Below are 109,197 nucleotides of genomic sequence, written 5' to 3'. Positions count from 1 at the left end.
CCCCAAACCGCCCAGCAAACGCGAAATGCGTTCGGCGGCGCGGCTTTATTCGGTGCAAGCCCTGTTCCAGATGGAAGCAGCCGGCATGTCCGTGGACCGCGTGCGGCGGGAATTTTACGATCACCGCTTTGGCATGGTGACCGATGAGGGCGACGAATACATCGATGGCGATGCGGATCTGTTTCACCAGATCACCGAATCTGCCGTCGAACGTCAGGCCAAAATCGACCAGATGACCGACCGTGCGTTGGTGGCCAAATGGCCGATCGCGCGCATCGACCCGACCCTGCGGGCGCTGTTTCGTGCCGCCGGGGCGGAACTGGTGGCAGGCGTTGCGCCGCCCAAAGTGGTCATCACCGAGTTCGTCGATGTGGCCAAGGCCTTTTTCCCCGAGGGGCGCGAATCCAAATTTGTGAATGCGGTGCTGGATCACATGGCCCGCGAAGCAAAACCGGAGGCCTTTTAAGGCCGCAGGATGTGCCCTCCCCAAACACAAAACGCCGCCACCCGAACAGGGATGGCGGCGTTTTGGTGAAAAGTGGCGGGGGACCGCAGCAGCCGTACAGGCGCCATGCTCCCGAGGACCTGATATATCAGGTGGGCGCCAGATAAATGGACCAGGGTCCAGACAGAGCCAGCTCCCTCGGAGTTGCTTAAGGCCACTGGAGACTTGCACCCTTCGCGCACGCACCGAGCAGATCCCGCCGACCCCACATCTAGGCCTGCAGGGGCGCCGCTTCAAGCCCCCATGGGGCAGGCATTTTGCTTGCGGTTTGTTCCCTTTGTGTTCACAATTCCTGCATGGCCGACTCCCGAGACTTTTCCGACGACAGCTTCTTTGCCACCACGCAGCCGGGCCAGCGGCTTGCGCGCGGGGTGTGCCGTGCGCTTCGGGGCTATGATTTCGCCTGTGTCGAGGAACTGGTGCCCGCGCGCGGGCTGCGGGTGGATGTGATGGCGCTTGGGCCCAAGGGGGAAATCTGGATCATCGAGTGTAAATCCAGCCGCGCCGATTTTATGAGCGATTCCAAATGGCAGAATTATTTGCCGTGGTGCGATCGGTTTTTCTGGGCGGTGGACGCCGATTTCCCGACCGAGCTCTTGCCCGAGGACACGGGGTTGATTATCGCCGATGCGTTTCACGCAGAAATTTTGCGGATGGGGCCATCGGCAAAGCTGGCCGGAGCGCGGCGCAGCGCGACGACGCGGCTGTTTGCGCGCACAGCCGCGCGCAGGCTTTCGGCCTTTCGTGACCCCCGCGTCAGCGATGTCTTGACGGGGCGCGCGGGGGCAAGCGATTAGCGCGCGCTGCCGTGACGGGCGCGCCTTATTTTGACAGGTGGCGCGCTTGCGCTGCGGCGGCGCGGATTTCTTCCGCAATTTCTTCGGCTTCCTCGGGTTCGAAATCCATCGGGATTTCGACGCCATCGGCCTCGATGTAGATGCGAACCATCCCAAGCGAGGTCGGGCCGATCTGCATATTCGCGGACAGGTCGCTTTCCTTGTTGATGCTCATTGTCGGGTCTCCAATAGGGTTTCCTTGACCTAGCGGATCGCAGATGCCCTCGCAAGAGTGCGGCGCGCGGCGCAACGGGGGCCAACAGGGCACAGAGCGGGGCAGGGTGGGAGAGGCCGGGGTGGCATTTTCACAAATTTCCATCCCCAGCCCCTTGCCATCGCCCCGTGCTCTGTGTAAATCCCCGCGCAGTGCCGCCATAGCTCAGTTGGTTAGAGCGCCTGATTGTGGATCAGGAGGTCCCCCGTTCGAGCCGGGGTGGTGGTACCATAAAATCAATCACTTAGTTTATATCTTGTTCTCGGTTGGATCGTGAGTGGATTATCTTCTCAATCCACCGTTCGTCAGACGTTCCGATTCCTTCCAGCCTGACGCAGCTCTACAACCTTATTCACCTGTTCGTCTTTGTTTCGCAGGTAGCGTTCTGTGGTAGTGAAGTTGGCGTGCTGACCGGCTGCTTGAAGAAGGCGTGGATCTGCACCATAGCTCTCGGCCTCTGTCAGACCACCGGCGCGCGCGTCCTTGAGTTTGATTTGTGAAGGGACGTTCGCAAGGGCGGCGTAGCGCCTCCAGCACGCGGCATATGCGCTGCGCTCGAAAGGAAGGCCATGTGCTTCGGTAACAATAAGCGGCCCCATCACACGATCCCCGCGAAGGGCAATCAAGCGTGTACGCAAATCGGGAAGATGTTCGAGGCTGAACCGGATCGGCTCAGGCATCGACTTTTCCGTTTTTGAAATCACCTTCACAAAGCTGGTCATGTCCGCGTCGAAGTGTTCGATGCGCAACCCGTCTTGCCAGCGTGTGAAAATGACTGTGCGGTCGCCTTTCTTTAGGCCGCTATGAACGGTCCTGACAGAGCGCCGCACGATCCCGCCGTTGCCAAAGGCTGCTTCATCAATGGGAAACCACTGACCGCGCACGTCCACGGCGCGTAAGGACAACTCAAATTGCAGCATGAGGCCAGCCGAGAATGCCGCGTTCCCGTCGCGATCTGATACGGCGATAACGGCCTCGATCTGGGCGCGGGTCGGGCGTGTTGTCGAGCCGGACGGGGATTGAAAGCGCATTTCGCTCAAAGTCTCTTTGAGGTCTGCGGCCCCTGCCAGTTTCAGGATTTTGCCATAGGACGCGAGGATGCGCATATTGGTGATCATGCGATGGATGAACGCGACCGATCGGCCCTTGTCCTGCATGGCCTTCTGGATGCGCTTGAGCTCGCGGTAATCCAGTGCTGTGATCTTCACGTTGCCGATGGCGCCGTTCCAATAGTCGCAGCAATAGGCGTAACCTTTCTGGGTGTTGGCCTTCACCTCGGCATAGGGGCTTTCTGGATCGGTCAAATAGCGGTGGATCAGGTAGCCAAAGCTGCCGGTGTCCCATTCTGCTTTGTCCAGTTTGTCCCACCATTCCAGCATGGCGCGCGTGTGGGCGCGGCACAATTCGGCGCGGGCAAGCTGATGCTCGTCGTCCCTCGTGCCGGAAAGGTTGAGGTTGACGCGGGCAGGCTCAAACCCTGCCTCCGAATATTTCTTGGGGGCTTTCCACGTCGCATTGCGTTTGCTCCAGGAAAGACCCGGCGCGTAGGACGGATCGGACCCGTCCCAAAGCGCAGGCTTATAGGCTGTCATAGTTGATTGCTCCTGAGATATTCGGCACGGTTTCGATTGTGCCGGAAATAGTCTGCCTTGGCGGGGCCTCAGGATCACGCACTTTTCTACGCCGCGCGATCCAAGCGCGCACATCTGCGGCGACGTAGCGCTTGGTGATGTGGTCCACCTCGGGGAAGCCTTCTTCCTGCAACTGTTTCTTTTTCTTACGGAAATGAGAGCAATTCATCCCGAGGGCGAGCGCCGCACGATCCTGCGACCACATCTCGGCTTTTTCATTAAAAGAGCGGTCGAGGCTCATGTTCAGTGGTCCTTTCCGGTTTGGTTCGCCCAGCGGATCAAAACGTCCGCGTGGCATGGTTGGTCTAAGGGGCACCAGCAGGCGAGGTCTTTGCCGCGCAATTCCTCTATACCGTCAATCAAGCCATGCATTCCCTCGAAGCATTCGACCGCCGTGGCGCGGTCTGGAACGCCATCATCTCCCACCTTGAAGGGGTTCGAGAATTTGGACGGGCGAGCGACGATCACGGCGTGGGGGTGGTCTTTGCGCCATCCGCCTTTTTTGCGGTGCATCTGTATGCGCTTCGGCATGGTGCCTCCGGGGGTTAGTTGGACGCAGGGCGCGGGCGTTGCCTCGGCACTTCCTGCATGGTCAGGATGTAATCGACGCCATCTATGTCGATCACGACTGCTGCGCTCTCATCGTTTAGCTTGATGATCTCATGCGGCAGCTTTTGCTCTGAGGTCGGCCAGAGGCGGTCACATAGCTTCTCAGCAGGTTTCAGCATCTTCCAAGTCAATTGGGCCTCCGGGGTTAGCTGGATCGGTCGAGGCGGGCGACCGCCGCGGTAAGCAGAGCCAAGTTGGCGCCGCTCGGGTGATGGTGCGCGATGATGCCTACCCGCCGCGCGGGCTTCGGCTTCGGAGTCCGCGCGGCTTCCTCCGCACGGCGTTTTGCTTGCATCTCTTTCCGGCGGTTCTTCTTTCTCGGCATTTGGGACTCCGGGGATTTTTGGATTCAGTTGAGTTCGGCCACTTCGGCCTCATGTTCGACCCATTGCAGGAATCCCCGCAGGATCGGCTGCACGTTCGTTTCGTCGGCCCAACCTGCAAAGCCCACAAAGCCATCGGCGTTGAACGTGACCGCTTCCCTGTCTTCGAAGTAATAGGACACGCACCGCAACTCGGCACAGTTTTTGCCGTGGATGCGGATCATCGAAGGGTGGGCCATGTGGTAGGTGCCCTGCATCAGTCCTGCGACGAGCATCTCCGAATTGATCGCATCGCGAAGCGCCGACATGCGTTCATAGGTCAGTGGGAAATAGTCGAGGCCGGATTCCGCATAGGCTTTGCGCGCGGCCTCTCTGGTGAGTTTTTCAGTCATTGGGGTCTCCTTTCCCTTTCAGTTCAAAAAAATCGACCGGCCAAGAGCCACGCCAAAGTCACGACCACAACAGCCGCCAGAGCCAAGATCGCCCAGCCAAGCTCGCGCGGCGGTCGCGAGGTCATCTCGCTGTGCGTTTCGCGCAATGGCTGGAATGTTGCGTTGCCCGTGGTGCCGATGCTGTACTGGACGCCTCTGTCGTTGCGGATGCGTCCGTCCTGTGCTGCGTATAGCGTGCCGATTTTGAAGCCGGTCGCAGTATCACCACGCATGCAAAGCAGAGCGCCGGTGTGGTTGTGGGGGAGGCTCACGCTGTGTCCTTTCCCGCCTCACGGGCGGCGTGTTCGAGCTTGGCGATGGCCAGAAGCGTGGGTTTAAGGTCGGCGGGGGCGTCATCATAGCCGCGGCCAAAGCGGCCGTTCAGGCGCGGCAAGAGGCCGCGGGGGACTGCTTCCCAGTTTTTAGGGTCGCAATTCGTTTTGTCGCCATCGAGCGCCTTGAGGCAGTAGCCCTCGGGCACCGGCCCATTGGTCTCTTCCCATAAGTAGCGGTGCTTGTGCATGTAGCGGGTTGCGTGGCCTGTGTGCGGATTGCGGCGTGGCACTTTCATTTCGATGTAGCCATCCGTGCCAATGCGCTCGGACCAGAGGGGCAGGAGATTGGGCGCCGGGTGGCCAGGCTTGAATTGCGTCGCTGCGCTGTTGGCGTTGAAGGGCATGCGCTTGCCCTTGTTTGGCGGGACCTGGCCTTTGTTGAAGCAACCGGTTCGTCCCGTCTTCCATCCTTTGCGGGTGCAGAGCCTTTTGAGGTTGTCGAAGCTGACATCGCTTCGCGAGAACTCTTCAACAAAGGCGGCATGCAGAGCGCGGCGCGGCTGATCTGCTCGCGCCTCGATCCACGCGAGTTCTCGGGTGCTGTAGTGGATTTTTGGGCCCTTCATCCTGCGGCGTCCTCTGCTTTGCCCTCGATGGTGCGCGCATTGCCGATTTGCGGGAGCATCGGCAACACCGCCTTGCCATGCTGGGCAAACAGCGTAGCGGCGGTCAGTTGCAGCCGTGCGGTCGCGCTTACCTGGTCGGCGATAGCCACGATGGATTGTGCGCGTTTGGCTTCCTGCTCGATCTGTTCGGGGGTCAGGCCGTCGCACGCCAAGCGGTCGAGCTGTGCAAAGAGGTGGGTGTTCAGGTCTGCAAGGGAATTGGTCATGGGGGTGATCCTTGATGGGTGGGCGCTCAGACGATGAGCGTGGTCAGATCCTCGGGCAGGCCGCTCAGCAGCCTTTCGCTGACATCGGCCTTGCGCTTTGTCGGAGCGTCGTGAAAAGCATGCCCGTGAGCTTCGCTTTTCGAGGGTCGGATGCGCGCGCGCCATCCTTTGAGGTGCAGGATGCGGGCAACGGCCTGCGGTGATCTGCGGGTGTGGGTGCAAAGCTCCTCCAGATCGACATCCCAGCCGCGCGGAGTTGCGAACTGCCAGATCTGGAAGGCGAGGGTCATGCGCAGGACTTGACGTCTGCGATCGCGGGCGGGGGTGCTGCTTTTGCGCGGGACAAGGGCGTTCATGCCGCTTCCTCCGCATCATCAAATCCCACGAGCTCGCAGTGGTATATCTCGACGTTCGCCGCATCGCGCCACGCGCGCAGCATAGCGCGCTCGCCAACTGCGAATTCGCCCCGGATGCCGAGCATGGTGACGCTTGCGCCGTGCGGGTTGCTGTCGAGCGTGGCGATGTTCGCACGGGTGAGCTGGTGCAAGAGCGTCTGCGCCTCGCGCGGGCCATCGGCGTCAAAGCTGATCAGGCAGGCCATGGCGCGGATATGGCAATAGGTTTTGCGGTCCATTGGGGGTCTCCGAAAAGGTGATGTGCCATCGCTGGTCCCTCTGGGAAGAGGGGCCAGAAAGAGTGCATCAGGCCTCGGGGCTGCCCATGAATAGAGGGAGATTGGTCTCCTCGGTGGCGCGGGAAACAGCTTCCTTGAACGCAGCCTCGAAGGCTTTTTCGGGATTGTAGATCGACAGAATGAACTTCACCGAGCCGCCCTGCTTGCGGTAGCGAAAGCGCACGGGCATCCGATAAGGTGCGCCACCCAAAAACACGGGAATGGCGATGATGATGAGGTTCGGGATATTGAGCGGTTTGCCGTCGGCAGTCCTGTGTTCGTTGAGGAACTGGATTTCGGCCTCGCCGGTGTCGCGGTTGGTTGACACTTTGAGGTCGCTGGTCTCGAACACCTGAAACTGCTTTGACATGGCGAGCAACTGGTTGAGTTGACCATACCTGCCCTCGATCTGGCGCGCCGTGTGGATCAGGCGGTTTTCCCATGGCTCGTTCTTGTCGCTGACGCTGCCCGACAGCACAGCCGGCGTCGGGTCCATGATGTCCTTGGCCTGCGCTTCAATGAATTCGCCCAGATCGTCCTTTTCGAGCGGCGCGCCCGAGACCTTCATCCAGGCTTTCCATTCATCCGACAGCGGAAAGCCATAGACGGCACGGTGATGGCAATGGCGGGCCGTGGGGTCGCCGCCGAGATTGACCGGATCGACGGCACCCGCAGCATGATAGTCGGCAATGCAGGTCAAGGTCGGGGCGCTCATGTCAGGTTTTGCAAACAGGGCCGATGTGTCGCCTTTGAAGCGGTTCGCCCAGATGATCAGGCTGTCGAGATCCTCAAGGCGCGCAGTGCCCTTGCGGCGCGCGGGTTTGAGGTATTCCAGCGCTGCACGATGGTCACTGGTCAGGTCTTTGACTGTGCGCTTTTCGGGAAGGGTAATCAGATGTGCCTTGGTCAGATCGTGGCCCTCGGGCGTCTCGATCTTTTCGTGGTGGCCAAGGGCCTCCATCACATCGCGCATCGTCTGCGCCTCGTTTTCAAGTGTGACGTGGTCCGTCATGGTGTTTTCCTCATTGTTGAAAGGTCGAATAGTCAGTCGATGTCGCGGATTTCGCCGGTCTCGGGGTCGAAATCTTCCACATCGCGGATGGGTTGGTGCATGCGCGCCATGAACGGGCTGTAGAGCGTCAACTCGCCGTTATCGTTGATGAAAGCTGCCGCACTCGAGGGGGGCTTCTTTGGTGCTTTGAAGCTGACGGTGGCGCCCATGGCGACATCGCCGGATTTGCCGAGCGCGTAGCTCACCTGCAGCGTCATGCTGCCCTGGCACCCCTTGGTGCCGTGCTCGGCCTTGTGCTCAAGCAGATCGAGCTGCAGCTGTTTGTGGCCTTCCAGCACCTGCGCCAGAAAGTCGCCGCTGTCGAAAAGTGCGAGGATCTGCTCGATGGTCCGCATCTTGTAGGGATCGTGCGGTTCGACCTTGGCGACCTGCGTCGGGGTTTTGCGTTGGGTCATCACGGGAATGGTCCTTATTTGGTGATGTGGCGCACGGCGCGCATGACGGCGTCCTCGGCGTGGGTGTTGGCCAGCGACAGGTCGCGCGAGGCGAAGCGGTCGGTTTCCAGACCTGTGCCGCCAATCGCATGCAGCTCGGCAATGAAGGCCGCGCCGATGTCTTTGACGCGCTGCATCTGGGCTTTCTCGGTGTCCGAAAGGACGCGGTAGGTGTGGCGCACGGCGTTGTTTGCGGTGCGCGCGTCGCTTGTACTGTCGACAGTGTCGGTCATGGTTCAGCCTTTCGCTCGGCCCGCGCTGGATTGCGCGGGCGGGTGGTGCCGTGAGTGGCAGGGGGGGAGAAAGGGCCGGAGCGCGCAGCGCGAACGGGGAGGAGCGGGCGCTCCGGCAAGTGCCGACCCGGAGCAGTGACGGGTCGGGAGGTCATCGGCGTTGGGTCAGAGGCGCGCGGCAAAGGCGAGCGCGAGGCCGATACAGGCGGCCAGACCTGTGCCGATGATGTAGATTTGCAGGCTCACGCGGCGCGGTCCTGTGTTTCGAGGGTTTCAAGGTGGCGCTGTGCTGTGCGCGCCCAGGAGCGCTGCGCCTCGGCCTCGCTGCGGCCGTATCCGAAAATGCCATGCAAATGGATTTCGACCATGTAGCTGGCAGGTGCTGCTTGCTCGCGCGGAATGGCGTAAAATCCACCTGTCTCGATGGCCTCGGCCATGAAAGCGTCGTGCTTTTCCTCGGCTGTTTGTGCGCATTCGAGGCGGGCGATGAATTCGGCGATCGGGCTGCGGGGCATCATGCGGCACCGCCCGTATGCTGCGCGCGGTCTACCGCATCGGCCAGACGTTCGGCGCGGATGTGAGTGGCGGTTTGATCGGCGATGCGGTGCACGGCCATGCGATTGCCGCGCTGCGACATTTCGATTTTCCACGCAAGCGCGCGCTGGCTCGGGCTGTCTGTGATGTCAGGGTAGGCGACAATCCGGCGGGCGTGTTTGACCGCTTCGCAGCTTGTGAAGTCAATGATCATTGATGCCTCCATCAGGGTGGTGATGGGGGCATCTTATTGTGACCATAGCGGTCACTGTCAAGACATTTTGTGACCAAAATGGACATTGATATTTTGCGCTTGCCAAGTCGCAAGGCGTTAGTTCAATTAGTGTTCATCTAATGTTCTTAAGGTGTGTGAGGAATCCGATGGACTACTGGAGCGGGAGCAGTCGATTGTACGCAATGGCTCTGGTTGCAAAAACTTCGGGTGAAAGCCTGGATCAACTCTTCTTCGCCAGATCAATTGCTCGCATGCGCTCGGCAAGTTCGTATGGCAATCTGTCCCACCTTCCGAGGATGAGAAAATCGAGCGTGACATCAAATCGTTCAACCAGCATGGCTGCAACCGGTTCTGTAATCGCTCTTTTTCCTCCCTCAAACCGCGACCAATAGGTCCTAGGAATGTCGAGAAGGTCAGCCATTTCAGAGGATTTTAGGTTTTGAGCCTCGCGAAGCAGCATCAGGCGCCGCCCGATGTTTTCGGGCGTCATTTCATTGCGGAGCGCTTCTGAGAGCTTGGGTTCGATCTTTGCTGGCATGTGCAAACAATGCGGAATGACCGCTTTGGTCGCAATTTCCAGTTTGGATGATTGACAAGTTACCATAATGGTCATTAATTCGGGCGTATGCATCAACGTCCAGTTATCTCAATTCTGTCGAAATGGCCCGACCGCCGGTCGGTGCTCGAAGATGTTCGCCTTGAAGATCCTCAAATTGAAATGGTTGCTGTTCATCGTTGGTTTCAACGGGGCAGTGTGCCAGCCCGCTATTGGGCCGCTTTGATCTTTGGCGCTCGGGCGAGGGGGTTTAATCTCGAAGCCTTGGAAATCTTGCTAGCGCATTCTGGCTCCGATGTGGTCCGCGAGAGTTGGGTAGACGGCGGTCAGCCCAGATCAGGTGGCGAAGCCGCATGACTTTTCTCAAACTTCCCCATCCCGAATGGTCGACCGCGCTGTGCTCCTCCTCCCGCGGTGTGGTTGGCATTGGGCGCGCCGGAGAGGGCATTGCTCCGGCGCGCTTTCAGTTTCCCCATTTGCGCGGGCGGTGTCTCGCGAAATCCAGCGGAGAGTTTCCCCATGCGTAACTTGCGCCCTGCTTCGATCCAATCGGCCGTTCAGACCGCAATCCGCGCAGGCGGCGGGCTTGAGGCGGTTGCCAATGACCTCGGCGTCGGGGTGTCGACGCTGTCACACGGCACAGAGCTGTCCGAGCAGCGCCCCGGCGGGCTGGGGGTGAACTACCTCGACCGGATGGGGCGGATCGTGCCCGAAACGGCGGTGCCGGTGGCGCAGCATTTTGCAGCGCTCGCTCACGGGTTTTTCCAGCCGATTGCCTCAAGCGGGCCGCAGGGAGTGAGTGTTCACCAGATCGCCAAAGAGTTCGCCGACCTGCTTGGCGCGCATGCCGCGGCGCATGGCGAGGGGTCGGACGGCGGCGGGATCGTGACCAAATCCGAGGCGCGCGATCTGCTGCGCGAGGTCGACGAGCTGATGGCTGCCGTTGCGGGCTTTCGCGCGCAGTTGGTCGGGATTTCGGAAGGGGAGCGGTGATGTTGGATGCTGCGGATCAGGTGCCGAGTCATGCCCTGCACGATGAGGCGGTGGCCGAAATGACGCGGGCGGGTGCGTTGTGCCCGGAGATTGCGGACGCGCTGGGAATCACCGTTCGGCGTGTTCAGAGCATCCGCCAGAGGTTGCGCGCGGCGGGTGTCGATTTGCCCTATGTGCGCGGGCACAGCGGGGGGCGCCCTGCCAAAACCGCACGGAATTCAAGCGTTGAGCGCGCCTATCTGCGGGGTGATCTGATCCGGAAAATTGCCCGGGATCACGGGATTTCAATTGCTGTTGTCGGGAAGATCATCAAGCGCGCAGTTGATGCCGGTCGCTTGACGCGCCGCAACGCGCCAGCGGATCAGGTAGCAGAGGCGTTGTCGCAGTATGATCCGGCGTTCCGGGCTTGGTTGGCGGAGCAGGCGAGCGGTGGCATTGCGGTCCTCGATGTTCTTCTGGCCTGCGCTGTAGATGCCTGGTTTGAGGAGGTTGGATAATGGTGGCCTACAATTTCCTGCCCGAGTTCAGTGCGGCCATTCAGGCAGGCGAAAAGTGGTCTACGATCCGGCCCAATGGCAAGCGGGCGCATGCGCGGGCAGGGCAGGAATTGCAGCTCTACACCGGCATGCGTAGCCCGCGCTGCGCGTTGTTGTTGCGTGTGCCCTGTGCCGCGGCGATGCCGATCGAGATCCACCGCGATGCGGCCTATGTGAACGGCGAGCGGCGGGACAATCCGGCTTACTTCGAGACGCTGGCCGCGATGGAAGGATTTGCCAACTTCGGCAACATGCAGGCGTGGTTCGACCGCCGCTACGGTCTGCCTGTGCTGGATTTCACGCAAATCAAGTGGGCTTGGGCCACACGGATTGAGGGAGATGCAGCATGAGCGGTCCCAACCGTTCCACCGCTGTGATGCAGCGCCGCGTCGAGGCGCATGACAGCCTCGATGATTTCCCTACACCGCCGTGGGCTACCCGCGCGCTGTGTGCTTTTCTGATCGCCGAGGGGTTCGATCTGTCGGGTCTTTGTCGCGAACCTGCGGCCAATCGGGGCCATATGGTGCGCCCGCTCGGTGAGTATTTCGCCCATGTCGAGGCGAGCGATATCCACGACTATGGCGCGGGGTTCGCGCAGGGCGACTACCTGTTCGGGGCCGAGCCTGATCCGGTCGATTGGACGATCACAAACCCGCCGTTTCGCCTTGCCGAACAGTTCATTGCGCGCGCCTGTGCGACCAGCCGTGAGGGCTGCGCATTCCTGGTGCGCGCGGCCTTTCTGGAGGGCGTGGGGCGCTATCAGCGGCTGTTCTCGGTCAATCCGCCTGCGGTGGTTTTGCAGTTCAGTGAGCGGGTGGTGATGCACAAGGGGCGGCTCGCGCCTGAGGGATCAACGGCCACGGCATATGCCTGGCTGATCTGGCTGTCTGGCTTCGAGGGCGCGCCGCGCATGGCGTGGGTGCCGCCATGCCGCAAGGAATTGGAGCGGGACGGGGATTATCCATCTGAGATTGTGCCTGCTGTTAAAGGGGATGCCGGATGGTTGCTTTAGTGAGGCCTGTCGATATCGAAACGCTGCCGTCCTATCCGTTCTCGATCGAGGACCGGATCGACAGCCATTATTTCATGCCGTGGGAACGGCGGCGCTGGCTCAACTCGGATATGCGGCTCAAGGGGCTGCCGGAGTGTCGCGCGCTTTATTTCGATCTTACCAACATTGCGTTCGATCATTCGCCGGTCGGCACCCTGCCGGTGGATATGAAGACCCTGGCCAAGCTCGTTTTCACCGATTTTGAGCATTTCGAGGCTTTGTGCGCTCTGCCGTTCGGTCCGCTGCACAATTGGGAGCCGTGCAACTGCCGTGGCGAGGTCAGGCTCATGCACCCGTTTGTGGTGAAAACCCTGTCGGAAGCGATTGCGCGCAAGGAGGACAACCGCGCGAAAAACGAGGCGGCGAATACGGCCAAGCGGTTGCAGCGGCTGCGGATCACGATTGCTGGCTATCACAAAGACCTCGGGGCCAATGATGCGGCGGTGCGCTGGATCGATGAGTGGCTGAATGAACAAGGATGCGGCTATCGCGGCGGCACCTGGATAGAGCGGGCGATTGGTGCATGGTCGGATCATTCCCTGCGGCTGAATTTGGCGCGGCGGGGTGCATCCTGAACTTTGGAAACACTGTCCTGAACTGTCCGAAAGACAGTCTGAGACAGTCTGAGACAGTTTCGGACAGTCTCAGACTGTCCGCTACGACAGGGACATAGACAAGAAATTGAAAAGACAGTCGGACAGTGTCTGACGTTTGCGGGTCGAAACTGTGGATAAGTCGCGCTTGTGGTGGGCGAGGCAGGGCTGAGAAAGGGCAAAAGATGGAAAACGAGAGCGCAGAGAAAACAGGCAAGGCGGCAGTGCGAGAGCATCTGATCGACAGGCTTGACGAGGCGGGGTTCGTGCGGCGCAAAGGCGTGTCGGCGGAGATGCACGAGAAGTTCAAGGCGCGGTTGGCTGAGGTGCTGGGCTACCTCGATGTCGAGAACATCAAGACGCTCGCCGAAGTGATGATCGAGCAATGTGGCGATGCGATCTGGCCGGCGGAGGTCACGTTTCGCACGAATGCGCGGGCCTTGCAGGAGATGCCGGCGGAGGAGGCGCGGATCGTTTCGAGTTGGCTTGCCTCGATCGAGGGGCCGCAGGCAGAGGTCGGTGGCTATCTGGTCGAGCTGTATCGCTGGCTTGTGCAGCATCGTCGCCCGCCGCTTGCGATGGATATGCGCCAGCTCAAGCTGGCCGCCGAACAGAACAATCGTCACCGGACGATCATCAACGAGCGGATCGCGCGCGACGGGGCGGGGCCGGAGGATCGGGACTGGCTGAGCCGCTATCTGGCCGATCAGGATCGCGCGCGCCGTGTGGTGGCGATTGGTCGCCAAAAACGGGCGGATGGGTCAACCGAAGGGGCGGCGGCATGATGGTCAAGCGGGTCGAGGTGCCAGAAGTCAGTGGGCACCGGGTCATCGTCGTGGGCAAGAGCGGTGTCGCCATGGTGCAATCTCTGGAGGTTGCGCGCATTGCTGCGATCAGGGCGCGTGGTGCGGTGCCGGAAGTCTGCGGGCCCGACATTCCCGAAGCGCCTGCACGCGGGCCGGTGCAGGCATTTATGCCGATGGAACAGGTCAAAGGCTCGACCGAGCGCGCCAAGCCAGCGGGCTACAAGGGGCGGCATGCAATGCGCAGGCTCGATGCGTTCGGATTGATGGAGGCGGATGCCGCGCGCGCCTTCACGCGGGCGAAAGCCAATGATGACGCGGCGGTCTATGTGGCGCCCTTCACGCCCGGACAGGTGTCTGCAGGTCGGGATTATGCGGCCTTGGCTGAACGGGTTGCCGCGAACGGCGTCAAGTGTTCGTCGCTTGAGGGGCGCATGGCGTCGGGGGAAGGTGGTCGCGATGTCATGGATGCGCAGCTGGCGGACAGTCTGCGCCTCGATCGTTTGCGCGCGCGCGTGGGCACTGGATATGCGTTGTCGGTGCGTCGGGTTCGCCCCTCGGAGCGAGGCGGGGAAGGTAAGCGGCGGTTGATCCGCACGATCGATGTTGTCAACGCGGTGTGCATCGGTGGGCAGTCGCTAGATCAGGTGCTGAGGGTTGCTGGGTGGGTAGCGGATACCAGGACCCGCAAGGCGTTACGAGAGGCGCTGTGCGGGGCGCTGGACCGCATGCAGGGCTATGACCTGAAGAAAGGGGCTTGACGCTTAACTCTGCCCACTCTACGTCTATTGTCATCATCTACAGTTGCGCCCACGGGAAACCGGCGGGCGCTTTTGCGTTTATCCCCCAACAGAATGGTGTCCTGATGGCGCGCTTGAAGCTCCTGCGAGATGGTGTGCACCGCATGCCGTCCATCGTCCGCTATCTGCCGCAAGGTGATCGCGAGCATGATCGGGTGCGGATGAAGGCTAACCCGCTTCGTAGGCTCTATGGCACGGCCAAGTGGCAGAAGCTGCGCTGGGGTGTGTTGCAGCGTGACATGTTCACCTGCCGCACGTGTGGGCGCTTGGAGGCGGACACTTCGCTGTTGGTTGCTGACCACATTACGCCGCATCGGGGCAGTGAGGAACTGTTCTGGGATGAGCAGAACCTGCAGTGCCTGTGCAAGCGGTGCCACGACACGGTGAAGCAACGCGAGGAAAAGCGCGGCGGGCGATGACCGGAGGGGCTGGCTCGGCGTCTTGCGCCTTGGTGGTGCGGGAGGGGGGGAGGTCTAAAGTCTGGGGTGCCCGCCGGGCTAGACCGGTCAACTCCCTCATCTGGAGGTTTTTTTTAATGGGCGAAGAAGTTTCTGACCTGTTCGGCAACCCTGTTCGGCCCGGCAAGGGCGCGCGCGGACGCCCGACTTTTGAGGTCACAGAAAGAAATCGTAACAAAGTCAAACTGTTGCTTGCATTGGGCTGGAGTAACGATCGTGTGGCGAATGCCATTGATTGCTCTTTGGCCACTTTGAAGCGGTATTTTAGAGCCGAGCTGTCTCAACGTCAGATGATGCGCGACAGGCTCGACGCTGAACGGATTATGGTTATGGCCGAAGCTGCGATGGATGGTGTGATTGGTGCGGCACGCGTTTTCCAACAGCAACTCGACCGTAACGATCAGATGCAAGCTGAACGCTTCCTGGCAAAGAAGCCCGAGAAAGCACAGGCCGCAGATGGGCTTGGCAAAAAGGCGATGGTTCGCGCTCAGGCGCAGGATGCTGAGGCCGAGCTGATGTTGGAGCTTGAGCGCGAGGCATCCGGACATGTCAAACAGTGAGGCGCTTCCGCGCTTCGCATGTCCTGACTGGTGGGAACGTCTGCAAGCGGGTTTGCCCCCGATGGCAGAGGTTCCCGTCAACGAAGAGCGAGCGCAACGGGTGGTTACCTTTTTCAACCGGCTCCGTTTGCCAGATGTTGCGGGCGCACCTTACCTTGCGGACGCATGCGGGGATTGGTTTCGGGATATCCTTGTCGCGTTTCTAGCGAGCGAAGACCCTGAAACCTTCCAGCCAATTGTGTGGGAATTGCTCTGCGAGGTTCCCAAGAAGAACTCGAAGACGACCTATGCTGCCGGTTTGGGGCTAACGGCCCTTTACATGGAAGAGACGCCTAACCGGAAGATGATGCTGGTGGGCCCGTCACAGGCGATCTCAGGGCGCTGTTTTGATCAGGCGCGCGGCATGATCGACATTGACGATACACTGAAGAAGATTTTTCACGTCAGTGACTCTGACAGTGAAATTACGAGGCGCAAGACAAACACCAGCCTCGCAGTGAAAACTTTCGGGACCAATATCGTGACCGGGGAAATTCCGGTTCTGACCATCATCGATGAGGTCCACGAGCTCGGAAAACTTCCCCGTGCTGCGGCAGTGATGCAGCAAATCAGGGGCGGTGGGATTACGAAGCAGCGCGGCAAGCTGCTGATGATCACGACCCAATCCGACGAAAGTCCGGCCGGTGTGTGGCGGACCGAGTTGGACAAGGCGCGAAAAATCAGAGACGGGCGGGCGGGTCCATCGCCGATCATGTTGCCCGTGCTCTATGAGTTCCCCTTGGAACTTCAGCGCAAGCAGGAGTTCTGGCGCGATCCAGCCAATTGGGGCTTGGTTCTACCAAACCTGGGGCTGTCTATCGATCCGCAGGCGCTCAGGGATGACTATTCGAACAATGGTCGGGTGTCGAAACATGCTGAACAAATTTGGGCAAGCCAGCACCTGAATATCGAGATTGGCGTTGGCCTGTCTGCAGGTTGGCTTGGTGCACAGTATTGGGAAGACTGCATTGAGGTCGGGCTGACGCTTGATGAGCTGATCGAGCGTAGCGAGGTCGCGGTCCAAGGGATCGACGGTGGCGGGTTGGACGATCTGTTTGCTGAGGCCGTTATTGGTCGCTGCCGTGAGACCGGACGCTGGTTGCATTGGGCGCGCGCGTTCGCGCATCCAGAAGTCTTTGAGCTGCGCGAGGAAATCGTGCCTCGCCTCAAGAAGTTCGCCGAGGACGGCGATCTTGTTGAGCTGGCCGACGATGACACCTCTGGCGACGTGAGCCGAGTAGCTGAAACGGCGGCTCGCTTGTTGGCCGCAGGTTTGCTTCCTGAGCAGGGCGCCATCGGGGTCGACACGACAAACAGTGCCGCGATCCAGTTCCAGATGTTCGGCAAGGGGATCACCTATGAGCAGCTGGTGATCGTCGGGCAAGACTGGCGGCTTTCTCCGGCTATCTGGGGCCTCGAGCGTATGCTCAAGCAGAAAACTTTTCTGCATGGTGGGCAGGATCTGATGGCCTGGACGGTCGGCAATGCAAAACCGGAAATCAAAGGATCTGCAGTGCGGATCACCAAGGAAGTCGCGGGCAAGTCAAAGATCGACCCGCTCATGGCAACACTCAACGCGTTCATGTTGATGCTGCGCGATCCAGTGGGCGCGGGCATTGAAGAGTCTGTTTATGCGGCTCGCGGCATTTTGACCATATGAGGAACTGAATGGACCTATTTGGAATGTTTCGGCGTCAGTCGGCTCCGGCAGAACAGCCAAATGCGTCCTATCAGGATGCTGATGGTGGTGTTCTGATTGAGACATCACAAGATATTGAAGATGCGATCCGCATTGGCATGACCGGAAGTACCTCTGGGGTAGCAGTGACGCCGCATTCTGCCATGCAGGTTTCTGCGGTCTATGCCTGCGTCCGTGTGATATCTGGGGCGGTTGCCAACCTTCCGCTGCATATCAAGCGCCGCGTTAGCGACAATACGCGCGAAGACGCGGCTGATGCCTCACTCTGGCGGGTCCTTCGACGCAAGCCAAACGGATGGCAAACACCATCGCAGTTCCGCCGTCAGATGCAGGCGCAGATCCTATTGCGTGGGAATGCCTATGCGTTGATCGCATGGTCGCGTGACCGTGTTGTCTCGTTGGTGCCGCTTGACCCTGATCGAATGGTCGTCGCGCAGGCCGATGATGGAGAGGTCAAGTACGAATACACACGAAAGAGCGGTAGCCGGATCAATCTTCCGTCTCGGGAAGTTTTCCACCTTGTCGGCATGACGCTAGACGGGGTGCACGGTGTTTCGCCGATTACATTTGCGCGGGAGACCATAGGCCTCAGCATGGCGCAGGAGCGCCACGGCTCCACCACTTTTAAGAATAGCGCGCGGCCAAGCATGGTTTTGCAACATCCCGGAAAGCTTGGAAAGGAGGGGTTAGAGTTCCTGCGTTCCAGCTTAGACGCTTACCGCTCCGGCGGAGAGAGCGAGGGCAAGGCACTAATCCTTGAAGAGGGCATGAACACCGCGCCGCTTTCAATGACGGCAGAGGATGCGCAGTGGATCGAAAGCCGCAAGTTCTCACGTTCTGATATTGCGATGTTCTTTGGTGTTCCTCCGCACATGATTGGCGACACTGAGAAAAGCACATCATGGGGGACCGGGATTGAACAGCAGTCCATCGGGTTTGTCACCTACACGCTAGAAGACCACCTGACGACTTGGGAGGAAACGATCAACCGTGACCTGATCCCAGAATCTGAGGCCGATATGTATGCCCGATTTAATCGGGCTGCATTGGTTCGTGGTGACATCAAGACACGCTGGGAAGCCTACGTGAAGGGCCTGCAATGGGGCGTCATTAGCCCCGACGAAGTTCGTGCACTCGAAGACCTGAACCCTCGCTCGGATGGCGAAGGGATGCAATTTTATGACCCGCCAAACACGGCAGGCGGTGACCAAGGAGGGCAAAATGAGCCTTAAACAACTCCCAAAGGCTAAGGCTTTTGACCGACCCGCCGCCTATGTTTGGGATGCGCCTTCTGACGCTCTTGACCAGTGGGCGGAAACGCCACTGGCTGCCGAGTCAGACAACCCCAACACGATTTCTATTTACGATCAGATCGGTCAAGACATGTGGGGCGATGGGTTCACTGCAGGCCGCATGGGCGCTGCGCTGCGTTCCATTGGGCCAAATGCGGTAACGGTAAACATCAACAGCCCCGGTGGCGACATGTTCGAGGGGTTGGCGATCTACAACCTCCTGCAAGAACACCCGGCACAGGTTACGGTCAAGGTTATGGGTGTCGCAGCTTCTGCGGCCTCATTCATTGCGATGGCCGGCGACAATATCCTGATGGGCAAAGGGTCCATTATGATGATTCACAACGCCTGGGGCGCAGTGATGGGTAACCGGCATGACTTTGCCGACGCGGCCAATGTGTTCAAAACTTTCGATACCTCTATGGCAGCGATCTATTCCGCAAGAACTGGCATCGATGAAGCAGGCATCATGGCGATGCTGGATGGCCCCACACGGTCGTCAGATGGCACGTTTATGACGGCGCAGGACGCCATCGAAAAGGGTTTTGCCGACGGTGAATTTGACGCTCCCGTGAGCGCCAAAGCGACCATTAAAACAGATATTTCTGCGTTGAGGCGGCTTGACGCTGCTTTGGCGAAGACAGGCTTGCCGAGGACAGAACGCCGCGCGCTTCTTTCCGACGCAACAGGGGGCAAGCCGAGCGCTGCCTCAACCGTCACGCCGGGCGCTGACGACTGGACGGGTTCAGCAATGAGCCTAATCGCTGCAATTAGGTCAAAAGGAGATAACCAATGACCCTGCATTTCCCCGCACCGCGTGCGCGCGGAATCGTCTCAGTCCGTGCGGACATGAGCGACCCGAAGGCTATTCTGGCTGAGCTTCAAAAGACTTTTGAAGCCTTCAAGGCTGAGAATGATGCCGAAATCAAAGCCCTCAAAAAGGGCCAGCAAGATGTGGTCCAAACCGAGAAGGTCGATCGCATCAACGCTGAAATCACATCGCTGAACAAGGCGATGGACGAAGCGAACGCGATGTTGGCCGCACTCAAGGCTGGTGGCATCGGTAGCGACGTTGCCGACCCGGCCGCGCGTGAACATGCGGAGGTTTTTTCCAAATGGTTCCGCAAGGGCGACCGTGCGATTGCCGACGCGGATCTGGGCGAACTTGAGGTTAAGGCTTCGCTGACGACTGAATCCAACCCTGACGGCGGCTATCTGGTGCCGGAAGAAATGGCGACGACCATCGACCGCGTCGCTGGTACTGTTTCGGTCATGCGCGAACTGGCCTCTGTTATGTCGATCTCGTCCGGCACATACAAGAAGCTGGTCAACATGGGCGGCGCTGGCGCTGGCTGGGTTGGCGAGAAGCAGGCGCGGACTGAGACCGATACCCCAACGCTGCGCGAGTTGATTTTCAACGTCATGGAACTCTACGCCAACCCAGCGGCGACCCAGATGATGCTGGACGATGCCCGCGTCGATATTGCAGAGTGGCTCGGTAGCGAAGTGGCGATCACTTTCGCAGAGCAAGAGGGCGCTGCTTTCGTCGCCGGTGACGGCGTGCTCAAGCCCCGTGGTCTGCTGTCTTATACCAACGTGGCAAACGCCTCGTATGCATGGGGAAAACTAGGCTACACCCCGACCGGCGTAGCCTCTGCCCTGACAGATGCAACGCACAATGGTGCTGACGCCATGATCGAACTCTATTACAGCCTGAAAGAGCAGTATCGCAACGGTGCGACCTGGCTGACTTCGGATGTGGTTGCAGGTACCATGCGCAAGTTCAAGGACGGCGACGGCACCTACCTGTGGGGCAACCCGACCGCAGCTGGTGAAACACCGACCTTCCTCGGTAAGCCGGTTCGCACTGACGACAACATGCAGGCTGTCGGGGCAGGCAAATTCCCGACTGCATTCGGCAACTTCAAACGTGGCTATCTTATCGTGGACCGCTTCGGAATCCGCGTTCTGCGCGACCCCTACACCAATAAGCCCTACGTGCACTTCTACACCACGAAGCGCGTCGGCGGCGGTGTGCAGAACTTTGAGGCCATCAAGCTGCTGAAAGTCGCAGCGTCCTAAGACATTGCGCGGGCGATCACTGCCCGCGCTAACTTAACCCAAAATGTGAAAGGGTGATCCAATGAAGGACATCTATTCTAACATCGGTATGGTGCAATCGACGGTTCCGGCTGTTCTCGCTGCCACTACCACTGACACCGGTATTGACCTGCAAGGTTTCAACTCGGCTCTCGTGATCGTCACGACCGGCGCAATCGTCGGCGATGGCGATTACACCACCAAGCTGCAAGAAAGCGATGCGCTGGCTGCGGATTATACGGATGTGGATGCGGCCTACTTGCTGGGCAGCTTCCCCGCCACTCTGGAAGCCGCCAGCATCGTCAAGGTCGGCTATGTCGGCAACAAGCGTTACATTCGCACCGTTACGACGAAGAACGGCGGCACATCCATTGCGGCCGCAATCGTGGTCGTAAAGGGCCACCCGAACGACGCTCCGGTCGCCTAAGACTATGCATCGCCCTGTCTTGATCACCTCCCCGACAGAAACACCCGTGACTTTGGCAGAAGCCAAGGGACACTTGCGGGTTGATTTCGACGATGATGATAGCTTGATCTCAGGCTACATCTCAGCCGCTACGGTTCATCTTGACGGGTATGCGGGGCTTCTGGGGCGGTGCATGGTTTCCCAAACTTGGGAACAGAAATATGACAGATGGCGCAGGGTGCTGCGCCTGCCATTTCCCGATGTTTCGTCTGTCGAGGTGGGATATACCGACGAAGACGACGAAGAGATCACGGTTTCAACCGATCTCTACACAGTTTTGCAGGACCAACGCGGCCACTATATCCGCTTTTCTGATAGGTTCTCATCTCCAAATGTCGGGCCAGATCGGGCTGGTATCAGGATCTCATTCAATGCTGGTTTCGGTGCCGCTGCTGATGTCCCGTGGTCGCTCAAGGCGGCTATCTTGTTGTTCGTGGGAAGCCTCTATGTAAACAGGGAAACCTCGGCCAGCGATTTCAAACCCACGATGGCATTTGAGGCGCTGATCGCGCCGCACCGCCGCGTAGGAGTGTAGCCGATGACCGCCGGAAGAATGCGCGATCGCGTGGCGTTTGAGCGCCAGAGCAAAGGTGAGGACGAATACGGCAATCCAGCACAGGACTGGGCGCCGATGTTCACCGTCTGGGCTGACGTGCTTGAAACGCGCGGACGAGAAAAGGTTGCAGCCGGTGTGATCGAGGCCAGCAACACGGCAACCGTGCGCATCCGAACCTCTACGCAGGCACGGACTATTGCAGCAGCAGATCGCGCGATTTTCCGGGGTGCAGCGTGGAACATCATCAGCCCGCCCATTGAGCTAGGCCGCGACCGGTCTTTGCTGGAGTTGCTCTGTGAAAGAGGCGTTGCAAATTAATGGGGATGTGCTGGAAATTACCCGCGAATCGGTTACGGGGCAGGAGTAGGGAGGCTGTCTATCATTGGCCAGAGTGTTTTGTGCTTCTTATCGAGCGCGCCCGCTCTGCGGTCTTGTGACGGCGTCCCATGTTCTATCGCCTGAATGGCAAGGTTGTTTGCTTGTAGAATTCTCGAGTTGGCCTCCTTTTTCAAGTTTTCGATGCGTTTTATGGTCAATGTCTTGGCTGATCTGGCGCGTTCTATTTTAGCTACAAGTTCCTGAAATTTTACCTCCTGCTGATCAAGTCTTTGATCAAGTTGATCTCGAATTTTTTTTGACTTTTCTGCTTGAAGGGTTGGTTTGGTGAGGGGCTGTCCCGCCTCGAATGCGTCGGCTTCGTCTCTAGCGTCGAGTTCTGAGAAATAGTGATCGGAATAGAAGGGGTCGTCCTCATCAAATCCGCTCTCCTCAATAATAGAGTAACAAAACTTCCAGTATTCCTTGCCGCTCTGATCGCTCTTGAAAACTGTAATACGGTAGGTGCTCGCCAACTTCATAAAGTTGCCATTTGCGTTCCGTGTCCATGACGGTACATCGGGTGTCTTTGAGCCAAAAAGCCACTTAAAAATATTCACTTCTTTTCTCCGAATTATTCGCGGACCTATCCGGCCACACCAAAAAACTGAAACATTCGGTCCCAACATCAAGCGGGGCCTTTACCTTTTGGAGGCGAGCATGACTGTAATCGGTGGTGACCGTGTGGCTAAGAAGCTCAAAGATTTGCCGGATCGGGTCAAGAAATACGTCGATCAGGCCAATAAAAAATCGGGCGACGAGCTGATCAGTATTGCGAAAGTTCTGATTCCCAACAAGAGCGGCGAAAACCGCGCGCAGATCAAAGGGACTGCGCTCGAAAGTGGCGCTTACCTCGCCGACTTTGGGCCGAAGTCCAAAGTTATCGAGGGAAAGAACGGCCCGCGTCCGTTTGTAAACCCCGCGTTGAAGGTGTCGCGCAAGCGGCATAGGGGCCGCGCTAAACGGGCGGCGTCCAAAGCAGTCAAGGAATTGTTCAATGGCTGACGATTCTGCGCTTGCGCTTCAGAAGGCGCTTGTCTCACGGCTCAAATCTGACGCCGCGCTCTCTGCGCTTGTTTCAGGGCGTGTCTACGATGAGCCGCCTCAGTCAGTGACATTCCCCTATGTCCGCATTGGCAACATCGATCTTCGAGCGCTGCGTTTCAGCTGCGGCGTCGATGATGACATCACGTTTTCCATTGAATGCTATTCACGCCCCACATCTGGCCGCGTCGAGGCCACGCGGATCGCCGCGGCTGTCCGCGCGTCCCTCGATGACGCAGACTTGGAGCTCACCGGATTTTCGCTGGATTGGTGTGACTACCTTACACAAGCCGTCATCCGCGCTGCGGATGGGCAAAGCTACATCGCCACGGTTGCTTTCGAGGCATCTGTCGCTTTGGCCGATTAACCGCCCTTCGGCAAGGCAGTTCGGGCGCGTGCCCATTTTCAAACATGGAGGCCGATATGGCAAAGCAAAAGGGGCGCACGCTCCTCATCAAGATTGGCGATGGCGCTGAGACGGAAGCGTTCACGACGCTTTGCGCGTTGACCACCAAAACGATCACAATCAACAACGAAGAGATCGACGTTACCACGCCGGATTGTGACGACCCGGGCGGCCCGATGTGGACTGAGGTGCTCGACGGCACAAAACGGGTCAGCTTCAGTGGGAACGGGATTTCAAAGGGCCGTGCAGAAGAGATCACCACGCTGAACGCCGTGCTCTCGGACACCCCAATCGCAAATTTGGAAGTGATTGTGCCTAATTTCGGCACCTTCTCGGGCGCGTTCTTTTTCTCGTCCTTTGAGCTGGGTGGCGAGGCTTCCGGTGGTGTGACGCTCAACCTTTCTGCCGCATCAAGCGGGGCTGTAACCTTCACTGCAGAGGTCTGACCTTGGCGATTGCATCGACCGGCGTCTATGAAGAGAAGGTCGGCGGGGAAACTCGCCGCCTCGTCCTGCGCAATGGCGAGATCGAGCGTTTCGAGCTGCAATATGATTTCGGCGTCTTTCAACTTTTCGACCAGCTTTTCGGTCGCGGGGACGCGCCAAAGGTGAGCCATGTGCGTGACATCGTGGCGCTTGCTTTGGTTGGCGGCGGAATGACGGATCGCGAGGCCGATGCGCTAATTTCTTCGCTGCCTCCCTCTGAAAACATGGCTCTGCGCCAGACAGCACAGCGGGTTCTTGGCGTGACCTTCATCCCTGCGGCTTTGACGGCTGGCGATAAAAAAAAAGCGGCTGGATCGCCCGTGAAAAAGTCGAGCGCCAAGAGCGATACGGCACCGCAGAGCGTGTCCGAAATATCTGCGGTGTGATGGGGCGCCTGCCTGGCGAGGTGCGGGCGCTGACACCCAAAGAGACCAGCGAACTTGTCGACGCTTGGAACGCGGCCCAATCGGCAGCGTCGGGCGAACTGCCACCCCCCACAATTAAAGACCTAGAGGAGCTTGAGGCGCGGTATGGCTGACGACAACCTTGAAGCAATCACGATCCTCCTGCGAGCAAAGGATAAAGATTTCCAGCGCGCGATGGATCGCAATAACAAGCTGATCGCGCGCATGACAAAAGATGCGGGCAAGAACACAACTGGTATGGCAAAGACGGTTGATGCCAATTTTGCGCGGATGGGAAAGAGTGCGACTGCGCTCGGGAAAACCTTTGTGGCTGGCTTGGCTGCGGGAGCGATTACCACGGCGCTGGATATGGTGGTCAACAACATAGGTCAGACTGTCAAAGGCATCGCCACTATTGGCAATGAAGCGAAGCGCTCAGGCCTGTCAGCGCAGGCATTCCAAGAATGGTCCTATGTTGCGGATCAGAACCGTATTGGTGTCGACGCTCTGGTTGACGGTTTCAAGGAACTCGCTTTGCGCGTGGATGAATTCACGGTGACGGGCGTGGGGCCCGCTGCGGATGCTTTGAAACGCCTCGGCTACAGCAGCGATGAGTTGAAGCGGAAAATCAAAGACCCCTCGGAACTCATGCTGGAAATGCTCGGGCGTATGGAGGGCATGGACAAGGCTGCACAGATCCGCATTTCCGATGAGCTATTCGGCGGCGCTGCGGGCGAGCGCTTTGTTGAAATTCTGGGACAAGGCGAAAATGCCCTACGCGCTACAATTGATCGTGCGCATGATATGGGGGCGGTACTTGACGAGGAGCTGATCGCAAAGGCCGATGTTATCGATCGCAAATGGGCCGATCTATCCACGCGGATGGGTAGCTACGGAAAGCAATTTGCTCTGGCTCTGGCTGACATGATCCCGGGGTTGGCGACAACCAATCTTGAAGATATTTTTGGCACGGATGCGCTCGCCAAGGCTCTTTTGAGTGACGAGGCCTATGCAAAGTTTGCCGACCTGGCTGATATTTCTGATGCAAACGCCGACAGCCTGAGTGAACTGGCCGCCGCCTCTAGCGCCCTTACCGCAGACACCGATGAACTGGCAAATAGTCTTGCTGCCATGGCTCAAATTGCAGAGGTGAGCGGAAACGATGTGATTGCGGACCAAATGGCCCGCGCGGCGGATAACATCGCAGGCCTAAATGCCCAGCTGCAAATGGGCATGATCGATATCGATGAATACAATGCGCTTTTGTCAGACACATTAACCGAAGCGCTCGCCGCCGCTGGTGGATTGGAACAGGTCAGCGGCATAGATATGTCGGCGTTGATCGCCGCCATTGGTGCCGTCACTGGTCAACTGAGCGCTGCCACGTCACAATCGGACCAGCTCAATGCCTCCATTGCAAGACGCCCACAGTCACCTGCCGAAGCGAAGTCAGGCCTACTTGCCGATCTCAATGCCTTGGGCGCTCAAGCGGACGCTGCATCTGATTATGTCAGCGAGCAAGAGCGGCTACAGGGCCTCACAAGAGATCAGCTTGCTCTCGAGCGCGAGGTTGCGAGCGTCCGCGCCGATGCCACAGAAAAGGGTCTGTCGCTTTCGGACGCGCAGATCACTGAAATCGCCTCGGGCAATATTGCGGCAAATGCATCACGCAACACAGGCGGCGGAAAATCGGGCGCCAGCGGTAGCACTCCGGTCGATGACAATTTGCGCGAGGCCGAGCGTTGGATTGACCGAACCCGCACGGCGCTCGAAAAATACGAGGCCGAGCTTGTCCAACTGGAGGCTCTCAACGAGGCCGGTTATTTCGCAGAAGCACCCGAAACCTATGCTCGCGCCGTTGCCCAGGTCACCGATAGCATTGATGAGGAAAAATGGGGCAATATGCGCGATGGCATCGAGGACGTTGCAACCTCATTGCTGACTGCTGCGCGCAATGGCGACAACCTCGGGCAGGTTCTTTTGGATATGCTCACCGATGCCGCGATCCGGTCTGCTGCAGAGGGCCTTGCCAACACACTTGCCGGCATTGGCTCGGGTAGATCGTCCGGCGGCGGTTTCAGTGGCTTTCTCGGGGCGGCTATTTCGAGCATCTTCGGCGGCGCGCGCGCCAATGGTGGTGGCGTGCAAGCGGGCCAGGCCTATCTCGTCAACGAAAACACCCCCAACAGCGAGCTGTTTGTGCCTAGCCAATCTGGCGCAATCCTCAATGTGGGTCAGGCGCAACGGGCTTTGGCCTCACAATCTTCAGGGCCGCAGCAAATCCATTTGGTCGTATCCGGATCGGCTGGCAGTACCTTCCGCAGCGATGTTGCATCAATCTCGGGGCCGCAGTCGATGATCATCACGCGGCAAGCCGTAAAATCTCAATCAAATAGCTCATTGGCGCGCCAGCAATCTATGGCTCAGCGGGGGACGTCGTATTGATCCGATCAACTGTAACGATCCCGCGCTCTTTAATGCGCGTCGCATCCATCGAATGGGACATCGACTGGCGAGGGCAGAGCGCTGGATCTGCAAATGATGGCAGTTCGCAGCTTGTCTATAACAGGTTTCCGAGGTGGGTTGGCGCTGCGACCTTGACGTTGCACGGGGATGCTGCGCGCCAATGGCGTGCAATTAAAGCGTCCGCACAGGGGCGCGTCAATATCTATCGCGTCCCCATGTTCGACCCGCTCAATGGCGGGCCTGCAACCCCCACTGAGTTTCGTCCATCGGGTGTTCCATTTTCGACAGAAGAGAATTTTTCAAACGGCTTGGGCTTTGAGTATGCGCCGTTCGTGCGCGTGGTCACGGGCTGCGCTGCGGGGGCGGCAGAAATCCACGTGGAAGAAGTCTCCGGCCCGGTGCGGGTTGGCTCGCATCTCTCGATCAATGACTGGCCGTTTATCGTGACGTGGCGGGATGAAAATGGGGATGGCACCGTCATCCTCGGTGTGACCCTCTTGCGCGTCACTCTTGCAGTAGGTGATCAGATAGAGATGCGTGCTCACGGTCTTTTTGCGGCTGACTCTGATGATATGGGGCGAATGCCTTACGGGGGTTCCCGTGCCTATGCCCCGGCTCTCAACTTCACGGAATATCTGAACCGATGAGCTACTTCCCGCCTGAGTTCAATCCCCGCGATGATGTCGTGGGGGTGCTGGCGCTTGCCGCCATCGAGGCCGAAGACGGCACGCATCGCTTCATGGTGGGCACCGACGGGCGCTTTATCGACAGTGCGGGTCATGCCTGGTTCGGCTCGCAGCTGCTGTCGGTGGGCGATCTAGAGCTTTCGATCAACGGCACAGCCCCCTCGGGCGCGCTGACGCTCTCGTTCATCCAGGACCCCGACGCGCCGGATCTGATTGCGCAGATGCGCGAACAGGGCGTGGCCGCCATCGAGGGCCGCCCTTTGACGTTTTACCAGCAACCGCTGCGCGCCATGGCCGAGTTCTATGCGCCGACCTTGGCGCCGATCCCCTGGCTCACCCGCACCATGCGCCGCCTGACGTTTGATGCCACGGGCGCGCAGGAACGGTCCATCTCGGTCGAGTTCGAGGCGGCGTCCGAGTACCGACGCACCGCGCGCAGGCGGGTCTACAACACCACCGATCACAGCCAGATGGTTGGCGCGACAAACCCGAGCTTGTCGTTCGTCCCGCGCGACAACTGGCGCTCGGAAAAGATGTTCAGATGACACCGCTTTATTTTGAACTGCACCGGCTGATGTGCGCGCCGTTTGAGTGGGGCCGCTCGGATTGCATGACGGCGCTTGCCGATTGGATTTTGCGCGTGCGCGGCGTGGACCCGCTGGCCACCGTGCGCCTGACCTATCAGTCCGCCAGTGAAGCGGAGCGGCTTTATGGCTGGCTGTCGCGGCCCGTGCAGTCCGTTGATCATTACTTCGTCCCCTGCGGCCTTGGGATGACCGCCGCCCCGGTGCGTGGCGATGTGGGCATCGTCCAGGTGCGCGGCGGCGGCCATGCCGTGGGCGGGATTTGCCTGGGAGAGAATTGGGCCTTTCGCTCCGAGGATCGGGGCGTGGTCACGGTAAAGCCGAAGTTTGTCAGCGTTCTGGGTGCATGGGAGGTTGGCTATGTCGATCCGTAAATCGCTGTTGATTGCGAGCTTTCTGGCGAGCACAGCGCTGACGCCGCGCCCAGCAGAGGCGGGGCCTATCGCAGCCTTCGTTGTGGGCGGCTTTAGCTACTTTGCCAGTGCAGGCGTCGCGGCGGGGCTTGCGGCCGGCACGGCATATGCCGGTGCCTTTGCCGCCGGTGCCTCGGCGGCAGCCTTCTTGGGCGGCTCGGTTTTGGGGCGGGTTCTGGTTGGTATTGGGATCTCGGCCGTCAGCGCAGCGCTCACAAATCGCACGCCCCAGGTGGCCGTGAGCTCTCCCTCCGAGCGGCTGGTCAATTACGCGCAGCCCGTGTCCTACATGCGCCGCGGCTATGGCCGGATCCGGACAGGCGGCATTGTGGGCTTTACCGGCTTTGCCAACAACTTCCGCCATGTGGTGATCCTTGTGGCAGCCCATACGACCAAGGGCCCCGTGACATACTACCTCGATAAAACGGAGGTTGCGCTCGACGGGGGGGACATCCTGACCGAGCCCTTTGCGGGGCACGGCAGCATTCGGCCCCACATCGGGTTTGCGGGTCAAATCGTTGACAACGTTCTGGCTGAAAACTTCCCCGAGATCACGGCGGCGCATGATTTTGCGGGGCTGTCGTATTTTGCCTTTGCGGGCGAGCGTGTCGCGGACAGCAAGTTTGCCGATGTCTACCCCGGGGGAGACATCTGGAACGTCTCGGCCGTGTGGGACATGTGCGACACGATCTATGATCCGCGCGACGGGCTGACAAAGTGGACCGATAACGCAGCGCTCGTGATCGCGCATGAGCTCGTCCATACGCTTGGCGCCGAGGTCGATTGGGATGAGGTCGCGATTGAGGCGGATGTCTGCGATGCGCTGGTCACCAACCGCGACGGCGCGCAGCAGCGGCGCTGGACGATCAATGCCGAGTTTACCGATGACATGGAATGGGATGACGTGCGCGACCGGCTGATCACGGCCTGCGACGGGTATATGTTCGAGCGACCCGACGGCAAAATGGGGTTCCGCGTCGGGCGCTGGATTGAACCGACTGTGACACTGACGGGCGCAGACTTTGTGTCGTTCTCGGTCACAGATGGCAAAGACCTCGGTACTGCCTCGCAGTTCGTCGTGCGCTATGCAGAGCCCGCGAATGATTACGAGGAAAGCCAGACCGGCGTCTATGTCTACGACGACACCGCGCGGCGGATCACGTCAGAGACCACCGCCTATGAAATCGACAGCCACAATCAGGCGTGGCGCGTCGCCCAGCGTCTGGCGCGGCTTGCCAATGCGGGCCGAAGTATCCGCGCGACCGTGGAGCTGATCGGCTTCGAGCTGATCGGCGAGCGTTTTGTGCACATCGATCACGCAGAACTCGGGATCGTGGGGGACTTCGAGATCTCCAAATTGGTGCGCAACGAGGACGGGCTGACATTCTCGCTCGAGGCAGTAGCGACCCGTGCGACCGACTTTGTCTCGGATGCCTCAACCGAAGAGCCGGCGCGGCCGGTTTATGACCAGGTGGAAAGCGACGACACGGTGCCCGATGTCACGGGCCTTGCCGGTGCGGCGCTCGATGGCTCGTCCATCCTGTGGCAGTGGGACGCGCAGGGCGCGAGCCTGACCCAGCAGCTCCAGCTGCGCTCGATCGAGGCCGGCATCGAGGATTGGGTGACCTATGGCGCACTGGAAGGGCAGGCGCAGCTGCTGCTGTCGGGTTTGCTGGATGGGGCAAGCTATGAGGCTCAGGTGCGCAACCGCACGAGCGCGGGGCGCTTGGGAAGCTGGAGCGCGTCCGTGACCGTCGCGGCCGTGGCCAACAGCACGCCGCCTGTGGCGCTGACCGCCTTTGCCGCCAGCGCCGATGGCGTCGACGGGCTGGTCACGTTTACGGCCCCGAACGATCCCAACTACTACGCCACGCGGATCTGGCGCGCCGATTATGCCAGCGGCTACGCAGGCACGGTGTCCTTTGCAGACGCCGCCCTCATCCAGACCGAATACGGCATCCCCTCCACCGGTGACAGCTACCGCGATCCGGCGCTGGCCTCCGGCGTCTACGCCTATTGGGGCGTGCCCATCAATGCCAGCGGGCGGCCTGAAATCTCCGAGACCTTGCCCGCAACGGCATCGGGTCCCGCCACCCTTGAAATCATCTGAACATAGCGAGGTCCTGAAAATGGTCACAAAAACCCCGACAGAAGTCTGGCGCGGCAATCCGCCCAGCGACCTGCACCGGCCCAGCCTGGTCGATGCTGCCCGCCTTGCCGATGAAACACTGGCATTGGTCGGTGAAGTGAGTGCGGGGGTGTCGGGGTTAGGTGTGCGTGCGGATGGCATCGAAGCCGATGTGACGAACCTCGGCGCAGACATCGCGACCCTCGACAGTCGCGTCGCAGAGCAAGAGGCGCGCGAGTTTGTCGAAAGCCCTATCTACGCCACCACAGCGGCAGGGCTTGCTGCAACCGCCGTCAGTGAAATTTTCAAGGTTCGCACAGATGATCCGGCGACAGTCGCTTACTATGAGTATCTGCACGACACGGGTGACGTTGCGATACTCACCACAACGGTGCCAGCGACGGCTGTGCTGGTGTCGAAGGCGGATCAGTCCGAACTTGATGCGCTCTATCTGCGCGCGGGCACGCAGGACCTATTTGGCGAGACTGTACAGACATCATCAACATACAGCGCGCGCCTCAGCTATGGTGGGTGGCTCTTGGGTCAGGACAGCGATGCGGCAATCGACGCGGTCCTTAATCGCCTCGATATCGAAGCGCGCGTTGCCGTCACGGCGACGAATTTGCGTGTGCGGCTTTGGTCAAGAATCTTCGGGGTTGCCGAAACCGCACCTGGCGCGGATGCCAGCGATGTGATGGTCGCAGACCTGACCTACACGCTGGCCGAATTGGGCATGGCATCAGGTGCTACCTACGATCTATCTCTCGACATCGGTCAAATTGAAAAGCCCGCCGGCACGATCATCGGCTTTGAGTTTTGGGGCGACGATGGTGCTGGCACCAAGACCGTGACTGGCATCGGCACTGCGTCCGGCGAGGCTGTGACGGGCGGCATCTATTCTCTTTTCTACCGCACTGACCAGACTACGTGGGGATTGGCGGCATCGTTGCGCCCGCTTTATGCAGTTTACGCAGTCGAGAGTGCCGTCAAAAAAGATTTTGCGGTCCAACGTTTAAGCGCAAAAATTGAAAACTCAGATTCCCGTATCGCAGCGCTGGAAAACTCTCCGTCTGCGGTTGCGTCTGACATTGCAACGCCTCGCAACTACGGGGTGGACGGCTACGCAGGTCGGGCAGATTACACCGTTGCCAACACTGGCGGCGGCACGTGGGAAACTGTCGTGTCCGCCCCCGCCGACTGCTACGCCGTGCGCGCCATTTTTTATCATGGTGACAGCACAAGGTCTGTCGGGATCGCTGCCGCATCTATTAAGGCGATTGGTAGTGTTGCAGCGATGGGCGGGACAGGGTTCACGCCGCTGACATTTGGCGGCGATAGCGGGGTAACGTTGCCTCCCACAGGCGGCACTAGGGGCGTGTCCATGTGCCGGTCTGATCTGGTCTATCTGCCGTCTATTCCTCGCACAGACGGCGGAACGGTGCCCCTCTTTGCCATTCGGGCCTATGTGCCTACCGAGGGTTTCAAGGCGATGGGCAAGGCGGACGGGACCACTGATCGCCTTAATTGGGCCACGCATCCTGATCGTCCATGGGTCAGCCGGTACAATGCGGGCGATTGCGTGAGCAGTGAGGCGTCGTTTGTATCCACGACAAATATCTCGCACAGCCCTGTGGTTGGGCTGGAGTTTCATTGTCATTCGCAAGTCCTGACGTTGATGGCGGTTGGTGACAGCCAGACAAACGGCGAGGGCGGCGGGATAACCTATTCGGGGGCATCGTGGGGCTTTGAAGCGGCTGTTGCTAAAACCGCCGCCGGTGGGGCACCTGTGGGTTATCTCAACCTTGGCTCGTCGGGATCAAACTCTGCGAGCTTCCAGTTGCGACTAGATGCGGCGCTTTCCGCAGGCATCTTGCCCGACATGTGCATCATGCAGGGGTTCAGCGGGAACGACATAGGGGGCGATGATCAGGTCACTGATGCTATCATCGCCACGGCGTCTGAGCGTCTGGTGCGAAACCTCGCGCAGATCACGGATCGAGGTATATGCCCGATCTTGTGGACCGCTGTCCCCTACAATCCGGCCTCCCGCGATCTCGGCGCGTCGGATGCTTTGCGCCGCGCCTATAATGACAGACTGCGGTCTGTCGCGTCTCGCGGTGCAATTGTCATGGACTTCGATGCGGCTGTCCGGTCTGGCGTGATCGACGGTGACGGCCAAATGGGCCTCGATACAGATTACACCTCTGACAACACACACCTGGACGACGCCGGGATCGCGAGGGTCTCGCCTCTGGTTGTGGCCGCCCTTGCTGCTACGGATGTTGAGCGTGCGGGAGGGCTGATGGTTGTTTAAATTACCTCAAATGGCGGGGCGACTGTTTCCAGTCCTTCGCACGGGTTCGCGGGGGTCTGACTGTGACGTTCTCTGACTTCGCCCCCCGCGTCCGCACCGTTGCGGGCCTAATCCGTGACGCAAGCTATCTGATCGTCGTCGTGACCCCGGCGCTCGGTCTAATGCTCTATGGCCTCTACGTTTGGAACCGCGACACGATTGTTTCGACAGTGCGCTCCGAACTCGGCATTGAGGGGCTGGCAACGCGGGAAAACGTCGAACAACTTTCGATGCGCGTGGGCGACCTGACTGCGGCTGTCCGCACGGCATCCGGCGATGATCGGGTAATCCGGCAACCGATCGGCATGTCCTATGTTTCCGAGCCTGTCTCGGTGGGCCAAAGCGTGACGCTCAACCTCGTTTTGGAGCGCACCGCGTTGGGAGAGCGGTGTGTTTTCGTCGGCGGCCAAAGCCTTTTTGCAGATGCGACAAATATCGTGGTCAGCGGATCGCCGGTCCTTCCCCAGAGACAAATCGCCCTGACAGCAACGCGGTTGCGCGTGGTTCTTGATCCGCCCCAGACGCTGCTGCCCGGACGCATCGAACTGTATCTGGCGCTCGAATACGACTGCGCCGGCAAGCGTGTTTTCGATCGCACCGATGTGGTCGCCTATCAACTGCTCGCGAAAGGATAGAGCATGAAACTGATCCCTGAATGGCGCGCGGTCCTGACCGGCGCATGGTCCTCCCTCATTGCAATGATCGGGGCTGTTGTCTTGGCGGCCGGCTCGGCGTGGGAATACTTCGCGCCCGAGGACCTTGGCCTTGCCTCGTGGCAATACCTCCTGATCTCGTCGGCCCTGTCCGCTCTCGTGACAGGCGCGCGCGTGACGCAGCAAGAGGCACTGGCCGCAAAGATCGCGGGCTATCTCAAAGACACCTCGGGCGCGGTGCGCAAGCGCGTGATCGGGGGGGCCGTGGCGGCTGTCATGGCGCTGTCCGTGCCGATGGTCGCAAAGTGGGAAGGGATGCGAACGGAGGCCTATCGCGATGTTGTCGGCGTCTGGACTGTCTGCGCGGGCGAGACCGACGGTGTGCGGGCAGAAGACAGCTACACGGCGGAGGAATGCAGCGCGATGCTCGGCGCGCGCGTGGCTGAGTTTCACGGGACCATGCTCAAGTGCGTTCCCGAAATGGCCGGGGCCCCGATCGAGGTGCAGGCGGCGGTTACAAGCTGGTCGTACAATGTCGGGACTGGTGCGGCCTGTGGGTCCACGTTGGCGCGATACCTGCGGGCTGGCGACTGGCGGGCGGCCTGTGATCAGCTACCGCGCTGGAACCGTGCTGGCGGGCGTATTTGGGCGGGTCTGGTCAATCGTCGCGCGGATGAACGAGGCCTGTGCCTGTCGGGGCTGACATGAACCGTCTCGCGCTCTCGCTGCTGGCCGTGTTGCTGGGGACCTTCGCGGCCGGAGGCTGGCTGTGGCACCGCAACGGCGTTCTGCGAGCTGATTTGGCGGTGGAGCGCGCGGCCAAAGATCAGGCACTTGCCGACCTCGATGCGCAGAAGTCCGTCACCGCCATTTTGAACCGCGCGATGATCGCTGCTCGTGCGCGCGCCACTGACTTTGCCGCAATGCGAGAGGAACTTGCCGATGTGGACGATCCCGAAACTTGCCGTAGCCCTGTTGTCGATCGGGCTTTTGACGTCCTGCGATCACGCGAAGCCAATCGTTGAGGTGCCGAGCGAGTTGCTGCGCCGTGAGCCGCTCACAGAAATCCCGCCTGCCGGTGCGTCAAACCGTGTGCAGGCGGGCTATGTATTGGATAGTCGGGAGTGGATGGAAGGGGCGGACGCGCAGATCGACGGGTTGATTGGGGTGGTTTGTATTGTCGCGGTGTGTTGAGGCTTTGTTTAATCTCGCATTCGTTGAAGAATCCCACGATACTAAAATACGGTTGCGTAGATCAGGGATATGCGGATGGCGTCTAGTTCGAGGGAAGAGGCGGTTTTAATCGGGATCGAAGCTGTGAAGGGCGCTTTCCTGCTGAATGGTGCGGCCGCAGTTGCTCTATTGGGTTTTCTCGCATCGACATCTGCGACAGCGAGCCACAGCCTGATGGTGGCCGCTTCTTGCGCATTGGTTAAGTTCTCAATCGGAGCTGCATGCGCGCCATTGAGCTACGTGTGCAGCTACATCGCAGTGCACGCTCAGAATGGTGGCTTAGGTTCATGCATAGGGTGGAAATGGTTTCAAGGCTCGGCCCTTTTATTCGGCTTCACCCCTGTAATCTTTTTTGTTTGGGCCGTCCTCGCGTTCGCTCCTGCCCTCGCGCTGCCCTAAATGGTTTCTAAAGCCATGCGCAAACTTCTCACCCTCTTCCTCTTCGCCTCGATGCCTGCCCACGCTGACACCGTCCCCGACTGCGGCCTCTACACCTACCGCGTCGAGGTCCAGCGCGTGATCGACGGTGACACCATCGTGGCGAACATCGATCTCGGCTTTGATACATGGCTGCACAACGAGCACCTGCGGCTCTACGGCATCAATACGCCCGAGCGTGGTCAGCCCGGATACCAAGAGGCCATCGACGTGCTGACATCGCGCATCCAAGGCCAGCCCGTCTACATCTGCACGCACAAGATGAAGCGAAGTGATGCTGAGGCTACGGGCTCGTTTGGCCGCTATCTGGCCACGGTTTATGTGAATGGCGAGGACATCAACCAGTGGTTGGTCGGGCAGGGGCTGGCCGTGGTGTTCAGGGAGTGAGCGAAGCTGGGCTTCGCGGCATGGCGGGCTTGCGGGGGTGGTTCAGTAGGACAGTGGTTTTTATAGACAAATAATCAAGCGCTGAACGTTTATAAATCCACTTACTTTCGAGCAACAAAAAAGGCCCAGCCAATTCTATGGGTGGGCCTTCACGAGGATGCATCTTGGAGCTTTAAGCTGCCAATTTCTGCGTAATTGGAGATGGCTGCTTCATCCCAAAAAAATCTGATTTCTTGATGGTCTCAAGTGTCATCGACTGAAGCGCTTTACGCACGGCGGCTTCTACCGCATTTGCCATTGCTACTTGCTCTGTCATGTCTGGTCCCGAACTTTTTTGATGTGTTTCTAGGTTGCTTCTTACTGTGTTTTGATCATTTTCTGATTCTTACATCATCTTCTTAGACAAGATTTAGGTTTTTGAAAGGTAAATCCAAGCGCCCTTCATCTTAACTTCTTTGAAATTGCCGTCCTTTTCGGCTTCCTCTGTGAAGCGATGAGCGAACTGAATCTCCGCAAAACTACGTAGGTGAAACTTGATGTGGCGAGCTTTCATCTCGTTGAAAGATAAGCTGATTGTTCCAACGAACACACTGACGAGCGCATCTTCATATGAGCGAAGTACGTGGCTGTCTCCGAAGTCAAAATCAGGAGAAAAAGTGATGTGCCGAATGCGCAAAACTTTGCCGTCATAACCAGGAAGATGGGAGCAGTTTGCATGACACGCTGCAATGTACTTACCATTTCCATCCGTTGCAGCGTAGACACCAGCTGCACGATTGGTGGGCTCAGAGGAAGCTAGTTCTTCTAGGATTGGCATGGAAGCAGCCGCATAGTCCTCGAAATTTTCACCATAATTTTGGCACTCTTCCTCCCATTGTTTGGTGAGAGCTTGCCAGTGGCCGTTAAAGTTCGAAACGAGTTGCATCTATCCAAATACCCTTGAAATTTAAAATTTTACAGTCAGAGCTCTTTATTGTGCCCTTACTGAAAAAGTTCCAGATCTTTTTAGGAAGCTATGCCTTGATTAGCCGCTCCCAACCCAAGCGCGGCTTCCAGCTCCACCACGCGGGCGGACAGGGCGCGCAGATTGTCCGAATATACGTGTCGTGCCCAGCCAAGGTTTTGCGCGTGGTCGTCGAAAATCTCGCAGGCATCATCTATCCACGCTGCGTCTGTTTCGTTTTCAGCAATCACGGCCTCCTCTCGTTGGGGTGGGGGTATCCATCATGCTCGACGCCATCGAGCGTGCGGCCTGCGAGTTTCTTGCCCGTGCGGCGCACTGTTCGTCCGTCTGGAAATTTGAAATGATCGCCCGGTCCCTCTGCCTCCGACACTGAGACCCATTCGCCCCACTGCTTGAAGTGAAAGGCGACACCAGCGGCCTTACACTGATCGCGCAGGGACCGTGCCCACTGTGGGTTCATCGGGCGCGCATTCGGGCCGCTCTCTCCGCCAGCGATGATCCAGTCGAGTGCTGGCTGATCTACAAATGGGCCTTCATCCTCATCGCCCCAATCGGCGCTGGCTTGATTTGCCGAGTATGACCTGAGTGCGTCTATCGCGCTCCACCCGTCCTCGCAAAGACTCGTCAGATCGACAGGCCCTAGCAGCGGCTCCATGCTCAGGAATCGCACCGCAGCGGGCACGGCCAGCAGCTTCGGAATGTCGCGCTCTGCCTCAGCCTGATTGACGATGGTGCATCCCAACCAGACATTTTCCCAACCTACACCCCAATCGGCGGGCAGCATCTTTGCGATGTTTCCAGGGCGCTTTGTCAGCAAGAGCCAATCCAGATTCGGTGTCGCGCGGATCAGGTCAAACAGGTCGGCCCGCCATTTCGGATCAACGGCATTGTCAAACACGTCTGCTAGGCTGGCGCAGAAAACGCGCGGGCGAGTGCAGAACTTTTCCGCCTCTTTGTTCCACCGGATCGGTTTCGCCCAATTGGACGCGCTTGTGCGGCGGCGGGGTGCGCTCGGGCCCCAATTAGTGCCGCCTGTAAAGCGGACGTTGCGCGCCTCCGCATAGCAGTTGTCGCACCCGGGGCCGACCTTCTGACAGCCTTCCCACGGATTGAACGTGTGGGTGGTCCATTCGATGTTGCTGTTCTCAGCCATTGTAGACACCGAACAAAACGGCGCGCTGCTCGCTGGTAAAGTCCTTCATGGCCTCTCGACCCTCGGCAGAATTGGCCCACTCGTCGCTTTCCTCTTCGGTCGCGTCAAATTCACCATTTGCGACACGGGCTGCAAATTTTGTGAGCCCTGCGGCCATGAGAGCCTCATGCAGCGCGGTCGGACCGCACAGGTGCACTGTGCCGTAGTCATCAAATTCCCCCGTAAGGGCGCGCACGGCCAGTTTCTCGTAAGTCGTGGCATTCTGTTGGTTGGCTTTTGCGGCGGCCTTGCGCAGCTCTCCGGCCAGTCTCTCGCTCGTCTTCATTTCTCAGTTCCTCTCGTTGGAATTTCGGCGGATCGGGATTGATCCAACCGTCGCATGAACGGCAAATATCGCCGCTCTTGTGATCCAACCGAGAGAGTTAAGAGATTGATTTTACTTGGTGTTGCCTGATTTCAAATAGGATTGTGGATCAGGAGGTCCCCCGTTCGAGCCGGGGTGGTGGTACCATTTCCCCCCGATGTTACGCGATACGCTGATGGAATGGCTTCATGCAAAGCCCTCGGGCAGCTGTTTGTGCGGCGCGCCGGCACGGGGCTGCGCGCTTTGGCGATCAGGGCGCGGCGGGTGCGACGGAGGGAGTGATTGGAACGCTCTGGCGCAGATCGCCGTCCCGCGTGTAGATCTCGATGCGCTCGGCATCGCCGTCAAGCACCACCACCGCGTACCACCCCATGCCCTGCGTCACCGCCACGGCTGTACCCGACCCCGCCAAGGTGATTGCCTCGGGCAGGGTGATGGCCTGCTGAGGCGCACGGAAGCGGATGACAATCAGCCCGATCAGGACTACAAGCCCCAAAATCATGGTCACCATCAGCGTGACGACCAAACGCCGCAACATCCGCAGCTGCGGTGTTTCTTCAAATTCCGCCGGAGCCTCTTGCCGCATGCCGTTCATCACTGTCTCTTTCACCATCGCGGAAGATCCGCCCAACCGTCTTGATAAAGCGATTGCGCGCGATGTGCCAGCCGAGGCGAACCTGTCGCGCTCGCGTCTGGCCAAGCTGTTGGTCGAAGAGGCGGTGACCGTGAACGGCACATTGGCGACGGATCAAAAGGCCAAAGTTGCGCAGGGCGATGTGGTCGAGATCACCGTCGAGGAGGCGGTGGATACCGCGCTTGTGCCCGAAGACATTCCGCTTGAGGTGGTCTTTGAAGATGCGCATCTCATCGTTGTGAACAAACCCGTCGGCATGGTGGTCCACCCCGCCCCCGGCACCCCGCGCGGTACGCTGGTGAATGCGCTGATGCATCACTGCGGCGACAGCCTGTCGGGCATCGGCGGGGAAAAACGCCCCGGTATCGTGCATCGCATCGACAAGGATACCTCGGGTCTTTTGGTGGTGGCGAAATCCGACGAGGCCCATCACGGGTTGGCCAAACAATTCGAAAAACATACCGTCGAGCGCAAATATACCGCGCTGGTCTATGGGGTGCCCGATGCTGCAGATCCCCGTCTGCGCGGCACAAGGGGGGTGTCGTTCGAGGGCTCGAATATCATGAAAATCACCACCGAACTGGCGCGCCACAAACATGACCGCCAACGTCAGGCGGTGTGTTTTTCGGGGGGGCGGCACGCGATCACCCGCGCGCGGGTCGTCGAGGCCTTCGGGGCGCCGCCCTCTGTGGCGCTGATGGAATGTTGGCTGGAAACCGGTCGCACGCATCAGATTCGCGTGCATATGACCCATGCGGGCCACAGCCTTGTGGGGGATCAAACCTACGGGAATAAGCGCAAAATCGGGCGCGAGGCCCTGCCGCAGGCCGCGCGCGATGCTTTGGCGGAGTTTCCCCGTCAGGCGCTGCACGCTGCCGTGTTGGGCTTTGTCCATCCGGTGACGGGCGAGGATGTCCATTTCGAAGCGGCGCTGCCGCAGGATTTTCAGGGCCTGTTGGACATTCTGGGCTGATCGCACGGCGCTTGCGGGTGTAACATGAACCACATTGGCGTGAGCGGGGACGGGTTTTGTGGAACAGCACCGGCATCGCGCGCATTATACGTCCTGAGGTATAGGGTTGGCGCGTCGATCAGTGTCAAAAACTGCTTTGCGTTAACGTTTTATCGGCGCCGAAGGGGAATACTCCCTTGAACGCCCGAACCGCGATCCCAGATATGTTAAGCCTCGATACATTCGCGGGGCGCGAGGAGAGATGATGGCCAACTACGCAAATTTGCCGGCACCGTCACCGGAACAGGGGCTGAACCGCTACCTGCAAGAAATCCGCAAGTTCCCGATGCTGGAGCCGGAAGAGGAATACATGCTTGCCAAGAACTGGGTGGAAAACCAGGACAGTTCCTCGGCGCACAAGCTGGTCACCTCCCACCTGCGTCTGGCGGCAAAAATCGCGATGGGCTATCGCGGCTACGGCCTGCCCCAAGCCGAAGTGATTTCCGAAGCCAATGTGGGGTTGATGCAGGCGGTCAAACGCTTTGATCCCGAAAAGGGATTTCGCCTGTCGACCTATGCGATGTGGTGGATCCGCGCGAGTATCCAGGAATATATCCTGCGCTCGTGGAGCCTTGTGAAGCTGGGCACGACCTCTGCGCAAAAGAAACTGTTTTTCAATCTGCGCAAGGCCAAGGCGCGCATCGGGGCCTTTGAAGAGGGCGATCTGCGCCCTGACAATGTGCAGCGGATTGCGACCGATCTGGGCGTCACCGAAGACGAGGTGATTTCGATGAACCGCCGGATGGCGGGGGGCGATGCGTCGCTCAATGCCTCCGTGGGGTCCGAGGACGATGGCACCGCGCAGTGGCAGGACTGGCTTGAGGATGAAACTGCGGATCAGGCCGGCGATTTTGCCGAGCGCGACGAATTGGAAAGCCGTCGTGAAATGATGGCCGAGGCGATGGAAGTGCTCAACGAACGCGAGCGCGACATCCTGATTCAGCGCCGCTTGCAGGACCAGCCTGTTACGCTTGAGGATCTATCGGGGCGCTACGAGGTGTCGCGCGAACGTATCCGCCAGATCGAGGTGCGCGCGTTCGAGAAGTTGCAAAAACGCATGCAAGAGCTTGCCGCGCAGCAGGGTCTGCTGTCCGAGGACTGATCCTGTTTGCGACCATCATGCGATGCGAAAAGGGGCGGGGGACCGTCCCTTTTTCTTTGGGGTTTCGGGCGAGGGGGCTTTGGGCCATGGTAGCGCCAACAGACATGATTTCACGGGCTGGGGAGGCCGGAATATGACACATCCGATGCGGTGGGGCGTTTTGGGCGCCTCGAATTTCGCGCGCACGACGATGGCGCGGGCGATCCACGAAGCCCAGGGCGCGCGCTTTGCCGCGCTTGCGACCTCCGCGATGGAAAAAGCGACGCCTTTCGTGGCGTTTTGCCCCGATCTGCACGTTTACAGCGACTATCAGGCGCTGCTCGACAGCCCTGAAATCGACGCGGTCTATGTTCCGCTGCCCAACCATCTGCATGTGGAATGGGCCAAAAGGGCGCTTATGGCGGGCAAGCATGTGCTGGTGGAAAAGCCGATTGCCCTACAGGCGAATGAGATCGACGGGTTGATTGCCACAAGCCGTGCGCAGGGGAAACTTTGCGCCGAGGCCTTCATGGTGGTGCATCATCCGCAGTGGCAACGTGCGCGCGAGCTGGTGGCGCAGGGCGCGCTTGGCAGGCTTGCGCATGTGTCGGCGCGCTTTACCTACGACAAGCGCGGGGATCACGACAATATTCGCAACAATGCGGCGTTCGGGGGCGGCTCGATCCGCGACATCGGCGTCTATACCTTTGGTTTGACACGCTTTGTGACGGGCACTGAGCCGGCGGGCATCACCTATACCAACTGCGTCTTCGAGGGCGGGGTCGATACGATGGCCGAGGTCTGTGCGCGTTTCGGGCCCCAAGAGGGTGGCTTTAGCTTTCATTCGCTGACCTCTATGCGGATGACGCCCAGCCAGTCTTTCTGCTTTCACGGCAGCGACGGGATGCTGACGCTGGAGACCCCGTTCAACGCCGACCTTGCGGGGCCTGCACGATTGGTTCTGACGGATAAAACGGGCAGCCGCGTCGAGAGTTTCGTCGGTGCGCGGCAATATGCCTTGCAGGTGGAAGCCTTTGTGCGCGCCGCCCATCAGGGCACGGCCTTCGGGTGGTCCTTGGAGGATGCGCGCGGCACGCAGGCGATGATGGATGCGGTTTTTGCCGCCGTCTAGGGCGCGGGGGCGACACCTTCGCGTGAGGCAGGGCCTGTCAGCCCTTGCATTTGGGCGCGCGCGCCTTGAAAACTGCGCAAACCCGTCCGAAAGGCCCCGCTGACCATGACCCTGACCCTGCTGCGCAATCGCCTGATCGGCGCCTTTGGGATGATCGCACTGGCGTTGCTGGCGGGGGGGATCGGGGCGCGGCTTGTGCCTGACATGACGGCCCTCGATGCGCCCGCGCGCATTCTCGACAGCCTTGCGCCGTGGAGCTTGGCGCTGGCGCTGCTGGTCGGGGTGGTCCTTGCGCTGCTGCGCGCACGGGTGCTGGGCGTTCTGACGGTGGTGGCCGCATTGGGAGGGGCGGGGTGGATTTTGGGCGACTATCTGGCGGTGCGTCAGGGGTTTTCCAAAGAGGATCCGGCGCTGAAAGTTTTGTTTTTCAATGCTTTGGGTAGCAATACTGCCAATTCAGCCCGCATTGTTGATGCCGTTCTGGCGCAATTGCCCGACATTGCGGTGATCGCGGAATCCGAAGCCATTGCCGAGGATCGCGCGCGGCTTGAAGCGGTCTACCCCCACACCTCGGTCTGTGCCGATGCGGCCTGTGATGTGATGTTGTTCAGCCGGATTGCGCCTGTGAGCCTGCGCGAGGAGCGGATCGGCCCGCTGTGGAACGACCGGTATCTGGAGGCCAGTCTGGACACGCCCTCAGGCCCGTTGACGCTGGTGGCCGCGCATCTGTCCAAACCGTGGTTCTCGGGGGTGTCGCCCTCCGAGCATTGGACGTTGATCCGCCGTTTGCGCCAGATCGAGGGGCCATTGGTGGTGGTGGGCGACTGGAATATGGCGCTCTGGAGCCGTCCGGCGATGCAAATTCTGCACCGCACCAACCTGAAGGCGCCGCCTGCGCCCATCCCGAGCTGGCCGGCGCAGCTGGGCAAATGGGGCGTCCCGATCGATCAGGTTTTGGTGCGCGATGGCGCGGCGCTGGGATCGTTGCACGCCTTTGGCGAGGATTTGGGGTCAAACCATCGCGGCATGTTGGCGACCGTGGTGGTCAACCCGCCCGCGCAGACCTCGTCGCCTGCCAGCGCGTCCGTGGCTGCCAGACGCGCCCCATAAAACGGGGCGCGCCTACGCAGTTTGGCGGCTTATTCCATTGCTTCGAGTTCGTCGATAAAGCTGGAAATCATCGACAGGCCCTTGTCCCAGAACGCCGGATCGGAGGCATCAAGGCCAAAGGGCGCGAGCAGTTCGCTGTGGTGTTTCGACCCGCCCGCTTTGAGCATGTCGAAATACTTGTCCTGAAAGCCTTCGGGGGTCTCTTCGTAGGCAGCATAAAGCGCATTCACAAGTCCGTCGCCAAACGCATAGGCGTAAACGTAGAAGGGCGAGTGGACGAAATGCGGGATATAGGCCCAGAAGGTTTCATAGCCGGGCATGAATTCGAAGACGGGGCCAAGGCTTTCGCCCTGCACAGACATCCACAGCGCGTTGATGTCCTCGGGCGTCAGTTCGCCCGCTCGGCGCGCCTCATGCAATTTACACTCAAAATCGTAAAAGGCGATCTGGCGCACGACCGTGTTGATCATGTCCTCGACCTTGCCAGCAAGCATCACCTTGCGTTCGGCGTCGGTTTTGGCGCGGCTCAACATCTTGCGAAAGGTCAGCATCTCCCCGAAAACCGAGGCCGTCTCGGCCAGCGTCAGCGGCGTGTTGGCAAGGAATTCGCCTTGTCCTGCTGCCAGAACCTGATGGACGCCGTGGCCAAGTTCATGCGCCAGGGTCATTACATCGCGCGGTTTTCCAAGGTAGTTGAGCATCACATAGGGGTGGGCATCGGTGACGGTAGGATGGGCAAAGGCCCCCGGCGCCTTGCCTTTTTTGACGCCGGCATCAATCCAGCCCTCGGTAAAGAAGGGTTTGGCGATGTCGGCCATTTTGGGGGAAAAGTCGCCGTAAGCTTCCAGCACCACATCGCGCGCATCGTCCCATTTCACGATGGTTTTTTCTTCCATCGGCAGGGGCGCGTTGCGGTCCCAGACCTGCATGCTGTCCAAGCCGAGCCACTTGGCCTTGAGCGCGTAGTAGCGGTGCGACAGCTTGGGGTAGGCGGCGACAACGGCGTTGCGCAGCGCCTCCACCACTTCGGGTTCGACGTGGTTTGACAGGTGACGACCGGTTTGTGGCGTGGGCATCCCGCGCCAGCGGTCGTCGATTTCCTTTTCCTTGGCGAGTGTGTTGTGAACGCGCGCGAAGGTTTTGATGTTGGCCCCGAAAACGCGGGCCAGCTCGCGCGCGCCTGCTTCGCGGGTCGCGCGCTGGGAATCGGTGAGCAGGTTGAGCGTGCCCTCAATCCCCAGTTCCTCGCCCGCAACGCTAAAGGTCAGGCCGGCAATGGTTTCGTCAAACAGTTTGTTCCACGCGGAAGCGCCAACAACAGATTGATCATGAAGGAATTTTTCCAACTCATCGGACAGTTGGTAGGGGCGCATGGCGCGCATGCGCTCAAAGATGGGGCGATAGCGCGCAAGGCCGTCATGGCCGAGCATCTCCTCGATGGCGGCATCGTCGATGCGGTTCAATTCGAGGGAAAAGAACACCAGCGGCGTGGTGTAATTGGTGATTTTGTCCTGCAGGTCCGACAGCATCTTGGCGCGTTCGCCGTCCATGGTATTTTGATAATAGCGCAGGCCCGCAAAGGACATGATGCGCCCTGCCACCTGGTCGATTTTCTCGTTGCGCAGGATGCATTCGAACATCTGTTCGCCATCAAGCCCCGCCAGCTTGCCCTCGTAGTCCTCGGCAAAGCGCACGCAGGCCTCTTCAAGCCAGTCGAGGTCGCGCTTGAGTTCGGGGGCGTCGGGCGCGGGGTAGAGGTCGCTCAGATCCCAGTCGGGCAGGGCGCCGAAGTCCCCGGAGGCGGCAGGGGCATTCGCGTCAAACAGCGGGCGGTTGAACGGGGTGGGGGTAGGAGCGATGCGCATCTGATGCCTCGGACTTATTTCGGACTATGTATTTTCTTGTCACTTCAATATCGGTCGCTTTTACGGGCTTGCAAGGGGCGATGCCAAAGGGTTGCGCCGCACAAAGGGATTGCGCAGACAGGGAGGCCGGAGGTAGGGCTTGTGTATTGCGCCTACATTCACAGGGTGGCTTTGCCAAAAAAAACGCCAATTTGTGCACGCAAGCCCTTAAAAAAGACGAATATTGGGTCTGTGTGCCCGCAAGCCCTTTCCTCTCGGGCACGCAAATGCAGATCATCAGGGGGAACAACAAAGAAATATCATGTCGCAATACTTTAATGAAATGTTTGACGGCGCATCTGTCCGTCCCCCGTATTCGACGCTGGAACATTGGGCGCGAGAAATGTCTGCCGATCTGCGCAGTCTCAAGCAGTCCGAAGCCGAAGCCCTGTTTCGTCGCATTGGCATTACCTTTGCCGTGTATGGCGAAGGGGGGGACCCGGACCGCCTGATCCCCTTTGACATGTTCCCGCGGGTGTTTTCCGCCGGCGAATGGCGCAAGTTGGAAGCGGGCGTCAAACAGCGCGCCCGCGCGCTCAACGCCTTTCTGGCCGATGTCTACGGGCGCGGCGAGATCGTCAAAGCCGGACGCATCCCCGCGCATCTGGTCTATAAAAATGCCGCCTATGAAAAGGCGGCGGTCGGTTTTATGCCGCCGCTCGGGGTGTTTAGCCATATCGTTGGCATCGACCTTGTGCGCACGGGACCGGAAGATTTTTTCGTCCTCGAGGACAACTGCCGCACGCCTTCGGGTGTGAGCTACATGCTGGAAAACCGCGAGATCATGATGCGCATGTTCCCGCATCTGTTCCAGGAAAGCCGCATCGCGCCGGTGGAGGCCTATCCAAACCTGCTCAAGCGCACCTTTGCCTCTGTTGCGCCGCAAAAATGCGACCGCGATCCGACAATCGTGATCCTCACGCCCGGGCATTTCAATTCGGCCTATTACGAACATTCCTTCCTTGCGGATATGATGGGCGTCGAGCTGGTCGAGGGGCAGGATCTGTTCGTGTCTGGCGATTTTTGCTACATGCGCACCACCGAAGGCCCCAAGAAGGTCGATGTGATCTATCGCCGTCTGGACGATGATTTCATTGACCCGCTGTGTTTTCGCCCCGATTCCATGCTGGGGGTGCCCGGCCTGATGAATGTGTATCGCTCGGGCGGGGTGACGATCTGTTCGGCGCCCGGCGCCGGTGTGGCCGACGATAAGGCCATCTATACCTATGTGCCCGAAATGGTGCGCTTTTACCTCGGCGAAGAGCCGATTTTGGCGAATGTTCCAACCTGGCAATGTGCCAAGGCCGACGATTGCAAATATGTGCTCGAAAACCTCAAGGACCTCGTGGTCAAAGAGGTGCATGGATCGGGCGGCTATGGCATGTTGGTCGGGCCGAAATCGACCAAAGAGGAAATCGAGATTTTCCGCCACAAGATCGAAGACCGACCTGACAATTACATCGCCCAGCCGACGCTGGCGCTGTCAACCTGCCCGACCTTTGTCGAGGACGGCGTTGCGCCGCGACATGTCGACTTGCGGCCCTATTGTCTGGTGGGCAAAGATGTCGAACTGGTGCCCGGCGGTCTGACACGCGTTGCGCTGACCGAAGGGTCGCTGGTGGTGAACTCGTCGCAGGGCGGCGGTGTCAAAGACACTTGGGTCATGGCGGAGTAACGGGATATGCTTTCTAGAACCGCCTCGAACCTCTACTGGATCGCGCGCTACATGGAGCGTGCCGAAACCTCCGCCCGCCTGCTTGAAGTCGGGGCGCGCAACGCCCTGATGCCCAATATCGGTGGCGGCATGCGCAACGAATGGGAATCGGTTCTCAATGCGCATGGCACGTTGAATGCGTTTTTGGACAAATACGGCGATCCCGTGCAGCGCAACGTCGAAACCTTCCTGTTTTTCGACCGCGAGAATCCCTCTTCCATCGCATCGTGCATCTCTGCGGCGCGCGAGAATGCGCGGATCGTGCGCACGGCGCTGACGACGCAAATGTGGGACGCCATCAATACCGCCTTTCAGGAAGTGCGCGAAATGGAGCGCACGGAGCGCTCGGCTTTGCCGCTGTCGGATCTGGTCGAGTGGACATTGCGGGTCTGCGCGCTGGTGCGCGGGACGATCGATGCCACCTTGCTGCGCAACGATGGCTACCATTTCTTGCAGCTGGGCTATTTTATCGAACGCGCCGACAACACGGCGCGGCTTTTGGATGTGAAATACTACGTGCTGTTGCCGCAGGTGTCGATGGTGGGCTCGGGGCTCGACAATTTCCAATGGGGCACGCTGTTGCGCGCGCTGTCGGCGCATCGGGCCTTTAACTGGGCTTACGGCGGTGAAATTACCGCCCGCAAGATCGCCGATTTCCTGATCCTCAACCGCCAGTGCCCGCGCTCGATCTATTCCTGCGTGTCGGGGATCACCGACCATCTGGACGCCGTGGCGCGCGGCTATGGCAAATCCAGCGCCGCGCAGACCCAATCGCGCGCGATGCTGGCCGAGCTGGCCGAAATGCGCGTCGATCACATTTTCGACGAGGGGATGCATGAATTCCTGTCGCGCGTGATCGGCGATGTGAACCGGCTGGGCTTTGCGGTGCACGACACTTACCTGAGCGGAGACATCAAATGAAACTTCAGGTCCGCCACAAGACGACCTACCGCTTTGATCCGCCCACGCGCAGCATGGTCCAGTCCCTGCGCCTCACGCCGTCGGCGTTCGAGGGGCAGCAGATCAACGCATGGGACATCACCTGCGACGCGGGCGACTGTCCCGTCGAAACCGGATCCAGTTTTACGGAAGGCGCGGGAGATCACATCATGACGGTCTCCGTGCGCGGGGAAGTCACCGAATTTACCGTCACCGTCACCGGCGAAGTCGAAACCTCCGATTGCTCGGGCGTGGTCAAGGGGCTGCGCGACAAGGTGCCGCCGCTGGCCTATCTGCGCCAGACCACGGCGTCCTGGCCCAATGCGGTGCTCAAGGACCTCGCGCGCGACACATTGATCGATCTGGGCACGGCGGGGGTGCTGCAACAGGCCCATGCCCTGTCCAAGGCCACTTCGGACGCGCTTGACTTCCTGCCCGGCGAAACCGAAGCCTCGACCTCGGCTGCCGAGGCCATCGGCATCGGCAAGGGCGTGTGTCAGGATTTCACCCATGTGCTGATCGGCATGGCCCGCGCCAGCGACATTCCGGCGCGCTACGTGACGGGGTATCTGTTGTCGGGATCGGATGGTTCGGCGCATGAGGCAAGCCACGCCTGGGCGGAGCTTTACGTGGCAGGATTGGGCTGGGTCGGGTTCGACGCCGCCAATGAATGCTGCCCGGATGAGCGCTATATTCGTCTGGGGTCGGGCTTTGATGCAATCGATGCTGCCCCCATCCGCGGCATTTCCGTAGGGGAAGTTGATCAAGAGATGCTGGAAGAGCTGCTTGTTGATGTTGCAGTAACCCAAATGCAGCAATAAAGCAGCAGCAAGCCACTCTGGAATCAAAACACATGACTTACTGCGTCGGATTGCTCCTTGATGAGGGCATGGTACTTCTGTCGGACACGCGCACGAACGCGGGTCTCGATAATATCTCGACCTATCGCAAGATGTTCACCTTCGAGGAACCGGGCGAGCGGGTGATCACCATCATGACCGCCGGGTCGCTTTCGGTCACTCAGACAACCGTGGCGCGTCTGCGCGAGGCAATCGAGGAGGACGACAGCGCGCACCCCTCGATCCTCAAAGCGCCGACCATGTTGCAGGTTGCTGAAATCGTGGGGAAAACCCTCTCGGATGTGACAACGGAAATTTCCGACAAGATGGAGCGCATGAGCCAGCGCGCCAGCGCGTCGATGATCGTTGCAGGACAACGCAAGGGCGGCGCGATGCGCATGTTCCTGATCTACCCCGAGGGCAATTTCATCGAAGCCACCGAGGACACGCCTTTCCTGCAGATCGGGGAGCATAAATACGGCAAGCCGATTCTGGATCGCGTGGTCACGCCGCAGACCTCGCTTCTGGACGGGCAGAAGGCGGCGCTGTTGTCGATGGATTCGACCTTGCGCTCGAATCTGTCGGTCGGCATGCCGCTTGATCTTGAGGTGATCGAAACCAATGCCTGCCGCGTGACGATGAAACGGCGCATCGAGGCAGAGGATGACGTGTTCAAGGCGATGAGCGCCGATTGGTCCAACGCCCTGCGTGACGCCTTTACCGACATTAAAATCTGAACCGGCTGTCAGGGACAGTTTGAAAGGCCGCAGATCACTCTGCGGCCTTTTTTCAGGTTAGTTATATTCAGGCTGGGCAAATTCGGGCCCGTCATATTCAGGCTGGGTAAATTCGGGCCCGTCATATTCAGTGCAGGAAAACGGCCCTTAGCGGTGGCGCGCAAAGAGGGCGAGCACCGTATCAAAAAACATGGTTTGGATCTGTGGGGTTTCCATCATGATCTCGTGACGCGCCCCTGCGATGACGTGTTTTTCGCAGCTTGGCCATGATTGCACACGTGCGTCGATGCTGCGCGTGCTGACGATTTCCTCGTCCGAGCCGTAAAAGACACAGGCGGGCAGAGCAGGGGCCGGGCGTTGCGCCATGCCTGCGCAGCTTTCGAGGGCGGTGCCCAGCCACCGCATGGACGGGCCGCCAAGGGCAAGCGCGGGCGCACCGATCATCTGGCGCTGCATAAAGGCATACATGCCCGCATCCGTGGTCAGCTTGTTTCCCTCGAACCCGTTCTTGAGCACATAGGTCTGCGCGAAGGTCCCCGGCGTGCGCCAGTGGTCGATGCCAAGCACACGGGTCAGCGCCGTAAGCACCTTGGCCAGCGGCGTTTGCCAGGGCGCAAGGCGAATGCCCCACATCGGGGCGCTGAACGCGGCGGCGCTGAACGGCACATCGCGCAGCACAGCCCCCAAGCCGATCGCCCCGCCCATCGAATGGCCGATCAGATACCACGGCCGGGGCAAATCATGGGCGCGGGCATAGTCCAGCGCCGCATCCACGTCCTGTTGGTAATCGTCGAACGCGCGCACATGGCCGGTCGCCTGCACCTCAAGCAGGCGATCCGCGATCCCCTGACCGCGCCAGTCGATGGCCAGCATCGCATAGCCCGCCTGCGTAAAGACACCGGCGGCGGGGCCGTATTTCTCGATGTATTCGGTGCGGCCCGGAAACAGGAACACTGTCCCCTTGGGCGCCGCCTGTGTTTCGCTGATCCGCGCAGGCCAATGTCCCACGCGGATACGCACCCCGTCCGAGGTCTGACACCAAGCCGCAGAGCCCCCGTCGGGCCCTTCGGCAAGCTCTGTGTAAAACGGGGCCTCTTGCATGATCAGCCCAACGCAGCCCCAAGCTGCATCGCCAGCCCCATGTCCCCGTCAACGCTGAGTTTGCCGGTCATGAAGGCGGTTGTGGGGTTCACATCGCCCGACAACATCCCCTCGAAAGTGTCGCAGTCTGCGGTCAGGGTCACATCGGCGGCATCGTCGCCTTCGCGCGCGCCGGACTCGTCCACCATGATGGCGCCCTCGCCCTCGATGACGAATTTCGCGGTGCCCGCGGCAAAGCCGTCGGCCATTTTTTCGTTCAGTGCTGCAACTGCGCCAGAAATAACGGTGCTCATCGCCCATCCTCCAATTCGTGATCAACGCGGGCTTTCATTTGCGCCGCCTTCGGTTACTGTCGTCCCTGTTATGAGAGCATTCACGCCAAGTTCCAAATATATCGTTACGGCATTTGCGATTTTCTGCTGCCTTGCGGCGGGGACGGGGACGCGCGCGCTTGCGCAAGCGCCCGACAGGGCCGACCAGAGCGCGCCGCAGACCGTGAATGAAAGCCAAGCTGATGAGATCACGCGACTTTTTGCCAAGCTGAAAGAGGCGGACGGCTATGATGTCACGCGGTTGGAAAGCGAAATCAACATGGCGTTTTCCCGCTCCGGTTCGGATGCGATGGACATGTTGTTGCAGCGCGGCGAAGCGGCGATGGCGGCGGGTGACATGGCCACGGCGGTGGATCATTTCACGGCCCTCGTCGATCACGCCCCCGAATTTTCCGCCGGTTACGCCAGCCGCGCCGCGGCCTATTTCAACCTTGGCCTGCTGGGGCCGGCGGTGGCGGATCTGCGCATGGCACTGGCCCTTGAACCGCGCAATTTCTGGGCCATGTCGGGGTTGTCGGTGATCCTTGAGGAAACCGGCGATCCCGAGGGCGCGCGCGCGGTCAGCGAGGCCATCGACGCTATACATCCCAATTTCGAGGGCCTACAAGAGACGCTAGAGCGGCTTGGCGCCCCACAAGGCGTCACGCTTTAGCGCTGCCTATCCCTCCCGCGCTTTGTGCGCGGCATCTATCGAGAGGACGCACCTGTTGCCCCAAAGTTGGTCCGACAGGGGGACGATCACGGCAGTGCTCGGGCCCACGAATACCGGAAAAACCCATTACGCCATTGAACGGATGCTGGCCTATCGCACGGGGGTGATCGGCCTGCCGCTGCGGCTGCTTGCGCGCGAGGTCTACGACAAGATCGTCGCCCTGCGCGGCCCCTCGGTCGTGGCCCTGGTCACGGGCGAGGAACGCATCGTGCCGCCGCGCGCGGCCTATTGGGTGTGCACCGTCGAGGCGATGCCGACGGGGCTTGGCGCGGATTTCTTGGCGATTGACGAGATCCAGCTGTGCGGCGATCCCGAGCGCGGTCATGTGTTCACCGACCGGCTGTTGCATGCGCGCGGTTTGCACGAGACCCTGTTCATGGGGGCCGACACGATGCGCCCCGCCATCGCCGCGCTTGTGCCGCGCGCGCAATTCATGAAGCGCGAGCGGTTTTCGCAACTCACGTATACCGGCTCGAAGAAACTCAGCCGGATGAAGCCGCGCACGGCCATCGTCGGCTTTTCGGTGAACAACGTCTATGCCATCGCCGAGCTGCTGCGCCGCCAGCGCGGCGGGGCGGCGGTGGTCATGGGGGCGCTGTCTCCGCGCACCCGCAACGCCCAGGTCGAGATGTATCAAAACGGCGATGTCGATTTTCTGGTCGCGACCGATGCCATTGGTATGGGGCTCAATCTGGATGTCGATCACGTGGCCTTTTCGGCGCTGATGAAATTCGACGGACAGCGGATGCGCGTGCTTCAGGCAAATGAAATGGCGCAGATCGCGGGCCGTGCGGGGCGCTACATGACCGATGGCACCTTCGGCGTGACCGGCGAAGCGCCGCCGCTGGATGACGAGCTGGTCGAGGCCATCACCGAGCATCAGTTCGATCCCGTGCGCAAATTGCACTGGCGCAATCCCGATCTCAATTATGCCAGCGCCGATGCGCTGGTGCGCTCGCTTGAGGAGGTGCCGCGCGGCGATGACGCACGCTGGCTGATGCGCGCGCGCGATGCCGATGACCTGCTGAGCCTCAAAACCCTCAGCCAGTTGCAGCACCTGCGTCCGCGCCTGAAAGGTGCCAAAACCGTCAATCTTTTGTGGGATGTCTGCCGAATCCCCGACTTTCGCTCGATCAGTCACGGCGAACATACCTCGATGCTTGAGCAGATTTTCGGCTTTCTTCAGGATCTCGGGCGGGTTCCCGACGATTGGCTGGCAAATAAGATCAAGCGCATTGACCGTACGGAAGGCGACATCGATACTCTGTCGAAACGGCTGGCCTATATCCGCACATGGACCTATGTGGCGCAACGCAATGGTTGGGTCGACGACGAAAACCATTGGCGCGGGGAAACCCGTGCAGTAGAAGACCGCTTGTCGGATGCGCTGCATGGCGCGCTGACGCAAAGATTTGTTGACCGGCGGACAAGCGTATTGCTTCGCCGGTTGAAGCAGAAGGAGGGCCTTGTGGCCGACGTGAACGATAAGGGTGAAGTGATGGTCGAGGGCGAATTCGTCGGCCGTCTTGAGGGGTTCCGGTTCAGCCAGGACAAATCCGCAACGCCGGACGAGGCCAAGACCCTCAGCCAGGCGGCAATGGCGGCACTTGCGCCGGAATTCCACCTGCGTGCGGACCGTTTCTACAACGCGCCCGACACGGAAATGGATTTCACCGAGCAAGGCGGCCTGATGTGGGGCACCTCTGCTGTGGGCAAACTGGTCGCAGGCGATGAGGCGTTGAAGCCGCGCGTTGTGGCCTTTGTCGATGACGAAGCCGGCGCGGATGTCGCCACCAAGGTCGAGCGCCGCTTGCAGCACTTTATCGATCGCAAAGTTGCCGCCCTGTTCGAACCGCTGCTGGCCATGAGCCGCGATGAAACCCTTTCGGGGTTGGCGCGCGGCTTTGCCTTCCGGCTGGTGGAAAACCTCGGCATCATCCCGCGCGACCAGATTGCGCAGGACGTCAAGGAACTGGATCAGGAGGCCCGCGGCGCGTTGCGCAAACATGGGGTGCGCTTTGGCCAGTACACGATTTTCATGCCCGCTTTGCTCAAACCAGCGCCCACGCGTTTGCGTTTGTTGCTGTGGTCCTTGGCCGCGAAACACGACGAATCCCCCGATAGCCCGCCGCCCGGGCTGGTGACCATTCCCGCCCTCAACGGCGCGCCGGACGGCTATTACGCCATGTCGGGCTACCGTCTGTCGGGCGCGCGTGCGATCCGCATCGACATGCTTGAACGTCTTGCCGATCTGCTGCGCAACTGCGACAGCCGCGGCGGGTTCGAAGCCACGCCGGATATGTTGTCGATCACCGGCATGACGCTGGAGCAGTTCAGCGACCTCATGGAGGGCATGGGCTACAAGGGCGAGAAGGGCGAGCGCGTGAAAGTCAAAGCGCCCGCAGAGACGCCCAAAGCCAAAGCGGCGCTTTCCGAAGGCGCGTCCGAGGTTGCGGCCCAGCCGCAAACGGATGTCACCGACGCAGGCGCCGATGCGACCAGCGCGGGCGCGTCCGAGGCCGAGGCGCAGCCAGAGGCCGACACGGCGGGCAGCGCCGAAACGCCCCCCCAAGAGACACCTGCCCAAGAGACACCCCCCCAAGAGGCAGCCACTGCCGGCACTGCCCCCGCAGAGCCTGCCGAAATGGAGGTGTTCTACACGTTCACCTGGGCGGGCAATCGTGGGGCGCGGCGTCAGGGTGGCGAGCGTCAGAACCGTGGCGGCAACCGTGACAACAACCGTGATGGGCAGCAGGCCGGTGGCGAGCGTTCCGAGCGTCAGGGCGGCAAGCCCCGCCGTGAGGGTGCCAAGGGCGGCGCCAAGGGCAAAGGCGGTCCCAAAGGTGGGAAACGCGACGACAAGCCCAAATCATTCGAGGCCCGTCCGCCGCGCAAGGAAAAGCCCATCGACATGGACAACCCTTTTGCGGCTGCCCTGATGGGGCTGAAGGACCGCAAATAAGTGAGCGGCCGGCGTGCAGATCAACTCGGGCTCGGGCCAAATGCGGCCCGCCCGACCATCCGCATCGACAAATGGCTCTGGTATGCGCGGTTTTTCAAAACCCGCAGCCTTGCCACGAAACTTGTGAGCGCGGGCCATGTCCGCGTGAACGCCCAACGGATCGCCAAACCCGCCTTCGCGGTCGGGGCAGGGGACACGTTGACCTTTGCGCAGGGCAACGACATCCGCGTGATCCGCATCACGGCCTGTGGCGAGCGGCGTGGACCCGCCCCCGAGGCGCGGATGCTGTACGAGGATCTCGATCCGCCTGCTGAAAAACCGCCCAAGGAAGAGCGGGAATTTATCCCCCATAATCCGGCCTATGAGGGAAAGGGGCGTCCCACAAAGAAAGATCGGCGCAACGCGCGTCTTTGTGGGCCCGACCCGCTTGATTGATCCTTTGACCCGCGCTAGCTAGGGCGGTAATCGAATTCTGCCCGCAGGCCTTGCATGGCTGCGCCGCACTGGCCCTCGCGCCCTGTTGCACGGGCGCTTGAGAAACTGGATGGACCCCGCCCATGACTTACGTCGTCATCGAGAACTGTATCGCCTGCAAATACACTGACTGTGTCGAAGTTTGCCCCGTAGATTGTTTCTACGAGGGGGAAAACATGCTGGTGATCCATCCCGATGAATGCATCGACTGCGGTGTGTGCGAACCGGAATGCCCCGCCGATGCGATCCGCCCCGACACCGAGCCGGACATGGAAAAATGGGTGGAGTTCAACCGCAAATATTCCGAACTCTGGCCCGTGATCGTCGAGAAAAAAGAGGCACTGCCCAATTACGAGGAACGCGACGGCGAAACCGGCAAGATGGAGAAATACTTCTCCGAAGCGCCCGGCGAAGGCAGCTAACGCCCGTTTTCCTCTGCCTGCGAATCAGATCCGGCAGGCGCGCAGTGACCCGTTTAGAAGGCCTCTCAAACTTGTGAGAGGCCTTTTTCGTGCGATTCAGGCCAAAATCCCGCAAATTCTTCAAGTTTGGTGCCGCGATGCAGCACCAGCCGCGCGCGGGCACTTTATTTTGGCGCATTTTTTTGCTATGTTGGGCGAACGATATAAAGGATTTTGCACATCACCCACTTCAACCTTGTTGTTAGTGGTGTGATTTTTTCGCGTCCACGACACCCAGCCATGCACCCGACTGGGCGAGGCGCGAGACCTAACGACCGTGACAGGCGCCTGCCAAATGGTTCCGCTTTTGTGTGAGGAACGAGGGGCAGGAGCAGCAAGGTTCGAGGGGCAAGCTCCGTGACCGGGTTCTACTGGGGGTCCCTACGAGGATTTAGACTGTATATGACCAAAGCTAAAAAATCTGATTTCCGCCCGAACGACTTTGTTGTCTATCCTGCACATGGGGTTGGCAAGATCGTCTCCATCGAAGAGCAAGAGATTGCCGGTCTGTCGATGGAATTGTTCGTGATCTCCTTTGAGAAAGATAAAATGACCCTGCGCGTGCCGACCGCAAAAGCCGTCGAAAGCGGCCTGCGCTCGCTGTCCACACCCGATGAGGTGACTCAGGCCATGAAGACCCTCAAGGGCAAGGCCAAGGTCAAACGCGCCATGTGGTCGCGCCGCGCGCAAGAATACGAACAGAAAATCAACTCGGGTGATTTGATCGCCATCGCCGAAGTGGTGCGCGACCTGCACCGCGCCGACGACCAGCGCGAGCAATCCTATTCCGAGCGTCAGCTGTATGAGGCCGCCCTTGAACGCCTGACCCGCGAATTCGCGGCTGTCTCCGATACCGACGAGACCACCGCAGGCAAATCCATCACCGAAGTGTTGGTGGGCCGGGTTGTCGCCGCCTAAGCGCGCTTGATCCTCGATAATGAAAACGCCGCTCTGTGCAGACAGGGCGGCGTTTTTTTGCGGCTGGGTTTGCGGCTGGGTTTGCGGCTGGGTTTGCGGCTGGGTTTGCGGCTGGGTTTGCGGCTGGGGCGGCGTATCGCGGGGGCGGGCGTCAGAAAAACGCGCCAAACACCGCCAGCGCCGCGATTTCCGTCAAGAGCTGCGTGGCCCCCAACACATCGCCTGTTTGGCCTTCGATCTTGCGATCTGCCAGCCAGCCCATCGCCACGCTCACGACCATCACTGCCAAAACCGCCAAAGCGGTCGCGGCAAGGCCCATCAGAACCAGGCTGATCGCAGCCGCAATCGCCGCGCCCAGCGTTGCGGTCGGGCGCGACACCGCGCCAACATCGCGCGACAGCCCCGTGTCGCGGGCGTGGGGCATCAGGCTCATGAGGTAGGGCATGCTGGCGCGGCTCAATGCGGCCGCAGCGACGAGCGGCGCAAAGAGCGCCCCTGCCGCGATCATCCCTTCTAGCGCGCTGAAACGGGCCAAAAACGCCAGCACCAGCGCCAGAACGCCATAGGTGCCCACCCGACTGTCTTTCATGATCTCGAGGCGGCGCGACACGTCCCAGCCGCCCCAGAACCCGTCGGCGGTGTCGGCCAGCCCGTCCTCATGCATCCCGCCGGTCGCCATCACGCCGACTGTTAGCACCAGAACCGCCGCAAGGCCCGCGCCTGCGCCACTCCAATGCGCCAGACCCGCGATGGCCCAGGCCAGAGTGCCCACCACGACACCCACAAGCGGATAGGCCCAGGCCGCGCGCGCCGAGCGGTCCAGATCGGGGTGGCCCAACAGCCCCGCCAGCGGCAGGCGGGTGAGCAGGCCGAGCGCGGTGCTGACATCGGCGGGCCTGCAATTTGTCCATTCGTCGCGCATGGCATTCTCCTGCGTTGCAATTTCTGCCTCGGGGATAGACAAAGCGGTCCAGAGGTTCAACGAGAGAGACACAATCATGCCCTTTGCCACGCTGTCCGAGTTCGAAGCGCTGTTGCGCGCGGCCCCCGCATCTGATGCGACTGCCAGCGAGGCCGCGCGCGCGCGCAATCTGCAGCTGACCAAACCCCCCGCTGCGCTGGGGCGTCTTGAAGATCTCGCGATCTGGTATGCCGGATGGCGCGGCGCGGCGCGCCCGCGGCTTGAAAAGCCCCAAGTCATTGTTTTTGCCGGAAACCACGGTATCACCGCTCAGGGCGTTTCAGCCTTTCCCGCCGAGGTGACCGTGCAGATGGTGGCCAATTTCAAAGCAGGCGGCGCGGCGATCAACCAATTGGCCGCTGCCTTTGGGGCGCAAATGTCGGTGGTCGAACTCGATCTGGAGCGCCCGACCGAGGATTTCACCAAAGGCCCTGCCATGTCACAGGCCGACTGCGTGGCCGCGCTCAAGGCGGGCTGGGAGGCGGTCGATCCGCAGGCGGACCTTTTGGTGGTCGGGGAGATGGGCATCGGCAACACCACCTCGGCGGCCGCTGTGGCCTGCGCGTTGTTTGGCGGAACGGCGGCGACCTGGGTCGGGCGCGGCACCGGCGTGGATGACGCTGGGCTGTTGATCAAGGAACGGGTTGTGAGCGAAGGCGCGGCACTTCACGCCAGTCGCGCGCCGCTTGAAATTCTCGCGGCGCTGGGGGGGCGTGAGCTTGCGGGCATGGCGGGGGCCATCGCGCGCGCGCGCGTCGCGCGGATTCCGGTGATTTTGGACGGGTTCATCTGCACCGCCGCGGCTGCGACGCTGGAAAAGGCGGTCGCGGGCGCGTTGGATCACGCGGTTGCGGGCCATGTTTCGGCAGAACAGGCCCATGTTCGGGTGCTCGAGCATCTGGGCAAAGAGCCGCTCTTGTCGCTGGGCATGCGCCTTGGCGAAGGCTCGGGCGCGGCGCTCGCCATGGGTATCCTCAAAGGCGCGATTGCCTGCCATTCGGGCATGTCGACCTTTGCCGAAGCGGGGGTTTCCGAAGGGGCTTGAGCCCTGCGCAGACGGCTAGAGAGGCGGGGACTTACCCCGCCTTTTTCGTGTCTTGCTTGGCCGCTTTGCCTGCGTCCTGCGCGGCCGCTGTCTCTGCGGCTTTCAAGGCTGCGATCCGTTCGTTTTCGCGCGAGGTGTCGAGGGTGGTCATGATCGCGTTCTCCAGATCCAGCGCCAGTTCTTTGGAGCGTTGGATATAGGCGGCGTTTTCGCCCAGAGGGACTTTGGGGTCCCAAAGATCGGCCAGCTCGCGCAGCATATGGCGGTCATGTTTGTAATAGGCGGTGGCGGTTTCGGAGGCCTCGTATTGCGTCATGCCCATCTGTTCCAGCACATAGCGCCCTGCGCGCAGCGAACTGTCGAAGACCTCGCGCACAATGTCGTCCGCTCCGGCGTTGCGCAGCTGATACACCGTCAAACGATCCCGCGCGCGCGCCACGATATGCAGGTCGGGGCGTTGCTTGCGGGCATATTCCACCAGCTTGAGGTTCATTTCGGGATCATCGAGCGCCGCCACCAGCACCTTGGCCGAATGCAGGCCGGCCGCATGGAGCAGGTCAGGGCGGGTAGGGTCGCCAAAATAGCCTTTGATCCCGAATTTGCGCATGGTTTGAATGGTTTTCAAATCCGCATCCAGCACGGTTGTGCTGAGGCCAGAGCCTTGCAACAGCCGGTTGACGACCTGCCCGAACCGCCCGATTCCGGCGATGATCACCGGCTGTTGGTCGTCGATTTCATCGGCAAGATCATCGCTATCGGTATCGCGCAAGCGCTTGGAAATGAAGTCCTGCAACAAAAAGGCCAGCGGTGTCAGCAGCAACGACAGGGCAATCAACAGCAATCCGCGTTCTGCCAAAGCCGTCGACAAGACGCCGCTCTGGCTGGCAAAGGAAATCAGCACCATGCCAAATTCTCCAGCCCCGGCAAGGGACAGGGTCACCAGCCAGCGGTCGCGTCCGCGCAGTTTGAACAGGGTCGAAAGCCCGTAGAGAATTGCGCCTTTGACCAGCATGAGCGTGATCACGGCGGCAGAGATTTTCAGCGGTTCGTCCCAGAGGATGGCAAAGTTGATCCCCGCGCCCACGGCGATGAAGAATAACCCCAAGAGCAGCCCCTTGAACGGTTCGATCGAGCTTTCCAGCTCGTGGCGAAATTCCGTATTGGCCAAGACGACCCCCGCCAGAAAGGTGCCAAGCGCGGGCGACAGGCCGACCGCATTCATCAGGGCGGCGATGCCCACGACGATCAGCAGGGCCGTGGCTGTGTAAAGTTCGCGCAGATTGGCGGCCTGAATAAAGCGAAACAGCGGGCGCACCAGAAAAATACCCGCCAGAATGATCGTCGCCACCGCGCCCAGCGTCACCAGCGTCACGCCCCAGCCGGGCAGGTTGGCCACAAGCGACAGCTCTTGTGTGCTGGCCTCGACACCGCGCTGGATCGACCCGTCATCGGCAAAGCGCACCGTGTCCATCGCACCGCCCAGCAGCGGGATGATCGCCAGCATGGGGATCACGGCGATGTCCTGGGACAGCAAAATCGAAAAGGCCGAGCGCCCTCCCGGCGTGCCCATCAGCTTTTTCTCCGACAGGGTTTGCAGCACCACAGCCGTGGATGACAGCGCCAAAATCATGCCGATGACGATGCCCGTGGCCAGCGTTTGCCCCGTCGCATCGGCGATCCACGCCACCGCGCCCACCGTCAGCACCAGTTGCAAGCCCCCCAGGCCAAGAAGGCGGTGGCGCATGTCCCAAAGCGCCCGCGGGGTCAGTTCCAGTCCGATGAGGAACAGCATCATCACCACGCCGAATTCGGCAAAATGCTGCAGATCGTGGGTTTCGGAATGTCCGACAAGATGCAGAACGGGACCGATGACGATGCCGGCAAGCAAATAGCCAAGCACCGATCCCAACCCCAAACGGGTGGCGATGGGCACGGAAATTACGGTGGCGGCGAGGTAGATCGTGGCTTGAAAGAGGAAACCCTCCATCGCGCGGCGCTCCTGTCGTTTGGACCTTTCGTCTCTTCGCTATGTGGTGTCAGACGTGACGCACGACAGGGGCGAGGAACGGAAAACTCGGTGATAATTTGTGGCGATCAATGCGAGTGTGCCGCGATGCGGCGCGCGCGTCTAGCAGATATGCACGCGGCGGCCTGCGACAAGATCGTCGCGGCAACTCTCTGCCGAGCGGTGCCGTTTTTGTTCGAGCCTGCGATAACTTAGCCCTTGGGGATGGTCAGCACGAAGGAACGCGACCCTTTGACGTAGCGCAATTCGCTATCGCCAATCGTCGCGACCTGACCGCCGTCCAGTCGGTCACCGACTTTGACCTTTTCAAGCCGCCCGTTGGGCATGCGCACCAATGCGCGACGCTCGTTCGACGAGCCGTAGACCCCGATCAGGTTCAACTGGCGCAGGTTGATCGCCTTGTCCATTGTTGCCGCCGTGGCGACCGAGGCGCGGGTTGCGCCCTGTTCGACGGGGGCGGTTGGGACATTGGCCGTGACTTCTTCGGCTTCTTCTTCGCGCGTCATCGCCAGTTGGCGCGCAGAGGCGGCGGCCTGAGCGCCGGCAGCCGCGGCTTGGGCCTGCGCTGCCGCAGAGGCCTGCGCGGCTTGCGCCAGACGCGCGATGTTTTGCGGGCGCTCTTGGGGGCGCGCAGCGGCCAACCCTGCGGGGGCGGCGGGCATCGGCGGCGCGGCGGCGAGGGTTTCCAGCGCGGCCTGCGCCTGCAACGCGATGTCGCTCGCGGCAAGGCGCTGGGGGCGCGGGCGCGGCACATAGGCGGCAAGCTGGGCCTGTGCCTGCGCAAGGCGTTCTTCTTGGGCGGCCTGTGCTGCGGCTTCTTCGGCGCGCAGGCGGGCCTGCTCGGCCAGTGCTTCGGGGCGCGCTCTGGGCTGGCGGTCGGCCAAAGCGGCAACGGCAGGATCTGCGCGCAGGGCAAGGTTTTCGAGGTCATCAAGCAGGGCGGCGCTGGCGCGCGCGACCACCGAGTCGGGGCGCGGATCGGGGATCACCAGCGGCGTACCTTCGATAACCACGACCTGTGGTGTGTCGGGGGTTTGGGCGGGGTCTTGTGTGTCGGTATCCGGGGGCGCAGGCGCGTCTTGCGCGGCCTGATCCGTCGCGGTGCTTGCATCGAATTCGGGAGGCGTGTCAGCAGCTTGCGGCGCGCCCGGTGTCTGGGGCGTTGGCGCGGCGATCTGGCCCGGCGCGGTTTGGCGCGGCGGCGTGTCGGCCTCGGGCAGGGCCAGGGTCAGGGAGGGCACGCTTGGGATGCGCGACACCACGGCGGGGCTGTCGGTGGACACATCCGGCGCGGATGCCAGCGTGATCTGCGCGGCGTCGGTCGCATCGATGCTGGCCAATGCCACCTCATCCGCAGCAGCCTGCACCGAGGCGGGGGCGGCGCTGTCGGGCGCGTCAAAAGCGGCAGCCTGCGCGGGGGGGGGCGGGGCGCTGTCCTCGGTCAGGCTGGCCCAGGCCGCAACAAGCAGCAAGGCGGCAACCAGCGCCAGCGTCAGCACCCCCAACCGCAGCGGTTTGATCGTGGCCTTGCGTTTTTGGTTGCGTTTCGCCCCGAATACCGAGGTCTCGGCGGTTGTGTCGCCGAGCGTGGCGGTCGCTGTGCCGGGGGCCAGTCCGGTTTCCTGCGCGCTCATCGGCGCGACATCTTCGGTCCCGTCGATACGCGACACACGCGTGGCGGGGGCAGGCTTGGCGGCCGCAGGCGGCGCGGGCGTGGCCCGCCCGAAACGCGATGTCACCTTCGACCCGAGGCTTGCGGCGATCCCGCCGGATTTGGCAGGCGGGTCCAGCGGCGCCGGTGCAGCCGGTTTCGCGCTGTCCACGCGGGGGGCAGGCGGCAGGCCGGACTTTGCCGGTTGGCTCGCCCCCGCAATCTTGGCGCTGGCGAGCGCGCCCGTTTTGGCGGCGCTCGGCGCGGGAGGGGCGCTTGTTGCGGCTGCAAGCGGGCTTGGCGCGGGTGTCGTTGTGGGGGCCTCGGGCGACATTGTGTCCCCGTCGTCCAAGCCAAGCAGCGCCTGCGCGTTCAGGCGCGGGCGCGCGGAGATGCGGGGGGCGATGTCATTTTGCGCGCCGCCCTCGACGCGCAAGGCGCGGCGCGTTGCGAAACCCGTCGCTTGCGGGCGCGCAGGGGCGGCGGCGATTTCGGCGGTGGTATCGTTGATGAATTGCGGCGACGGGGCCGAAGACGCGGGGGTGTCCGTGTTTTCATCGGAGGCGTCGGTTGCGGTTTCAGTCGACGCGGCGTCGATGGGCGCTGCGAGGTCCGGCTCGGCGGCGGGCTTTGACGGTGTGTCATCGCGCGGCGGCGCGTCAGAGGCGCTTTGCGCGCCTGCGGCCGGATTTTTGGCCGGTTCTGCGGCGTCGGGGCGGTCGCTGTCGGTTTGGGGCAGCGCAGGTGCCTGCGGCTCTGCCGCCGCGTCCTGCACAAGCTCCTCTATCGGGTTGGCTGTGGTGTCGGGGGCCGTGTCTTGGGGCGCGGCAACCGCTTGCGTGACGGGCGCGGGGGGCTGCTGTGCTGGGTCTGGCAGTGACACGGGGGTGTCGTTCTGCGGGGCGGGGGCGATCGGGTCTTGCGCGTCAGAGGTCGCAGGGCCAGCCTCAGCCTCAGCCTCAGCCTCAGCCTCAGCCTCAGCCTCAGCCTCAGCCTCAGCCTCAGCCTCAGCCTCAGCCTCAGCCTCAGCCTCAGTTTCGGGGGCTGTGGGCAAAAGGCCGCTGGTCGCGTCCTCGTCGGGCACCGGCGCGGTTTCGCCAGGGCGGGCTTGTGCGTCGCTTTCGGGTTCATCCGCCGGCAGGGGGACATCAGCTGTGTCGGAAGCGCTGTCAGGGGGAGATGCGGAAGTGGTCACAGCCGGTTCGATCACCGCCGCAGGTGTCGGTTCGGCCTCGGGGTCCGCTGCAAGCTCAGGTTCCGCAGGCGCGGGTTCAGGGGCCGGTTCGGGGGCCGGTTCCGGCTCAGGTTCTGGCGCGGGCAGTGGCCCCAAAATGACCAAGGCCGCGGATTCTGGCGTAATCGGCGTGCCCGCGCCGATCAGCTGATCGGCTGCTTGCGTGCGGCCAAAATTCGGAGCGCCGTTGAATGCCCCTTGCGGGTTGGCGGTAAAGGCGATGGGGTTAAAGCGGTATTGCGCCGCAAAGGCTTCGGCCTCGGCGAGGGTTTCGCGCGTGACAACCGCAAGCTCGAGCCCGCCGTCGTCGTCGCGATAGTCCCACACAAGCGCGTCGATCGGATAGGGCGTGGCCCCGTCGAGCGTGGCACGGATCGCGCGGTCGCGCGCGCGCTCGCGCAGGCCGGGATCAGGAATGCGACGATAGAGAATCTGGCTGTCGGGAATCACCAAAAGCGAGGTCACGCCCGCCGGGGCCAGCGCCGCCGCCGAGCGGCGCAGCGCTTCGAGTTTTTCACTCAGTTCGGGGTCATCCAGCGCGACCTCGCCGATTACATACCAGCCGGTGCCCGCGCGGTGCAAAAGGCGGATGCCGTCATGGCTCAAATCGAGTGCGAATGCCGGTTTCATCTCGGGCCCCTCCGCGCCACTGTGCCGGTTGCAAGGACCGATCGGGGCGAGATCTTGTTTTTTCCGCCCCAAGCCTACCCCAAGCCGCGCCTCAGGAAAAGCAAAAGGCGCGCAGACGCAACGGCTTGTGGGGCAGGTGGCGAGGCTCCGCCGATGTTGTGCGCCAGATGCCCGATGCCCGGACGCGGGCCAAAGCCTCGGACTTGGGCGTTTTGTGGCGCGGGGACCCCGGCCAAAGCGGCAACATACTGCGCAATATCACCGGGTCCGGTCGCAACCCGCCGCGAAAACCGCATGCGATGATGCGTTTGGCCTGAAAGGCGGTAAGAAGGCGGCAGATCGCACGCGTGAAAAATACCGCCATCACCCGCCTCCCGATATGGCTTCGGTGAGCCGTCTCTTGGGGGGGTATTTTAGAGGGGTAAAATGCAGGCGTGTAGGGCCGCCTAGCGCATCCAGAGGTTTTCTGCGCGGATGCGGTTGCGGATGGTGCGTTCGCGGCGCGGCAGGTCGTTGCGGTCAAACATGTCGCGCACCTTGAGGCCGCGGTTTTGATAGACCAGCCGCTTGATCGGCTCGTATTCCTTGAGGACTTTCTTGATCCAGTTGGGCGCGGCGACAGTGTTCAGGGTCTCGATCACATGGTCGTTCTCGCGCGCGTAGAGCAGGGGAAACGTGCGGTAGTGACACGAAATCGCCCCGTCCAGCGTGTCCTCGGGCAGGGTGTTGCGCGCGCCGCCAAAGGAATGGATCACCAGCGGCAGGGCCACCTGATCAAGCCAGGGGTCAAAGCTTTGCAACGCGACCTGGGGCGGGGGATTGTCCCTGATTTCAAGGGCATATTCGAGGAAGCGCGCGCCAAATTCATGGGGGCAGCGATAGAAAAAGAAACCCGCGTTGAAATACAGGAAGCGCTTCCAGTATTCTTCGGGCTGGCTGTGATCAATCGTTGGCTCGATATCGAGGCCAAAGCGGTCATAGAGCGATTTCCAGCTCTCGTAATAGCCCGGCCCGTAGAGTTCGATTTCGGGCCAGGTGCCTTCGCATTTGAGCGAGGCGCAGGGGCGGTCGAAATCAAAGGCGACGCGGCTGAGCGGCCCCATGATCAGCGTATCGCTGTCAAAAAACACGAAGGGCTCGCCCTTTGGCAGGGCCATCAGCGCCTCGATTTTGTTGCCGTAGGGGTAGGATTGGCCGAAATGTTTGCTTTCGAAGGGAATGATTTCGACGCCAAGGCGCTTGTAGAGGTCGAGAATGTCAACATCGCGCACCGACGGGTCGTTGTTCCAGTTCTCGCCCGCCTGCGGCACCGCCAAAATCAGGCGGCCTGCGAAATCGGGGTCACAGTGGCGCAGCGAGGCGGCAAACAAAGCGGCCTCATACATGATGCGGCCATTTTGAGCGATGGCGACGACGTTGAACACGGGGCGATCACCGTGGGTGTCGGCCGGTGGCAGGGGGGCATTCGCGGGGGAGGTCATGCGAAACACATCCGTTGTCTGGCGTTATCTGGCGTTATCTGGTCGGCAAGACCGGCGGGAGGCATGACGACACTATGATCGGCACTGAAGCGCTTGATTGACCCGCAATTGGAAACGATCAGGCGCGATTGTGGCCAAGTGTCGCTTCTATCGGGCCAGAAGTATAGAGGAGGAATTGCAAAAATTGCGCAAATTCAACGCCAGCGAGGGCGGCGGCGCGGATGTGACCATCCAAAATAACGGGCTGATGTGACGGGCCGACATTACGCGCCGATGCACCTCAAGCCCCGCATTGCTTTGGGGCGCGTCGCGCTTGCGCTGAGGGGCAGGGCGCCAAAACGCCACGCGGTAAATTCCAGCGGTTCACAGGCAGGGCATCTGCCCGCCGCGTCACGTAAGCCACCGATTTTAAGGAAGTAAAATGGTGGGCGACCCTGTAGTAACCTAAATGAGCAAAAACAATAAGTTGCTCTGTAAACCCTACCGGAAACAGCCCATTGAATTTCCTAGTTTTTCGTCCAGCTTGTCAAACCTTGCGGGGCCTTCAATGAAGGAACTGCACCGTGAAAGACTACTTTACCGACCTCAGCGACCTGTTCGATTGGACGCCGCCACCTGAAACGGAAAACGCCGCCCCGGCTGCAACCGGGAACGGCGTTGAAACTTCGGCGGCTCAGAAAATCGCGTTCGAGAAATATACTGAATCTGCGACTGAGAATCAAGGCTGCGATGTGCCGTTGGCGGTATCCATGTTTGCCGATGTGAAGGCGCAGCGGATCGAACCGGCGCGGCTTTCCCTTCGGCAGATTCACGCCCGGCTGACTGCCACAACCGCCGCCGCAAAATCCGACCTGCCATTGGTCAAGCTGGGCACCTTCGGGGATGTGCGAACCGAAAAGGGCAGCCTGCGCCACGATGCCAACCTGTTGAGCGTGTCAGGGGTGGAGGGCGACTATGACGCGGGCGCGGTTACGCCTCAGGACGCCGCCGAACGGCTGCGCCAGGCTGGCATCGCCGCGCTGATCTACACCACCCCAAGCCATACTCCGGAAGCGCCGCGCTGGCGCGTCCTAGCACCTCTGGCGCGTGAAGCTGCACCGGAAGAACGGGAAGCCCTCTGCGCCCGTCTCAACGGCGCGCTGGGGGGCATCCTTGCGGATGAGTCCTTCAAACCGTCGCAATCCTTCTACTTTGGCGGCTTGGCCGAACGCCCCCCGAAGTCGATCCTTGTGGAAGGGCAGACGCTGGACTGCGTGACCGGCGTTGCCTCGATTGGCCCGGCACCCAAGCCGGTGAAGTCGACAACCGATCTGTCAGACCTGTTCCGCGAACCGGCTGACCGGGCGGAAATCCAGCGCGCGCTGGCCTGCATCACCCTCGAAAAGGGTAACTATTTCAAATGGCTTGAAATAGGACAGGCAATTCATTCTGACTTCTGGGGCAGCGATGAAGGTTTGGCCGTTTGGAATACCTGGTCAGCAACACAAATCGGATACAAGGGAATCAAAGAACTGCGCCAGAAGTGGCGGGGCTTCAAGCCTGGTGGAATTACCATCGGGACTCTTTTTCACTACGCAATTCAAAATGGCTATGAGCGGCCTTCCAACGTATCCATAGACGATTTTGACGATCTGCCTGCACATCCCGAGCCGGGAAAGCCGAAACCGTCGACGCTGACCTTTCTAACGCCCGATGAATGTGAGGCGTCACCCGCGCGCAAATACCTGATTAAAGGCTTGCTGGCCGAAAAGGACGTTGCCTGCATCTTCGGCGCGCCGGGTGCCGGTAAATCCCTCATTGCGCCCTTCCTTGGCTACATGCTGACGCAGGGCAATGAAGCCTTCGGGATGCGCACCAAAGCGGGCGGCGTGTTCTATGTGGCGTCCGAAGACTCCCACGGGATGCGCGGGCGCGTGAAGGCGCTGCGGAAGGCGCATGGCGGCGCGCAAACCTTCAAGCTGGTGGAAGGCGTGTCGAACCTTCTTATCAAGGAGTCGCCTGACTATCTGGCGCTGAAAGAGGCTGTGAAGGCCGAACGCCCCGCGCTGATCTTTATCGACACGCTGGCAATGGCATTCCCCGGCCTGGAAGAGAACAGCGCCGAAGCTATGGGCCGCGTGGTCGCGGTGTCGCGGGCGCTGACCCGTTGGGGCGCTGCGGTTGTGCTGATCCACCACGACACGAAAGCGGAAGGTGGCACACCGCGTGGGCATAGCTTGTTGAATGGGGCGCTTGATGTTGCCCTGCATGTGAAGCGCGACGATGAACAGAAGATCATCCGGGGCAGGCTGACCAAAAACAGGAACGGCACCTGTGATCGAGACATTGCCTTCACCATCGCCACCGATGACTTCGGATTTGATGATGATGGAGACCCGCTGACCTATCCGCGCTGCAACCCGCTGACCGGCATCCCGGCCAAGGTGAAGCGCCTTCCCCCGCAAGCTGCGGCAGCGCTGAAAATCCTGGAAGGCATGACACAGCCGGTCAACCGGGACGATTGGAGAAACGCTTGTTTAGCGTCCGATGCGGTTTGCGCGAATGAGGATCCTGCAACCCGGCGAAAAGCGTTCAATCGGTCACTCGAAACGCTGGCACGGGATGGATTGGTTACAGGCGATGATGGCTTCTATTCCATCCGCGACGGCTTTGATGATGGCCTGTCAGATGACGATGAAACGGGACGGACTGAGACATGACCGGGACATGTCTCGCATGTCTCAACCGGCAAAAGGGCACACCGGCGAGACGGACAGGGACACACCCCTTAAGGGTGTCCCGTGTCTCGGTGCCATGCTCAGCAATGGAACCAGAAGATGAAGCACAATCAATCGGAAGCGGCGGTGCAGCGTGGCGCATCATTGGTTTGCCGCGATCATCGCCCCCATTCGATCATGGGTCCTTCCCTAGGGGCGGCACCCGCGGGGACTCCGAACCCCGAAAAAACGCGCTCTACAGAAAAATTTCAATGGCAGGGCCGAAAGGTAAGCATCAATGACCTATTCTGAAACGAACCTGGAAGACCTGTTTCAAGACTTCAAACCCGCTGACCCGCACCCCGAAGACCGGATTCCGGCAACGATGACGGAATCCGAAATTGCGGCCTTTCTGGGCCTTGCCACGAGTCAGGTGCGCACCAAAACCCGCGACGGGACTCTTGTGAAGAATGGCCGGGGCCGGTGGGATGTTCGGGCATCCTTGCACGGTTACATTGCCCGGCTGCGGGATGGTGCGATCAAGGGCGGGGGGCAGGTTCCCGACGATTTGAAAACCGAAAAGCTGCGCCTCGCCAAGCATCAAGCCGACAAGATTGAAATTCAGAACGCGGCGGCGCGCGGCGAATTGGTCAGAAGTGCTGACGTGGAACGCGAATGGGCGAACGTGCTGCGGGATGTCCGGTCGACCGTCTTGGCCGTGCCGTCCCGCGTGGGATCGAAACTGGCGCATCTGACTGCACATGACGTGGCAGAGATTGACCGGGAAATCAAAGCTGCCTTGGAAGGACTCGCAAATGGGAATTGAGTTGATTCGCAGCCGCGCCCTGAAAGCCCTGCGCCCGCCCGCCGATATGGCAACCGCAGACTGGATTGAGGCGAATATCTTCCTGCCGCAGAATGCCAGCGCGCTTCCCGGCAAGATGAAACTCTGGGCCTATCAGCGGGGCATCTGCGATGCGCTGGACGATCCGGGGATTGAGCGGGTGACCGTGCTGAAATCAGCGCGTATCGGCTACACCGCGCTTCTGTCTGGCATCATCGCCAGTCACGTTGCGAACGCCCCCGCGCCGATCTTGGCCGTCCAGCCGACTGCGGACGATGCCCGCGACTATGCCGTCGACCTGGAACAGGTATTCAGCGCATCGCCCGCCTTGCGTGGCCTGTTAAGCGATGAAGCCGACGAAACGGGCCGGTCGACCATGCTCAACCGGCGCTTTCCCGGTGGCAGCTTGAAATTCCTTGCTGCGAAAAGCCCGCGCAACCTGCGCCGCCACACGGCGAAAATTCTGATTATGGACGAAATAGACGGGTTTGAGGTTTCGCAGGAAGGCGATCCAATAGAGTTAGCGACCATGCGCACCATGACCTTTCGAGATCGGAAGATCATTGCAGGTTCGACTCCGGTTTTCGACTTTGGCCCGGCAACCCGGCTCTATGACAAATCGGACAAACGGATTTACGAATGTCTTTGCCCGTCCTGCAACGAATTCGCGGAAATCAAATGGGCAGATATTCGCTGGCAGAAAGGTGACCCGGACTCGGCGCATTGGACCTGCCCGAATAACGGCTGCATTGTGCAGGAACGGGATAAGCCCGCGATGGTCGCTGCGGGCCGCTGGCGCGCAACTGCGCCCGATGTGAAGGGCCATGCCGGGTTCAAAGTGAATGCCCTTATCAGCCCGCATTTCAACGCGCGCTGGGCAAAGCTGGCAGCCGAATTCTTGGAAGCCAAGAAAAGCCCGGAAACCTTGCAGACCTTCACGAACCTGGTCCTTGGCGAACCGTGGAAAACCGAAGGCGATGATCTGGACGAACACGAATTGTTCGGGCGGCGTGAACCGTTCCGCCTCGATGCCCTGCCGGATGACGTGCTGTTCCTGACTGCCGGTGTCGACTCCCAGGATGACCGGATTGAAGTGGTTATCATGGGGCACGGGCGCAGCGACATTTTTGCTCTCGATCATCGCATCTTCTGGGGGCCGATTGACGGGGAAGCCGTCTGGCAAGACCTGGACTCGCTGTTGCGTGAAACGTGGCAGCACCCGAACGGCGGCACGATCCGCATTGACGCAGCCTGCATCGACTCAGGGGACGGCGGGCATACGGAAATCGTGAACAGCTTCACCCGCCCGCGCTATGGGCGGCGCGTCGTGGCTATCAAAGGCGTTCCGGGCTTCTCACGGGCCTTCCTGCAAAAGTCTGGCACCAAAGGGCAGCTTCTGTGGCTGGTCGGTTCCGACGCGGTGAAATCGCAGCTATTCACTCGACTGGCGCGCGGCGTAGGCGTCCGGTTCGGGGATGCCTTGGAACCGATCTACTTCGAACAACTGACCTCTGAGCGGCGCGTGATGCGCTATGTTCGGGGCAGGCCGGATGCCCGCTTTGAGCGGATCAAGGGCAAGCGGGCCGAAACGCTGGACGCCACGGTTTACGCTTGGGCCGCGCGCCAGTTGATCGGGGTGAATCTTGACAGGCGGGCGGAAGAACTGTCGAGTGAGGCAGCGCCAAAGCGGCAACCGCAGATTGTGCGTTCAACATGGTTAAACAGGTAAAGACATGAAAACAAATTTTATTCAAATTGTTGGCGCTGCGATTGCAGTGCTTTGGGCGTCTTTCGCTTCGGCTCAGAGTCTTAACTGCTCGACCGACAGTCTTGGAATTACCCGTTGCAGCGACGGCAGTTCCTATTCAACCGACAGCCTTGGAATAACCCGCGACAACTACGGTAATTCTTGGTCTACCGACTCACTTGGGATCACGCGTGGAAGCAATGGGACAAATTGCTCCACTGACTCGCTTGGCATCATGCGTTGTTACTGACGAAAGACTCGTTAACTCAAACGTGCTGAATAGCGTTTCTTAACCACACGGTTGATGAAGTTATTCAGCCCATTGCCTGCGCGCGCAAGTCGAGCCATGTGGTCAAGGTTTTGCTGACCTGCGGATAGGGACGTGTAACGGTAAACCGCTCCGCCCTTAAATTGCACGTCAATGTGCGATTGCCCGATGTCGTATGCTTTCACACCGGAGTCATTGTCCCAGTCTCTGTATGGCGTCATGGCTATCCCCTAGCACAACATGTAGCGCCAAGATAAGCGATGTTCGCACTTCGTTCAATAACCAAATTCGGCAGATCGCTTCTAAGGCGGCACGTCTTCGCGCCGCCTTAGAAGCGATCTGCCGAATTTGGTTATTCACCGAACGGCGTAGACCCCAAGTATGACCGCAAGAGAATATCGGCAAGGAATTCGTCGTCATTCTCATCGGCGGCGCGCTTGATGCGTTCGAGCGCCTTGGGGAAATTGGGGCTGGAAATGAATTCGACCATGAGTCTGTCAGCTTCCATTTGGCCGGGCGTGTGTTGCAGGTGCATCGGGGACTCCTTTGATGCATCCGAATCAGAATTTATCGAGCCTCTTGCGTGATAAATAGCTGAAATCGAACGTGAATTTCACATCAGATGTGATTTAGACCAACAGCCGATATTCATCCTCAAGCGCAGCGCGAACCCGTTCGACCTGTTGAATGGGAACGGGTGGCAGGATGCGATTGTGGTTTTTCTGATACCACGCCTTGTCGACGTCCTGAATCAACCTGACGGCTTTCGCATGGTCCCAAGGCCAAAGCCACCCGATCAAGTGGGGGTCAGTGACGAATTTGCGCAGGGACCGCGCCTCTTTCTGTAAGTCTGCTTTACTTTGTTTTCGCATGATTGGACTCCTTTCATAAAAAGGGGCGGCGCTGAAACCCTCACGCCAAGGGTAACAGCGCCGCCGCCAGGCCGGGGAAGGATACCGTGAGGAACCCGGCCATTTGCGCACCGGATGCGGGGTTGAACAGGAACCCACGGCGCGCAAATTCTTTGTCTGTTGAAGGGTGAACCGGGGCAGACCTTCGACCTTCCGCCCCGATTCTGCTATTTATAACCTATGTATAACAGTCGGTTCCATAGGAATCAATAGTTGACATGTCAGAACGATTCCGATAGAACCGTTTCAGCGAAGGAGAACAGAATGAGCCGAATCACAATTAAACAAGTCGCAGAAATCATGGTTAAGGTCTTTGGCCTGGAACATGACATGACACAGTTCATTCAAGGGCGCTTAAAGAACTTCAACGCCAAATTAGGGATACTTAACACCGAGGAGTCAGGTGACTTTCATCAAACCCGGACTCTCGATGAAGTTGGCGCTGCGGAAGCCGTCATTTTCAGTGAACTTGTGGATATGGGCTTTGACGCCCAAGTTCTGCGCGAATTTCGTGACTACCTTGACCGAAACCCAACCAAACTCCGGTTAATCGAAAATCCGCAACTCTTCCGCGACATGGACAATCCGCGACTCGAAATCAAGCTTTATCGGAGCGATGACTCCAGAGTAATGCGCCGCTATTTCATTCATACTTTCGATGATGAACCAAACCGGGTTTCTCGGTCACTGGATAATTGGGAATTGTATGACAAGAAACTTGCCACGGTCCTGACTGTCGACCTCAAGGTGCTATTGTCTGACTTCCTATTTGAATTTGGGCAAGCGGCCATGTTCGGGGATCGTTACGGCAAATGAAGCTAATTGATCTGTTCAAACGCAACTCCGCCCCGATGCAAACCCGCCGCTTTGATGGCGCGGCGGGCGGGCGGCGCTGGTCATCCGCACCTTCCTTTGGTCGCACCGGGCCGGAAACGCTGGCAGCGTCCGCGCCTATCCGCAGCCGGGCGCGTTACTTTGTGGCGAACAACCCGTGGGCCGCGAACGGCGTTTCGGCGCTTGTGTCCGGGCTTGTGGGCTTTGGCATCAAACCGGCTTCGCAGCATCCCGACGCGGGCAACCGTGCCAGCATCGGCGCGGCATTCGCAACATGGGCCAAACGGGCAGACGCGGAAGGTCGCACCGATCTGTTCGGGCTGCAAGCCAATGCGGCGCGGGCGATGATCGTCGACGGGGAAGCCTTCCTGCACATTGAAACCCGCGCCAATGGGCTGCGGCTGCGGCTTTTGCCCGCTGAAATGGTGGATGAAGCCGACACGCGCGACTTGCCCAATGGCGGCTATGTGGTGGCTGGGATCGAATTCAACGCGGCGGGACAGCGCGTGGCCTATCACGTTCTGAAAGCCCGCCCCACGGCTGTTTCCGCCTCGACCTATGGCACGATCCGCGTTCCCGCCGAAGATATGCTGCACCTCGTGCACCCGCTTGGGGCGGGGCAGGTGCGGGGCGTGTCATGGCTGGCACCGATCTTGCTGCGCCTGTCCGAACTCGACCAGTTGGAAGATGCCTTGGCCGTTGGCGTGAAAACCGCAGCTATGTTCGCGGGCTTCCTTGTCGATCAAAACGGCACGGGCGAACCCTTCGATGCCAGCGACGAGTCGGGCATCCTGACCCGTGGGCTTGAACCGGGCGTGTTGCAGCGTCTGCCGTCCGGGTTCGACATTCGGTTTTCAACGCCGCAACAGGCGCAGCAAACCGCTGAATTCGTCAGCCACCAAATCCGCGCCATTGCGGCGGGCTTGGGCGTTCCGGCGCATCTGGTCAGCGGCGATCTGCGGGAAGCGAACTATGGCAGCCTGCGGGCTGGCATGGTGGCATTCCGGCAAAAGCTGGAACAGATTCAATTTGGCACTGTCATTCCGCAGATGTGCGCGCCGATCTGGGAACGGGCGGTTTCCGCTCTGATCCTGCGCGGCGATCTAGCCGCTACCGATTTTGAGGCAGCCGCGCCGCTTTGGCTGGCAGCCGAACACTATCCCCCGCCGATGCCGTGGATTGACCCGGCAAAGGACGTGGCAGCGATCCGCGATGCCTTGGAAGGGGGACTCATGTCCCGCCGCCAAGCCGTTGCCGAACGCGGCTATGACGTGGAAACCCTCGACTCCGAGATTGCCGCAGACCGCGAACGTGAAGCGCGGCTGGGCATCAATTTCAACCCCCGCGCCGCCACGCCCGAACCTCAGAAGGAAGCTGGCAGCGAATGAGCGTCAAACCCAAAACCCAATGGCGCAAAGGCTGGTCCCGTGCCTTGTCGGTTGAGTCCGACAAGCCGGTGACCCTGAGCAATGCCCCTTGGGAAAACCAAAACAACCGCGCCGCCACGCCCCAACCCAAGAAGGAAGCTGGCAGCGAATGACCATCCTTGAAACGCGGGCTGCGACCATCGCACCCGCCACGTTGAACCGTGAGGCCGGAACGGTCGACGTGGTTCTCTCAACTGGCGCGCCGGTCAAGCGCGCGGGCTATGTCGAACGCCTCGCAATCGACCCCGCAGCCGTGACCATCGCGCCCCGCTTGCCGGTTCTCGATTCGCATCGGCAAGCCTCAATTCAGGACGTGAAGGGCCGCGTTGAAAATGTCCGGTTTGAAGCCGGGCAACTCGTGGCGACCCTTCGCATTTCCGACCCCGCAGCCCTTGCCGCGATCGAGCGTGGCGACGTGACCGGAGTCAGCATCGGTTACCGCGTGGCCAAGTGGCAGGACTCGTCCGACGCCACGGGGCAGCGCGTCCGCACCGCCACCACCTGGGAACTGGTTGAGTGTTCCCTTGTCGCAATCCCCGCAGACCCCCAAGCCCTTATCAGGAGTGCTACCTTGCCCGAACTGTCCCCTACCGCGCCCGACGCGGCAACCCTCGAAACCCGTGCCGCGATCCGCGCCATTGCCGCAACGGCTGGCCTGGACTCGGCCTGGTCCGACTCCCAAATCGACTCCGGCGCGGACGTGACCGCAGCCCGTAGCGCGGCCTTTGACGCGATGGCGCAGCGTTCGGCGCAGCCGATCCGCACTGCCACCGTTGGCGCTTCTGGCGATGACCCGGCAGTGATCCAAGCCCGGCAGGTGGAAGCCCTTTCCGCCCGGATGATGGGAACCGCCCCGACCGACGCGGCGCGCCCCTTCATGCAGATGGGCCTGACTGACTATGCCCGCGATGCCCTGACCCGCAGCGGCACCGTTGGCGTGGCGATGATGGGCCGCGAAGAAATCCTGCAACGTGCCATGCACACCGTCAGCGACTTCCCGGAACTTCTGACCGGCGCGGGCAACCGTGTTCTGGCCGATGCTTACCGGCGCGCCGAAAGCCCGCTGAAACAGCTTGCCCGGCAGCGCACCGCAGCCGACTTCCGGCCCTTGTCGACCCTCAAGATCGGCAACTTCACCAAACTGGAAAAGGTGACGGAAGCCGGTGAGATCAAGGCGCTTTCGACGGCGGAAGCCAAGGAAGGCTACAGCTTGGAAACCTTCGGTGGCATTTTCAGCCTGTCGCGCAAAGCGATCATCAATGACGATCTGGGGGCCTTTGCCCGCTGGGGCGAAATGATGGGTCAGGCAGCGGCGGAAACCGAATCCGGGCAACTCTTGGCGCTTCTGTCCGCGAACGCGCGCGCGGGCGTCACGATGGGCGATGGCAAGGCGCTGTTCCATGTCGATCACGGCAACCTTGCCGGAACTGGCGCGGCCTTGTCGGAAGCGACCCTGGACGCGGCGCGGCAAGCGATGCGCACCCAAAAGATGATGGACGGCACGACTCCGGTGAACGTGGTTCCGCGCTTCCTCGTGGTCAGCCCGGCGCGTGAAACCGCAGCCGAAAAGCTGTTGACCTCGATCCAAGCCAACACCACGGCAGACGTGAACCCGTTCGGCGGCAAGCTGTCGCTGATCGTGGAACCGCGCTTGACGGGCAATGGCTGGTTCATCTTCGGTGACCCGGCAACCGCGCCCGTGCTGGAATATGCCTACCTGTCCAGCGCGCAAGGGCCGCAACTGTCCAGCCGCGACGGCTGGGAAGTGCTGGGCCGGGAATTCCGCGTCACCCTCGACTTCGGCGCGGGTGCGACGGATCACCGGGGCGCTTACCGGAACGCGGGCGCGTAATGGCAACGCTCTCGCAACTCCAAGAGTGGCGCGAACGCCTGATGGACGCCAAGTTTTCCGGCGTCCTGATGGTGACCGACTCCAGCGGCGAGTCGATCCGCTATCGCAGCCATGCCGAACTGGCAGCGGCGCTTGCATCTCTCGACTCCGAAATCCAGCGGGCGGGCGGCAATCGCCCCCCTTCCTCGATCATCTTCAACACCTCGAAAGGCATCTGAGTCATGGCAAAGAACTACGTTCAAAAGGGTGACACGATCACCATTCCCGCCACTGCGGCGGTTGTTTCCGGCGCAATCGTGCAAGCCGGTTCCATCATCGGCGTGGCCCAAGGCAGCGCGGCAATCGGTGAGCCGGTCGACGTGGCCTGCGGTGGCGTCTGGACGCTGCCCAAAGTTGCATCGGAAGCCTACGCGGGTGCGGGCGTTCCGGTCTATTACAACAGCGGCAATGGCCTTGTGACCTCGACTGCCAGCGGCAACATGAAGCTGGGCGTGGCAATCGAATCCGTCGCGGCTGCCACCGGCACCGTCAAAGTGCGCCTGAGCGGCGCATTCTGAGGCGATGATGGGCACCCCGGCGCGTCATAGGGTCTTACCGCCACCGACCGCGCGGCTTCTGTCGCGCCCGGAAGCGGCTGCCTATGCCGGGGTGTCCCCCACAACCTTTGACCGGATGATGGGCGATGGCTTCATGCCCGGCCCGAAAAAGGTCTATGGCCGCGTCCTTTGGGATGTTCGCGCGCTGGACGCCGCAATTGATTGCTTGCCGGGCGACGGCATGTCGACGGAAGGTGTCGACACAGTAAGCAACGATTGGGATTGATCCTATGAAACAACTCAGACGGCCACCGAAATACTGCCAAGGCATGATGGACCGCCACGGCAAGCCGCGATGATATTTTCGCCGCCCCGGTTATCCGCGCCGCGCGCTTCCGGGCTTGCCCTGGTCCCCGCAATTCATGGCCGAATACGCGGCTGCGATGGAAGGCGACAAGACTGAGATCGGCAAAAGGCAGACACTTCCGGGCAGCATCGCGGCCCTTGTTGCCAGCTATTATCGCAGCGCCGATTACAGCGGCCTTGCCGACTCGACCAAGCGGGCAGTGCGGAACATTCTCGAACGCTTCCGCGCCGAACACGGGGACAAACGAGTCGCGCATCTGGAAAAACGACATGTGCAGAAGATCATGGCAAACAAGGCCGAAACGCCAGACGCCGCGAACCGGCTTCTGCGCCTTATGCGCACCCTCATGGAACATGCGATTGACCTGGGCTGGCGGCGCGACGATCCGACTGCGGGCGCCAAGAAACTGCGCCACAGAACCCAAGGCTTTACCACTTGGGAAGAAGAACACATTGACGCCTTCCTTGCCCAGCACGAAGCGGGCAGCCGGGCGCATTTGGCGTTTTCGCTCTTACTCTACACGGGTCAGCGGCGCGGTGATGTCGTTAAGATGGGCCGTCAACATGTTCGGGGCGATGTGCTGACCATCTTGCAAGGCAAGACCGGGCAGCACGTCAGCATTCCCTTGCACCCGAACCTTCGGGCCGCTGTGGACGCTCTTCCGCGCGACAACCTGACTTTCATCATGTCGGAACGCGGCAAACCAATGTCACCAGAAGGCTTCACCAATTGGTTCCGCAAGCTGGTGGAAGCCGTGGTCGACGATGAAGGCAAACGGCTGTTGCCTGATGGGCTTTCACCGCACGGTTTGCGCAAGGCGACGTGCCGCAGACTCGCGGAAGCCGGGTGCAGCGCGCATGAAATCATGTCTATCAGCGGGCACCAAACGCTTGCCGAAGTGACCCGCTACACGGTTGCCGCGAACCGACTTCACCTTGCCGAGCGGGCGGTTGCGGCAATGGAACGGAAAGAAACGAGAACAAAGACTGTAAAACCTGCCTGATAGGTTTACGAAACCGCCCCGCAGGGCATTGATTTTATTAGATGAAAAAGAGAAGTGGTGGGCGACCCTGGAATCGAACCAGGCGTGGGTCTCCCCGGCGGAGTTACAGTCCGCTGCCGCACCTTGCAGCCCGTCGCCCACTTCACGGCATTGCCGTTTGGTGTGGGGCGGGGGATACAAGTCTGGCAGGAAGGCGTCAACAGGAAAAAGCGGGTTTTTTGTGAGTTGGTCGTCTTGGCCTGCGCTTGCGTGGCAATCTGCGTGCAGACTTGTGTTTAAACGCCATGTCGGGCAGAGGTAGCGGGCCAATATTTACTCGAATTTTACGCGGGGTCCGCCATGCAAAAGCCCAAATGGGTCGTCGAAAAAGAACAGGCCAAACGCAAAGCTGCCTCCGAGACGGTCTGGCTTTTCGGGCTGCATGCGGTGCGCGATGCTTTGGTGAACCCCGCGCGCACCAAGTTGCGCCTGATCGTCACCAAAAATGCCTATGACAAACTGGCCGAAGATATCGCGACATCGGGGCTGGAGCCCGAGATCGTCGATCCGCGCAAATTCAACGCCCCCCTCGACCCGCAATCGGTGCACCAGGGCGCGGCGCTGGAGGTCAAGGCGCTGGAATGGGGCAACGTTGCCGAGCGTGCCATCGGATCGGGGGAGGGCACACCCGTTGTTGTGCTGCTTGACCAGGTCACCGACCCCCACAACGTCGGCGCGGTGCTGCGATCGGCTGAAGTCTTCGGGGCCACGGCTGTGATTGCCACCGCACGCCACGCGGCCCCCGAAACCGGCGCTTTGGCGAAAACCGCCTCTGGCGCGCTGGAACGCCAACCCTATTTGCGGGTGCGCAATCTGGGCGATGCAATGGAAGAACTGCGCGCCATGGGCTTTACGCTGCTCGGGCTTGCGGGCGAGGCCGAGGTCGATATCGCCGAGGCGCTGATCCCGCTGGCGGGGCGTCCGGTCGCGCTTGTGATGGGGGCCGAGGGGCCGGGCTTGCGCGAAAAAACCCGCGCGCTCTGCGATCATCTGGTCAAGATCCCCTTTGTGGGGGATTTCGGTTCGCTCAACGTGTCCAATGCCGCGGCTGTGGCGCTTTATGCGGTCAGCCAGCGCGGATAGCGGCGCTCACGCGGTTGCGAGCGGTGATCACGAACAGATGATCAAACCTTGGGACCCAAACGCGCCGTTCCTAGTTGATTAGACAAGACAGCACTCGGAACCTGCTGTCGTATTCACTGTCCCTCGTTCCGCACTTGCCCGAAGCTCAAGGTTTCTCCTTGCTTCGGGCTTTTTTCTGCGCTCGACTGGGCGACATATTTATGACTGGAAAATCCCCGATGACCAATCCGTCCGATGCCGATATCACCCGCATTCTCAACGAGACCCGCGTGATTGCGCTGGTCGGCGCGTCCAACAAACCGGCGCGCGCGTCGTTTCAGGTGGGCACATTTCTGGCCAAACAGGGCTACAAGGTGATCCCCGTCAACCCCGGTCAGGCGGGCAAGCAATTGTTCGGTCAAACGGTGGTCAGCAGTCTTTCCGATATCGACGAAGCTGTGGATATGGTTGATGTTTTTCGCGCCTCCGAGGCTGTCGAAGAGGTCGTGGACGAGGCTTTGGCCGCGCTGGACGGGTTGCAAACCATCTGGATGCAGCTTGGCGTGGAAAACGAGGCCGCCGCCGCAAAGGCGCGCGCGCAAGGGATCGAGGTGGTGCAAGACCGCTGCCCCAAGATCGAAATCCCGCGTCTTCGGGTGGAAAAAATCCGCTAGGCAGGCGCCCTTCGCGGCTGAATTTTTAGCAGCTGGCCTTTTTAGCGACTGGCCTTTTCCGCAATGCCCGAGGTGCCGTGGCGGCGGTCCAATTCGGTCAGGACCTCCTGCAGGGACACATCGCGCGCTGCCAGCATCACAGCCATGTGGTAGAGCACATCCGCAGCCTCATACACAAGGTTGTCACGGTCGTTGACGGCAGCCGCGACGACAGCCTCGATGGCTTCTTCCCCGAATTTCTCGGCGCATTTTTGCGGGCCCTTGTCGAAAAGTCTCGCGGTCCAAGAGGTCTCGGGATCCGCGCCCTTGCGGCTTTCGACGGTGGCAAACAGGCGGGCGAGTGTGTCGGTCTGCGCGGTGCTCATGGGTTCCTCACTGAAGACGCATGGGGATGCCTGCGGCCTGCATATGCGCTTTGGCCTCGGCAATGGTGTAATCCCCGAAATGGAAAATAGAAGCCGCCAGAACGGCGCTGGCGTGGCCGATGGTGACGCCTTCGACAAGGTGGTCAAGCGTGCCAACGCCGCCCGAGGCGATCACCGGCACGTCCACCGCATCGGCAATCGCGCGCGTCATCGCCAGGTTGAACCCCGCGCGCGTGCCATCGCGATCCATTGAGGTCAGCAGGATTTCCCCCGCGCCTTTGGCGGCGATCATTTTGGCAAATGCGACAGCGTCGATGGGGGTTCCTTGCGCATCCAGCGCCGCTTTGCGCCCGCCATGGGTGAAGATTGTCCATTTGACCGGATTGCCCTCGGCGTCGACTTCGGTGGTTTTGGCGTCGATCGCGCAGACGATGCACTGGCTGCCAAAGCGGTCGGCCGAACGCGCAATCACATCGGGATCGGCCACTGCGGCGGAATTGAAGCTGACTTTATCGGCCCCCGCAAGCAACAGGTTGCGCACATCCTCGGGGCTGCGCACGCCGCCGCCGATGGTGAGTGGCATGAAACACTGTTCTGCCGTGCGCGTGGCCAGATCATACATCGTGCCGCGGTTTTCATGGGTGGCCTTGATGTCGAGGAAACACAACTCGTCTGCCCCCGCCAGATCATAGGCGCGTGCTTGTTCCACCGGATCGCCCGCGTCGATGAGATCGACGAAATTCACGCCTTTGACGGTGCGCCCTTCGGCGACATCAAGGCAGGGGATGATGCGGGTTTTCAGCATGGGAGTCCCTTTTGCGGCTTGTCTTGTGACTTACTGCGCGACAGGGCGGGATGCAATCATTTGGCCGCGCGTGCGCGCCAACGCCCCCAACGCGCGCGTGCCCGCACAGCTTCAGCGGGACCGCCGCCACAGATCAAAGGCAATTTTCACAACCAGCGCGACGACCAGAATCCCGCCGATCGGCAAGGTGACAAGCATGAGCCATCCCGACAAAAAGGCCGCCCCAAGCAGGCCCCCCCAATCCTGCCCGTTGACAACGCAGGCGTAGGCCCCCGCCTCATCAAGGCGGCAGCCGTGACGCGCCGCAAACCAGCTGGACCAGATCACGCCGACCAAAGGGCTGAGACATAGCGCAATCCCGAGGCCAAGGCAGACGTAAAGCGCTTTGCTCACGCTTTGAGAACGCTCAGCGCCGCGCCAAGATCAATCGCCCCGTCATAAAGCGCGCGGCCCGCAATGACCCCGTCCAAAGCCGCGCCACAGCCCTTGAGGTCGCGCAAATCATCAAGCGAGGACACGCCGCCGCTGGCGATCACCGGAATCGACACGGCCTGCGCAAGCGCGGCAGTCGCCGCAACATTGGGCCCCTGCATGGCGCCGTCGCGGTTGATGTCGGTGTAGATAATCGCCGCAACGCCCGCGTCCTCAAAGGAGCGCGCCAGATCGGTGACCATCACATCGGTTTCCGTCGCCCAGCCTTTGGTCGCGACCTTGCCGTTGCGCGCATCGATGCCCACGGCCACCTGTCCGGGAAAGGCTTTCGCCGCCTCGCGCACAAGGGCGGGGTTTTCCACCGCGACCGTGCCCAGAATGACGCGTTGCAGACCCTTGGAAAGCCAGCGCTCGATCGTTGCCATGTCGCGGATGCCCCCGCCAAGCTGGGTCGGCACCTTGCATTGCGTCAGAATTTCCTCGACCGGTGCCGCGTTCACCGGCTCTCCGGCAAAGGCCCCGTTCAAATCCACCAGATGCAGCCATTCGCAGCCCGCATGAACGAAATCAAGCGCCTGCGACACGGGGTCGTTGTTGAATACAGTGGCCTGATCCATTTTGCCTTTGAACAGGCGCACGGCATTGCCGTCTTTGAGGTCGATGGCGGGGTAGAGGATCATGGTCTGGCCTTTTTGCGAAGAGGAGTGGGCCTGCTCTGCCACAAACCGCGCGCGATTGCAAAACGACATAGGCAGGGCGTGACACAATTTCACCGCCAACCGCATGGGCAAACGACAGGGCAGGCCGCCTGCGCCTCGACGGCACCTTGGCAACAGCACGCGCGTGACGCGGCGTTCTATGGCTTGGGCTTGATTTGCGCGACAACCTCGCGCAAGTTTTCTGACAGGCGCGGCCTCGGGCCCGCCATCAGGGAGGAACCTATGACATTTTCAAGCCATCCGATGCGCCTCAAGCATCTCTGCGCCGCAGCCCTTGCAACCCTCGCCCTCGCCGCCCCCGTCGCAGCGCAGGATGCGGTTGCAGGCACATGGCAAACGCAGGTCGACGACGGTGCCTACGCCTTTGTCGAAATCGCCCCCTGCGGCGACAAACTCTGCGGCACGATCGCGCGCACCTTCAATGCCGACGGGGAATATAAATCCGCCAATCTGGGCCGCCCCATCGTCTGGGACATGGTCGCTCAAGGCGACGGCACCTACAAAGACGGCAAAATCTGGCAGCCCTCGACCGACAAGGTCTATAATTCGAAAATGGCGCTCTCGGGCGACCAGCTCAAAGTGTCGGGCTGCGTCGGGCCTATTTGTAAAGGCCAGACCTGGGTGCGCCGCTGATCCGCACATCTGAAAATGGCACCCCGCCGCGCGCCTTTTTTGTCATGAAATATCCTCGGGGGTGAGAAGGCCAGCGGCCTTCGAGGGGGCAGACAGCCCCCTCACACCCGTCTGCCTCAGGGAGCCCAATTCAGGAAATTGGCGATGATGCGCAGGCCGGCGGCTTGCGATTTTTCGGGATGGAACTGGCAGCCGACCATCGTGTCGCGCCCCACAATGGCAGTGATCTGTTCGCCGTAGTCGCAATAGGCCAGACGTTGCACCGGGGTGGTGACCCGCATGTGATAGGAATGCACGAAATAGGCGTGATCGCCCGACTGCACGCCCGACAGAACGGGGTGCGGGTGATCCAGGACCAGATCGTTCCATCCCATATGGGGCACTTTAAGCGCCGGATCGGTGGGGGCGATTTTCACCACCTCGGCGTCGATCCAGCCGAAGCCTTCGGTGGCGCGGTATTCATGGCCCCTGCGCGCCATCATTTGCATCCCGACGCAAATCCCCATGAAGGGGACGGCGCGCCGTGTCACGGATTCCTCGATGGCCTCGAACATCCCCGAAACCTCGAACAAATGCGCTTTGCAGGCGGGAAAAGCCCCGTCACCGGGCAGGACGATGCGATCCGCACGCGCCACAATGGCGGCATCCGATGTCACCACGACCTCGCCCGAACCGGTTTCGCGCGCCATGCGTTCAAACGCCTTTTGCGCGGAATGCAGGTTGCCGCTGTCGTAATCCACCAAAGCCGTGAGCATCACAGCGCGCCTTTGGTCGAGGGCAGGGCAGAGGCCATGCGCGGATCGGTCTCGACCGCCATGCGCAAGGCACGCGCGCAGGCCTTGAAGGTGGTCTCGGCGATATGGTGGCTGTTGAACCCGTGCTTGAGATCGAGGTGCAGGGTAATGCCGCCGTGCATGGCGAGCGCCTGAAAGAACTCGCGCACCAGTTCCGTATCGAAAGTGCCGATCTTGGCCGAGGGAAAGGCAATGTTCCACACCAGAAAGGGACGCGCCGAAAGGTCCAGCGCGCAGCCTACTTGGGTCTCGTCCATCGCCAGCGCAAAATGCCCGTAGCGGTTGATGCCTTTCTTGTCGCCAAGCGCCTGCGCAATCGCCTGACCCAGCGCAATCCCGGTGTCCTCGACGGTGTGGTGGTCGTCGATGTGGTAATCGCCCTTGGCGCGCACGGTCATGTCGATCAGCGAGTGGCGCGACAGCTGGTCCAGCATGTGATCAAAGAACCCGACGCCGGTCTGGTTGTCATAGCGACCGGTGCCGTCGAGATTGACCTCGACCTCGATGGAGGTTTCGGCGGTGGTCCGCGTGATGGAAGCGCTGCGCATGGCAATCCCCGTGTTGAACGTTGTGAGGGCAGGGCGTCGATGCCTGCCGATCTTGGCGCCCTTATAGGCGGGGTGGCGGCGCATTCCAAGCCTGCGGCCTCAGGTGCGGGTCTCAACTGCGGGCCGAACCGGGGAGCAAGGTCTGCGCGCTTGGCTCTGCGGGCGCCACCGTTGCGCTGAGGTCGCGCAGAGGTCGCAAGCACCAGCCAGAGCCTGAACGGCGCGGTTTGGAAAATTGCTGAAAACCGCGCAAGCGTTGAGGATTTATTAACCTTAACACGCGATGCTGTGCGGTCCTTAAGGCGTTGTTAAATCCTTTGACCAATATTGGGCAGGACTTTGACGATCATTGGTGAGAACGCCATGAATATATTGCTGTTGGACAATGACCACGCACAGGTTGCGGTGCTGCAAACGGCCTTTGAGAGGCAGGGGCATCGCGTGACGCTGCATGGGGCCGTCGAAGGCGCGCATCAGGTGATCCGCGAGACGCGGTTTGATCTGATGATTTTTGCGCAGTTCCTGCCCGACGGCTCTGCGGTTCCCATCGCCTTCCTTGCGCAATATCATTGTCCCGGCATTGCCCTGATCGCCTTGGCGGAAAACGCTGCCTATGGCGGGGGGGAATTATTCTCGATGTTGGAGGGGCTGCGCTGTATCCTCAGCAAGCCCGCCTGCTGCGAGGATCTTATTGAAATCGCTTTGGCTTTGGACGATCCGCGCGGCAAACTCGCACGCTGCGGCACCTGTCGCGTGATCGATCCCTGCCTGGAGCGGCGCGGTCCTGAGCGCTGTGGGCCAGAGCGCTGTGGGCCAGAGCACTGTCGGCCAGAGCACTGTGACCCTGACCAGCAGGGGATTGAGCGGCACGGGTTTGAACAGCGCGCCCGCGCGATCACCGGCGCCGCGCAACCGGCTTTTGGTGTGTCAGCACATCCGTTCGGAGTGCATTAGGCGCTATTCTCACAGGTTCCCGACACCAATATGCCGCCGCGCCTGCACTGGCACATTCTGATCGCGCACGGCCGGAGGCTGTGACGCGCAGGACGGCCGCGCTGGCGATGAAAGCACCGGAAAAGGGACAGCGAAAAGTTGAGGAAAGTTGGAGCGGGCGAGGCGATTCGAACGCCCGACCCTAACCTTGGCAAGGTTATGCTCTACCCCTGAGCTACGCCCGCTCGGCGTGTCACCTGTGCGCCGGTGTCTTGCGAAAAACCCCTCTCCCTTGGGTCCCGATCAAACAACCGGAAGGAAAGTTGGAGCGGGCGAGGCGATTCGAACGCCCGACCCTAACCTTGGCAAGGTTATGCTCTACCCCTGAGCTACGCCCGCTCGGCGTGTCCCGTAACGTGGGTCTCGCGTCTCTCTTGGGGTGCCAACCACTGGTTGGGAGAGAGAAATTGGAGCGGGCGAGGCGATTCGAACGCCCGACCCTAACCTTGGCAAGGTTATGCTCTACCCCTGAGCTACGCCCGCTTCCTTGGGTGAGGGCGGATATAAGAGGACTGCGCGCAGGCGGCAAGGGAAAAATCACCCGCCGCTGGAAATTTTGCGCAAAGCGCGCGCGCAAAATGACTCCTCATGGCAAAGCGGTGCGCAGGGGACCCCGCGCACCGCAGTTTTCAACCGTGACCGTGCCCTAGACGAACTCGACCAAAAGGTCCTTGGCGTCGATCTGGGCACCGGGGGTGACGTGAACGGCTTTGATTTCACCGTCGCGATCGGCCGTGATCCCCGTTTCCATTTTCATCGCCTCAATCGTGAGCAACAGATCGCCCTTTTTCACCGGCATGCCTGCGACAGCGGCAACCGAAGCCACAACGCCGGGCATGGGCGCGCCGATGTGGCTGGCGTTGCCCAGTTCGGCTTTGGGGCGGGCTTGGGTGGAGGCGACGACCGAGCGGTTGGGGATGCGGATGACGCGGGGCTGGCCGTTGAGTTCGAAGAACACTTTGGCATTGCCCTGCTCGTCGGTTTCCCCCAGCGCCTGCAAGCGCACTTCCAGTGTCTTGCCCGGATCGATTTCGATGGAAATCTGTTCGCCATTTTCCATGCCGTAAAAGAAGTTCTTTGTCGGCAGGGTGCGTACGGGGCCGTATTCGCCGCGCCGCGCCATGTAGTCGGTGAAGACCTTGGGATACATGAGGTAGGCGTTCAGGTCCTCGTCATCGATCTCCACACCCAGTTTGGCCGCAAGTTCGGCGCGGGTGCCTTCCAGATCCACCGCCGGCAGGTGTTTGCCGGGGCGCTCGGTATTGGGCTTGTCGCCCTTGAGCACCTTGTTGACGATGCCCGCAGGGAAACCACCCGGCGGCTGACCGAGGTTGCCGCGCATCATGTCAGCAACCGAGTCGGGGAAGGCCACGTCGGTTTCAGCATCTTCGACCTGTTTGCGGGTCAGCCCTTGGGCAACCATCATCAGCGCCATATCCCCGACCACTTTGGAGGAGGGGGTCACTTTGACGATGTCGCCAAAAATCTGGTTGGCATCCGCATAGGCCTGCGCCACCTCATGCCAGCGATCCTCAAGACCAAGCGAGCGGGCCTGGGCTTTGAGGTTGGTGAATTGGCCACCGGGCATTTCGTGCAGGTAGACCTCGGAAGCGGGCGCTTCGAGGCCCGATTCAAACGCCGCATATTGGTGGCGCACATGTTCCCAGTAGTTGGAAATCTCGCGCACCGCGCCGATGTCGAGGCCGGTGTTGCGCTCCGTAAAGCGCAGGGATTCGACGATGGAGCCAAGGCAGGGCTGCGAAGTGCCGCCCGCAAAGGCATCCATGGCCGCATCCACGGCATCAACGCCTGCTTGCGCGGCGGCCAGAATGGTGGCGCCCGCGATGCCCGAGGTGTCATGAGTGTGGAAGTGGATCGGCAAGCCGACCTCTTCCTTGAGGGCCTTGACCAGCGCACCGGCCTGTGTGGGTTTGAGTAGCCCCGCCATATCCTTGAGGCCCAGCACATGGGCGCCGGCATCGCGCAGCTGTTTGCCCATGTCGACGTAGTATTTCAGGTTGTATTTGGGCCGCGTGGGATCAAGCAGATCGCCCGTGTAGCAAATCGTGCCCTCACAGATTTTGCCGCTTTCGATCACCGCATCCATCGCCACGCGCATGTTTTCCACCCAGTTGAGGCTGTCAAAGACGCGGAACACATCGACGCCGCTGGTGGCGGCTTGGGCGACAAAGCTTTGCACAACATTGTCGGGATAGTTGGTATAGCCCACGCCGTTGGAGGCGCGCAGCAGCATCTGTGTCATCACATTGGGCAGTTTGGCGCGGATGTCGCGCAGGCGCTGCCACGGGCATTCCTGCAAAAAGCGATAGGCCACATCAAAGGTCGCGCCGCCCCAGCATTCCACCGAATAGAGCTGGCTGAGGTTCGCCGCATAGGCCGGCGCCACGCGGATCATGTCGATCGAGCGCATGCGGGTGGCCAGCAGGGACTGGTGCCCGTCGCGCATCGTGGTGTCGGTCATCAACAGTTGCTTTTGCGCCAGCATCCAGTCGGCCACCGCTTTGGGGCCTTTGGAGTCAAGCAGTTGGCGCGTGCCTGCGGGCACCTGCGTCAGTTCCGCTTGGGGCGTGGGCGCGACGGGCATTTTGGCGTCGGCCGCGGGCAGGGGACGGTCCTTGGTTTCGGGGTGGCCGTTGACGGTCACATCGGCAAGGTAGTGCAACAGTTTGGTCGCGCGGTCCTGACGGGGGCGGAAATCAAACAGCGCGGGCGTCTCGTCGATGAATTTGGTGTGGTATTCGTAGTTCAAAAAGACGGGATGTTTGAGCAGGTTGATCACGAAGTCGATGTTGGTGCTCACGCCGCGGATGCGGAATTCGCGCAAAGCGCGGTCCATGCGGGCAATCGCCGCCTCGGGCGTGGGTGCCCAGGCCGTGACCTTGGTCAGCAGGCTGTCGTAATAGCGGGTGATCACAGCGCCCGAATAGGCGGTGCCGCCATCCAGACGGATGCCCATGCCCGTGGCCGAGCGGTAGGTGGTGATGCGGCCGTAATCGGGGATGAAGTTGTTGGTCGGGTCCTCGGTGGTCACGCGGCACTGCAGCGCATGGCCCGACAGCTCGACATCATATTGCGACGGCACGCCCGTGGCCTCGGTCAGCGATTTGCCTTCCGCGATCAGGATCTGGGCACGCACGATGTCGATGCCGGTGACTTCCTCGGTCACGGTGTGCTCGACCTGAACGCGCGGGTTCACCTCGATGAAATAGAACTTGCCGGTGGCCATATCCATCAGGAATTCGACGGTGCCGGCGCATTCATAGCCGACATGTTCACAGACTTTCTTGCCGAGGTTACAGATTTCCTCGCGCTGGGCGGGCGACAGATAGGGGGCGGGTGCGCGCTCGACCACTTTCTGGTTGCGCCGCTGCACTGAGCAATCGCGCTCGTAAAGGTGGTAGATATTGCCCATCTTGTCGCCAAGGATCTGCACCTCGACGTGGCGGGCCTTGAGAATCATCTTTTCCAGATAACCCTCGCCGTTGCCAAAGGCCGCTTCGGCCTCGCGCCGCCCCTCTTTGACCTTCTCGACCAGCTCGTCCTCGGAATTGATCGGACGCATCCCGCGCCCGCCGCCGCCCCAGCTGGCCTTGAGCATGAGCGGATAGCCGACCTCGGCCGCTTCCTTTTTGATGGCGTCGAAATCATCGCCCAGCACTTGGGTCGCGGGGATGACGGGCACGCCCGCCTCGATCGCCACGCGCCGTGCGGAGGCTTTATCGCCAAGCGCGCGCATCGTCTCGGCGCGCGGGCCGATAAAGGTGATACCCGCGTTGGTGCAGGCATCGACAAAATCAGGGTTTTCCGACAAAAGCCCGTAGCCCGGGTGGATCGCATCGGCGCCGCACATTTTGGCAACGCGGATGATTTCCTCAATCGACAGATAGGCCGCGACCGGTCCCAGCCCCTCGCCGATTTTATAGGCCTCATCCGATTTGAAGCGGTGCAGCGACAGCTTGTCCTCTTCGGCATAGACGGCGACGGTTTTCTTTCCCATCTCGTTGGCAGCGCGCATCACGCGGATCGCGATCTCGCCTCGGTTTGCGATGAGAATCTTGTTGAAATCTGGCATAGAAATCCCCTTTGTCGTCCGCCCGTTCGCGCCGCCGTGACTGGTGACGCTTCTCCCTCAGGGACGCATGGCACGGCTGCCGCGCGTAACCCTGAAATACCCGCACGCCCGATCACGCGGCGCGGGGCTACCTGATCAGGCTACGGGTTTCTGCAGTGCAGTAAAATCGATTTTTTTACATTTGCAAAGAAAATGTTTGCGCTAACAGGGTGCAGCCCCTGCAAAGCGGCTTTGCGAAAATAAAGCTTTGGCGCGGTTCTCGTGGGGGAAGGTCTTGCAGAAACAAAAGAGGGGACCGAAAAGCCCCCTCTCTGCTGTGCAAACTGTGGTTTTTGGGTGTCACGTCGTGGCGATTGCGCCGCAAAAACCGCCGTGTGCCGGTCTCATTCGCCCTTGGGCACGTGACGGTTGGTCAGCGGAATTTCTTTCAGAAAAAAGGACATAGCGAGGCCCAATGCACAAAGAACAGCCGTGATGTAATAGATCGGGTGCAACGCGCCCGACACATTGGCCGCAAGGGCTGCCTGTGCTTGCGCGGAGAGGCCGCTGATCATCTGCGGACCCAGCTCTGCGACATTGCCAAGAGCGGCGGACTCGCCCGATCCGCCCATGCTTGCGGCCATGCGTACCGCAAAGAGCGCGCCGAAAAACGCCACCGCCACCGAGCCGCCGACCTGACGAAACATCAAACCCGCAGCGGTTGCCGTGCCCAGACGGTTTTTGGGGACGGCGTTTTGTACGGCGGTGGTGACGACCGGAAAAATCGACCCCATGCCAGCGCCGAGCAACAGCAAAGCGCCCCACAGATACGGCGAGGAGGTGCTGGCATCGAGCTGCGTGAGCATCAGCATCGCGACGAGCCCCAAGGTAAAGCCGATGATCGGCAGCGCCTTGTATTTGCCGGTCTTGCCCATGTAGCGACCGGCGATATTGGACGCGGTGAGGATGCCGAAGGTCATGGAAATCAGTTGCAGGCCCGATTGTGTCGGCGTGGTGCCCTTGGCGATCTGCAGGTAGATCGGAATATAGGTCAATGCGCCGAACATCATGGCCCCCGACAGCAACGAGACGATGGATGTCACGAGGAACACGTTGTTTTTAAACAGATCAAGCGGCAGAACCGGCTCGACTGCGCGGCGTTCGGCAAGGATGAAGGCAAGGAAGCCAAGGAGGGCCGCAGCAAGAATGGCAAGCAGAACGGGATCGCTAAAGGCCAGCGTCGAGCCGCCCAGCGAGGTCACCAGCACGATCCCCGCCAGCGTGACCGACAGGGCAAGCGCCCCTGCGTAGTCGATTTTATGCGACACGCGCTCGGGGTTGGCCCGAAACCCGAAGATGAAACCGGCCAGAGCCAGTATGCCGAAGGGCAGGTTCACAAAGAAAATCCAGTGCCAGCTCAGCGCCTGCACGAACCAGCCGCCCAGCAGCGGTCCAGCCACAGAGGCCACGCCAAAGACGCCCGCAAACACACCCTGAACCTTGCCACGTTCACGGGGGGGAATCACATCGCCGATGATCGAGAGGGCAAGAACAAACAGCCCGCCGCCGCCAAGCCCCTGGAGGGCGCGGGCGAGAATGAGAAAGGTCATGGAATTGGCAACACCGCAGAGCATCGACCCGAGCAAGAACACGCAAACGGCGAAAATGACGATGGTGCGCCGCCCGTAGAGATCACCGAGTTTGCCATAGAGCGGCGCAACCACGGTCGAGGCGAGCATATAGGCGGTGACCACCCAGCTGAGGTGATCCAGGCCGCCGAGATCGGCGACGATGGTGGGCAGGGCGGTGGACACGATGGTCTGATCGAGGGCGGCCAAAAGCATGAGCACCGCGACCGAGCCGATGACCACGCCGACGCGGCTTTCACCGGGGTCGGTTTTGGGGGCTTGGGTGAGGGCGGCTTTTTGGGCCTCGATCCGCGCGCCTGCGGTCAGGACGGGCGGGGTGGCTGGGGAAGATGCAGGCAAGGACTTGCTCCGGATGTGGTGCTGGGCGCGCTTGGGGCGGGCAGCGTCGTCTTGGGGACCCGCGCCATGCGCGGGCGGGTGTTGGTCAGCCAGTATCTATTGCGCTGCTATTTATGTGTCAACGTCACGCAATTGATTTTAGCATATAAATGTTGATGTCATGCAATTGACACGCTCATGGATATTTGCAATGCCATCACAAAGCTGCCCCGCATGAGACGAAGGATGGCAAGATTATGCAGAAAAACAGCAAGATGTCGCACATCCCAGATCCAATTGATCATAAAACCGGCGGCGCGCAAAACGCCGATCCGCAGGCCGTTGTGCGGGACCAATTGCTGGAACTGGGGTTTGATGCGGGCAGTGCTGCGGCCTTGATGGACTTCGATGTGGCCTATTTCCAATGGTTTCGCATCGTCCAGCGCGGCGAGATTTTCCCCCTTCTTGCGGCGAAAACCGGTATCGAGTTGGAACTTGCGGCCTTTCAGGGGCTGATCGCGATCTTGCGAATCAAATGCGGTATTGCGCGCCCCAAGCCGATGGAGCCCACCATCGGCCTTGTCGCCGAGGAACTGGCCATCGACCCGTCGCGTGCATCGCGCATTGTCAGCGATCTGGTCTCCAAAGGGTTGGTGGCGCGGGTGCCGTCGCAAAATGACGGGCGCAAATCGATTCTCTCGCTGTCGGATGCGGGCAGCGCCGCGCTTGATAAATTCCGCGCCATCAAGTGGCGCTTTGTCGGGGGGCTGTTCGAGGACTGGGAGCCGCAGGATATCGCCACGTTTTCACGGCTGTTCCGGAAATATGCCAGCAATGTCAGCGCGGCGGTGGGCGATCCGCAGTAGGGCGGGGCTGCACTGTGCTGCGGCGCGGGGCTGGCTGATCTTGGGGGATGGGGGCTATCACGCGAAAATCACCGGGAAAGCGGCAAAAGAGGCGAGAACGTTTCAAGAACGATCTTCCGCTGGCGCGCGCGATTGGCTAGACTGGCCCAATGAGCAGTTACAACGAAGAAGACGCCTTCGAGGCGGCAGCCCGCCCGCATTCCGCCGCTGAACCCGCCCGAGGTCTCTCCCTCAGTCAGCGGGCGATGGGTCATGCGCGGCCCACAGCGCAGATGGACTATCTTGAGGGGCTCAATACCGCGCAACGCGCGGCGGTCGAAGCGCTGGATGGTCCCGTCTTGATGCTTGCAGGGGCAGGCACCGGCAAAACCAAGGCGCTGACCTGCCGCATTGCGCATCTGTTGAACACGGGGCGCGCGCGTCCCCATGAAATTCTGGCGGTGACCTTTACCAACAAGGCCGCGCGCGAGATGAAAACACGTGTTGCGGGACTGATGGGCGAAACCATCGAGGGCATGCCTTGGCTGGGCACCTTCCATTCGGTCTGTGTGAAGCAGTTGCGCCGTCACGCCGAACTTGTCGGGCTGAAATCAAATTTCACCATTCTCGACAGCGATGATGTGATCCGCCTGCTCAAACAGGTGATTTCTGCCGCCAATATCGACGAAAAACGCTGGCCTGCGCGCCAATTGGCGGGAATCATCGATGCGTGGAAAAACCGCGCCTGGACCCCTGCGAAAGTGCCAAGCGGCGAACAGGCGGCGTTTAACGGCCATGCGCTGGACCTCTACAAGGCGTATCAGGCGCGGTTGAAGACGCTCAACGCCTGTGACTTTGGCGACCTTTTGTTGCATATGGTCACGATTTTTCAGGCCCATCCCGACCTGCTCGCCGATTACCAGCGCCGGTTCCGCTTTTTGCTGGTGGACGAGTATCAGGATACCAACGTCGCGCAGTACATGTGGCTGCGTCTGCTGGCTTCGGGGCACAAGAATATTTGCTGCGTGGGCGATGACGACCAGTCGATCTACGGCTGGCGCGGCGCCGAGGTTGGCAACATCCTGCGCTTTGAAAAGGATTTTCCGGGGGCGAAAGTCGTGCGTCTGGAACAGAACTACCGTTCGACCCCGCATATTCTGGCCGCGGCCTCTGCCGTGATCGAAGGCAATTCGGGGCGCTTGGGCAAGACGCTTTGGACGGCCACGCCGGATGGCGAGAAGGTCCGCTTGATCGGCCATTGGGATGGCGAGGAAGAGGCGCGTTGGATCGGTGAAGAAATCGAAGCCATGCAATCGGGCACGCGCGGGATGACTCCCTTCGGCCTTGATTCCATGGCCATTCTCGTGCGCGCCTCGCATCAGATGCGCGCCTTTGAGGACAGGTTTTTGACCATCGGCCTGCCGTATCGCGTGATCGGCGGGCCACGGTTTTACGAACGTCTCGAGATTCGCGATGCGATGGGGTATTTTCGCGTGGTGATGTCGCCCGAGGACGATCTGGCCTTTGAGCGGATCGTCAACACGCCCAAACGCGGGGTTGGCGGCAAGGCGATGCAAGACATCCAGCATATGGCGCGCAGCAATGGCGTGGCGCTGAAAGAAGGCGCGCGCCTGGCGGTCGAGGGCGGCGTGTTGAAAGGCAAGGCCAAGGGGTCGATCGCCCAGTTGCTTGCGGATCTGGATCGCTGGTCCGGCTTGGCGGGGGAGGCCGGTATCGGCCCTGTCGAGCTGGCCGAGCAGATTTTGGACGAAAGTGGCTACACGACGATGTGGCTCAATGACAAAACCCCCGAAGCGCCGGGGCGTCTTGAAAACCTCAAGGAATTGGTCAAGGCGCTGGAACAGTTCGAAAACCTGGGCGGGTTTCTGGAACACGTCGCGCTGATCATGGACAACGAAAGCGAAGAGGCGGGCGAAAAGGTCACGTTGATGACGCTGCACGGGGCCAAGGGGTTGGAATTCCCCGCTGTTTTCCTTCCCGGATGGGAAGAGGGCCTGTTCCCGAGCCAGCGCTCGATGGATGAAAGCGGCCAGAAGGGCCTCGAGGAAGAGCGCCGTTTGGCCTATGTCGGCATCACCCGCGCCGAGGAGGTCTGCACGATTTCCTTTGCGGGCAACCGTCGGGTTTACGGTCAGTGGCAAAGTCAGCTGCCCTCGCGCTTTATCGACGAGTTGCCCGAGGATCATGTTGATGTGCTCACGCCGCCGGGCTTGTACGGCGGGGGCTATGGCGCCGCCGCGCCGCAAACCAGCAGCAGTTTCGAAAGCCGCGTTGCCAAGGCCGATGTCTATGAGTCTCCGGGCTGGAAGCGGTTGCAAGAGCGCAGCCAGCAAGCCGCGCGCGCGCGTGCAAAAACGACCCCCTCACAGGCGCGCGATATGGTGATCGACATGAAAGCCGTCAGCAGCTTTGGCATTGGCGACCGCGTGTTCCATCAAAAATTCGGCTATGGCGAGGTGATGGAGGTCGAGGGCGACAAGCTGTTGATCGAATTCGACCGTGCCGGCCCCAAGAAACTGGTGGCGAAATTCGTCGTGGATGCGGCAAGCGCGGGCGATGTACCGTTCTAGCGCGTTCTTGGTGCCGGTGGGCAAATCGCCAGATGTGACTGAAAAGGGCTGCCGGTTTGGTGGCCTTTTTTGTGGCCAATCGCTTGGGCCCACAAAAAAGCGGCCGTGTCAGGGAGGAGACACGACCGCTTCATTGTCCGGACCACGAGGGAGGGCGTGGGCCTGATATTCTGTGGAAAACGCAGGGAGGAGGACGCGTCTGCCACATAGCCGACCCTCAGGGAGGAGGAGGAGAGCCGGTGTTCGTCGGGGCCTTGGGCGCATCTGCGCGAAGGCCGGAATTTGGAGCGACAGGGTCAGGGAGGAGGAGAGACCCTGTCGCTGATACACGGGCCCTCAGGGAGGAGGAGAGAAGGACCGTATAGGGTTGGGCGTCACACCACACTGTGCATGGCGGTCCCAGATTGTGCGGCGGCAAGATCAGGGAGGAGGAGATCTTGTCACCGGATATACGGGCCTCAGGGAGGAGGAGAGAGGGCCGTATCTGCTGTGGGTCTTAGGCCAAAGGCCGTGCCCGAATGGGGAGGCGACAGGGTCAGGGAGGAGGAGACCCTGTCGCTGATATACGGGCCCTCAGGGAGGAGGAGAGAAGGACCGCATCTTATGTGGTCGCGCGGGCTCACCTGTTCAAGGGAGCAACCGGTTGACCGGATCAGGAGGGCGGCGGCGCAGGGAGGAGGAGAGCGCCGCCGCTCTGAATACGGACCTCAGGGAGGAGGAGAGAGGGCCGTAAGTCTGGGGAACAATCCCCGTTATAGGCGCGACGATCTCAGGGAGGAGGAGGAGACCGTCGCTATACCAGCGCCCCAGGGAGGAGGAGAGGGGGGCCGATGGGTGTTCTTATTCGCCGTAAGCGGCTTGGTATGCGATGGCGCGCACGTTGGCGGCCGAGATGCCGAGGTCAGCCAGTTCGCGGGTCGAGAGCGTGTTGAGTTCGTTCAACGTGCTGCGGTACACTTGGTAGCGTGCGAAGCGCTCGCCAAGACCCTTGAAGAGGGCGGGGAGACGGAGACCGGTTTCAACGGTGCGGATGTTCGATGCGTAAGCCATAGTGCTCTACCTTTTTCAATCTTGGGCGCTCTGGCCCGTGGGCGTTTGCCCTGTCAAACTCAGTGAAGCTTGTGTCCGACCCCGTCCGGTTGGCCGTTGTCTGCGGCGCCTTGCTGCGGTGTCTGTCTCGCTTCGTTGGATTTAAAATGGACCTTATGCTGCGTTTGCACAATCCGCCGAATGGGCAATGCCGCCATGCGGTGAATGCATATGCCTTGCTGACCCATTTTGATGGCGCTTCGGGGGTGCCCTAGGGGCAGCTTTGGCGCAGTGCCGGTGGAATGTCCTTAGTTTTAAGGGTATTGCGAAGATATCACGTCACGCATCCGACGAGGGGAAGGCCTATATGTCTGTTAACCATGAAGAAATCCTGAACGCGCTGCGCGGCGTCGAATTGCCCTTTGGGGGCGACCCGGTCACGCAAAACATGATTCGTGCCTTGGATGTGAGCGGTAACATCGTCCGGTTTGTGCTTGAGGCGCCAAGCGCGGATCAGGCGCGCAAACTTGAGCCGGCGCGCATGGAAATGGAACGCAAGCTTCTGGCGCTAACAGGCGTGGAAAAAGTGTCCATCGTCATTACCGCCCACGGGCCCGCGCAAGCGGCCCCGACCGCCCCTTCAGCGCCCCCGGCCACACCGTCAGGCCAGCCCCCCGCACTCAAGATCGGTCGCCACCCGACGCCGCAGGCGGGCAAGCAGGGCGTTCCGGGCATCAAACGCATTCTGGCCGTGGCGTCCGGCAAGGGCGGGGTGGGCAAATCCACCGTGTCGTCGAACCTTGCTGTGGCGCTTGCGCGGCAGGGGCGGCGCGTGGGCCTGTTGGATGCGGATATCTACGGGCCCAGCCAGCCACGCATGATGGGTGTCACCAAAAAACCCGCCTCGCCGGACGGGCAGACCATCGAGCCGCTGGACGCCCATGGGGTGACGATGATGTCCATCGGTTTGATGGTCAAAGAGGACGAAGCCATCGTCTGGCGTGGCCCGATGCTGATGGGGGCCTTGCAGCAGATGCTGGGGCAGGTGCAATGGGGCGAGCTGGATGTGCTGATCATCGACCTGCCGCCCGGCACGGGCGATGTTCAACTGACCCTGTGCCAGAAAACCCAGCTTTCGGGCGCGATTGTGGTCTCGACTCCGCAGGATGTGGCGCTGCTGGATGCGCGGCGCGCAATTTCCATGTTCGACAAGCTGTCGGTGCCGGTTTTGGGTCTTATTGAAAACATGTCGACATATATATGTCCGCAATGCGGGCATGAGGCGCATATTTTCGGTCATGGTGGCGTGGCGCAAGAGGCGGCCAAGATCAATGTGCCGTTCCTGGGGGCCTTGCCGCTGGCGCTGGATACACGGCTGGCGGGCGATAGTGGCACGCCGATTGCGGCAGGGGAGAGCGACCTCGCCGCCCCCTATCTTGCGCTGGCCGAGCGGCTGGTCGGCGGGGGCATGGCCTAGGCGGCCTGTCGCACGATTCCAAAGCGCCGGAGGGGCGGCGACCCGTGCGGGTCAGGAAGGCGGTGCGCAGATGGCAAGGCAGCGCGGCCAACACAGAACTCAGGCGCGGGGGCAACCTCGCGCCTTTCGCGTTTTGCGGCGGCTTGGGGGATTACGGGAATTTACGGGATTGATGGGAATCCGCGGGAAGGAATCGCAATTCCTGACGATCTGCTCGAAAATTCAGCCTGTGGGTAACAAATTTCAAAATTTTTTACGGGATGGGATATTTCACAACAGATCACGCGACCGTTACCTTATCTAGCGAACTGTCCTGAATTTATCCCTACATATTGTGTAAATTTATACAGCTCTGCACACAACACCTTGTGGATAACTCCGTGGAAATCTACATTTTGTGTGGCGCTCCCGCAGAAAACCGTTGTTTCCCGTGATTTCCCATGGCATCACTGTTGCACGGTGATACGGAATGAGCGGCGCATAAAGACCGCGAACAAAAACGACCAAAGTCAGGTTTCATACAGGCATCCATATCACCCGTAACGAAGAGATCCGGCGCGCGAGCGAGCAGACATCCCCCCAGGTGGCGCGCGCAGTCGGACATAGCCCGCAAAGGGCGAATAGGGCGGCGGATCGAGCAGTGGCAGCAGCTCGGTCCGCCGTTTCCGTACACAGGGGTCGGAACCCTGAGGGCAGAGACAGGAGTGCCGCGATTTGGCCGGCATGTTCATAGGCGAACACACCTTCAAGGTGGACAGCAAGGGGCGCATGTCGATCCCCGCGCCGTTTCGTCGTGAGCTGGAGGAAGGCGATCCCAACGCCGCCGCAACCGGTCGCCCGCGCATGGTCATCGTCTACGGTGCCGACACCCAGAAAATGCTTCAGGTCTACACCCAAAGCGCCTTTGAAAAACTTGCCGCAGATATCAACGCGCTCCCGCGTGGCACCAAGCGCCGCGTGATGTTGCAGCGCCTGATCCTCAACAAAGCACAGCCCACCGAGGTGGACCCCGACGGGCGCCTTGTGATCCCCGCCGCCCTGCGCGCCAAAATCGGCCTTGAAAACGAGGCGTATTTTGCGGGCGTGGGCGAGACTTTCGAAATCTGGAAGCCGGAAACCTTCCGCGCTGAAGATGATCTGAACACGGATAAATGGGCCGAAGAGATGGGCGAGGATTTCGATCCGCTCAGCCTTCTGGCCGGTGACGAAGGGCTTTAAGCGATGGGCCAGACGGACAACACCGCCGACGCCCCGCATATTCCGGTCCTGCTGCGTCCTTTGCTCAGAGAATGCGCGCCGGTTGCCGGGCGCTGGCTTGATGGCACCTTCGGGGCAGGGGGCTACACCCGGGGTCTGATCGCTGCGGGCGCAGACCATGTGATCGGCGTCGATCGCGACCCTCTGGCGCATGAGCTGGCGCGGCCTTGGGTGGACGGCTATGAGGGCAGGATTTCTCTGGTCGAGGGTACTTTTGGCCAGATGGACGACTACGCGCAGGGCCTCGACGGGGTCGTGCTGGATCTCGGTGTCAGTTCGATGCAGCTGGATCTGGCCGAGCGCGGCTTTTCCTTCATGCGCGACGGGCCGCTCGACATGCGGATGTCGCAATCGGGCTATTCTGCCGAAGATTTCGTCAACGAAGCCTCTGAGCAGGAAATTGCCGATGTGCTGTTTCACTACGGCGAAGAGCGCCAAAGTCGCAAAATCGCCGCCGCCATCGTCATGGATCGCGTCCAAAAGGCCCGTTTTACGTCCACGTTGCAGCTTGCCAAGCTGATCGAGCGCCTGATGCCGCGCAAAAAGCCGGGCGATAGCCATCCGGCCACGCGCAGCTTTCAAGCCATCCGTATTGCAGTGAACGATGAATTCGGGCAACTTGTCGACGGGCTAGAAGCGGCGGAACGATCGCTAAAACCCGGCGGGCAACTTGCAGTCGTCACATTCCATTCGCTCGAAGACCGCATCGTCAAGCGGTTCTTCCAGGCACGCGCGTCCCGTGGGGGCGGCGGCAACCGGTACGCCCCTGTGGTGGCACAGGAGGTTCCGGGATTCACGCGACTGTCCAAGGCAATCGGCCCCGATACGGATGAACTGGACCGCAACCCCCGTGCGCGCTCTGCGCGCTTGCGGGTGGGGCGGCGCACTGAGGCAGAGGCAAAGCCGGTGGATCGGGCAACGCTTGGTCTGCCGACAATCGCAAGAGACGGGAGATAGAGAGTAATGCGCAGTATTTTGTACGTGACTTCCGCACTGATGGTGATGGGGCTCGCCTTTTGGGCCTACCATCAGAACTATTCCACACAGGCGGCCTTCAAGGAGGTCGATAAATTGCAAACGCGCATCTCGTTGCAGCGCGAGGAATTGTCGATGCTCAAGGCGGAATGGGCCTATCTCAACCGCCCCGAGCGGCTGCGCGAGCTTGCCGACCTGAACTTTGAGCGCTTGCAACTGCTGCCCTTCCTGCCCGAACAATTCGCCCGGATCGACGAGGTGGATTTCCCTCTGCCCGAGGAGGATGTCCTTGCGGAATTGAGTGATCCGATTGACGTTGTCGGCGACCTGAGGGACGCACACAGATGAGTATCCGCACGCCGCTGCGCCCGCTGGCCCGCATTCTTGACGCGCGCAACAAAGGGGAAAACCCTGACGCCATCGAGCGCGAGAACCTGCGGCTGCGCCATGAGGACATGCGCGATAAATCCCGCCAGCGCGCCGAGGGGCGGTTGCTGGTGCTGGGGCTGTGTTTCACCGTGGCCTTTGGCACGATTGGCGCGCGCATGGGGTTTATGGCCAACGCCGAACCGGCCGAGCCGCGCTCGGCAGCCATCGGGACGCCCATTCTGGCACAACGTGCCGATATCGTGGATCGCAACGGGCGGGTGCTGGCAACCAATCTGATCACCAACGCGCTTTACGCGCAGCCGATGCAGATGATCGACCCCGAACATTGCGCCGACGAACTGGTGAAAATTTTCCCCGATCTCAACCGCGACCGTCTGATCAAGGATTTTACGGGAACGCGCAAGTTCTTGTGGATCAAGAAGAAACTCAGCCCCGAACAGATGCAGGCCGTGCATGACATCGGCGATCCGGGCCTGCTGTTCGGTCCGCGCGAAATGCGCCTCTATCCCAACGGCAAGCTGGCCGCGCATATTCTTGGTGGGGCCTCTTTCGGGCGCGAGGGTGTTGCCTCTGCCGAAGTCATCGGTGTGGCGGGGGTCGAGCGGGCCTTTGACGACTATCTGCGCGATCCGGCCAATGCCGACCAGCCGTTGCAACTGTCAATCGACCTGACCGCCCAATCCACCGCGCGCGAAGTCTTGGCGGGGGGCATGGCGATCATGGGCGCAAAAGGCGCGACCTCGATCCTGATGGATCTGCACAGCGGCGAAGTGGTCTCGATGGTGTCGCTCCCCGATTTCGACCCCAACAACCGCCCCCGCCCGCTGACAGCGGGTCATGCCGCCGACAGCCCGCTGTTCAACCGCGCGGTGCAGGGGGTTTACGAGCTTGGCTCGACCTTCAAGATTTTCGCCGCCGCGCAGGCGATGGAGCTTGGGGTGGCCGGTCCCGACACGCTGATCGACACGCAGCCGCCGTTTCGCTGGGGCAAGTTTTCCATCGGGGAATTTGACGGTCACAGCTATGGCCCGACCGCGACCCTGACCAAGGTGATCGAAGTGTCCTCCAACGTGGGCACGGCGCATGTCGCGCAGATGATCGGTGTCGAGCGTCAGCAGGAGTTCCTCAAATCCCTGGGCTTTTTCGAAGCAACCCCCGTCGAGCTGATCGAGGCATCGACGGGCAAGCCTTTGTTGCCCAAGAACTGGTCGGAACTGTCGACCTTGACAATTTCCTACGGTCACGGCCTGTCGGCCTCGCCGCTGCATTTGGCGACCGCCTATTCGTCGCTGTTGAACGGGGGCACCCGAGTCGCGCCGACACTGATCAAACACAGCGGTCCCGTCGAGGTCGGCCCGCGTGTGGTGTCGCAAGAGGTCTCTGCCCTGTCGCGCATGATGCTGCGCCGCGTGGTGACCGAGGGCACAGCCTCCTTTGGCGATGTCAAAGGCTATTCGGTTGCGGGTAAAACCGGCACTGCCGACAAGCCCAAAGAAAACGGCGGCGGCTATTATGACGACAAGGTGATCGCAACCTTCGCCTCCGTTTTCCCGTCCAACGACCCCAAATATGTGCTGATCGTGACGCTGGATGAGCCGCAAATCATGGGCGCAGGCCAGTTGCGCCGCACGGCGGGCTGGACGGCGGTGCCGGTGGCGGCAGAAATCATCCACCGTGTCGCGCCGCTTTTGGGGCTGCGACCAGACATTGAATCTGCCTCCCTTGATGGGGTAACACTGAGCGCGTCGAACTGACGTAAATCAGACGGGAGCGCTGCGTGATGGGCCGGTTGGGAACCAAGACATTAACCGAACTGGGCCTTTCCCCTGTCGCCTCTTTGGGCAGCGGCAAGCTGGACACGCGCGTCACGGGGCTGTCGGTGGACAGCCGCAAGGTCGCTGAGGGGCATTTGTTTGCCGCGCTGCCCGGCACGCAGGCGCATGGCGCGGATTTTGTGCCCGCCGCCCTGAAAGCGGGGGCCGCCGCGATCCTGACCGACCGCCTCGGGGCACAACGCGCCGCCGAGGCCATCGCCGCCTACCAACCCGCCGTTGTTCTGGCCGAGGACCCGCGTCAGGCGCTGGCCTATACGGCCGCTCTGTGGTTCGAACGCCAGCCCGAAGTCGTGGCCGCCGTCACCGGCACCAACGGCAAAACCTCCGTTGCGACATTTACCCGCCAGATCTGGACGCTGCTCGGGCTTGAGGCGGTGAATATCGGCACCACCGGCGTCGAGGGCGCGTTTGAAACCGGATCGGGCCACACCACGCCCGAGCCGATCACCCTGCACAACATTTTGCACGATGCATGGGAACACGGCGTTACCCATGCCGCGATGGAGGCCTCCTCCCACGGATTGGCGCAGCGCCGCCTTGACGGGGTGCGCCTTGCCGCCGCCGCCTTCACGAATTTCACGCAAGACCACCTCGACTACCATGCCACATTCGAGGAATATTTTGCCGCCAAAGCGGGGCTGTTTGCGCGCGTTTTGCCCGAGGACGGGGTGGCCGTGATCAATATCGACGATCCGCGCGGCCCCGAAATCGAAGGCTACGCCGCCGAGCGCAACATCGACGTGTTGCGGGTGGGCCGCTCGGAAGCGGCGGATCTGCGCCTGATTGCCCAGCGGTTTGACGCGACGGGCATGGATGTGCGTTTCGACTTTGCCGGAACTCCCTATCAGACGCGGCTCAATCTGATTGGCGGATTTCAGGCGGAAAACATCATGCTGTCGGCGGGGCTTGCCATGGCCTGCGGCGCCGAACCCGACCGTATTTTCGAATGTCTGCACGACCTCAAAGGCGTGCGGGGGCGCATGCAGCACGCGGCGACCCGCGACAATGGTGCAGCGGTTTTCGTCGATTACGCCCATACGCCCGACGCGGTTGCGACCGCCATCAAGGCGCTGCGCCCGCATGTGATGGGGCGCATCATCGCCGTGATCGGGGCAGGGGGGGACCGGGATCGCACCAAGCGCCCGCTGATGGGGGCGGCGGCGGCAGAGCATGCCGATGTGGTGATCGTGACCGACGACAACCCGCGTTCAGAAGATCCCGCCGCGATCCGCGCCGAAATCCTTGTGGCCTGCGCCAGCGCGCTGGAAGTGGGCGACCGCGCCGAAGCCATCCTGCGCGGGGTCGATGCCCTGCAAGCCGGGGACGCGCTGCTGATTTGTGGCAAGGGCCACGAGACGGGGCAGGTCGTCGGTGACGATGTGTTTCCCTTTGACGATGTCGAACAGGCCTCGCTGGCCGTTGCTGCCCTTGATGGCGCGATCTGAGAAAGAATGACGATGAGCCTTTGGACTTCTGCCGATGCCGCCGCCGCAACGGGGGGCACCGCGACCTGCGATTTCACCGTGGACGGCGTTTCCATCGACACCCGCACGCTGAAAAAGGGCGATTTATTCGTGGCGCTCACGGCCGCGCGCGACGGGCATGATTTTGTGGCACAGGCTCTGGCGGCCGGTGCCGGTGCTGCCCTTGTCACCCACCGCCCCGAAGGCGTGGCCGCCGATGCGCCGCTTTTGATCGTCGAGGCGGTGCTGCCCGCGCTCGAACGCCTCGGCGTGGCCGCACGCAAGCGCACGCAGGCCCGCGTGATCGGCGTCACGGGGTCGGTGGGCAAGACCTCGACCAAAGAAATGCTGCGCGCGATTCTCAACGGGCAGGGCCGCGTCCACGCCGCGCAAGCCAGCTACAACAACCACTGGGGCGTGCCGCTGACGCTGGCGCGTATGCCACAGGACACGGATTTTGCCGTGATCGAAATCGGCATGAACCACCCCGGAGAAATCGCGCCGCTGGCCCGAATGGCCGCGCCGCATGTGGCGATGATCACCACGGTGGCCGCTGCGCATCTGGCCGCCTTTGACAGCCTTGCCGATATTGCCCGCGAAAAAGCGGCAATCTGCGAGGGGCTGGTCGCGGGCGGCGTTGCGGTGGTGAACGGCGATCTCGACACGCTCGATGTGCTGCGCGCAGGCGCGGGCGCGGCGCGGGTCGTGACCTTTGGCGAAACGGCGGCTTGCGATGTACAGGTTCACGACGTGCGGCTGTTTGACGGGATCACCACCGCCAAAGCGCGCGTGGGCGGCACCGACCATCTGTTCCGCCTCTCCACGGCAGGGCGCCATTTTGCCACCAACGCTGCGGGCTGTCTGGCCGTCGCGCAAGAGGTTGGCGCGGATGTGACGCTGGCAGCACGCGATCTGGTGCTCTGGGCGCCGCCCGCCGGGCGCGGCGCGCGCGAACAGATCCTGCTCGATCCCAGCGAGACCAGCTGGCAGCTCACGCTGATCGACGATGCCTTCAACGCCAATCCCACCTCGATGAAAGCCGCGCTGGAAGTGTTGGCGGCGGCAGCACCGCGCGACGGGCTGGGCCGCAAACACAAGGGCCGGCGCATTGCCATTCTGGGCGATATGCTGGAACTGGGGCCCACGGAGCAGGCCGATCACGCCGCCCTCGCCGCCCTGCCGTTCATGGCCAGCATCGACGAAGTGTTCTGTGTCGGGCCACTGATGCAGCACCTCGATGCCGCGCTTCGCGCCGACAAGCGCGGCGGCTGGTACGCCAGCGCCGAGGCGATGTTGCCGGACTTGAAACTGCATGTGGATGCGGGCGATGTCGTGCTCGTCAAAGGCTCGAAAGGGTCGAAGGTCAGCCGCTTGGTTGACGCAATACGAAAATTGGGCCATCCGCTGCCCGAAGAACTTTAAGGGGCGCAAGCGATGTTTTACTGGCTAACGGGGCTGTCTGACGGCGGCGATTTTTTTAACCTCTTTCGCTATATCACCTTCCGTGCCGGTGGCGCGTTTTTTACGGCGCTGATTTTCGGCTTTATTTTTGGCCGCCCCCTGATCGACATCCTGCGCAAACGCCAGGGCAAGGGCCAGCCGATCCGCGAGGATGGCCCCGAAAGCCATTTCGTCAAGGCAGGAACCCCGACCATGGGCGGCTTGCTGATCCTTTCGGCGGTGCTGACCTCGACCCTGTTGTGGGCGCAGCTTTCGGTGGGCTATGTCTGGCTGGTGATGTTTGTCACCATGGCCTATGGCGCAATCGGCTTTGCCGATGATTTCGCCAAAGTGTCCAAGGCCAATACCAAAGGCGTGTCCTCGCGCCTGCGCCTGCTGCTGGGCCTGCTGATTGCGCTGATCGCCGGCGCCTGGGCGGCGTGGCTGCATCCCCAAGAGCTGACCAACCAACTGGCCTTGCCCGTCTTCAAGGATGCGCTGATCAACCTTGGCTGGGTCTTTATCCCCTTCGCGATGATCGTGATCGTTGGTTCGGCCAATGCGGTGAACCTCACCGACGGTCTCGACGGTCTTGCGATCATGCCCGTGATGATCGCGGCAGGCACGCTTGGCGTCATCGCCTATGCGGTGGGCCGCACCGACTTTACCGACTACCTCGGCCTGCACTACGTGCCCGGAACGGGGGAAATCCTGATCTTTACCTCGGCGCTGATCGGCGGGGGGCTCGGGTTTTTGTGGTACAATGCGCCGCCTGCAGCCGTGTTCATGGGCGACACCGGATCGCTGGCCTTGGGCGGCGCTTTGGGCGCGATCGCGGTGGCAACCAAGCACGAATTGGTGCTGGCAATTGTCGGCGGCTTGTTCGTGGTCGAGGCGCTCTCGGTCATCATTCAGGTGCTCTACTTCAAACGCACCGGCAAACGCGTGTTCCTGATGGCTCCGATCCACCACCACTACGAGAAAAAGGGCTGGGGCGAGGCGCAGATCGTGATCCGGTTCTGGATCATCTCGCTGGTGCTCGCGCTCATCGGTCTGGCCACCCTCAAGCTGCGTTAAACCGTGAAAGAGGCCGATCTCTACGCCCCCGTCAAAGCCTTTCTGGAGGCGCAGGGCTATGTGGTGAAGGCCGAAATCGGCGCCTGCGACGTGATGGCGGTGCGCGGCAGCGAGCCGCCCGTCGTGGTCGAGTTGAAAACGGGGTTCTCGCTGGCGCTGGTCTTGCAGGGCATCGACCGTCAGCGGGTCAGCGATGCGGTCTATCTGGCGGTGCCCAAAGCCAAGGGCACCGGCTGGAAACTGCGCTACAAGGACATCGTGCATCTGTGCCGCCGCCTGGGGCTGGGCCTCTTGGCCGTGGATGTGGCGGCGCAAAGGGTGGAGGCCCATCTCGACCCTGCGCCCTATCAGCCGCGCAAGAATACCAAACGGGCAGGGCAGTTGCTTAAGGAATTTACCCGCCGCATCGGTGATCCCAATGTCGGGGGCACCACGGGCGTGAAACGCGTGACCGCCTACCGTCAGGATGCGCAAAAGCTGCGCGCCTATCTGGGGCGACATGGCCCGAGCGCCCCGGCGCAGATGGCCCGCGCGCTGGACGTGCCCAACGCACGCGCCATTCTGGCCGATAATCATTACGGCTGGTTCGCGCGCGTCTCGCGTGGCATTTACGCGCTTGCAGAGCCCCCTTCTGGCGGGCCACAGAACCCGCTACACGTCAGCAAAACATCCACCGCCCCGCGGTCCGCCAAAGGAGTCCGACAATGATACCGGTTCTGGGATATGAAGGCCGCCGTGTCGCGGTTCTGGGCATGGGCCGTTCCGGCCTTGCGACCGCTTTGTCGCTGCGCGCGGGCGGGGCGATCCCCGTGGTCTGGGATGACAGCACCGAGGGGCGCGCCAAGGCCGAAGAACTGGGCTATGAGGTCTGCGATTTTACCAAAGCGGGCGGGTTTGACGGCATCGCCGCCTTGATCGTTTCGCCCGGTATCCCCCATCTCTACCCCGACCCCAACAAGGTCATCGCCGCCGCATGGGCCGCAGGGGTGCCGGTGGACAATGACATCGGCCTGTTTTTCCGATCGCTCGGATCGGGCGATTGGGTGGATTTCGACACGCCCCCGCGCGTGATCGCCGTCACCGGTTCGAACGGCAAATCCACCACGTCGGCGCTGATCCACCATATCCTGAGCGAAAACGGCACCCCGTGCCAGCTTGCGGGCAATATCGGGCGCGGGGTTCTGGATATCGAGCCGCCGGTCGATGGCGAGGTGATCGTGCTGGAACTGTCATCCTACCAAACCGATTTGGCGCGGGCGCTGACCCCCGATGTGGCGGTCTTTACCAATCTGTCGCCCGACCATCTGGACCGGCACGGCGGCATGGGGGGGTATTTTGCCGCCAAACGCCGCCTTTTCATCGAAGGCGGGCCGGATCGCTGCGTGATCGGCGTCGACGAAAAAGAGGGCCGCTATCTGGCCAACCAATTGGTTGAAGGGCCCGAAGATTCGCGTCTGATCCGCATTTCCGTCGCTGAAAAACTGGCCGGCAGCGGCTGGAACGTCTTTGCGCGCAAGGGGTTTCTAAGCGAATACCGCAAGGGCAAACAGGTCGCCTCGCTCGATCTGCGCGACATCGCGGGCCTTCCGGGGGCGCATAACCACCAGAACGCCTGCGCCGCCTTTGCTGCGACCCGCGCGCTGGGGCTTTCGCCCAAAACCATCGAGGCGGCGTTTCACTCCTTTGGCGGCTTGCCGCACCGCAGCCAGTTGGTCGGCGAAAAAGATGGCGTGAAATTCGTCAATGACTCCAAAGCCACCAACGTCGATTCGGCGCAAAAGGCGCTTGAGGCGTTTTCGCGCATCCGCTGGATCGCGGGCGGCATGGGCAAGGACGGCGGGATCGCCGCGCTGGCCCCGGCGCTTGGGTCGGTGGTCAAAGCCTATCTGATCGGCTTTTCGGCGCGCGATTTTGCGCTGCAACTGGGCGATGTGCCCTACGAGATTTGCGAAACCATGGAGGCGGCGGTGGCGCTGGCCGCGCGCGAGGCAGAGGCAGGGGAGGTTGTGCTGCTTGCCCCTGCGGCGGCGAGCTTCGATCAATACCCCAACTTTGAAAAACGCGGCGAGCATTTCGCCGCGCTTGTGGAAGCGCTGCTCTAACTTTCGAGAAATCCGAGCAGGCGGTTTTCGGCCACGCGCAAACCGCTCAGCCTGGCGGGGGTGACAGCGGGGACATGCGCCTCCTCGACCAGGGAGATCACGCGCGGGTGGATGTAGCTGTTGCGCGCGACGGTGGGCGTGTTGGCAAGCCGCGCGCTTGCGGCCCCGGCAAGGGCCTTGATCGTCGTGGCGCCGTTCTCGACCGCTTCAAAGGCCGCCAAAGTGCCTGCCCATGTGCGAAAGGTTTTGGCGGTGAACTCCCCCGACCCCGCATCGCCCAGATAGGCATTGAGCGCGTGGGAGGTGAGGCTGCGCGGTTGCTCCTGTGCGTCGATCCACGTCAGCAATTGCGCACCGTCAAGGTCGCGGATCTTGTCGAGCGTTTTGAGCACCTTCTTGTCGCTCAGCCTGCGCCGGACCTTTTTGCCACCTTTGGCCGTGAACGCCAACGTCAGCCCGCCGTCATCAAGGCGAAGGTGGCGGCGTTGCAGCGTGGTAATGCCGTAGCTGCCGTTATCGCGGGCATAGGTGTCGTTGCCCACGCGGATGGCAAGGCGGTCGATCATCAGGACGGCGGCGGCAAGCGCAAAGGCTTCCTCGCCCACATCCTCATGCAGGTCGCGGCGCACGCGGGCGCGGATGCGGGGCAGGGCGCGGGCAAACTCCGCGAGTCTGTCGAATTTTTCCGCCGCGCGCGCCTGCGACCATGCCGCGTGATAGCGGTATTGCTTGCGCGCGCGCGCATCGAGGCCGGTTGCCTGCAAATGCCCGTTCTCCTTGGGCGAAATCCAGACATTTTCATAGGCTGGCGGCACGGCAAGCGCGAGACAGCGCGCGCGGACCGGCCCGCGCGCAAGCGTGGTGCCGTCCGGTGCGCGAAAGGTAAATCCGCGCCCGTGACGCGCCCGTGTGATCCCGGGCTCGCTGTCGGGGTAATAGGTCAGCCCCTCGGGCAGGGCATCGCAAGAGGACATGGGAGCGCTCAAGCCTGACACCGCGCCGCTTAGGCGGGGCGCACTTCGGAACTGAGCTTGAGCACCCGATCGCCATCGGCCTGTTCGATGAAAAGGGCAGGGTTGTCTTTGGACCCGTGGCGCGTGATTTCGCTGCCCTTGATCTTGCGGGTGACGGTGCGCAGATAGCGCGTCCGAACGGCCCCCTCGGCGGTGCCGTTGCCCCAATCCCATGCTACTTTGTCGCCATCGCTAAAGGCCATCATCGCCTCCTTTTTGTCGGGTTGCCGGTGCTGTCTGAATGTCCAATCGAAACTCGCAATGGCGCTATGTGGTTCCTGTCACCAAAGATTGCGCCTGTTTTTGCGCCAATCTCTGCTCAATCGGGCGGCAATGCCCGCGCAACCCACTAGCCTTGGGCGCGAACTTGGGCTAGAATTGCCTTAGATCCGGTCAACCGGACATCGCGCGGTCGGAGTGCCTTCCACCGTGGCGAAATCAGGCAGTGCGGCGGTAGTAAAATGACAGAAATGGTGTATGGCGCGATCCCCAAGCGGGATGGCGAGCCGGTTCTTCCCCGGTGGTGGCGGACGATCGACAAATGGTCGCTCTCTTGTATTCTCTTGCTGTTTGGCGTGGGCATTTTGCTGGGTCTTGCAGCCTCGCCGCCCCTGGCCGAAAAAAACGGTCTGCCGACCTTTTACTACATCCAGCGTCAGGCGTTTTTCGGGGTCATGGCCCTGATCGCGATGATCGCCACCACGATGATGGACCCCAAAATGGTGCGCCGTCTGGCGGTCGTGGGATTTGCAATCACCTTCGTTGCGCTGCTGTTGCTGCCCTTTATCGGCACGGATTTCGGCAAAGGGGCTGTGCGCTGGTTCTCTTTCGGGTTCGCCTCTGTCCAGCCTTCCGAATTTCTCAAGCCTGCCTTCGTTGTGGTGTCGGCCTGGCTGATGTCGGCGTCACAGGACCTCGACGGGCCGCCGGGCAAACTGTATTCCTTCGCGCTGGCGCTGATCATCGTGATGCTCTTGGCCATGCAGCCCGACTTCGGGCAGGCGGCGCTGATCCTGTTCAGCTGGGCGGTGATGTATTTCGTCGCGGGGGCGCCGCTGACCCTGCTGGTCTCGCTTGCGGTGGGTGTCGT

General features: G+C 61.0%; 118 protein-coding genes and 5 tRNA genes (2 of these 123 running past the window's edge). 76 read left to right on the top strand and 47 right to left on the bottom strand.

Annotated features, from left to right (window positions below):
• On the top strand, positions 1-466 hold the 3' portion of the coding sequence (gene nusB, locus AQS8620_RS06620) for a transcription antitermination factor NusB (protein ID WP_085836061.1). It extends 35 nt beyond the left edge of the window; the window shows 466 of its 501 coding nt (coding positions 36-501); its start codon lies off the left edge, out of view; it ends in the stop codon at positions 464-466.
• A 335-nt stretch (positions 467-801) separates the two neighbouring features.
• Positions 802-1,302, top strand: a complete 501-nt coding sequence (locus tag AQS8620_RS06615; protein ID WP_085836060.1) for an MmcB family DNA repair protein — start codon at positions 802-804, stop codon at positions 1,300-1,302.
• Positions 1,303-1,327: 25 nt separating this feature from the next.
• On the opposite strand, the gene AQS8620_RS06610 is transcribed toward AQS8620_RS06615, so the two are convergent.
• On the bottom strand, positions 1,328-1,516 hold the full coding sequence (locus AQS8620_RS06610; RefSeq protein WP_085836059.1) for a DUF6324 family protein: 189 nt from the start codon (positions 1,514-1,516) through the stop codon (positions 1,328-1,330).
• Positions 1,517-1,709: 193 nt separating this feature from the next.
• On the opposite strand from AQS8620_RS06610, the gene AQS8620_RS06605 reads away from it, so the two are divergent.
• Positions 1,710-1,786: transfer RNA gene (locus AQS8620_RS06605), tRNA-His, on the top strand.
• A gap of 74 nt (positions 1,787-1,860) precedes the next feature.
• Here AQS8620_RS06605 and AQS8620_RS06600 read toward each other — a convergent pair.
• The 16 genes from AQS8620_RS06600 to AQS8620_RS06525 form a co-directional block, all read right to left on the bottom strand.
• Entirely contained in the window at positions 1,861-3,147 is a 1,287-nt protein-coding gene (locus AQS8620_RS06600) for a site-specific integrase (protein ID WP_085836058.1), read from the bottom strand.
• The gene (locus AQS8620_RS06595) at positions 3,134-3,427 is read right to left on the bottom strand and encodes a hypothetical protein (RefSeq protein ID WP_085836057.1); all 294 of its coding nucleotides are present in this window, start codon (positions 3,425-3,427) and stop codon (positions 3,134-3,136) included. Before AQS8620_RS06595 ends, AQS8620_RS06600 begins: the two co-directional genes overlap by 14 nt.
• Before the next feature lie 2 nt (positions 3,428-3,429).
• On the bottom strand, positions 3,430-3,717 hold the full coding sequence (locus AQS8620_RS06590; protein ID WP_085836056.1) for a DUF4326 domain-containing protein: 288 nt from the start codon (positions 3,715-3,717) through the stop codon (positions 3,430-3,432).
• A gap of 14 nt (positions 3,718-3,731) precedes the next feature.
• Positions 3,732-3,914 (bottom strand): hypothetical protein, encoded by a 183-nt coding sequence (locus AQS8620_RS06585; protein WP_085836055.1) that lies wholly within the window; start codon positions 3,912-3,914, stop codon positions 3,732-3,734.
• 230 nt (positions 3,915-4,144) lie between these two features.
• Positions 4,145-4,510, bottom strand: coding sequence for a hypothetical protein (locus AQS8620_RS06580; protein WP_085836054.1), 366 nt, complete (start codon positions 4,508-4,510; stop codon positions 4,145-4,147).
• A 23-nt stretch (positions 4,511-4,533) separates the two neighbouring features.
• Positions 4,534-4,821, bottom strand: a complete 288-nt coding sequence (locus AQS8620_RS06575; protein ID WP_143267449.1) for a hypothetical protein — start codon at positions 4,819-4,821, stop codon at positions 4,534-4,536.
• Entirely contained in the window at positions 4,818-5,450 is a 633-nt protein-coding gene (locus AQS8620_RS06570) for an HNH endonuclease signature motif containing protein (protein ID WP_085836052.1), read from the bottom strand. Before AQS8620_RS06570 ends, AQS8620_RS06575 begins: the two co-directional genes overlap by 4 nt.
• Positions 5,447-5,716: a hypothetical protein gene (locus AQS8620_RS06565; protein ID WP_085836051.1), complete on the bottom strand. Its 270-nt coding sequence runs from the start codon at positions 5,714-5,716 to the stop codon at positions 5,447-5,449. Before AQS8620_RS06565 ends, AQS8620_RS06570 begins: the two co-directional genes overlap by 4 nt.
• A 26-nt stretch (positions 5,717-5,742) precedes the next feature.
• The gene (locus AQS8620_RS06560) at positions 5,743-6,072 is read right to left on the bottom strand and encodes a hypothetical protein (protein ID WP_085836050.1); all 330 of its coding nucleotides are present in this window, start codon (positions 6,070-6,072) and stop codon (positions 5,743-5,745) included.
• A complete protein-coding gene (locus tag AQS8620_RS06555; RefSeq protein ID WP_085836049.1) occupies positions 6,069-6,350 on the bottom strand; it encodes a hypothetical protein in 282 nt (93 codons plus the stop codon). Before AQS8620_RS06555 ends, AQS8620_RS06560 begins: the two co-directional genes overlap by 4 nt.
• A gap of 67 nt (positions 6,351-6,417) precedes the next feature.
• Positions 6,418-7,401 carry a DUF2303 family protein gene (locus AQS8620_RS06550; protein ID WP_085836048.1) on the bottom strand — a complete coding sequence of 328 codons (984 nt, stop codon included), beginning with the start codon at positions 7,399-7,401 and terminating at the stop codon, positions 6,418-6,420.
• A gap of 32 nt (positions 7,402-7,433) precedes the next feature.
• Positions 7,434-7,856 (bottom strand): YfdP family phage-associated protein, encoded by a 423-nt coding sequence (locus AQS8620_RS06545; RefSeq protein WP_085836047.1) that lies wholly within the window; start codon positions 7,854-7,856, stop codon positions 7,434-7,436.
• 14 nt (positions 7,857-7,870) lie between these two features.
• The gene (locus tag AQS8620_RS06540) at positions 7,871-8,128 is read right to left on the bottom strand and encodes an Acb2/Tad1 domain-containing protein (protein ID WP_085836046.1); all 258 of its coding nucleotides are present in this window, start codon (positions 8,126-8,128) and stop codon (positions 7,871-7,873) included.
• A 242-nt stretch (positions 8,129-8,370) separates the two neighbouring features.
• On the bottom strand, positions 8,371-8,643 hold the full coding sequence (locus AQS8620_RS06535) for a hypothetical protein (protein ID WP_143267448.1): 273 nt from the start codon (positions 8,641-8,643) through the stop codon (positions 8,371-8,373).
• A complete protein-coding gene (locus AQS8620_RS06530) occupies positions 8,643-8,876 on the bottom strand; it encodes a hypothetical protein (RefSeq protein ID WP_085836044.1) in 234 nt (77 codons plus the stop codon). The genes AQS8620_RS06535 and AQS8620_RS06530 overlap by 1 nt, the downstream gene beginning before the upstream one ends.
• A 241-nt stretch (positions 8,877-9,117) precedes the next feature.
• Positions 9,118-9,528, bottom strand: a complete 411-nt coding sequence (locus tag AQS8620_RS06525; RefSeq protein WP_085836043.1) for a helix-turn-helix domain-containing protein — start codon at positions 9,526-9,528, stop codon at positions 9,118-9,120.
• Positions 9,529-9,972: 444 nt separating this feature from the next.
• On the opposite strand from AQS8620_RS06525, the gene AQS8620_RS06520 reads away from it, so the two are divergent.
• The 16 genes from AQS8620_RS06520 to AQS8620_RS06445 all read left to right on the top strand — a co-directional run bounded on the left by AQS8620_RS06520 (position 9,973) and on the right by AQS8620_RS06445 (position 21,717).
• Positions 9,973-10,446 carry a hypothetical protein gene (locus tag AQS8620_RS06520; RefSeq protein ID WP_085836042.1) on the top strand — a complete coding sequence of 158 codons (474 nt, stop codon included), beginning with the start codon at positions 9,973-9,975 and terminating at the stop codon, positions 10,444-10,446.
• Positions 10,446-10,943, top strand: coding sequence for a helix-turn-helix domain-containing protein (locus AQS8620_RS06515; RefSeq protein WP_085836041.1), 498 nt, complete (start codon positions 10,446-10,448; stop codon positions 10,941-10,943). The genes AQS8620_RS06520 and AQS8620_RS06515 overlap by 1 nt, the downstream gene beginning before the upstream one ends.
• Entirely contained in the window at positions 10,943-11,332 is a 390-nt protein-coding gene (locus AQS8620_RS06510) for an ASCH domain-containing protein (protein WP_085836040.1), read from the top strand. Before AQS8620_RS06515 ends, AQS8620_RS06510 begins: the two co-directional genes overlap by 1 nt.
• Positions 11,329-11,994 (top strand): methyltransferase, encoded by a 666-nt coding sequence (locus tag AQS8620_RS06505; RefSeq protein ID WP_085836039.1) that lies wholly within the window; start codon positions 11,329-11,331, stop codon positions 11,992-11,994. The genes AQS8620_RS06510 and AQS8620_RS06505 overlap by 4 nt, the downstream gene beginning before the upstream one ends.
• The gene (locus AQS8620_RS06500) at positions 11,982-12,608 is read left to right on the top strand and encodes a hypothetical protein (RefSeq protein WP_143267447.1); all 627 of its coding nucleotides are present in this window, start codon (positions 11,982-11,984) and stop codon (positions 12,606-12,608) included. The genes AQS8620_RS06505 and AQS8620_RS06500 overlap by 13 nt, the downstream gene beginning before the upstream one ends.
• 203 nt (positions 12,609-12,811) lie before the next feature.
• Entirely contained in the window at positions 12,812-13,411 is a 600-nt protein-coding gene (locus tag AQS8620_RS06495) for a hypothetical protein (RefSeq protein ID WP_085836038.1), read from the top strand.
• Positions 13,408-14,190: a hypothetical protein gene (locus AQS8620_RS06490; RefSeq protein WP_085836037.1), complete on the top strand. Its 783-nt coding sequence runs from the start codon at positions 13,408-13,410 to the stop codon at positions 14,188-14,190. The genes AQS8620_RS06495 and AQS8620_RS06490 overlap by 4 nt, the downstream gene beginning before the upstream one ends.
• Positions 14,187-14,648, top strand: a complete 462-nt coding sequence (locus AQS8620_RS06485; RefSeq protein ID WP_234990396.1) for an HNH endonuclease — start codon at positions 14,187-14,189, stop codon at positions 14,646-14,648. The genes AQS8620_RS06490 and AQS8620_RS06485 overlap by 4 nt, the downstream gene beginning before the upstream one ends.
• A 116-nt stretch (positions 14,649-14,764) precedes the next feature.
• Positions 14,765-15,247, top strand: a complete 483-nt coding sequence (locus tag AQS8620_RS06480; RefSeq protein ID WP_085836035.1) for a hypothetical protein — start codon at positions 14,765-14,767, stop codon at positions 15,245-15,247.
• Positions 15,234-16,946, top strand: coding sequence for a terminase large subunit domain-containing protein (locus AQS8620_RS06475; protein WP_085836034.1), 1,713 nt, complete (start codon positions 15,234-15,236; stop codon positions 16,944-16,946). Before AQS8620_RS06480 ends, AQS8620_RS06475 begins: the two co-directional genes overlap by 14 nt.
• 8 nt (positions 16,947-16,954) lie before the next feature.
• Positions 16,955-18,217: a phage portal protein gene (locus AQS8620_RS06470; RefSeq protein ID WP_085836033.1), complete on the top strand. Its 1,263-nt coding sequence runs from the start codon at positions 16,955-16,957 to the stop codon at positions 18,215-18,217.
• The gene (locus tag AQS8620_RS06465) at positions 18,207-19,073 is read left to right on the top strand and encodes a head maturation protease, ClpP-related (protein WP_085836177.1); all 867 of its coding nucleotides are present in this window, start codon (positions 18,207-18,209) and stop codon (positions 19,071-19,073) included. Before AQS8620_RS06470 ends, AQS8620_RS06465 begins: the two co-directional genes overlap by 11 nt.
• Positions 19,070-20,359 (top strand): phage major capsid protein, encoded by a 1,290-nt coding sequence (locus AQS8620_RS06460; RefSeq protein ID WP_085836032.1) that lies wholly within the window; start codon positions 19,070-19,072, stop codon positions 20,357-20,359. Before AQS8620_RS06465 ends, AQS8620_RS06460 begins: the two co-directional genes overlap by 4 nt.
• Before the next feature lie 61 nt (positions 20,360-20,420).
• The gene (locus AQS8620_RS06455; RefSeq protein WP_085836031.1) at positions 20,421-20,804 is read left to right on the top strand and encodes a hypothetical protein; all 384 of its coding nucleotides are present in this window, start codon (positions 20,421-20,423) and stop codon (positions 20,802-20,804) included.
• 4 nt (positions 20,805-20,808) lie between these two features.
• Positions 20,809-21,378: a head-tail connector protein gene (locus AQS8620_RS06450; RefSeq protein ID WP_085836030.1), complete on the top strand. Its 570-nt coding sequence runs from the start codon at positions 20,809-20,811 to the stop codon at positions 21,376-21,378.
• Positions 21,379-21,381: 3 nt separating this feature from the next.
• Positions 21,382-21,717: a phage head closure protein gene (locus AQS8620_RS06445; protein WP_085836029.1), complete on the top strand. Its 336-nt coding sequence runs from the start codon at positions 21,382-21,384 to the stop codon at positions 21,715-21,717.
• A 32-nt stretch (positions 21,718-21,749) separates the two neighbouring features.
• On the opposite strand, the gene AQS8620_RS06440 is transcribed toward AQS8620_RS06445, so the two are convergent.
• The gene (locus tag AQS8620_RS06440) at positions 21,750-22,334 is read right to left on the bottom strand and encodes a hypothetical protein (protein WP_143267446.1); all 585 of its coding nucleotides are present in this window, start codon (positions 22,332-22,334) and stop codon (positions 21,750-21,752) included.
• 100 nt (positions 22,335-22,434) lie between these two features.
• Between AQS8620_RS06440 and AQS8620_RS06435 the strand changes: the two genes are divergently transcribed.
• From AQS8620_RS06435 to AQS8620_RS06365, 14 genes are all read left to right on the top strand, one after another.
• On the top strand, positions 22,435-22,779 hold the full coding sequence (locus AQS8620_RS06435; protein ID WP_085836027.1) for a hypothetical protein: 345 nt from the start codon (positions 22,435-22,437) through the stop codon (positions 22,777-22,779).
• Positions 22,772-23,185: a DUF3168 domain-containing protein gene (locus AQS8620_RS06430; protein ID WP_085836026.1), complete on the top strand. Its 414-nt coding sequence runs from the start codon at positions 22,772-22,774 to the stop codon at positions 23,183-23,185. The genes AQS8620_RS06435 and AQS8620_RS06430 overlap by 8 nt, the downstream gene beginning before the upstream one ends.
• 56 nt (positions 23,186-23,241) lie before the next feature.
• Positions 23,242-23,670: a phage major tail protein, TP901-1 family gene (locus AQS8620_RS06425; protein ID WP_085836176.1), complete on the top strand. Its 429-nt coding sequence runs from the start codon at positions 23,242-23,244 to the stop codon at positions 23,668-23,670.
• Between the two features lie 2 nt (positions 23,671-23,672).
• Positions 23,673-24,095 (top strand): GTA-gp10 family protein, encoded by a 423-nt coding sequence (locus AQS8620_RS06420; protein ID WP_159453209.1) that lies wholly within the window; start codon positions 23,673-23,675, stop codon positions 24,093-24,095.
• Between the two features lie 144 nt (positions 24,096-24,239).
• A complete protein-coding gene (locus tag AQS8620_RS06415; protein ID WP_085836024.1) occupies positions 24,240-26,558 on the top strand; it encodes a phage tail tape measure protein in 2,319 nt (772 codons plus the stop codon).
• Positions 26,555-27,226, top strand: a complete 672-nt coding sequence (locus AQS8620_RS06410; protein WP_143267445.1) for a hypothetical protein — start codon at positions 26,555-26,557, stop codon at positions 27,224-27,226. The genes AQS8620_RS06415 and AQS8620_RS06410 overlap by 4 nt, the downstream gene beginning before the upstream one ends.
• The gene (locus AQS8620_RS06405) at positions 27,223-27,810 is read left to right on the top strand and encodes a hypothetical protein (protein ID WP_085836022.1); all 588 of its coding nucleotides are present in this window, start codon (positions 27,223-27,225) and stop codon (positions 27,808-27,810) included. Before AQS8620_RS06410 ends, AQS8620_RS06405 begins: the two co-directional genes overlap by 4 nt.
• Entirely contained in the window at positions 27,807-28,223 is a 417-nt protein-coding gene (locus AQS8620_RS06400) for a DUF6950 family protein (protein ID WP_085836021.1), read from the top strand. Before AQS8620_RS06405 ends, AQS8620_RS06400 begins: the two co-directional genes overlap by 4 nt.
• Positions 28,210-30,372 carry a phage tail protein gene (locus AQS8620_RS06395; RefSeq protein ID WP_085836020.1) on the top strand — a complete coding sequence of 721 codons (2,163 nt, stop codon included), beginning with the start codon at positions 28,210-28,212 and terminating at the stop codon, positions 30,370-30,372. The genes AQS8620_RS06400 and AQS8620_RS06395 overlap by 14 nt, the downstream gene beginning before the upstream one ends.
• 19 nt (positions 30,373-30,391) lie before the next feature.
• Positions 30,392-32,704: an SGNH/GDSL hydrolase family protein gene (locus tag AQS8620_RS06390; protein ID WP_159453208.1), complete on the top strand. Its 2,313-nt coding sequence runs from the start codon at positions 30,392-30,394 to the stop codon at positions 32,702-32,704.
• A gap of 62 nt (positions 32,705-32,766) precedes the next feature.
• Entirely contained in the window at positions 32,767-33,378 is a 612-nt protein-coding gene (locus AQS8620_RS06385) for a hypothetical protein (protein WP_085836018.1), read from the top strand.
• A 3-nt stretch (positions 33,379-33,381) separates the two neighbouring features.
• Entirely contained in the window at positions 33,382-34,104 is a 723-nt protein-coding gene (locus tag AQS8620_RS17130; RefSeq protein ID WP_200809602.1) for a lysozyme, read from the top strand.
• Positions 34,101-34,421, top strand: coding sequence for a hypothetical protein (locus tag AQS8620_RS06375; RefSeq protein ID WP_085836017.1), 321 nt, complete (start codon positions 34,101-34,103; stop codon positions 34,419-34,421). Before AQS8620_RS17130 ends, AQS8620_RS06375 begins: the two co-directional genes overlap by 4 nt.
• 658 nt (positions 34,422-35,079) lie before the next feature.
• Complete coding sequence (locus AQS8620_RS06365; RefSeq protein ID WP_159453207.1) at positions 35,080-35,454, top strand: thermonuclease family protein; 375 nt, start codon at positions 35,080-35,082, stop codon at positions 35,452-35,454.
• 172 nt (positions 35,455-35,626) lie between these two features.
• On the opposite strand, the gene AQS8620_RS17030 is transcribed toward AQS8620_RS06365, so the two are convergent.
• The 6 genes from AQS8620_RS17030 to AQS8620_RS06340 all read right to left on the bottom strand — a co-directional run bounded on the left by AQS8620_RS17030 (position 35,627) and on the right by AQS8620_RS06340 (position 38,530).
• The gene (locus AQS8620_RS17030) at positions 35,627-35,770 is read right to left on the bottom strand and encodes a hypothetical protein (RefSeq protein WP_159453206.1); all 144 of its coding nucleotides are present in this window, start codon (positions 35,768-35,770) and stop codon (positions 35,627-35,629) included.
• Between the two features lie 93 nt (positions 35,771-35,863).
• Complete coding sequence (locus AQS8620_RS06360) at positions 35,864-36,379, bottom strand: hypothetical protein (RefSeq protein WP_085836014.1); 516 nt, start codon at positions 36,377-36,379, stop codon at positions 35,864-35,866.
• An 80-nt stretch (positions 36,380-36,459) separates the two neighbouring features.
• Positions 36,460-36,648 carry a hypothetical protein gene (locus AQS8620_RS06355; RefSeq protein ID WP_085836013.1) on the bottom strand — a complete coding sequence of 63 codons (189 nt, stop codon included), beginning with the start codon at positions 36,646-36,648 and terminating at the stop codon, positions 36,460-36,462.
• Positions 36,645-37,571 carry a phage Gp37/Gp68 family protein gene (locus AQS8620_RS06350; RefSeq protein WP_085836012.1) on the bottom strand — a complete coding sequence of 309 codons (927 nt, stop codon included), beginning with the start codon at positions 37,569-37,571 and terminating at the stop codon, positions 36,645-36,647. Before AQS8620_RS06350 ends, AQS8620_RS06355 begins: the two co-directional genes overlap by 4 nt.
• Positions 37,564-37,896 carry a hypothetical protein gene (locus AQS8620_RS06345; protein WP_085836011.1) on the bottom strand — a complete coding sequence of 111 codons (333 nt, stop codon included), beginning with the start codon at positions 37,894-37,896 and terminating at the stop codon, positions 37,564-37,566. Before AQS8620_RS06345 ends, AQS8620_RS06350 begins: the two co-directional genes overlap by 8 nt.
• Positions 37,897-38,185: 289 nt before the next feature.
• The gene (locus tag AQS8620_RS06340; protein ID WP_234990395.1) at positions 38,186-38,530 is read right to left on the bottom strand and encodes a DUF6476 family protein; all 345 of its coding nucleotides are present in this window, start codon (positions 38,528-38,530) and stop codon (positions 38,186-38,188) included.
• Here AQS8620_RS06340 and AQS8620_RS06335 point away from each other — a divergent pair.
• The 4 genes from AQS8620_RS06335 (at position 38,520) to AQS8620_RS06320 (ending at position 42,904) form a co-directional block, all read left to right on the top strand.
• Entirely contained in the window at positions 38,520-39,542 is a 1,023-nt protein-coding gene (locus AQS8620_RS06335) for an RluA family pseudouridine synthase (protein WP_085836009.1), read from the top strand. The two genes, AQS8620_RS06340 and AQS8620_RS06335, sit on opposite strands and share 11 nt — an antisense overlap.
• Positions 39,543-39,786: 244 nt before the next feature.
• Entirely contained in the window at positions 39,787-40,683 is an 897-nt protein-coding gene (gene rpoH, locus AQS8620_RS06330; RefSeq protein WP_085836174.1) for an RNA polymerase sigma factor RpoH, read from the top strand.
• Between the two features lie 133 nt (positions 40,684-40,816).
• A complete protein-coding gene (locus AQS8620_RS06325) occupies positions 40,817-41,794 on the top strand; it encodes a Gfo/Idh/MocA family protein (protein WP_085836008.1) in 978 nt (325 codons plus the stop codon).
• Between the two features lie 105 nt (positions 41,795-41,899).
• On the top strand, positions 41,900-42,904 hold the full coding sequence (locus AQS8620_RS06320) for an endonuclease/exonuclease/phosphatase family protein (protein ID WP_085836007.1): 1,005 nt from the start codon (positions 41,900-41,902) through the stop codon (positions 42,902-42,904).
• A gap of 29 nt (positions 42,905-42,933) precedes the next feature.
• On the opposite strand, the gene AQS8620_RS06315 is transcribed toward AQS8620_RS06320, so the two are convergent.
• A complete protein-coding gene (locus AQS8620_RS06315) occupies positions 42,934-44,769 on the bottom strand; it encodes a M3 family oligoendopeptidase (RefSeq protein WP_085836006.1) in 1,836 nt (611 codons plus the stop codon).
• A gap of 301 nt (positions 44,770-45,070) precedes the next feature.
• Here AQS8620_RS06315 and AQS8620_RS06310 point away from each other — a divergent pair, with 301 nt between their 5' ends.
• Genes AQS8620_RS06310 through AQS8620_RS06295 form a run of 4 tightly spaced genes read left to right on the top strand, consistent with a single transcriptional unit; the run spans position 45,071 to position 49,037 of the window.
• Positions 45,071-46,483: a circularly permuted type 2 ATP-grasp protein gene (locus AQS8620_RS06310; RefSeq protein ID WP_085836005.1), complete on the top strand. Its 1,413-nt coding sequence runs from the start codon at positions 45,071-45,073 to the stop codon at positions 46,481-46,483.
• 6 nt (positions 46,484-46,489) lie between these two features.
• Complete coding sequence (locus AQS8620_RS06305; protein ID WP_085836004.1) at positions 46,490-47,443, top strand: alpha-E domain-containing protein; 954 nt, start codon at positions 46,490-46,492, stop codon at positions 47,441-47,443.
• Entirely contained in the window at positions 47,440-48,282 is an 843-nt protein-coding gene (locus AQS8620_RS06300) for a transglutaminase family protein (protein ID WP_085836003.1), read from the top strand. The genes AQS8620_RS06305 and AQS8620_RS06300 overlap by 4 nt, the downstream gene beginning before the upstream one ends.
• Before the next feature lie 32 nt (positions 48,283-48,314).
• Complete coding sequence (locus AQS8620_RS06295; protein ID WP_085836002.1) at positions 48,315-49,037, top strand: proteasome-type protease; 723 nt, start codon at positions 48,315-48,317, stop codon at positions 49,035-49,037.
• A gap of 147 nt (positions 49,038-49,184) precedes the next feature.
• On the opposite strand, the gene AQS8620_RS06290 is transcribed toward AQS8620_RS06295, so the two are convergent.
• A complete protein-coding gene (locus AQS8620_RS06290; protein ID WP_085836001.1) occupies positions 49,185-50,138 on the bottom strand; it encodes an alpha/beta fold hydrolase in 954 nt (317 codons plus the stop codon).
• Between the two features lie 2 nt (positions 50,139-50,140).
• On the bottom strand, positions 50,141-50,431 hold the full coding sequence (locus AQS8620_RS06285) for an SCP2 sterol-binding domain-containing protein (RefSeq protein ID WP_085836000.1): 291 nt from the start codon (positions 50,429-50,431) through the stop codon (positions 50,141-50,143).
• Positions 50,432-50,501: 70 nt separating this feature from the next.
• On the opposite strand from AQS8620_RS06285, the gene AQS8620_RS06280 reads away from it, so the two are divergent.
• The 5 genes from AQS8620_RS06280 to AQS8620_RS06260 all read left to right on the top strand — a co-directional run bounded on the left by AQS8620_RS06280 (position 50,502) and on the right by AQS8620_RS06260 (position 55,997).
• Positions 50,502-51,122, top strand: coding sequence for a tetratricopeptide repeat protein (locus AQS8620_RS06280; protein WP_143267443.1), 621 nt, complete (start codon positions 50,502-50,504; stop codon positions 51,120-51,122).
• A gap of 55 nt (positions 51,123-51,177) precedes the next feature.
• On the top strand, positions 51,178-54,144 hold the full coding sequence (locus tag AQS8620_RS06275) for a helicase-related protein (protein WP_234990394.1): 2,967 nt from the start codon (positions 51,178-51,180) through the stop codon (positions 54,142-54,144).
• Complete coding sequence (locus AQS8620_RS06270; protein WP_200809601.1) at positions 54,145-54,579, top strand: RNA-binding S4 domain-containing protein; 435 nt, start codon at positions 54,145-54,147, stop codon at positions 54,577-54,579.
• A gap of 122 nt (positions 54,580-54,701) precedes the next feature.
• Positions 54,702-55,040 carry a ferredoxin FdxA gene (gene fdxA / locus AQS8620_RS06265; protein WP_085835998.1) on the top strand — a complete coding sequence of 113 codons (339 nt, stop codon included), beginning with the start codon at positions 54,702-54,704 and terminating at the stop codon, positions 55,038-55,040.
• A gap of 441 nt (positions 55,041-55,481) precedes the next feature.
• Positions 55,482-55,997, top strand: coding sequence for a CarD family transcriptional regulator (locus AQS8620_RS06260; protein WP_085835997.1), 516 nt, complete (start codon positions 55,482-55,484; stop codon positions 55,995-55,997).
• Between the two features lie 151 nt (positions 55,998-56,148).
• Here the strand turns inward: AQS8620_RS06260 and cobS are convergent, their stop codons facing one another.
• Entirely contained in the window at positions 56,149-56,997 is an 849-nt protein-coding gene (gene cobS, locus AQS8620_RS06255; RefSeq protein WP_306345901.1) for an adenosylcobinamide-GDP ribazoletransferase, read from the bottom strand.
• Here cobS and cobT point away from each other — a divergent pair.
• Positions 56,996-58,003, top strand: a complete 1,008-nt coding sequence (gene cobT, locus AQS8620_RS06250) for a nicotinate-nucleotide--dimethylbenzimidazole phosphoribosyltransferase (RefSeq protein WP_085835996.1) — start codon at positions 56,996-56,998, stop codon at positions 58,001-58,003. The two genes, cobS and cobT, sit on opposite strands and share 2 nt — an antisense overlap.
• Before the next feature lie 31 nt (positions 58,004-58,034).
• Here the strand turns inward: cobT and AQS8620_RS06245 are convergent, their stop codons facing one another.
• The 3 genes from AQS8620_RS06245 to AQS8620_RS06230 form a co-directional block, all read right to left on the bottom strand.
• Positions 58,035-59,990 (bottom strand): monovalent cation:proton antiporter-2 (CPA2) family protein, encoded by a 1,956-nt coding sequence (locus tag AQS8620_RS06245; RefSeq protein WP_085835995.1) that lies wholly within the window; start codon positions 59,988-59,990, stop codon positions 58,035-58,037.
• 230 nt (positions 59,991-60,220) lie between these two features.
• Positions 60,221-63,544, bottom strand: coding sequence for a hypothetical protein (locus AQS8620_RS06240; RefSeq protein WP_085835994.1), 3,324 nt, complete (start codon positions 63,542-63,544; stop codon positions 60,221-60,223).
• Positions 63,545-63,990: 446 nt separating this feature from the next.
• The gene (locus AQS8620_RS06230; RefSeq protein ID WP_085835992.1) at positions 63,991-65,025 is read right to left on the bottom strand and encodes a GT-B fold glycosyltransferase domain-containing protein; all 1,035 of its coding nucleotides are present in this window, start codon (positions 65,023-65,025) and stop codon (positions 63,991-63,993) included.
• A gap of 97 nt (positions 65,026-65,122) precedes the next feature.
• Between AQS8620_RS06230 and AQS8620_RS17025 the strand changes: the two genes are divergently transcribed.
• From AQS8620_RS17025 to AQS8620_RS06215, 4 genes are all read left to right on the top strand, one after another.
• Positions 65,123-65,278: a hypothetical protein gene (locus tag AQS8620_RS17025; protein ID WP_159453205.1), complete on the top strand. Its 156-nt coding sequence runs from the start codon at positions 65,123-65,125 to the stop codon at positions 65,276-65,278.
• 310 nt (positions 65,279-65,588) lie between these two features.
• Complete coding sequence (locus tag AQS8620_RS06225) at positions 65,589-67,724, top strand: AAA family ATPase (RefSeq protein ID WP_085835991.1); 2,136 nt, start codon at positions 65,589-65,591, stop codon at positions 67,722-67,724.
• A gap of 295 nt (positions 67,725-68,019) precedes the next feature.
• On the top strand, positions 68,020-68,547 hold the full coding sequence (locus AQS8620_RS06220) for a DUF1441 family protein (protein ID WP_085835990.1): 528 nt from the start codon (positions 68,020-68,022) through the stop codon (positions 68,545-68,547).
• A 1-nt stretch (position 68,548) separates the two neighbouring features.
• Positions 68,549-70,294, top strand: a complete 1,746-nt coding sequence (locus tag AQS8620_RS06215; protein WP_234990393.1) for a phage terminase large subunit family protein — start codon at positions 68,549-68,551, stop codon at positions 70,292-70,294.
• Positions 70,295-70,932: 638 nt separating this feature from the next.
• Here the strand turns inward: AQS8620_RS06215 and AQS8620_RS06200 are convergent.
• A complete protein-coding gene (locus tag AQS8620_RS06200; protein ID WP_085835986.1) occupies positions 70,933-71,115 on the bottom strand; it encodes a hypothetical protein in 183 nt (60 codons plus the stop codon).
• 640 nt (positions 71,116-71,755) lie between these two features.
• Between AQS8620_RS06200 and AQS8620_RS06190 the strand changes: the two genes are divergently transcribed.
• The 8 genes from AQS8620_RS06190 (at position 71,756) to AQS8620_RS06160 (ending at position 77,510) form a co-directional block, all read left to right on the top strand.
• The gene (locus AQS8620_RS06190; RefSeq protein WP_085835984.1) at positions 71,756-72,307 is read left to right on the top strand and encodes a hypothetical protein; all 552 of its coding nucleotides are present in this window, start codon (positions 71,756-71,758) and stop codon (positions 72,305-72,307) included.
• Positions 72,304-73,713 (top strand): phage portal protein, encoded by a 1,410-nt coding sequence (locus tag AQS8620_RS06185; RefSeq protein WP_085835983.1) that lies wholly within the window; start codon positions 72,304-72,306, stop codon positions 73,711-73,713. The genes AQS8620_RS06190 and AQS8620_RS06185 overlap by 4 nt, the downstream gene beginning before the upstream one ends.
• Positions 73,710-73,865 carry a hypothetical protein gene (locus tag AQS8620_RS17020; protein ID WP_159453204.1) on the top strand — a complete coding sequence of 52 codons (156 nt, stop codon included), beginning with the start codon at positions 73,710-73,712 and terminating at the stop codon, positions 73,863-73,865. Before AQS8620_RS06185 ends, AQS8620_RS17020 begins: the two co-directional genes overlap by 4 nt.
• Positions 73,862-75,604: a prohead protease/major capsid protein fusion protein gene (locus AQS8620_RS06180; protein WP_085835982.1), complete on the top strand. Its 1,743-nt coding sequence runs from the start codon at positions 73,862-73,864 to the stop codon at positions 75,602-75,604. Before AQS8620_RS17020 ends, AQS8620_RS06180 begins: the two co-directional genes overlap by 4 nt.
• On the top strand, positions 75,604-75,822 hold the full coding sequence (locus tag AQS8620_RS06175) for a phage head-tail joining protein (protein ID WP_085835981.1): 219 nt from the start codon (positions 75,604-75,606) through the stop codon (positions 75,820-75,822). The genes AQS8620_RS06180 and AQS8620_RS06175 overlap by 1 nt, the downstream gene beginning before the upstream one ends.
• A gap of 3 nt (positions 75,823-75,825) precedes the next feature.
• Positions 75,826-76,161: a DUF2190 family protein gene (locus tag AQS8620_RS06170; RefSeq protein WP_085835980.1), complete on the top strand. Its 336-nt coding sequence runs from the start codon at positions 75,826-75,828 to the stop codon at positions 76,159-76,161.
• 4 nt (positions 76,162-76,165) lie between these two features.
• The gene (locus tag AQS8620_RS06165) at positions 76,166-76,426 is read left to right on the top strand and encodes a helix-turn-helix transcriptional regulator (protein WP_200809600.1); all 261 of its coding nucleotides are present in this window, start codon (positions 76,166-76,168) and stop codon (positions 76,424-76,426) included.
• Between the two features lie 136 nt (positions 76,427-76,562).
• Positions 76,563-77,510 (top strand): tyrosine-type recombinase/integrase, encoded by a 948-nt coding sequence (locus AQS8620_RS06160; RefSeq protein ID WP_085835979.1) that lies wholly within the window; start codon positions 76,563-76,565, stop codon positions 77,508-77,510.
• 55 nt (positions 77,511-77,565) lie between these two features.
• On the opposite strand, the gene AQS8620_RS17015 is transcribed toward AQS8620_RS06160, so the two are convergent.
• Positions 77,566-77,649 (bottom strand) — tRNA-Tyr (locus tag AQS8620_RS17015).
• A 200-nt stretch (positions 77,650-77,849) separates the two neighbouring features.
• Between AQS8620_RS17015 and rlmB the strand changes: the two genes are divergently transcribed.
• Both rlmB and AQS8620_RS06150 read left to right on the top strand, forming a co-directional pair.
• Positions 77,850-78,632 (top strand): 23S rRNA (guanosine(2251)-2'-O)-methyltransferase RlmB, encoded by a 783-nt coding sequence (gene rlmB / locus AQS8620_RS06155; protein WP_085835978.1) that lies wholly within the window; start codon positions 77,850-77,852, stop codon positions 78,630-78,632.
• A gap of 218 nt (positions 78,633-78,850) precedes the next feature.
• Positions 78,851-79,285 carry a CoA-binding protein gene (locus AQS8620_RS06150; RefSeq protein ID WP_085835977.1) on the top strand — a complete coding sequence of 145 codons (435 nt, stop codon included), beginning with the start codon at positions 78,851-78,853 and terminating at the stop codon, positions 79,283-79,285.
• A 41-nt stretch (positions 79,286-79,326) separates the two neighbouring features.
• On the opposite strand, the gene AQS8620_RS06145 is transcribed toward AQS8620_RS06150, so the two are convergent.
• From AQS8620_RS06145 to hisA, 4 genes are all read right to left on the bottom strand, one after another.
• Positions 79,327-79,650: a phosphoribosyl-ATP diphosphatase gene (locus tag AQS8620_RS06145; RefSeq protein WP_085835976.1), complete on the bottom strand. Its 324-nt coding sequence runs from the start codon at positions 79,648-79,650 to the stop codon at positions 79,327-79,329.
• Positions 79,651-79,657: 7 nt separating this feature from the next.
• The gene (hisF, locus tag AQS8620_RS06140; protein ID WP_085835975.1) at positions 79,658-80,455 is read right to left on the bottom strand and encodes an imidazole glycerol phosphate synthase subunit HisF; all 798 of its coding nucleotides are present in this window, start codon (positions 80,453-80,455) and stop codon (positions 79,658-79,660) included.
• A gap of 111 nt (positions 80,456-80,566) precedes the next feature.
• Entirely contained in the window at positions 80,567-80,848 is a 282-nt protein-coding gene (locus tag AQS8620_RS06135) for a hypothetical protein (RefSeq protein WP_085835974.1), read from the bottom strand.
• Positions 80,845-81,567, bottom strand: a complete 723-nt coding sequence (gene hisA, locus AQS8620_RS06130; RefSeq protein ID WP_085836169.1) for a 1-(5-phosphoribosyl)-5-[(5-phosphoribosylamino)methylideneamino]imidazole-4-carboxamide isomerase — start codon at positions 81,565-81,567, stop codon at positions 80,845-80,847. Before hisA ends, AQS8620_RS06135 begins: the two co-directional genes overlap by 4 nt.
• 261 nt (positions 81,568-81,828) lie before the next feature.
• Here hisA and AQS8620_RS06125 point away from each other — a divergent pair, with 261 nt between their 5' ends.
• Positions 81,829-82,239 (top strand): DUF2147 domain-containing protein, encoded by a 411-nt coding sequence (locus tag AQS8620_RS06125; RefSeq protein WP_234990392.1) that lies wholly within the window; start codon positions 81,829-81,831, stop codon positions 82,237-82,239.
• Between the two features lie 116 nt (positions 82,240-82,355).
• Here AQS8620_RS06125 and hisH read toward each other — a convergent pair whose 3' ends face one another.
• Together hisH and hisB are read right to left on the bottom strand one after the other, a co-directional pair.
• Positions 82,356-82,994, bottom strand: a complete 639-nt coding sequence (gene hisH, locus AQS8620_RS06120; RefSeq protein ID WP_085835972.1) for an imidazole glycerol phosphate synthase subunit HisH — start codon at positions 82,992-82,994, stop codon at positions 82,356-82,358.
• Positions 82,994-83,581 (bottom strand): imidazoleglycerol-phosphate dehydratase HisB, encoded by a 588-nt coding sequence (gene hisB / locus AQS8620_RS06115; RefSeq protein WP_085836168.1) that lies wholly within the window; start codon positions 83,579-83,581, stop codon positions 82,994-82,996. The genes hisH and hisB overlap by 1 nt, the downstream gene beginning before the upstream one ends.
• Positions 83,582-83,944: 363 nt before the next feature.
• Between hisB and AQS8620_RS06110 the strand changes: the two genes are divergently transcribed.
• On the top strand, positions 83,945-84,535 hold the full coding sequence (locus AQS8620_RS06110; protein ID WP_085835971.1) for a response regulator: 591 nt from the start codon (positions 83,945-83,947) through the stop codon (positions 84,533-84,535).
• 149 nt (positions 84,536-84,684) lie between these two features.
• On the opposite strand, the gene AQS8620_RS06105 is transcribed toward AQS8620_RS06110, so the two are convergent.
• The 5 genes from AQS8620_RS06105 to AQS8620_RS06085 form a co-directional block, all read right to left on the bottom strand.
• A tRNA-Gly gene (locus AQS8620_RS06105) sits at positions 84,685-84,759 on the bottom strand.
• Between the two features lie 79 nt (positions 84,760-84,838).
• Positions 84,839-84,913, bottom strand: a tRNA-Gly gene (locus tag AQS8620_RS06100).
• A gap of 69 nt (positions 84,914-84,982) precedes the next feature.
• Positions 84,983-85,057 (bottom strand) — tRNA-Gly (locus tag AQS8620_RS06095).
• A gap of 163 nt (positions 85,058-85,220) precedes the next feature.
• The gene (locus tag AQS8620_RS06090) at positions 85,221-88,667 is read right to left on the bottom strand and encodes a pyruvate carboxylase (protein ID WP_085835970.1); all 3,447 of its coding nucleotides are present in this window, start codon (positions 88,665-88,667) and stop codon (positions 85,221-85,223) included.
• A gap of 383 nt (positions 88,668-89,050) precedes the next feature.
• Positions 89,051-90,634, bottom strand: a complete 1,584-nt coding sequence (locus AQS8620_RS06085) for an MDR family MFS transporter (RefSeq protein WP_234990391.1) — start codon at positions 90,632-90,634, stop codon at positions 89,051-89,053.
• A 254-nt stretch (positions 90,635-90,888) separates the two neighbouring features.
• Here AQS8620_RS06085 and AQS8620_RS06080 point away from each other — a divergent pair, with 254 nt between their 5' ends.
• Together AQS8620_RS06080 and AQS8620_RS06075 are read left to right on the top strand one after the other, a co-directional pair.
• A complete protein-coding gene (locus AQS8620_RS06080) occupies positions 90,889-91,479 on the top strand; it encodes a MarR family winged helix-turn-helix transcriptional regulator (protein ID WP_159453203.1) in 591 nt (196 codons plus the stop codon).
• A gap of 149 nt (positions 91,480-91,628) precedes the next feature.
• Positions 91,629-94,049 (top strand): ATP-dependent helicase, encoded by a 2,421-nt coding sequence (locus tag AQS8620_RS06075; protein ID WP_085835968.1) that lies wholly within the window; start codon positions 91,629-91,631, stop codon positions 94,047-94,049.
• 840 nt (positions 94,050-94,889) lie between these two features.
• On the opposite strand, the gene AQS8620_RS06070 is transcribed toward AQS8620_RS06075, so the two are convergent.
• The gene (locus AQS8620_RS06070; protein ID WP_085835967.1) at positions 94,890-95,099 is read right to left on the bottom strand and encodes a DUF1127 domain-containing protein; all 210 of its coding nucleotides are present in this window, start codon (positions 95,097-95,099) and stop codon (positions 94,890-94,892) included.
• Positions 95,100-95,445: 346 nt separating this feature from the next.
• Between AQS8620_RS06070 and AQS8620_RS06060 the strand changes: the two genes are divergently transcribed.
• The 10 genes from AQS8620_RS06060 (at position 95,446) to murD (ending at position 107,094) form a co-directional block, all read left to right on the top strand.
• Positions 95,446-96,555 carry an Mrp/NBP35 family ATP-binding protein gene (locus AQS8620_RS06060; protein WP_085835965.1) on the top strand — a complete coding sequence of 370 codons (1,110 nt, stop codon included), beginning with the start codon at positions 95,446-95,448 and terminating at the stop codon, positions 96,553-96,555.
• A 723-nt stretch (positions 96,556-97,278) separates the two neighbouring features.
• Entirely contained in the window at positions 97,279-97,773 is a 495-nt protein-coding gene (gene mraZ / locus AQS8620_RS06055; RefSeq protein WP_085835964.1) for a division/cell wall cluster transcriptional repressor MraZ, read from the top strand.
• A 3-nt stretch (positions 97,774-97,776) separates the two neighbouring features.
• Entirely contained in the window at positions 97,777-98,769 is a 993-nt protein-coding gene (gene rsmH / locus AQS8620_RS06050) for a 16S rRNA (cytosine(1402)-N(4))-methyltransferase RsmH (RefSeq protein ID WP_085835963.1), read from the top strand.
• Positions 98,770-98,775: 6 nt separating this feature from the next.
• Positions 98,776-99,135, top strand: a complete 360-nt coding sequence (gene ftsL, locus AQS8620_RS06045) for a cell division protein FtsL (protein ID WP_085835962.1) — start codon at positions 98,776-98,778, stop codon at positions 99,133-99,135.
• Positions 99,132-100,931 carry a peptidoglycan D,D-transpeptidase FtsI family protein gene (locus AQS8620_RS06040; RefSeq protein WP_085835961.1) on the top strand — a complete coding sequence of 600 codons (1,800 nt, stop codon included), beginning with the start codon at positions 99,132-99,134 and terminating at the stop codon, positions 100,929-100,931. Before ftsL ends, AQS8620_RS06040 begins: the two co-directional genes overlap by 4 nt.
• 26 nt (positions 100,932-100,957) lie before the next feature.
• Positions 100,958-102,457, top strand: coding sequence for a UDP-N-acetylmuramoyl-L-alanyl-D-glutamate--2,6-diaminopimelate ligase (locus AQS8620_RS06035; RefSeq protein ID WP_085835960.1), 1,500 nt, complete (start codon positions 100,958-100,960; stop codon positions 102,455-102,457).
• Positions 102,458-102,469: 12 nt separating this feature from the next.
• Positions 102,470-103,897: a UDP-N-acetylmuramoyl-tripeptide--D-alanyl-D-alanine ligase gene (locus AQS8620_RS06030; RefSeq protein WP_085836166.1), complete on the top strand. Its 1,428-nt coding sequence runs from the start codon at positions 102,470-102,472 to the stop codon at positions 103,895-103,897.
• 12 nt (positions 103,898-103,909) lie between these two features.
• Entirely contained in the window at positions 103,910-104,992 is a 1,083-nt protein-coding gene (mraY, locus tag AQS8620_RS06025) for a phospho-N-acetylmuramoyl-pentapeptide-transferase (RefSeq protein ID WP_085835959.1), read from the top strand.
• Between the two features lie 3 nt (positions 104,993-104,995).
• Entirely contained in the window at positions 104,996-105,700 is a 705-nt protein-coding gene (locus AQS8620_RS06020; RefSeq protein WP_234990389.1) for a DUF2161 domain-containing phosphodiesterase, read from the top strand.
• Positions 105,697-107,094: a UDP-N-acetylmuramoyl-L-alanine--D-glutamate ligase gene (gene murD / locus AQS8620_RS06015; RefSeq protein ID WP_085835958.1), complete on the top strand. Its 1,398-nt coding sequence runs from the start codon at positions 105,697-105,699 to the stop codon at positions 107,092-107,094. The genes AQS8620_RS06020 and murD overlap by 4 nt, the downstream gene beginning before the upstream one ends.
• Here the strand turns inward: murD and AQS8620_RS06010 are convergent.
• The gene (locus AQS8620_RS06010) at positions 107,091-108,068 is read right to left on the bottom strand and encodes a DNA topoisomerase IB (protein WP_085835957.1); all 978 of its coding nucleotides are present in this window, start codon (positions 108,066-108,068) and stop codon (positions 107,091-107,093) included. The genes murD and AQS8620_RS06010 overlap by 4 nt on opposite strands.
• 29 nt (positions 108,069-108,097) lie before the next feature.
• On the bottom strand, positions 108,098-108,310 hold the full coding sequence (locus tag AQS8620_RS06005) for a hypervirulence associated TUDOR domain-containing protein (RefSeq protein WP_370737884.1): 213 nt from the start codon (positions 108,308-108,310) through the stop codon (positions 108,098-108,100).
• A gap of 258 nt (positions 108,311-108,568) precedes the next feature.
• Here AQS8620_RS06005 and ftsW point away from each other — a divergent pair, with 258 nt between their 5' ends.
• A protein-coding gene (gene ftsW / locus AQS8620_RS06000; protein WP_085835955.1) for a putative lipid II flippase FtsW crosses the window boundary here: on the top strand, positions 108,569-109,197 show its 5' portion. The gene runs 538 nt beyond the window's last position; 629 of the gene's 1,167 nt are visible here — the first part of the coding sequence; it begins with the start codon at positions 108,569-108,571; the stop codon falls past the right edge of the window.

The organism is Aquimixticola soesokkakensis (assembly GCF_900172375.1).
Taxonomy (GTDB): domain Bacteria; phylum Pseudomonadota; class Alphaproteobacteria; order Rhodobacterales; family Rhodobacteraceae; genus Aquimixticola; species Aquimixticola soesokkakensis.
The sequence above is the reverse complement of the archived record's forward strand: the minus strand, read 5'-3'. Positions and strand labels throughout refer to the sequence as shown.

Excerpts from the sequence above, each read along its gene's own strand:
- AQS8620_RS06525 (WP_085836043.1), bottom strand. The coding sequence starts at position 9,528 with ATGCATACGCCCGAATTAATGACCATTATGGTAACTTGTCAATCATCC.
- AQS8620_RS06110 (WP_085835971.1), top strand. The coding sequence starts at position 83,945 with ATGAATATATTGCTGTTGGACAATGACCACGCACAGGTTGCGGTGCTG.
- AQS8620_RS06305 (WP_085836004.1), top strand. The coding sequence starts at position 46,490 with ATGCTTTCTAGAACCGCCTCGAACCTCTACTGGATCGCGCGCTACATG.
- AQS8620_RS06425 (WP_085836176.1), top strand. The coding sequence starts at position 23,242 with ATGGCAAAGCAAAAGGGGCGCACGCTCCTCATCAAGATTGGCGATGGC.
- AQS8620_RS06395 (WP_085836020.1), top strand. The coding sequence starts at position 28,210 with ATGTCGATCCGTAAATCGCTGTTGATTGCGAGCTTTCTGGCGAGCACA.
- hisF (WP_085835975.1), bottom strand. The coding sequence starts at position 80,455 with ATGCTGAAAACCCGCATCATCCCCTGCCTTGATGTCGCCGAAGGGCGC.
- AQS8620_RS06365 (WP_159453207.1), top strand. The coding sequence starts at position 35,080 with ATGCCTGCCCACGCTGACACCGTCCCCGACTGCGGCCTCTACACCTAC.
- AQS8620_RS06005 (WP_370737884.1), bottom strand. The coding sequence starts at position 108,310 with ATGGCCTTTAGCGATGGCGACAAAGTAGCATGGGATTGGGGCAACGGC.
- AQS8620_RS06480 (WP_085836035.1), top strand. The coding sequence starts at position 14,765 with ATGGGCGAAGAAGTTTCTGACCTGTTCGGCAACCCTGTTCGGCCCGGC.
- AQS8620_RS06345 (WP_085836011.1), bottom strand. The coding sequence starts at position 37,896 with ATGAAGACGAGCGAGAGACTGGCCGGAGAGCTGCGCAAGGCCGCCGCA.
- AQS8620_RS06490 (WP_085836037.1), top strand. The coding sequence starts at position 13,408 with ATGATGGTCAAGCGGGTCGAGGTGCCAGAAGTCAGTGGGCACCGGGTC.
- AQS8620_RS06310 (WP_085836005.1), top strand. The coding sequence starts at position 45,071 with ATGTCGCAATACTTTAATGAAATGTTTGACGGCGCATCTGTCCGTCCC.
- AQS8620_RS06585 (WP_085836055.1), bottom strand. The coding sequence starts at position 3,914 with ATGCTGAAACCTGCTGAGAAGCTATGTGACCGCCTCTGGCCGACCTCA.
- AQS8620_RS06335 (WP_085836009.1), top strand. The coding sequence starts at position 38,520 with ATGCCGTTCATCACTGTCTCTTTCACCATCGCGGAAGATCCGCCCAAC.
- mraZ (WP_085835964.1), top strand. The coding sequence starts at position 97,279 with ATGTTCATAGGCGAACACACCTTCAAGGTGGACAGCAAGGGGCGCATG.
- AQS8620_RS06030 (WP_085836166.1), top strand. The coding sequence starts at position 102,470 with ATGAGCCTTTGGACTTCTGCCGATGCCGCCGCCGCAACGGGGGGCACC.
- AQS8620_RS06290 (WP_085836001.1), bottom strand. The coding sequence starts at position 50,138 with ATGCAAGAGGCCCCGTTTTACACAGAGCTTGCCGAAGGGCCCGACGGG.
- AQS8620_RS06145 (WP_085835976.1), bottom strand. The coding sequence starts at position 79,650 with ATGAGCACCGCGCAGACCGACACACTCGCCCGCCTGTTTGCCACCGTC.
- AQS8620_RS06190 (WP_085835984.1), top strand. The coding sequence starts at position 71,756 with ATGAGCCGAATCACAATTAAACAAGTCGCAGAAATCATGGTTAAGGTC.
- AQS8620_RS06555 (WP_085836049.1), bottom strand. The coding sequence starts at position 6,350 with ATGGACCGCAAAACCTATTGCCATATCCGCGCCATGGCCTGCCTGATC.
- AQS8620_RS06230 (WP_085835992.1), bottom strand. The coding sequence starts at position 65,025 with ATGACCTCCCCCGCGAATGCCCCCCTGCCACCGGCCGACACCCACGGT.
- AQS8620_RS06500 (WP_143267447.1), top strand. The coding sequence starts at position 11,982 with ATGGTTGCTTTAGTGAGGCCTGTCGATATCGAAACGCTGCCGTCCTAT.
- AQS8620_RS06455 (WP_085836031.1), top strand. The coding sequence starts at position 20,421 with ATGAAGGACATCTATTCTAACATCGGTATGGTGCAATCGACGGTTCCG.
- AQS8620_RS06150 (WP_085835977.1), top strand. The coding sequence starts at position 78,851 with ATGACCAATCCGTCCGATGCCGATATCACCCGCATTCTCAACGAGACC.
- AQS8620_RS06260 (WP_085835997.1), top strand. The coding sequence starts at position 55,482 with ATGACCAAAGCTAAAAAATCTGATTTCCGCCCGAACGACTTTGTTGTC.
- AQS8620_RS06540 (WP_085836046.1), bottom strand. The coding sequence starts at position 8,128 with ATGACCGACACTGTCGACAGTACAAGCGACGCGCGCACCGCAAACAAC.
- AQS8620_RS06035 (WP_085835960.1), top strand. The coding sequence starts at position 100,958 with ATGGGCCGGTTGGGAACCAAGACATTAACCGAACTGGGCCTTTCCCCT.
- AQS8620_RS06125 (WP_234990392.1), top strand. The coding sequence starts at position 81,829 with ATGACATTTTCAAGCCATCCGATGCGCCTCAAGCATCTCTGCGCCGCA.
- AQS8620_RS06595 (WP_085836057.1), bottom strand. The coding sequence starts at position 3,427 with ATGAGCCTCGACCGCTCTTTTAATGAAAAAGCCGAGATGTGGTCGCAG.
- mraY (WP_085835959.1), top strand. The coding sequence starts at position 103,910 with ATGTTTTACTGGCTAACGGGGCTGTCTGACGGCGGCGATTTTTTTAAC.
- rsmH (WP_085835963.1), top strand. The coding sequence starts at position 97,777 with ATGGGCCAGACGGACAACACCGCCGACGCCCCGCATATTCCGGTCCTG.
- AQS8620_RS06360 (WP_085836014.1), bottom strand. The coding sequence starts at position 36,379 with ATGCAACTCGTTTCGAACTTTAACGGCCACTGGCAAGCTCTCACCAAA.
- AQS8620_RS06070 (WP_085835967.1), bottom strand. The coding sequence starts at position 95,099 with ATGGCTTACGCATCGAACATCCGCACCGTTGAAACCGGTCTCCGTCTC.
- hisH (WP_085835972.1), bottom strand. The coding sequence starts at position 82,994 with ATGCTCACGGCTTTGGTGGATTACGACAGCGGCAACCTGCATTCCGCG.
- AQS8620_RS06435 (WP_085836027.1), top strand. The coding sequence starts at position 22,435 with ATGACTGTAATCGGTGGTGACCGTGTGGCTAAGAAGCTCAAAGATTTG.
- AQS8620_RS06175 (WP_085835981.1), top strand. The coding sequence starts at position 75,604 with ATGGCAACGCTCTCGCAACTCCAAGAGTGGCGCGAACGCCTGATGGAC.
- AQS8620_RS06090 (WP_085835970.1), bottom strand. The coding sequence starts at position 88,667 with ATGCCAGATTTCAACAAGATTCTCATCGCAAACCGAGGCGAGATCGCG.
- AQS8620_RS06185 (WP_085835983.1), top strand. The coding sequence starts at position 72,304 with ATGAAGCTAATTGATCTGTTCAAACGCAACTCCGCCCCGATGCAAACC.
- AQS8620_RS06550 (WP_085836048.1), bottom strand. The coding sequence starts at position 7,401 with ATGACGGACCACGTCACACTTGAAAACGAGGCGCAGACGATGCGCGAT.
- fdxA (WP_085835998.1), top strand. The coding sequence starts at position 54,702 with ATGACTTACGTCGTCATCGAGAACTGTATCGCCTGCAAATACACTGAC.
- AQS8620_RS06315 (WP_085836006.1), bottom strand. The coding sequence starts at position 44,769 with ATGCGCATCGCTCCTACCCCCACCCCGTTCAACCGCCCGCTGTTTGAC.
- AQS8620_RS17130 (WP_200809602.1), top strand. The coding sequence starts at position 33,382 with ATGAAACTGATCCCTGAATGGCGCGCGGTCCTGACCGGCGCATGGTCC.
- AQS8620_RS06430 (WP_085836026.1), top strand. The coding sequence starts at position 22,772 with ATGGCTGACGATTCTGCGCTTGCGCTTCAGAAGGCGCTTGTCTCACGG.
- AQS8620_RS06535 (WP_143267448.1), bottom strand. The coding sequence starts at position 8,643 with ATGCCCCGCAGCCCGATCGCCGAATTCATCGCCCGCCTCGAATGCGCA.
- AQS8620_RS06590 (WP_085836056.1), bottom strand. The coding sequence starts at position 3,717 with ATGCCGAAGCGCATACAGATGCACCGCAAAAAAGGCGGATGGCGCAAA.
- AQS8620_RS17030 (WP_159453206.1), bottom strand. The coding sequence starts at position 35,770 with ATGACAGAGCAAGTAGCAATGGCAAATGCGGTAGAAGCCGCCGTGCGT.
- AQS8620_RS06295 (WP_085836002.1), top strand. The coding sequence starts at position 48,315 with ATGACTTACTGCGTCGGATTGCTCCTTGATGAGGGCATGGTACTTCTG.
- AQS8620_RS06460 (WP_085836032.1), top strand. The coding sequence starts at position 19,070 with ATGACCCTGCATTTCCCCGCACCGCGTGCGCGCGGAATCGTCTCAGTC.
- AQS8620_RS06060 (WP_085835965.1), top strand. The coding sequence starts at position 95,446 with ATGTCTGTTAACCATGAAGAAATCCTGAACGCGCTGCGCGGCGTCGAA.
- AQS8620_RS06280 (WP_143267443.1), top strand. The coding sequence starts at position 50,502 with ATGAGAGCATTCACGCCAAGTTCCAAATATATCGTTACGGCATTTGCG.
- AQS8620_RS06300 (WP_085836003.1), top strand. The coding sequence starts at position 47,440 with ATGAAACTTCAGGTCCGCCACAAGACGACCTACCGCTTTGATCCGCCC.
- AQS8620_RS06515 (WP_085836041.1), top strand. The coding sequence starts at position 10,446 with ATGTTGGATGCTGCGGATCAGGTGCCGAGTCATGCCCTGCACGATGAG.
- AQS8620_RS06600 (WP_085836058.1), bottom strand. The coding sequence starts at position 3,147 with ATGACAGCCTATAAGCCTGCGCTTTGGGACGGGTCCGATCCGTCCTAC.
- AQS8620_RS06220 (WP_085835990.1), top strand. The coding sequence starts at position 68,020 with ATGACCTATTCTGAAACGAACCTGGAAGACCTGTTTCAAGACTTCAAA.
- rlmB (WP_085835978.1), top strand. The coding sequence starts at position 77,850 with ATGCAAAAGCCCAAATGGGTCGTCGAAAAAGAACAGGCCAAACGCAAA.
- AQS8620_RS06075 (WP_085835968.1), top strand. The coding sequence starts at position 91,629 with ATGAGCAGTTACAACGAAGAAGACGCCTTCGAGGCGGCAGCCCGCCCG.
- AQS8620_RS06010 (WP_085835957.1), bottom strand. The coding sequence starts at position 108,068 with ATGTCCTCTTGCGATGCCCTGCCCGAGGGGCTGACCTATTACCCCGAC.
- rpoH (WP_085836174.1), top strand. The coding sequence starts at position 39,787 with ATGGCCAACTACGCAAATTTGCCGGCACCGTCACCGGAACAGGGGCTG.
- murD (WP_085835958.1), top strand. The coding sequence starts at position 105,697 with ATGATACCGGTTCTGGGATATGAAGGCCGCCGTGTCGCGGTTCTGGGC.
- AQS8620_RS06240 (WP_085835994.1), bottom strand. The coding sequence starts at position 63,544 with ATGAAACCGGCATTCGCACTCGATTTGAGCCATGACGGCATCCGCCTT.
- AQS8620_RS06565 (WP_085836051.1), bottom strand. The coding sequence starts at position 5,716 with ATGACCAATTCCCTTGCAGACCTGAACACCCACCTCTTTGCACAGCTC.
- AQS8620_RS06170 (WP_085835980.1), top strand. The coding sequence starts at position 75,826 with ATGGCAAAGAACTACGTTCAAAAGGGTGACACGATCACCATTCCCGCC.
- AQS8620_RS06160 (WP_085835979.1), top strand. The coding sequence starts at position 76,563 with ATGGCCGAATACGCGGCTGCGATGGAAGGCGACAAGACTGAGATCGGC.
- AQS8620_RS06320 (WP_085836007.1), top strand. The coding sequence starts at position 41,900 with ATGACCCTGACCCTGCTGCGCAATCGCCTGATCGGCGCCTTTGGGATG.
- AQS8620_RS06285 (WP_085836000.1), bottom strand. The coding sequence starts at position 50,431 with ATGAGCACCGTTATTTCTGGCGCAGTTGCAGCACTGAACGAAAAAATG.
- AQS8620_RS06180 (WP_085835982.1), top strand. The coding sequence starts at position 73,862 with ATGACCATCCTTGAAACGCGGGCTGCGACCATCGCACCCGCCACGTTG.
- AQS8620_RS06450 (WP_085836030.1), top strand. The coding sequence starts at position 20,809 with ATGCATCGCCCTGTCTTGATCACCTCCCCGACAGAAACACCCGTGACT.
- AQS8620_RS06340 (WP_234990395.1), bottom strand. The coding sequence starts at position 38,530 with ATGAACGGCATGCGGCAAGAGGCTCCGGCGGAATTTGAAGAAACACCG.
- AQS8620_RS06560 (WP_085836050.1), bottom strand. The coding sequence starts at position 6,072 with ATGAACGCCCTTGTCCCGCGCAAAAGCAGCACCCCCGCCCGCGATCGC.
- AQS8620_RS06505 (WP_085836039.1), top strand. The coding sequence starts at position 11,329 with ATGAGCGGTCCCAACCGTTCCACCGCTGTGATGCAGCGCCGCGTCGAG.
- AQS8620_RS06520 (WP_085836042.1), top strand. The coding sequence starts at position 9,973 with ATGCGTAACTTGCGCCCTGCTTCGATCCAATCGGCCGTTCAGACCGCA.
- cobT (WP_085835996.1), top strand. The coding sequence starts at position 56,996 with ATGCCCTTTGCCACGCTGTCCGAGTTCGAAGCGCTGTTGCGCGCGGCC.
- AQS8620_RS06325 (WP_085836008.1), top strand. The coding sequence starts at position 40,817 with ATGACACATCCGATGCGGTGGGGCGTTTTGGGCGCCTCGAATTTCGCG.
- AQS8620_RS06615 (WP_085836060.1), top strand. The coding sequence starts at position 802 with ATGGCCGACTCCCGAGACTTTTCCGACGACAGCTTCTTTGCCACCACG.
- AQS8620_RS06415 (WP_085836024.1), top strand. The coding sequence starts at position 24,240 with ATGGCTGACGACAACCTTGAAGCAATCACGATCCTCCTGCGAGCAAAG.
- AQS8620_RS06445 (WP_085836029.1), top strand. The coding sequence starts at position 21,382 with ATGACCGCCGGAAGAATGCGCGATCGCGTGGCGTTTGAGCGCCAGAGC.
- AQS8620_RS06610 (WP_085836059.1), bottom strand. The coding sequence starts at position 1,516 with ATGAGCATCAACAAGGAAAGCGACCTGTCCGCGAATATGCAGATCGGC.
- AQS8620_RS06465 (WP_085836177.1), top strand. The coding sequence starts at position 18,207 with ATGAGCCTTAAACAACTCCCAAAGGCTAAGGCTTTTGACCGACCCGCC.
- AQS8620_RS06580 (WP_085836054.1), bottom strand. The coding sequence starts at position 4,510 with ATGACTGAAAAACTCACCAGAGAGGCCGCGCGCAAAGCCTATGCGGAA.
- AQS8620_RS06040 (WP_085835961.1), top strand. The coding sequence starts at position 99,132 with ATGAGTATCCGCACGCCGCTGCGCCCGCTGGCCCGCATTCTTGACGCG.
- AQS8620_RS06080 (WP_159453203.1), top strand. The coding sequence starts at position 90,889 with ATGTCGCACATCCCAGATCCAATTGATCATAAAACCGGCGGCGCGCAA.
- AQS8620_RS06165 (WP_200809600.1), top strand. The coding sequence starts at position 76,166 with ATGATGGGCACCCCGGCGCGTCATAGGGTCTTACCGCCACCGACCGCG.
- AQS8620_RS06400 (WP_085836021.1), top strand. The coding sequence starts at position 27,807 with ATGACACCGCTTTATTTTGAACTGCACCGGCTGATGTGCGCGCCGTTT.
- hisA (WP_085836169.1), bottom strand. The coding sequence starts at position 81,567 with ATGATCCTCTACCCCGCCATCGACCTCAAAGACGGCAATGCCGTGCGC.
- ftsL (WP_085835962.1), top strand. The coding sequence starts at position 98,776 with ATGCGCAGTATTTTGTACGTGACTTCCGCACTGATGGTGATGGGGCTC.
- AQS8620_RS06200 (WP_085835986.1), bottom strand. The coding sequence starts at position 71,115 with ATGCACCTGCAACACACGCCCGGCCAAATGGAAGCTGACAGACTCATG.
- AQS8620_RS06390 (WP_159453208.1), top strand. The coding sequence starts at position 30,392 with ATGGTCACAAAAACCCCGACAGAAGTCTGGCGCGGCAATCCGCCCAGC.
- AQS8620_RS06350 (WP_085836012.1), bottom strand. The coding sequence starts at position 37,571 with ATGGCTGAGAACAGCAACATCGAATGGACCACCCACACGTTCAATCCG.
- hisB (WP_085836168.1), bottom strand. The coding sequence starts at position 83,581 with ATGCGCAGCGCTTCCATCACGCGGACCACCGCCGAAACCTCCATCGAG.
- AQS8620_RS06375 (WP_085836017.1), top strand. The coding sequence starts at position 34,101 with ATGAACCGTCTCGCGCTCTCGCTGCTGGCCGTGTTGCTGGGGACCTTC.
- AQS8620_RS06405 (WP_085836022.1), top strand. The coding sequence starts at position 27,223 with ATGAGCTACTTCCCGCCTGAGTTCAATCCCCGCGATGATGTCGTGGGG.
- AQS8620_RS06470 (WP_085836033.1), top strand. The coding sequence starts at position 16,955 with ATGGACCTATTTGGAATGTTTCGGCGTCAGTCGGCTCCGGCAGAACAG.
- AQS8620_RS06495 (WP_085836038.1), top strand. The coding sequence starts at position 12,812 with ATGGAAAACGAGAGCGCAGAGAAAACAGGCAAGGCGGCAGTGCGAGAG.
- AQS8620_RS17020 (WP_159453204.1), top strand. The coding sequence starts at position 73,710 with ATGAGCGTCAAACCCAAAACCCAATGGCGCAAAGGCTGGTCCCGTGCC.
- AQS8620_RS06245 (WP_085835995.1), bottom strand. The coding sequence starts at position 59,990 with ATGGAGGGTTTCCTCTTTCAAGCCACGATCTACCTCGCCGCCACCGTA.
- AQS8620_RS06545 (WP_085836047.1), bottom strand. The coding sequence starts at position 7,856 with ATGACCCAACGCAAAACCCCGACGCAGGTCGCCAAGGTCGAACCGCAC.
- AQS8620_RS06530 (WP_085836044.1), bottom strand. The coding sequence starts at position 8,876 with ATGATCATTGACTTCACAAGCTGCGAAGCGGTCAAACACGCCCGCCGG.
- AQS8620_RS06475 (WP_085836034.1), top strand. The coding sequence starts at position 15,234 with ATGTCAAACAGTGAGGCGCTTCCGCGCTTCGCATGTCCTGACTGGTGG.
- cobS (WP_306345901.1), bottom strand. The coding sequence starts at position 56,997 with ATGATTGTGTCTCTCTCGTTGAACCTCTGGACCGCTTTGTCTATCCCC.
- AQS8620_RS06510 (WP_085836040.1), top strand. The coding sequence starts at position 10,943 with ATGGTGGCCTACAATTTCCTGCCCGAGTTCAGTGCGGCCATTCAGGCA.
- AQS8620_RS06570 (WP_085836052.1), bottom strand. The coding sequence starts at position 5,450 with ATGAAGGGCCCAAAAATCCACTACAGCACCCGAGAACTCGCGTGGATC.